102 protein-coding genes and 1 tRNA gene (1 of these 103 cut by a window edge) are annotated in these 115,343 nt (G+C 54.9%); 70 read left to right on the forward strand and 33 right to left on the reverse strand.

The annotated features are described in order from the left end of the window. Positions 1-471: 471 nt before the first annotated feature. Together KO486_RS14055 and KO486_RS14060 are read right to left on the reverse strand one after the other, a co-directional pair. Positions 472-1,101: a response regulator transcription factor gene (locus KO486_RS14055; protein WP_216037908.1), complete on the reverse strand. Its 630-nt coding sequence runs from the start codon at positions 1,099-1,101 to the stop codon at positions 472-474. Next, positions 1,101-3,074, reverse strand: a complete 1,974-nt coding sequence (locus tag KO486_RS14060) for a sensor histidine kinase (protein WP_216037909.1) — start codon at positions 3,072-3,074, stop codon at positions 1,101-1,103. The genes KO486_RS14055 and KO486_RS14060 overlap by 1 nt, the downstream gene beginning before the upstream one ends. A gap of 209 nt (positions 3,075-3,283) precedes the next feature. Between KO486_RS14060 and KO486_RS14065 the strand changes: the two genes are divergently transcribed. After that, positions 3,284-7,399, forward strand: coding sequence for a DUF4214 domain-containing protein (locus KO486_RS14065; protein WP_216037910.1), 4,116 nt, complete (start codon positions 3,284-3,286; stop codon positions 7,397-7,399). Positions 7,400-8,855: 1,456 nt separating this feature from the next. Then, entirely contained in the window at positions 8,856-10,421 is a 1,566-nt protein-coding gene (locus tag KO486_RS14070) for a tyrosine-type recombinase/integrase (RefSeq protein WP_216037911.1), read from the forward strand. A gap of 51 nt (positions 10,422-10,472) precedes the next feature. On the opposite strand, the gene KO486_RS14075 is transcribed toward KO486_RS14070, so the two are convergent. Next, on the reverse strand, positions 10,473-10,889 hold the full coding sequence (locus tag KO486_RS14075; protein WP_216037912.1) for a helix-turn-helix domain-containing protein: 417 nt from the start codon (positions 10,887-10,889) through the stop codon (positions 10,473-10,475). Between the two features lie 72 nt (positions 10,890-10,961). Between KO486_RS14075 and KO486_RS14080 the strand changes: the two genes are divergently transcribed. The 3 genes from KO486_RS14080 to KO486_RS14090 are packed head-to-tail and all read left to right on the forward strand — an operon-like array spanning position 10,962 to position 12,915. After that, the gene (locus tag KO486_RS14080) at positions 10,962-11,732 is read left to right on the forward strand and encodes a transglutaminase family protein (protein WP_216037913.1); all 771 of its coding nucleotides are present in this window, start codon (positions 10,962-10,964) and stop codon (positions 11,730-11,732) included. Next, the gene (locus KO486_RS14085) at positions 11,732-12,367 is read left to right on the forward strand and encodes a cation transporter (protein ID WP_216037914.1); all 636 of its coding nucleotides are present in this window, start codon (positions 11,732-11,734) and stop codon (positions 12,365-12,367) included. Before KO486_RS14080 ends, KO486_RS14085 begins: the two co-directional genes overlap by 1 nt. Next, positions 12,364-12,915 carry a PEMT/PEM2 methyltransferase family protein gene (locus KO486_RS14090; RefSeq protein ID WP_216037915.1) on the forward strand — a complete coding sequence of 184 codons (552 nt, stop codon included), beginning with the start codon at positions 12,364-12,366 and terminating at the stop codon, positions 12,913-12,915. The genes KO486_RS14085 and KO486_RS14090 overlap by 4 nt, the downstream gene beginning before the upstream one ends. 68 nt (positions 12,916-12,983) lie before the next feature. On the opposite strand, the gene cueR is transcribed toward KO486_RS14090, so the two are convergent. Next, positions 12,984-13,367: a Cu(I)-responsive transcriptional regulator gene (gene cueR, locus KO486_RS14095; RefSeq protein ID WP_216037916.1), complete on the reverse strand. Its 384-nt coding sequence runs from the start codon at positions 13,365-13,367 to the stop codon at positions 12,984-12,986. Positions 13,368-13,475: 108 nt separating this feature from the next. Here cueR and KO486_RS14100 point away from each other — a divergent pair, with 108 nt between their 5' ends. The 6 genes from KO486_RS14100 to KO486_RS14125 all read left to right on the forward strand — a co-directional run bounded on the left by KO486_RS14100 (position 13,476) and on the right by KO486_RS14125 (position 17,679). Further along, positions 13,476-14,225 (forward strand): glutaredoxin, encoded by a 750-nt coding sequence (locus KO486_RS14100; RefSeq protein ID WP_216037917.1) that lies wholly within the window; start codon positions 13,476-13,478, stop codon positions 14,223-14,225. A gap of 73 nt (positions 14,226-14,298) precedes the next feature. After that, positions 14,299-14,733 (forward strand): cytochrome c, encoded by a 435-nt coding sequence (locus KO486_RS14105; RefSeq protein WP_216037918.1) that lies wholly within the window; start codon positions 14,299-14,301, stop codon positions 14,731-14,733. A gap of 27 nt (positions 14,734-14,760) precedes the next feature. Next, on the forward strand, positions 14,761-15,102 hold the full coding sequence (locus tag KO486_RS14110) for a copper resistance CopC family protein (RefSeq protein WP_216037919.1): 342 nt from the start codon (positions 14,761-14,763) through the stop codon (positions 15,100-15,102). Next, positions 15,102-15,950 (forward strand): CopD family protein, encoded by an 849-nt coding sequence (locus KO486_RS14115; protein WP_216037920.1) that lies wholly within the window; start codon positions 15,102-15,104, stop codon positions 15,948-15,950. Before KO486_RS14110 ends, KO486_RS14115 begins: the two co-directional genes overlap by 1 nt. An 8-nt stretch (positions 15,951-15,958) precedes the next feature. Further along, positions 15,959-17,257, forward strand: coding sequence for a multicopper oxidase family protein (locus KO486_RS14120; protein ID WP_216037921.1), 1,299 nt, complete (start codon positions 15,959-15,961; stop codon positions 17,255-17,257). Further along, positions 17,254-17,679: a cytochrome c gene (locus KO486_RS14125; RefSeq protein ID WP_216037922.1), complete on the forward strand. Its 426-nt coding sequence runs from the start codon at positions 17,254-17,256 to the stop codon at positions 17,677-17,679. The genes KO486_RS14120 and KO486_RS14125 overlap by 4 nt, the downstream gene beginning before the upstream one ends. Before the next feature lie 30 nt (positions 17,680-17,709). Here the strand turns inward: KO486_RS14125 and KO486_RS14130 are convergent, their stop codons facing one another. Continuing rightward, on the reverse strand, positions 17,710-18,324 hold the full coding sequence (locus tag KO486_RS14130; RefSeq protein WP_216037923.1) for a Crp/Fnr family transcriptional regulator: 615 nt from the start codon (positions 18,322-18,324) through the stop codon (positions 17,710-17,712). Positions 18,325-18,340: 16 nt separating this feature from the next. Between KO486_RS14130 and KO486_RS14135 the strand changes: the two genes are divergently transcribed. The 3 genes from KO486_RS14135 (at position 18,341) to KO486_RS14145 (ending at position 21,935) form a co-directional block, all read left to right on the forward strand. Continuing rightward, complete coding sequence (locus KO486_RS14135) at positions 18,341-18,862, forward strand: hypothetical protein (protein WP_216037924.1); 522 nt, start codon at positions 18,341-18,343, stop codon at positions 18,860-18,862. A gap of 162 nt (positions 18,863-19,024) precedes the next feature. Next, positions 19,025-19,585, forward strand: coding sequence for a recombinase family protein (locus KO486_RS14140; protein ID WP_216037925.1), 561 nt, complete (start codon positions 19,025-19,027; stop codon positions 19,583-19,585). 178 nt (positions 19,586-19,763) lie between these two features. After that, entirely contained in the window at positions 19,764-21,935 is a 2,172-nt protein-coding gene (locus KO486_RS14145; protein ID WP_216037926.1) for an AAA family ATPase, read from the forward strand. 97 nt (positions 21,936-22,032) lie between these two features. Here the strand turns inward: KO486_RS14145 and KO486_RS14150 are convergent, their stop codons facing one another. From KO486_RS14150 to KO486_RS14165, 4 genes are all read right to left on the reverse strand, one after another. Further along, the gene (locus KO486_RS14150) at positions 22,033-23,412 is read right to left on the reverse strand and encodes a hypothetical protein (RefSeq protein WP_216037927.1); all 1,380 of its coding nucleotides are present in this window, start codon (positions 23,410-23,412) and stop codon (positions 22,033-22,035) included. A 505-nt stretch (positions 23,413-23,917) separates the two neighbouring features. Further along, positions 23,918-24,295 carry a hypothetical protein gene (locus KO486_RS14155; RefSeq protein ID WP_216037928.1) on the reverse strand — a complete coding sequence of 126 codons (378 nt, stop codon included), beginning with the start codon at positions 24,293-24,295 and terminating at the stop codon, positions 23,918-23,920. 41 nt (positions 24,296-24,336) lie between these two features. Then, complete coding sequence (locus tag KO486_RS14160) at positions 24,337-24,678, reverse strand: hypothetical protein (protein WP_216037929.1); 342 nt, start codon at positions 24,676-24,678, stop codon at positions 24,337-24,339. Positions 24,679-24,787: 109 nt separating this feature from the next. Then, entirely contained in the window at positions 24,788-25,057 is a 270-nt protein-coding gene (locus KO486_RS14165; protein ID WP_216037930.1) for a hypothetical protein, read from the reverse strand. A gap of 176 nt (positions 25,058-25,233) precedes the next feature. Here KO486_RS14165 and KO486_RS14170 point away from each other — a divergent pair, with 176 nt between their 5' ends. After that, a complete protein-coding gene (locus tag KO486_RS14170) occupies positions 25,234-25,653 on the forward strand; it encodes a helix-turn-helix transcriptional regulator (RefSeq protein WP_216037931.1) in 420 nt (139 codons plus the stop codon). Between the two features lie 185 nt (positions 25,654-25,838). On the opposite strand, the gene KO486_RS14175 is transcribed toward KO486_RS14170, so the two are convergent. Then, positions 25,839-27,317 (reverse strand): NAD-dependent succinate-semialdehyde dehydrogenase, encoded by a 1,479-nt coding sequence (locus KO486_RS14175; protein ID WP_216037932.1) that lies wholly within the window; start codon positions 27,315-27,317, stop codon positions 25,839-25,841. A 67-nt stretch (positions 27,318-27,384) separates the two neighbouring features. Here KO486_RS14175 and KO486_RS14180 point away from each other — a divergent pair, with 67 nt between their 5' ends. Next, positions 27,385-28,176: an alpha/beta hydrolase gene (locus KO486_RS14180; protein WP_216037933.1), complete on the forward strand. Its 792-nt coding sequence runs from the start codon at positions 27,385-27,387 to the stop codon at positions 28,174-28,176. A gap of 13 nt (positions 28,177-28,189) precedes the next feature. On the opposite strand, the gene KO486_RS14185 is transcribed toward KO486_RS14180, so the two are convergent. The 3 genes from KO486_RS14185 to KO486_RS14195 are packed head-to-tail and all read right to left on the reverse strand — an operon-like array spanning position 28,190 to position 30,458. Next, complete coding sequence (locus KO486_RS14185) at positions 28,190-28,669, reverse strand: DUF2269 domain-containing protein (RefSeq protein WP_216037934.1); 480 nt, start codon at positions 28,667-28,669, stop codon at positions 28,190-28,192. Next, entirely contained in the window at positions 28,666-29,988 is a 1,323-nt protein-coding gene (locus KO486_RS14190; protein WP_216037935.1) for an SDR family oxidoreductase, read from the reverse strand. Before KO486_RS14190 ends, KO486_RS14185 begins: the two co-directional genes overlap by 4 nt. Next, the gene (locus tag KO486_RS14195; protein WP_216037936.1) at positions 29,985-30,458 is read right to left on the reverse strand and encodes a hypothetical protein; all 474 of its coding nucleotides are present in this window, start codon (positions 30,456-30,458) and stop codon (positions 29,985-29,987) included. The genes KO486_RS14190 and KO486_RS14195 overlap by 4 nt, the downstream gene beginning before the upstream one ends. 217 nt (positions 30,459-30,675) lie before the next feature. On the opposite strand from KO486_RS14195, the gene KO486_RS14200 reads away from it, so the two are divergent. Beyond that, positions 30,676-31,512, forward strand: a complete 837-nt coding sequence (locus KO486_RS14200) for a L,D-transpeptidase (RefSeq protein ID WP_216037937.1) — start codon at positions 30,676-30,678, stop codon at positions 31,510-31,512. Here the strand turns inward: KO486_RS14200 and KO486_RS14205 are convergent. Beyond that, a complete protein-coding gene (locus KO486_RS14205) occupies positions 31,509-32,054 on the reverse strand; it encodes a hypothetical protein (RefSeq protein WP_216037938.1) in 546 nt (181 codons plus the stop codon). The genes KO486_RS14200 and KO486_RS14205 overlap by 4 nt on opposite strands. 153 nt (positions 32,055-32,207) lie before the next feature. Here KO486_RS14205 and KO486_RS14210 point away from each other — a divergent pair, with 153 nt between their 5' ends. The 9 genes from KO486_RS14210 to KO486_RS14245 all read left to right on the forward strand — a co-directional run bounded on the left by KO486_RS14210 (position 32,208) and on the right by KO486_RS14245 (position 39,715). Next, positions 32,208-33,284, forward strand: coding sequence for a hypothetical protein (locus KO486_RS14210; protein ID WP_216037939.1), 1,077 nt, complete (start codon positions 32,208-32,210; stop codon positions 33,282-33,284). A gap of 25 nt (positions 33,285-33,309) precedes the next feature. Further along, positions 33,310-33,609 carry a hypothetical protein gene (locus tag KO486_RS14215; RefSeq protein ID WP_216037940.1) on the forward strand — a complete coding sequence of 100 codons (300 nt, stop codon included), beginning with the start codon at positions 33,310-33,312 and terminating at the stop codon, positions 33,607-33,609. Continuing rightward, positions 33,606-34,724, forward strand: a complete 1,119-nt coding sequence (locus KO486_RS14220) for a hypothetical protein (protein WP_216037941.1) — start codon at positions 33,606-33,608, stop codon at positions 34,722-34,724. Before KO486_RS14215 ends, KO486_RS14220 begins: the two co-directional genes overlap by 4 nt. A 42-nt stretch (positions 34,725-34,766) precedes the next feature. Next, positions 34,767-36,701, forward strand: a complete 1,935-nt coding sequence (locus tag KO486_RS14225) for an ATP-binding protein (RefSeq protein ID WP_216037942.1) — start codon at positions 34,767-34,769, stop codon at positions 36,699-36,701. Between the two features lie 215 nt (positions 36,702-36,916). Further along, positions 36,917-37,048 carry a hypothetical protein gene (locus KO486_RS16550; protein ID WP_289847972.1) on the forward strand — a complete coding sequence of 44 codons (132 nt, stop codon included), beginning with the start codon at positions 36,917-36,919 and terminating at the stop codon, positions 37,046-37,048. Beyond that, positions 37,045-37,389: a hypothetical protein gene (locus KO486_RS14230; RefSeq protein ID WP_216037943.1), complete on the forward strand. Its 345-nt coding sequence runs from the start codon at positions 37,045-37,047 to the stop codon at positions 37,387-37,389. Before KO486_RS16550 ends, KO486_RS14230 begins: the two co-directional genes overlap by 4 nt. A 1-nt stretch (position 37,390) precedes the next feature. After that, positions 37,391-38,740, forward strand: a complete 1,350-nt coding sequence (locus KO486_RS14235; protein ID WP_216037944.1) for a DUF6638 family protein — start codon at positions 37,391-37,393, stop codon at positions 38,738-38,740. A 1-nt stretch (position 38,741) separates the two neighbouring features. Beyond that, a complete protein-coding gene (locus tag KO486_RS14240) occupies positions 38,742-39,011 on the forward strand; it encodes a hypothetical protein (RefSeq protein WP_216037945.1) in 270 nt (89 codons plus the stop codon). A gap of 11 nt (positions 39,012-39,022) precedes the next feature. After that, positions 39,023-39,715, forward strand: coding sequence for a DUF1523 family protein (locus KO486_RS14245; protein ID WP_216037946.1), 693 nt, complete (start codon positions 39,023-39,025; stop codon positions 39,713-39,715). A 94-nt stretch (positions 39,716-39,809) separates the two neighbouring features. Here the strand turns inward: KO486_RS14245 and KO486_RS14250 are convergent, their stop codons facing one another. The 4 genes from KO486_RS14250 to KO486_RS14265 all read right to left on the reverse strand — a co-directional run bounded on the left by KO486_RS14250 (position 39,810) and on the right by KO486_RS14265 (position 44,429). Then, positions 39,810-40,049, reverse strand: coding sequence for a hypothetical protein (locus tag KO486_RS14250; protein ID WP_216037947.1), 240 nt, complete (start codon positions 40,047-40,049; stop codon positions 39,810-39,812). A gap of 19 nt (positions 40,050-40,068) precedes the next feature. Then, positions 40,069-42,387 carry an aldehyde dehydrogenase family protein gene (locus KO486_RS14255; RefSeq protein WP_216037948.1) on the reverse strand — a complete coding sequence of 773 codons (2,319 nt, stop codon included), beginning with the start codon at positions 42,385-42,387 and terminating at the stop codon, positions 40,069-40,071. 5 nt (positions 42,388-42,392) lie between these two features. Next, a complete protein-coding gene (gene deoC, locus KO486_RS14260; RefSeq protein ID WP_216037949.1) occupies positions 42,393-43,379 on the reverse strand; it encodes a deoxyribose-phosphate aldolase in 987 nt (328 codons plus the stop codon). Between the two features lie 81 nt (positions 43,380-43,460). Beyond that, positions 43,461-44,429 carry a helix-turn-helix transcriptional regulator gene (locus KO486_RS14265; protein WP_354667499.1) on the reverse strand — a complete coding sequence of 323 codons (969 nt, stop codon included), beginning with the start codon at positions 44,427-44,429 and terminating at the stop codon, positions 43,461-43,463. Here KO486_RS14265 and rpe point away from each other — a divergent pair. The 4 genes from rpe to KO486_RS14280 all read left to right on the forward strand — a co-directional run bounded on the left by rpe (position 44,410) and on the right by KO486_RS14280 (position 46,930). Further along, a complete protein-coding gene (rpe, locus tag KO486_RS14270) occupies positions 44,410-45,099 on the forward strand; it encodes a ribulose-phosphate 3-epimerase (RefSeq protein ID WP_216037950.1) in 690 nt (229 codons plus the stop codon). The two genes, KO486_RS14265 and rpe, sit on opposite strands and share 20 nt — an antisense overlap. Before the next feature lie 87 nt (positions 45,100-45,186). Then, complete coding sequence (locus KO486_RS16555; RefSeq protein WP_289847973.1) at positions 45,187-45,315, forward strand: hypothetical protein; 129 nt, start codon at positions 45,187-45,189, stop codon at positions 45,313-45,315. Then, positions 45,312-46,004 carry a response regulator transcription factor gene (locus tag KO486_RS14275; RefSeq protein ID WP_216037951.1) on the forward strand — a complete coding sequence of 231 codons (693 nt, stop codon included), beginning with the start codon at positions 45,312-45,314 and terminating at the stop codon, positions 46,002-46,004. The genes KO486_RS16555 and KO486_RS14275 overlap by 4 nt, the downstream gene beginning before the upstream one ends. Then, positions 46,004-46,930, forward strand: a complete 927-nt coding sequence (locus KO486_RS14280) for a HAMP domain-containing sensor histidine kinase (RefSeq protein ID WP_216038360.1) — start codon at positions 46,004-46,006, stop codon at positions 46,928-46,930. Before KO486_RS14275 ends, KO486_RS14280 begins: the two co-directional genes overlap by 1 nt. Here the strand turns inward: KO486_RS14280 and KO486_RS14285 are convergent. Together KO486_RS14285 and KO486_RS14290 are read right to left on the reverse strand one after the other, a co-directional pair. After that, positions 46,927-47,850, reverse strand: coding sequence for an NAD(P)-dependent oxidoreductase (locus tag KO486_RS14285; protein WP_216037952.1), 924 nt, complete (start codon positions 47,848-47,850; stop codon positions 46,927-46,929). The two genes, KO486_RS14280 and KO486_RS14285, sit on opposite strands and share 4 nt — an antisense overlap. A gap of 62 nt (positions 47,851-47,912) precedes the next feature. Further along, positions 47,913-49,433 (reverse strand): trimethylamine methyltransferase family protein, encoded by a 1,521-nt coding sequence (locus KO486_RS14290; RefSeq protein WP_216037953.1) that lies wholly within the window; start codon positions 49,431-49,433, stop codon positions 47,913-47,915. On the opposite strand from KO486_RS14290, the gene KO486_RS14295 reads away from it, so the two are divergent. The 11 genes from KO486_RS14295 to ugpC all read left to right on the forward strand — a co-directional run bounded on the left by KO486_RS14295 (position 49,432) and on the right by ugpC (position 62,882). After that, positions 49,432-50,463 carry a LysR family transcriptional regulator gene (locus KO486_RS14295; RefSeq protein WP_216037954.1) on the forward strand — a complete coding sequence of 344 codons (1,032 nt, stop codon included), beginning with the start codon at positions 49,432-49,434 and terminating at the stop codon, positions 50,461-50,463. The genes KO486_RS14290 and KO486_RS14295 overlap by 2 nt on opposite strands. Before the next feature lie 90 nt (positions 50,464-50,553). Then, the gene (locus KO486_RS14300) at positions 50,554-52,989 is read left to right on the forward strand and encodes an FAD-dependent oxidoreductase (protein ID WP_216037955.1); all 2,436 of its coding nucleotides are present in this window, start codon (positions 50,554-50,556) and stop codon (positions 52,987-52,989) included. Positions 52,990-53,023: 34 nt separating this feature from the next. Then, entirely contained in the window at positions 53,024-54,211 is a 1,188-nt protein-coding gene (gene kynU / locus KO486_RS14305; protein WP_216037956.1) for a kynureninase, read from the forward strand. 32 nt (positions 54,212-54,243) lie between these two features. Continuing rightward, positions 54,244-55,167 carry an acetylxylan esterase gene (locus KO486_RS14310; protein WP_216037957.1) on the forward strand — a complete coding sequence of 308 codons (924 nt, stop codon included), beginning with the start codon at positions 54,244-54,246 and terminating at the stop codon, positions 55,165-55,167. Between the two features lie 104 nt (positions 55,168-55,271). Continuing rightward, positions 55,272-56,321, forward strand: a complete 1,050-nt coding sequence (locus KO486_RS14315) for a Gfo/Idh/MocA family oxidoreductase (protein WP_216037958.1) — start codon at positions 55,272-55,274, stop codon at positions 56,319-56,321. Then, positions 56,318-57,331: a Gfo/Idh/MocA family oxidoreductase gene (locus KO486_RS14320; RefSeq protein ID WP_303435323.1), complete on the forward strand. Its 1,014-nt coding sequence runs from the start codon at positions 56,318-56,320 to the stop codon at positions 57,329-57,331. The genes KO486_RS14315 and KO486_RS14320 overlap by 4 nt, the downstream gene beginning before the upstream one ends. Further along, complete coding sequence (locus tag KO486_RS14325; protein WP_216037959.1) at positions 57,328-58,386, forward strand: Gfo/Idh/MocA family oxidoreductase; 1,059 nt, start codon at positions 57,328-57,330, stop codon at positions 58,384-58,386. Before KO486_RS14320 ends, KO486_RS14325 begins: the two co-directional genes overlap by 4 nt. Positions 58,387-58,435: 49 nt before the next feature. Continuing rightward, complete coding sequence (locus KO486_RS14330; RefSeq protein WP_216037960.1) at positions 58,436-59,698, forward strand: ABC transporter substrate-binding protein; 1,263 nt, start codon at positions 58,436-58,438, stop codon at positions 59,696-59,698. 60 nt (positions 59,699-59,758) lie between these two features. Continuing rightward, on the forward strand, positions 59,759-60,727 hold the full coding sequence (locus tag KO486_RS14335; protein ID WP_216037961.1) for a sugar ABC transporter permease: 969 nt from the start codon (positions 59,759-59,761) through the stop codon (positions 60,725-60,727). Next, entirely contained in the window at positions 60,720-61,772 is a 1,053-nt protein-coding gene (locus KO486_RS14340) for a carbohydrate ABC transporter permease (protein ID WP_216037962.1), read from the forward strand. The genes KO486_RS14335 and KO486_RS14340 overlap by 8 nt, the downstream gene beginning before the upstream one ends. Positions 61,773-61,802: 30 nt before the next feature. Beyond that, positions 61,803-62,882, forward strand: a complete 1,080-nt coding sequence (gene ugpC / locus KO486_RS14345) for a sn-glycerol-3-phosphate ABC transporter ATP-binding protein UgpC (RefSeq protein ID WP_216037963.1) — start codon at positions 61,803-61,805, stop codon at positions 62,880-62,882. A 25-nt stretch (positions 62,883-62,907) separates the two neighbouring features. Here ugpC and KO486_RS14350 read toward each other — a convergent pair whose 3' ends face one another. The 3 genes from KO486_RS14350 to KO486_RS14360 form a co-directional block, all read right to left on the reverse strand. Beyond that, complete coding sequence (locus KO486_RS14350) at positions 62,908-63,666, reverse strand: peptidase (protein WP_216037964.1); 759 nt, start codon at positions 63,664-63,666, stop codon at positions 62,908-62,910. An 88-nt stretch (positions 63,667-63,754) separates the two neighbouring features. Continuing rightward, a complete protein-coding gene (locus KO486_RS14355; protein WP_216037965.1) occupies positions 63,755-64,735 on the reverse strand; it encodes an alpha-E domain-containing protein in 981 nt (326 codons plus the stop codon). Beyond that, on the reverse strand, positions 64,735-66,159 hold the full coding sequence (locus KO486_RS14360) for a circularly permuted type 2 ATP-grasp protein (RefSeq protein WP_216037966.1): 1,425 nt from the start codon (positions 66,157-66,159) through the stop codon (positions 64,735-64,737). Before KO486_RS14360 ends, KO486_RS14355 begins: the two co-directional genes overlap by 1 nt. 136 nt (positions 66,160-66,295) lie before the next feature. On the opposite strand from KO486_RS14360, the gene KO486_RS14365 reads away from it, so the two are divergent. From KO486_RS14365 to KO486_RS14390, 6 genes are all read left to right on the forward strand, one after another. Next, positions 66,296-69,757: a transglutaminase family protein gene (locus tag KO486_RS14365; protein WP_216037967.1), complete on the forward strand. Its 3,462-nt coding sequence runs from the start codon at positions 66,296-66,298 to the stop codon at positions 69,755-69,757. A 179-nt stretch (positions 69,758-69,936) separates the two neighbouring features. Further along, a complete protein-coding gene (locus KO486_RS14370; protein WP_216037968.1) occupies positions 69,937-71,157 on the forward strand; it encodes an HlyD family efflux transporter periplasmic adaptor subunit in 1,221 nt (406 codons plus the stop codon). After that, positions 71,154-72,329: an FtsX-like permease family protein gene (locus tag KO486_RS14375; RefSeq protein ID WP_216037969.1), complete on the forward strand. Its 1,176-nt coding sequence runs from the start codon at positions 71,154-71,156 to the stop codon at positions 72,327-72,329. The genes KO486_RS14370 and KO486_RS14375 overlap by 4 nt, the downstream gene beginning before the upstream one ends. After that, entirely contained in the window at positions 72,329-73,018 is a 690-nt protein-coding gene (locus tag KO486_RS14380) for an ATP-binding cassette domain-containing protein (protein WP_216037970.1), read from the forward strand. The genes KO486_RS14375 and KO486_RS14380 overlap by 1 nt, the downstream gene beginning before the upstream one ends. 205 nt (positions 73,019-73,223) lie before the next feature. Beyond that, positions 73,224-75,467, forward strand: coding sequence for an OmpA family protein (locus KO486_RS14385; RefSeq protein WP_216037971.1), 2,244 nt, complete (start codon positions 73,224-73,226; stop codon positions 75,465-75,467). A gap of 1 nt (position 75,468) precedes the next feature. Beyond that, positions 75,469-76,074: a hypothetical protein gene (locus KO486_RS14390; RefSeq protein WP_216037972.1), complete on the forward strand. Its 606-nt coding sequence runs from the start codon at positions 75,469-75,471 to the stop codon at positions 76,072-76,074. Positions 76,075-76,258: 184 nt separating this feature from the next. Here KO486_RS14390 and KO486_RS14395 read toward each other — a convergent pair whose 3' ends face one another. Then, positions 76,259-77,683: an XRE family transcriptional regulator gene (locus tag KO486_RS14395; protein WP_216037973.1), complete on the reverse strand. Its 1,425-nt coding sequence runs from the start codon at positions 77,681-77,683 to the stop codon at positions 76,259-76,261. Between the two features lie 266 nt (positions 77,684-77,949). Here KO486_RS14395 and KO486_RS14400 point away from each other — a divergent pair, with 266 nt between their 5' ends. The 13 genes from KO486_RS14400 (at position 77,950) to KO486_RS14460 (ending at position 94,377) form a co-directional block, all read left to right on the forward strand. After that, the gene (locus KO486_RS14400) at positions 77,950-79,872 is read left to right on the forward strand and encodes a propionyl-CoA synthetase (RefSeq protein WP_216037974.1); all 1,923 of its coding nucleotides are present in this window, start codon (positions 77,950-77,952) and stop codon (positions 79,870-79,872) included. A gap of 1 nt (position 79,873) precedes the next feature. Then, entirely contained in the window at positions 79,874-81,058 is a 1,185-nt protein-coding gene (locus KO486_RS14405) for an acetyl-CoA C-acyltransferase family protein (protein WP_216037975.1), read from the forward strand. Between the two features lie 178 nt (positions 81,059-81,236). After that, on the forward strand, positions 81,237-81,959 hold the full coding sequence (gene phbB / locus KO486_RS14410) for an acetoacetyl-CoA reductase (RefSeq protein ID WP_216037976.1): 723 nt from the start codon (positions 81,237-81,239) through the stop codon (positions 81,957-81,959). Positions 81,960-82,053: 94 nt separating this feature from the next. Continuing rightward, on the forward strand, positions 82,054-82,491 hold the full coding sequence (locus tag KO486_RS14415; RefSeq protein ID WP_216037977.1) for a hypothetical protein: 438 nt from the start codon (positions 82,054-82,056) through the stop codon (positions 82,489-82,491). Positions 82,492-82,551: 60 nt separating this feature from the next. Next, entirely contained in the window at positions 82,552-84,327 is a 1,776-nt protein-coding gene (phaC, locus tag KO486_RS14420) for a class I poly(R)-hydroxyalkanoic acid synthase (RefSeq protein WP_216037978.1), read from the forward strand. A 24-nt stretch (positions 84,328-84,351) separates the two neighbouring features. After that, entirely contained in the window at positions 84,352-86,313 is a 1,962-nt protein-coding gene (gene acs / locus KO486_RS14425; protein WP_216037979.1) for an acetate--CoA ligase, read from the forward strand. Between the two features lie 3 nt (positions 86,314-86,316). After that, positions 86,317-87,057 carry an adenylate kinase gene (locus KO486_RS14430; protein WP_216037980.1) on the forward strand — a complete coding sequence of 247 codons (741 nt, stop codon included), beginning with the start codon at positions 86,317-86,319 and terminating at the stop codon, positions 87,055-87,057. Then, the gene (locus tag KO486_RS14435; protein ID WP_216037981.1) at positions 87,054-87,311 is read left to right on the forward strand and encodes a DUF4212 domain-containing protein; all 258 of its coding nucleotides are present in this window, start codon (positions 87,054-87,056) and stop codon (positions 87,309-87,311) included. Before KO486_RS14430 ends, KO486_RS14435 begins: the two co-directional genes overlap by 4 nt. 5 nt (positions 87,312-87,316) lie before the next feature. Then, complete coding sequence (locus KO486_RS14440; RefSeq protein ID WP_216037982.1) at positions 87,317-89,116, forward strand: sodium:solute symporter family protein; 1,800 nt, start codon at positions 87,317-87,319, stop codon at positions 89,114-89,116. Positions 89,117-89,227: 111 nt separating this feature from the next. After that, a complete protein-coding gene (locus KO486_RS14445) occupies positions 89,228-90,994 on the forward strand; it encodes a DUF294 nucleotidyltransferase-like domain-containing protein (RefSeq protein ID WP_252734875.1) in 1,767 nt (588 codons plus the stop codon). A gap of 18 nt (positions 90,995-91,012) precedes the next feature. Next, a complete protein-coding gene (locus KO486_RS14450) occupies positions 91,013-91,534 on the forward strand; it encodes a hypothetical protein (protein ID WP_216037984.1) in 522 nt (173 codons plus the stop codon). A 1-nt stretch (position 91,535) separates the two neighbouring features. Beyond that, entirely contained in the window at positions 91,536-92,927 is a 1,392-nt protein-coding gene (locus tag KO486_RS14455; protein ID WP_216037985.1) for a 3'-5' exonuclease, read from the forward strand. A gap of 511 nt (positions 92,928-93,438) precedes the next feature. After that, positions 93,439-94,377 carry a hypothetical protein gene (locus tag KO486_RS14460; RefSeq protein WP_216037986.1) on the forward strand — a complete coding sequence of 313 codons (939 nt, stop codon included), beginning with the start codon at positions 93,439-93,441 and terminating at the stop codon, positions 94,375-94,377. Between the two features lie 149 nt (positions 94,378-94,526). Here the strand turns inward: KO486_RS14460 and KO486_RS14465 are convergent, their stop codons facing one another. After that, the gene (locus tag KO486_RS14465; protein WP_216037987.1) at positions 94,527-95,891 is read right to left on the reverse strand and encodes an aminotransferase; all 1,365 of its coding nucleotides are present in this window, start codon (positions 95,889-95,891) and stop codon (positions 94,527-94,529) included. Positions 95,892-95,999: 108 nt separating this feature from the next. Between KO486_RS14465 and KO486_RS14470 the strand changes: the two genes are divergently transcribed. The 5 genes from KO486_RS14470 to KO486_RS14490 are packed head-to-tail and all read left to right on the forward strand — an operon-like array spanning position 96,000 to position 100,491. Further along, on the forward strand, positions 96,000-96,668 hold the full coding sequence (locus KO486_RS14470) for a TetR/AcrR family transcriptional regulator (RefSeq protein ID WP_216037988.1): 669 nt from the start codon (positions 96,000-96,002) through the stop codon (positions 96,666-96,668). After that, positions 96,665-97,546: an ABC transporter permease gene (locus KO486_RS14475; RefSeq protein WP_216037989.1), complete on the forward strand. Its 882-nt coding sequence runs from the start codon at positions 96,665-96,667 to the stop codon at positions 97,544-97,546. The genes KO486_RS14470 and KO486_RS14475 overlap by 4 nt, the downstream gene beginning before the upstream one ends. Further along, complete coding sequence (locus tag KO486_RS14480; protein WP_216037990.1) at positions 97,543-98,349, forward strand: ABC transporter permease; 807 nt, start codon at positions 97,543-97,545, stop codon at positions 98,347-98,349. The genes KO486_RS14475 and KO486_RS14480 overlap by 4 nt, the downstream gene beginning before the upstream one ends. A 4-nt stretch (positions 98,350-98,353) precedes the next feature. Beyond that, positions 98,354-99,433, forward strand: a complete 1,080-nt coding sequence (locus KO486_RS14485; RefSeq protein ID WP_216037991.1) for an ABC transporter ATP-binding protein — start codon at positions 98,354-98,356, stop codon at positions 99,431-99,433. A gap of 20 nt (positions 99,434-99,453) precedes the next feature. Continuing rightward, complete coding sequence (locus KO486_RS14490; protein WP_216037992.1) at positions 99,454-100,491, forward strand: extracellular solute-binding protein; 1,038 nt, start codon at positions 99,454-99,456, stop codon at positions 100,489-100,491. A gap of 371 nt (positions 100,492-100,862) precedes the next feature. Here the strand turns inward: KO486_RS14490 and KO486_RS14495 are convergent, their stop codons facing one another. Further along, the gene (locus KO486_RS14495) at positions 100,863-101,429 is read right to left on the reverse strand and encodes a cyclic nucleotide-binding domain-containing protein (RefSeq protein WP_252734800.1); all 567 of its coding nucleotides are present in this window, start codon (positions 101,427-101,429) and stop codon (positions 100,863-100,865) included. Between the two features lie 341 nt (positions 101,430-101,770). Here KO486_RS14495 and KO486_RS14500 point away from each other — a divergent pair, with 341 nt between their 5' ends. The 3 genes from KO486_RS14500 to KO486_RS14510 all read left to right on the forward strand — a co-directional run bounded on the left by KO486_RS14500 (position 101,771) and on the right by KO486_RS14510 (position 106,835). Then, positions 101,771-102,577, forward strand: a complete 807-nt coding sequence (locus KO486_RS14500; protein ID WP_216037994.1) for a FecR domain-containing protein — start codon at positions 101,771-101,773, stop codon at positions 102,575-102,577. Positions 102,578-102,628: 51 nt separating this feature from the next. Then, positions 102,629-104,767, forward strand: coding sequence for an adenylate/guanylate cyclase domain-containing protein (locus KO486_RS14505; RefSeq protein WP_216037995.1), 2,139 nt, complete (start codon positions 102,629-102,631; stop codon positions 104,765-104,767). A 187-nt stretch (positions 104,768-104,954) separates the two neighbouring features. Further along, positions 104,955-106,835, forward strand: a complete 1,881-nt coding sequence (locus tag KO486_RS14510; RefSeq protein ID WP_216037996.1) for a patatin-like phospholipase family protein — start codon at positions 104,955-104,957, stop codon at positions 106,833-106,835. Between the two features lie 441 nt (positions 106,836-107,276). Here KO486_RS14510 and KO486_RS14515 read toward each other — a convergent pair. From KO486_RS14515 to KO486_RS14535, 5 genes are all read right to left on the reverse strand, one after another. Then, positions 107,277-107,351, reverse strand: a tRNA-Gln gene (locus KO486_RS14515). Positions 107,352-107,413: 62 nt separating this feature from the next. Beyond that, positions 107,414-108,667 (reverse strand): mechanosensitive ion channel family protein, encoded by a 1,254-nt coding sequence (locus KO486_RS14520; protein ID WP_252734808.1) that lies wholly within the window; start codon positions 108,665-108,667, stop codon positions 107,414-107,416. A gap of 132 nt (positions 108,668-108,799) precedes the next feature. Next, complete coding sequence (kdsA, locus tag KO486_RS14525) at positions 108,800-109,633, reverse strand: 3-deoxy-8-phosphooctulonate synthase (RefSeq protein WP_216037998.1); 834 nt, start codon at positions 109,631-109,633, stop codon at positions 108,800-108,802. Then, the gene (locus KO486_RS14530) at positions 109,633-111,315 is read right to left on the reverse strand and encodes a capsule biosynthesis protein (RefSeq protein WP_216037999.1); all 1,683 of its coding nucleotides are present in this window, start codon (positions 111,313-111,315) and stop codon (positions 109,633-109,635) included. Before KO486_RS14530 ends, kdsA begins: the two co-directional genes overlap by 1 nt. Continuing rightward, positions 111,257-111,952, reverse strand: a complete 696-nt coding sequence (locus tag KO486_RS14535; RefSeq protein ID WP_216038000.1) for an ATP-binding cassette domain-containing protein — start codon at positions 111,950-111,952, stop codon at positions 111,257-111,259. Before KO486_RS14535 ends, KO486_RS14530 begins: the two co-directional genes overlap by 59 nt. 199 nt (positions 111,953-112,151) lie before the next feature. Here KO486_RS14535 and KO486_RS14540 point away from each other — a divergent pair, with 199 nt between their 5' ends. Continuing rightward, complete coding sequence (locus tag KO486_RS14540; RefSeq protein ID WP_216038001.1) at positions 112,152-112,736, forward strand: uracil-DNA glycosylase family protein; 585 nt, start codon at positions 112,152-112,154, stop codon at positions 112,734-112,736. Further along, positions 112,729-113,535 carry an SseB family protein gene (locus KO486_RS14545; protein WP_216038002.1) on the forward strand — a complete coding sequence of 269 codons (807 nt, stop codon included), beginning with the start codon at positions 112,729-112,731 and terminating at the stop codon, positions 113,533-113,535. Before KO486_RS14540 ends, KO486_RS14545 begins: the two co-directional genes overlap by 8 nt. Here KO486_RS14545 and KO486_RS14550 read toward each other — a convergent pair whose 3' ends face one another. Beyond that, the gene (locus KO486_RS14550) at positions 113,536-114,462 is read right to left on the reverse strand and encodes a glyoxylate/hydroxypyruvate reductase A (protein ID WP_216038003.1); all 927 of its coding nucleotides are present in this window, start codon (positions 114,460-114,462) and stop codon (positions 113,536-113,538) included. Further along, positions 114,459-115,343, reverse strand: the 3' portion of a protein-coding gene (gene rodA, locus KO486_RS14555) for a rod shape-determining protein RodA (RefSeq protein WP_216038004.1). It continues 255 nt past the right edge of the window; 885 of the gene's 1,140 nt are visible here — the last part of the coding sequence; its start codon lies beyond the right edge, outside the window; the stop codon is at positions 114,459-114,461. The genes KO486_RS14550 and rodA overlap by 4 nt, the downstream gene beginning before the upstream one ends.

Raw genomic sequence — 115,343 nt, forward strand, 5'->3', positions numbered from 1 at the left:
TTCGCGCCTCCCCGTTTCTGTCTAACTTTAGCCTAGGTGCATTCGCTGTTCGACAAAATACAAGCTTTTATGGCGCCGCGAAAACTTTCGCCGCGCGTGCAAAATTAAGCCGTTTGCGAACTGGTAGTGTGCGGGACTCTCCATGCATTGGCGCTTTCAGAACCAATGACTGCTATGCTGTTTGTTTCCGAGAGGCGCATATGAAAGTAGCACAATAAACGACGGTTCTGTTTGGACATAAATGCCTTTTATCTCTATCGAAGGTCAATTCCCAAAACCAGACGCTGAGCATCGACGTCGCGCATATAAGCGTAAGCAAAAAATCGAACACTCATGTCCTCCACAATCCGGCCATTTGCTGCACTTGTCAGATTGCTGTGCCCAACGATAACTAAGATTCTATCGCTCAACAAAGTTTGTGGTGAAATTCAAAACTTTCACCCGAACGGCGTGAAACAGCCAGTTCTTCATCTAAGTTTCGAGACTTGCATCGAGCAATCCTTCCCTGAGGGCGTATGCAATAAGTTCGGCTGTGGAATGCACCTGAATTTTTCGCATAAGATTGGTTCGGTGGTTATCGATTGTTTTGGTACTAAGGCCAAGGCGTTCGGCGATGTCTCGGTTGTTGAATCCGCGAGAGACCAGGCTTAGAATCTGAAGTTCGCGGGCCGTTAGGGCGCTTGTGTTGTGTGCGGCATCAAGCATCTCGGACACGCCGGGGCCCATAATTCGATCGCCTCCAACGATCTTGGGAATGGCATCAGAGAAAGCACTCAAATCACCACGTTTGAGAAAAATTGCGTCCGCGCCTGATTGTGCGAGATTGCTGATAAGGCTCACCGATGTGAGACCCGAAAACACGATGATTTTGGTATCGGGTGACCATCTCCGAACTTCACTAAAAACCTCGATCCCACGAGAGTATGGCATTGCCAAATCCAAAGTCAGCACCTGTGGTTGATGGCTGCGCACCATCGCGATGGCTTCTAATCCGTCGCAAGCTTGCGCCACCACATCAAGGTCACACGACATCAGAATTTGTTGGATTCCATTGCGGATAAGCGTGTGATCGTCGGCGATGACGGCAGTTGGTTTCACCATCAGACAGCTTCACTTGCGATTGTGTTGGTTGTGTTTCGAACACAAACGCGGGCGATTGTCCCACAACCGAGGCGTGATGAAATGTCAAAATTGAATCCGTTTTCGCGCGCCAGATTCGAAATTATTGAAAGGCCCAGCCCGTGACCACGCGAAGACGTTCCTTTTTCGTCACGTTGCAAAAGACGCTTCAATTCCACTTCAGACATCCCTTGTCCGTCATCATGCACTTCAAAACGCAAGCCATCTACACGCCGCCTGCAACCAATGACAACACGGGATGGGTTCCCGTGTTGCAGTGCGTTTGACACCAGGTTTCCAAGGACCCGCATCAGCGACAGTGGGTCGGCAACAATATGCGATGCGCAATCAGAAACAGTAAGCGAAATGCCTTTCCCTTTGGCTTCGGGTGAGAACATTACTTCAATGTTTTTCAAAATGATATTTGCACTGAACCGTTCGCGCGCATTCAGCGAAGGGGGGTCAGCGTTGCCTGTTCCCAGTGGAACGAAGTTACTCTCAAGACCTGCGCGCACGATTTCCTCTAGATATTGCAGGCTACCTGCAACGTGGTCGTGCGCGTCTGGGTCCCCTGACAGTGCCATCTGCAATGACGCTAAGGGTTGCTGGATATCATGGGCAGTGTCGGCAAGCGCTTGTTGGCTGCGCATCGCAGCATCCGCCGATCGTTGTCGGTCCACTTCTGCTCGGCGTAGGGCTTCGGACAAGTTCAGGCGTTCTTCGGACATACGAAGTTGTGCGCCAAGGGCTGTGTCACGTTCGCGCCGCGTTGCACGCACGCGTTGGGCAATCGCGGCAGAAAAAGCCAGCCCTTCGAGGAGGAAACCTACTCGGATCGCAAAACCTGCGACTTCTTGTTCAAACAGTCCTTCTGTCAGATAGCCCAACACACCAAAAGATATGGCGGCCGCCAGAGCGCCAAAGCCTAAGACCAAAAATATGGCACCTGATTGACCTCGCCGGACCGAAGCGATTGCCAAAACGACTTGCATCGTTGTCGAACCTATAGCGACAGCGAAGAAGATAAGCTTGAACCAAATAGTGCTCAATAAAAATGGCGTAAGCGCTGCCAAAAAGGCCATCATCGCGATCAGTACATATGCAGTGACGTGTAACCGAGGGTGATGCACCGCAGCCTTGGTGAACATATCAACGAAAAATGTGCCAAGCGCGATAGACAGGCTCGCAATAATGGGCAGTGCAAATTGGTTGATACCCGGCGCATTGGGCCAAATATATTGGAATGTGTAGCTTTCAAGGTGAACCAAAAGGGCGGCACTGGCGACAACGTAGGTGCCGTACACCAGTGCAGACCGACCCTGGAGTCCATAAAGATATATCGTACTGATCAGGCCCATCCCAAGCACAAGTGCTGTGAGCGCGACAATTTGAATTGTCTCTGTTTGGCTGCGCTGGAAGAAATGCGCTGGTGTTTCGGCGACAAACGGCATCTCGGTCGCTTGACCAGAGGTATAGTTGATCATCAATGTGGTCGTCTGAAGTGGTTCCAGTATTATCTCTGACACCAGATGACGGTGCGCAATTGGTCGAGCCGAAAACGGGTCTTGGTTTGTCAGAGTCAGCAGATCGCGTGTATCGGTATCGTCGATGCGGGTTACGCGCAGCTGGTCTGCCATGGGGATGTCGTGTGTTACCCACCAAGTTCCAACTTCCGCAGATGTATTTTGCATTTCGACACGCACCCAATAGCGCGCAGACCCAAACCCGAAGTCGACTAACCCGCCCAAAACTGGATCAAATTGGACGTCGTCCCTACCGGCCAGAATTTCTTGCAGCGTAAGCGTCCGACTGTCGTCAGAGAAGGCGCAGGCGAATTGCCCCAGATCGATGTGAAAATCAACTGCATTTGAAAGAGGGGCAACGCGACACCCTTGTGCCGGTTGGGCGGCAACGGGTGGTGCAAGAAGCGTAACACACAGGAAAACCCAGCTCACAAGTGACCTGAACCAGCGCAGATGTAATCCGTTACAATTGTTCAAAGCAAAGCTCACTTCCCTAACGTCAAGTTAGACGCAAGCTGGCCCGTACTCCAAACCTTTTCGCCGTTAGCGCAGCATATGAGGTGTTTCCCTCATATCCCGCACTGCAACGCGCCCCTAATGTTAACCTAACGTAAGGATTCGGATTTTGGGGAGAACTGACGATGGGCACGGCACGTTACTTTAACAACTACACCGTTGCTGATGGCTATAGTAACGGCGACAAAACCATCCCAGAGGGTGTCTCGACGATCTCGTTCAATCCCTCGGGTGATACAAACGGAGCGACCGTCGAAGAGGTTCGCTACAGGTTTTTCGTTGATCATAACGGGGGACAAAGTTTCGATCAGGGTGACATCGACATTTGGATCGTGTCACCAGAAGGCGACACCAATCTGATCTATCGGAATTTTGATGGCTATGGCAAAGACACAGATGACGGCAACGATAGCGACAGTTCAAATGATAATGACATTTCATTCTGGGGCACTGATTCAAAATCAACGACGCCATTTGATTTTGATGGTCAGACAGCGAATGGCACTTGGAGGCTGAAGTTCGACAATGATGTCGGCCATTCTTTGGACATATCCTATCTTGAGGTCTGGGTTGATTACAAAACTGCCGCCGATCTGAAGGTGTCTGACATCAAACTGCTGGGTGTCGGCGGCAATGAGGTCGGTGTGCCGATGATCATTCAGGCCAAGATCGAAAACATCGGGGAAACGACGTATCGCAACACGGTCAAACTAGAATACCTTGTGAACGGTGTCGTCATTGGAACCAGTTCCATTTTACCCGGCATCGGTATTCCGGGGGGCTGGACGAACTACGAAACCGAAGCCTATACATTTTCCGATTTTGGCGAAAATGACGTCGAAGTTCGTATCACCAATGTCAGCGACTCCAATTCATCCAACAATTCCCGCACCGAGACATTTGATTTCCCGACCCCCGATATGGTCGTGTCCGATGTGCGCGTTGTCGGTGATTGGCAAGCCGGTGAAACCATTGAAATCGGTGCGTTTATTGAAAACATCGGCAACGAAGCATGGAACGTTGCGAACGGGTTCAGCTATGTGGAATTCCGCGTTGATGGCGAAGTCATCGAAACCACCACAATGCTATTCGGCCTGACGCCACTGTTTGGGGATTGGGAAAAGGTCGACTACACATTGACGTCCGATGGTCCCGTCACGATCAGCGCATTTGTCTATGGCGCTGATCCCGAACTCAACCAAGCAAACAATGCTTGGGAAGAAGAATTCGGCCATGACCACGACACAGGTCCCCAAAAGACCCTTGGTAATTCGGCATTCGATGTCACGATCGCATCCTTCATGGTGCACACCGTTTACGGCGTCGACGCGATCCCAGAAGAGTGGCGCGGTGATGATGATAATGGCCTCGAAGACGACTACGCTGGATATTTAGCAGACAACGGTTGGACGGTTCTGACGGATGATGATCTGGGTCAGGATTTTCGCACAAATATCGGCAAAGGGTACTTTGAGGGCGGTGGCCTGTTCATGGGTGATGCAACTGATCTAAACGTATTCACCAGCTTTGCGTCACAGGGGCTTCTTGCGATTGGGGAAACGCCGGATGGTGAAAAAACCCTATCCCTGACATTTCGCGGAACCGACCCCGATGATGCGCTGGATGCGACCCTTGGGCAGGCCTACACCGGCAACGGAATCTACCACTATTACGAAGCCATGCGTCCGCTGATTGATGCCGCAATCGCCTATGCCAACAATTCCAGCAACGGGATCGAGAAGATGATCGTGTCTGGTCACAGCCTTGGCGGCGCGACGGCTGATCTATTTGCTTTGGTTGATGCACACCGCTTGGAAGAAGATGTCGATCTGACCGTGGTCGCGATTGCCTCTGCGGGATTGTCAGCCGAAGCGTTGACAGACACCTATTCGCAAAACGGCATGGCAGGTCAGTTTGATGAACGTTTGGTCAACATTGATGGCAACGGCGATGTGACGTTCAACGCGCCCAGCTATTACATCGGGCTGTCATTCAGCAATGACACGGTTACCTTTGATCGCGAAAATCCGCTTATTACCCCATACACGCCGAATATTACGCTGTATGGAAACGAAAATTTTGACGACGGGTTGACGTCAATCGATCTGGTGAACGTCGCCGCCGATGATCCTGACGGGTCAGAATTGACTAACCTTTTGCGCGGATTTGGCGCAGAACATGATCACGGATTGTACTGGGGCATTTTGGGCCAAATGGGACAAGATGCACTGGCGACCCACTACGACGGGCACGCTGTTATTGTTGGTGAAACAGACTACGACGACGTTACCACCCTTTCGGGCGCAGCACTCGGTGTGTTCGACAAATTCGCCGCTGAAAAGTCGAGCGGCTATGAGGATGACGCGGGCAGCACCAAATTGGACGGCAGTTCAAACAGCGATTACATCCTGGGCCTAAGTGGTAATGATCACTTAATCGGTAACGGCGGCGACGATTTGCTGTCGGGGGGGCAAGGCGACGACACGCTTTATGGCGGCTCTGGACAGGACACGCTGCACGCTGGTGACGGACAAGATAAGATTTACGGTGGCAGCGGGACAGATACACTGTTGTTGGAGTATGCCGACACGGCTGATTTCGACGTCGCACGCGGCACGGTTGGGCTGACTGTTCAGCATGGGGGTGACACCGACTTCATCTCCGATACTGTTGAATTCATCAAATTTAACAATGGTGTCATCAAAACCTACGACGAATTTGCGAATTATGACCCGATTTATGGACCGACAGGTGATGTCACGATTGTTGGGGCATCTATCGAAGGCGCGCTTTTGACCGCGGTGTCGACGATTTCTGATCTGGATGGTGTTGGCCCGCTTGATTTTGAATGGTTCGCAGATGATGTCAAAATTTCATCTGCAACCGGCGCCACGTACCACGTAACCGGGGCCGACATCGGCACCCAGATCGTTGCAATCGCATCTTATGTCGATGGGACCGGCACTACCGAAAGTGTCGCATCAAGTGCGACAGGCGAGATCGTAGCCGCCACATTTGACAGCGGCACATCGGGCACGGACATCTTTGTCGGAACCGACGCGAATGACCGCTATGACGGGCTGGCGGGCGTGGACATAATTAACGGTGGCGGCGGCGCAGACACCTTGCGCGGTGGCGACAACGCCGATTTCATCTTTGCCGATGGTTTCCAGTTGGGCTACGCGCTGAATCAAGCAAATCAGGTGTTCCGCCTGTATAAGACAACCTTTGACCGTACCCCCGACGATACAGGGCACAAAAGCTGGGCGTCAAAACTATTCACCGAAGCGTCAACCCTGGCGGACGTTCGCGACGGATTTGTCGGGTCACAAGAGTTCCGCAATACCTATGACAGCCTGGACGATGAGGCATTCGTAAAGCAGATGTATATCAACGTTCTGGACCGCGATTTCGACAACGGAGACGTCACCCAAGCCGAAGTGGACAATTGGGCCAACCGGATCACCGACGATTTCACACGCGCTGACGTGGTGAACGGTTTCTCGCAAAGCCAACAGTTGATCAACAATACACAACAGGCCGCCAATAAACTGGCCGTTGAAGGTGATCCCGCGTCGTGGTCCGATGATGTTTACCGTATTTATCAGGCCACGTTGGATCGTGATCCAGATGCGACAGGATTTGCGAACTGGTCGGAACGTCTGGCCGATGGCAGTGCCCTAACGGACGTCATCGAAGGTTTCACCAACTCGCAAGAATTCGCCAACACTTACGGTGCCCTGAATGACCCAGAGGATTTCGTAAAGTTGCTGTATAGCAACGTGCTAGGTCGTGAATTCGATCTTGGAGAAGTGACACAAAGCGAGGTCGACGGCTGGACATCGAAACTGAACGATGCGTTTTCGCGGGCCAATATCGTGCAAGGTTTCTCGCAAAGCCAAGAATTCAAGAACAATACTGCGGATGACGTAAAAGCCTGGATTCGAACCAGTGGGGTAGATGATCAAGTTGATGGGGGCGCAGGAACAAATGTACTGGCTGGTGGATCATTAGCGGATCATTTTGTATTTAATCAGGCGGATGGTGCCACGAACAAGGTGGTCGATTTGGAGGCGTGGGATTATTTGTCTTTTGACGGCTTTGGCTACAGCAGCGCGGCTGACGCTCGGGGGCACATGGTCCAATCGGCCGGCAGCGTTGTATTTGCTGATCAAGGCACAGAAGTCACGTTTGAACGGTTCATGCTCTCTAGCGTAACGGACGATATGATCTTGGTTTAGTGACGCCGTCCAAATGGGTGCATGCCAGGTCGCGTTTGTCTTTGTGGCGGGAATTGACTGCTCTATCCGAAGTAATTCTTATCATAAGAAAACATACTTCAGTGTTCGGCAATACAGGGGCGTATTTTTGTCGAACCCAGCGTTATGCTAGATCGTTGAGTTTGAGCTACATGGTCGGAAAGCGGCCTTTCGAACGTCGCGCAGCATCGGTTGTTTTGGGCTCGAAGCTGCCGTTCTCCGCATTGTAGCAAGTCCAGCTTCACCGAGCCATTAAACCGTCACTCACGGCCCTTAGCTGACCTTCGCGCTTGGTTTAAAAGCCGCGGTGGGGCATCTCGAAAGCTGCCATTCGCCATTTTTGCAGCAATCTAGCAGCCCAGAGGTCTGCTATGCGGGGCAAAGAAGACATTGTTTCAGTGAATTTCAAAGTCCGCTATGGCAGGGATTTCATAAAACGGTGGCTTCTGCGAAAAGTGGAGCAATGCTGAAAAGGTCCACTCTGACCTTAGCTCGCTCACTTTGAGTAGGTTTGAGTACAAAATTAGCGCACCGTGACACCGTTATCATTTCGAAAACTTGAAAGCCCATCTGCGGACACTGTCGAGACAATAATACCTGTCCCATAAGCCGTAAGTCCTGCAACACTGAAAGTATCAGGAACTACGCTAGCAACGTCTACATCGTAAACAGCCCCGCTCGGGGCGTTACAATTCACCGGGGAGTTAGAAAATTGAGCCTGATATTCAATCTTTCCGGGCATGGCAGAGGTCTGAAGTGTTCCGTTAGGCGTTTCTACCGAGCATACTGTTCCCTGAGGGAAATCTTGAAAAAGAACGCTGATTTTGGACGCGTTTGAGAGCCCAACCGCTGAGGTGGTGGGCGCGCTAGGTCCCATACATGCTGTGAGGGCTCCAATTGCTAACAATCCAAAAAAAACTCTGTCCATATTATCGCTCCAGCTTCCCAAAAATAGCGCTGCATTAGCGCAGGTATACTTCATCAAAGGCTATGATCTTCCTAAATTCTTTAAATATTGAGGTTTCTAAATTGTCAAATAGCGCCCGCTGGCGGGCCTATTTGCAGGAATTGTTTGGTGCGCTTTTCGTCGACGGTTTTTATGATTAAAATCTCCGGTCAGACATCAGGCAATTGTTGAGTGCTTGTGGCATGGGGCCTGATTGCGGTCTTTAGCTGTATCGCAGAAATTTGGTAATGTGGGCTCAGAGCAGACTTTCGCCGCGCGTTCTAAATCGCGCGGCGATGCTGATCATACAACGGTGCAGATGTATTTCATATTTTTGGATGACGTTCGAAACGGAGGGTGGCGAAATCGAAATATCGTTAACTTACTGATAGTTAATGTATAATTTTCGTTCAGCATGGCGTCTCTCCACTTTGAAGACTCTTGTTTTGTCCCAATAGTGAGGGTAAATTGTCCCAATAAGGGGTCTGATCTATGTCGCAGTTTACGCCACGAAGCGGCAAAGCCAACTACATAAAGCCGCGTGGTAAGCACTTTTATTACCGTCGAAGCATACCGAAAGAATTTCGTCCGTTCCTCGACGACAAAACGGAATGGAACATCAAGTTGGAAGGTGCTACTGATGCTGCCCGTCGGGCTGAAGCAGGTGCTTTGGCGCATAAGCACAATCGAATGATGCTCGGTAGTTTCGAAGACGCCGCGATTGTGCAGCACAGCCAAGTCGATGACACACTCAGCATGAAGCTGGACTTCAGCCCCGAAAACCTTCCGATCAATTCGCGGCGAATCCCGCCATTCGAGTTCTATCGAGATGGTAAATTGGTGAAAACTTACAAGGTCGCAGGAAGTAATGACCCAGAGTTTCTGAAGCAGGCGGAAGCCGATGGATACCTTGTCATGACGGGCAGCGAGTGGATGCAGCAAGCGAAGTTCATGAAGCTAAGACGGTTGGCGAACAATGCTGACGGTGCCGATGAAAAGGAACTTGCAAAGCTCCGAATTGGGCAAGCACGGCGGAGACTCGACAAATTCGCAACTCCCAATGGTGAAACCCTCCGCACCATTCTTCCCAAGATGCATGAAGAGAACAAGCCACGTCAACCAACCATCGATGGCCACTATCGGGCTATCGAAGAGTTCATCGCGTTGCATGGCGATCTGCCCTTAGTGAGCATCACCAAGCAGCATTTATCAGACTATGTGGCACATCTTGGCAGAGTTAGGATCAAGGATCAGCCGTTGGCACCGTCGACCGTGAGGCAACGGCTCGACAGGTTGAGCGCGATTTTGGAGTTCGCAACAATTGCGGAAGCGGTTCCACACAACGTTGGCAAGACGGTCAAAGCCCCAAGGGATACGCGCTCCCAAGGTGATCAGGTTTACAAGCCATTTACGAAACCTGAGGTGCGTAAGTTGATCGATGTGGCGACGGATGTCTGGACCCGCCGACGTTACCAAACGCATCGGACCCAGATGTCTCGCAAGACAGATTTGATCACTGCATTGCATATGCTGGTGTGGACAGGGGCGCGACCAGAAGAGATATGCCAGCTTCGATTAGATGATGTCGATCTGGACCGTATGGGGATTATGGTCACCAATGAGACTGATGACCTTGAGGCACCTGATCGTAAACTCAAGAACGAAGAGTCTGTACGTGGTGTTCCGATCCATCGGCTGCTGCTTCCAAGGTTGTCCGATCACATCGATCATGTGCGTCAGGTCAGCAATTCAGGTCTGTTGTTCCCATCGTTTGAACCGATGACGGATAAGGGGAGGTATGCCACGCCAATTGGGGCTGACTGGAGTGAGCATCTGCGAGAACACATAACGTCAGATCGACAGAAGGTTTTGTATAGCCTGCGTCATAGCTGGGCAGGTGAGTCCATGAATGTTGGTATGTCCGAAACAATGCGTAACGCCATCATGGGACATAAGTCCGACTCAAAGTCGTCTTCGGCCAAGCGGTATCGTTTTCACTTTGAAGACTTGGAGAACCAGTTGGAATGGGTCAACAAGATGGACTGTGTTGGTGGATAGTTTCGATCATTTCCAGCATACTTACGTCGTAATTTCGTCCCACGAAGCGCATCAATGTTCACCACGACAGTGTTGATGGTCGGCCAATGATGCCAGAACATAACATTCATCTGAATTTCCCTCCCCATCACATCCGTCGGCGATGCGAACCAGTTCGGTTTCCAGTGCCTTGAGCCTTAGCAGTTTCTCACGCACATCGGTCAGTTGATGCTGGGCGATCTGTGTGGCCTCTTGGCAGGAGCGGTCAGGATGCTGCTGAAGGTCGATCAACGCAGTGATCGCTTCGATGGAGAATCCAAGGTCACGGGCATGTCTGATGAAGCCCAGCCGTTCCAGACCGTCTGTGTCATATCGTCGTTGATTGCCTTCAGTGCGCCCTGCGGACACCAGCAATCCAACCTGCTCATAGTATCGAATGGTCGGAACTTTCACACCTGTTTGCTTTGACAACTGCCCAATAGAAAACATGCAACTTACCTCTTGAAGCTCTAGTGACTAGAGGTTGTAGATAGGGTGGGACACAAAGAAAAGGTGATTCGTATGTCCTCTGATCCAATGACCCAAGAGACCCCGCTGCTCGACTATTCTTCAGGTCCAATCCAGTCACTCATTGCGGATCGTAGATGGCCAACATTGGAACCCACTGAACGTGCAGCAGCCGCCTATGAGTTTGTCAGGAATGAAATCGCTTTTGGTTATAACAGTGAAGATACGCTGACAGCATCCGAGGTGCTGCGGGATGGCCATGGTCAGTGCAATACGAAGACCACGCTTCTGATGGCATTGCTGCGGGCAATGGATTTGCCGTGCCGCTTCCATGGCTTCACGATCCACAAGTCCCTGCAACGTGGTATCGTTCCCGAAATCGTCTACCCCCTCGCACCTACCAACATCCTGCACTCATGGGTGGAAGTTTCACTAGACGGGAGATGGATCACCCTTGAGGGTTTCATCCTTGATGATGCCGTGCTGACTGCCCTGCAAACAGCTTTCCCCGATCAGGATAGCATCTGTGCCTACGGTGCTGGCACGGACAACCTCCAAGCACCTGATATCGGATGGTCTGGACAAGACACATACATCCAGAGAACGGGTATCAACTTTGACTTTGGCACATTCGCATCACCAGACGCCTTTTATGCGAAACATCGCCAACTGCGTGGGATCAAGGGGCTGCTCTATCGTTTCGTGATCCGCCACTGGATGAACGCACGTGTGGTACGTCTGCGTCGTGGCGTTGTGCCGACCATCCCTAACGGTCCTGCAACTGCATTGCCCCCTCAACAGCCTAATGCGAAGGAGGCTGTGTGATGTCGGGTTGCTGTGGACACGAAGCCAAGTTCGAAGGTGTATCTGCTGACTACAAACGCCGCTTGTGGATCGTCATCGCCCTGAACGCCACGATGTTTGTGGTAGAGATGTCGGCGGGCCACTATGCCAAATCTCAGGCCCTTCAGGCCGATGCGTTGGATTTCCTAGGCGATGCCCTGACCTACGGTATCTCTTTGGCAGTCATTGGTGCGTCAATTCAGGTGCGCACGAATGCTGCATTGGCAAAGGGAGTGAGCCTCCTCTTGATGGGACTCTGGGTCTTTGGCTCGACCCTTTACCGCGTATTCTACGTTGGAGTGCCTGAAGCGGGCATCATGGGCGTTGTTGGTGTTATGGCACTGGCCACAAACCTAGCCAGTGTTTTCTTACTTGTTCGATACAAGGACGGGGATGCCAACGTCAGATCGGTGTGGCTGTGTTCGCGCAACGACGCCATCGGCAATGTAGCAGTCGTCTTGGCCGCCTTCGGAGTCTGGGGGACAGCGACAGGTTGGCCAGACCTGATCGTTGCGGGGATCATGGCGACATTGTTCTTGTCGTCGGCATTCCATATCGTGCGACAGGCGTTGCAGGAACGACGAGACGCTATGCAGCACATTCACGGGGCAACATGATGGTGGTTCTGCTTACATCCATAGGGATCGTTATTGCGTTCGGGACCTTGACTGCGATTGTCTGGTCCATCGTTTATCCCGAACGCCGACTGTGGCCTCCAAAAAAATATACAACGCTGACACCGATCTTGGTTTGGGTGCCAACGTTCACCCTGTTTGGCACCATGTTTTTTGTTGGTGTCATGGAGTGGGGTTCTTGGACCATTCCCGCTGCTATCAGATACGGCTTGGGAGGGACGTTGATCGTCCTTGGCAATTTGGGTGTATGGTCGGAAGTGCTGAAGTTTGGCGTTGATCAAACTGGCGGTGCGCCTGGCAGCCTGAGAACGTCGGGTCTGTATCGGTATTCTCGTAACCCACAATATGTATCCGATATCATGATCGTTGTGGGATGGGTCATGATGTCGGCATCGCCCTCGGTATCCGTAATCGGATTGGCGTCAGTTTTGGTCCTGATCGTAGCCCCATTTGCAGAAGAGCCTTGGTTAAGACGGACCTACGGTGAGCAATATGCCGATTACGCTGCTAAGGTCAGGAGGTTCCTATGACGTGCAAAGGGACTAGTTGACCATTGTACGCTCAGCCAAGACCTTGAGGTTTTGGCTGAGATCAACGGTTAACCAAGATAATCGATTATCGGGCAGTCGGGCATGTGGTCGCCACGGCATGATGTCACCAGATGCGCCAACTCATCATGCAGGGACTGAAGCTCCCGCTGCTTCTCTTCGATCTCTTCCAACCGCATAGATGCGATCCGTTTCACTTCCGAACTGGAGCGGTCTTGATCTTGATAGAGGTTAAGCAGTTCGCGGCACCCTTCGATACTGAACCCGAACGCCCGTGATCGTCGAACGAACACCAGCTTGCGAACAGCCACATCGTCATAGGTGCGGTACCCCGCTTCTGATCGCGACGGTGCTTCGACCAAACCGATATCGGCGTAATAGCGCACAGTTTTGACGGGGAGACCCGCAGCCTTTGATGCAGCAGAGATATTCATAAAACTCACCCTTGACCTTCTAGTTACTGGAGAGATTAAGTTGGTGACGAATGAGTTTCAAGGGTGCCATTTTTGATGGATGCCTGCACCTGCATAAGGATTTGATACATGCCCAAGGATACCGCCGCCAAAACTGCCACCCTCTATCGGATGGTGATGACCGATCACATGTGTCCATACGGGTTGAAATCGAAAGACCTATTAGAACGTCAGGGCTTTCAAGTGGATGATCGCCACCTCACTAGCCGTGGCGAGGTTGATGCGTTCAAAGCTGAGCATGATGTGAAGACGACGCCACAGACGTTCATTGGTGAAGAACGCATCGGTGGTTTCGATGACCTGAGCGCACATCTAGGAAAAGCCACCAAGTCCAAGGATGCCACGACATATAAGCCTGTCATCGCATTGTTCGCGGTCGCTTTGTTGATGGCCATAGCTGTGACTTGGTTGGCGTTAGGTACCGCATTCACGGGACGGACAGTTGAATGGTTCATCTCGATTTCCATGGTGCTGTTGGGTCTGCAAAAACTGCAAGACGTAGAACGGTTCGCCACGATGTTCCTGAACTACGACCTGCTGGCCCAACGGTGGGTTCGCTACGGATATGTCTATCCGTTCGTTGAGACTGGGGCAGGTCTGCTTATGATGGCGGGTGTTCTAACATGGTTGTCTGCACCAGCAGCGTTTTTTGTCGCCAGCATCGGCGCGATCAGTGTGTTCAAGGCGGTCTACATCGACAAACGCGAACTCAAATGTGCCTGCGTCGGCGGTGACAGCAAGGTTCCATTGGGATTCGTGTCACTGACAGAGAACCTAATGATGGTCGGTATGGCGATCTGGATGCTCTCGAAGCTGTGATAACAAATCGTTTGACCCTCCACCAACAGGAAGCCTTAGCAACACTCAAAAGACCAAAGGGGCGGAGCCTACAATGAGATCAATAATCGCAGTTGCAGCCTTACTAGTTGCAGGTGGCGTGGGCTACGCGCTTTGGCCGAACGCATCGCAAACACCACAATCGGACCCCGTATCCAGTTTGGAAGGCGGTGCTTTAGCTGATGTGCGGGTGCCTGAAACGCTGTCACACAACGCCCAGATCGGGCAGCTTGGATATGAGGCCAAGTGTGCTGCTTGCCACGGTGCGAATGCAGCGGGTCAAGATGGCGTGGCACCGCCATTGGTCCACATCATTTATGAACCCAGCCACCATGGCGATGAAGCGTTCCAAAGGGCCGCTGAGTTGGGCGTTCGTGGGCATCACTGGCCGTTTGGGGACATGCCCCCCGTAGAAGGTGTCACACGGGCAGACGTTACGATGATCATCGCTTACATTCGCGAATTACAACGTGCCAACGGGATCAACTGACCCGCAACAACAGTACTGGAAACAACAATGAAGACTTTTCTACTCGCAGGCATGATCGGAATTTGGGCAACAGGTGCGATGGCACACTCGCCCCTCGATGCGACTACACCTGCCAATGAGGCCACTATTACGGAGATGCCGACTGAAGTCTTGATGGACTTCAAAGGTGACATCCGTCTAACGCGGGTCGCGATCACTCATGCTGACACACACAGCATGGACATGGACCTTGGGGATCAAACGGCGTTCACGCAGGAGTTTGCGTTGCCGATGCACGACATGGGTGCGGGTGTGTACGTCGTTGAATGGCGCGGACTAGGCTCTGATGGTCACGCGCTGAACGGCACCTTCAGTTTCACTGTTGAATAATGCCTGATGCGTTCGGGCTTGCGGCCATCATCACAAAGTTTGCGCTCTATCTTGGTGTGATGGCTGCGGCTGGCACGGTCATCGCCACGTTGATGTTTCGGCTGGATCGCACTCGTGGTTTGGCCGTGGCATTCGCCGTTTTGGGGTTGATGGCAACGATCCTCGCCTTTTCACTGCGCGGTGCCAATCTGACGGGCGATGTCAGCGGCATGACCGATCCTGAGATGCTTGGCCTGCTTTGGACCACACCTGTAGGTACTGCTTTGCTGTTACGTTTGGTGGGTCTTGGTTTGTTAATCGCTGGTCTGTTCATAGGCCGCGTTGGAATTTGGGTCTCGGTGTTAGGTGGGATCATTGCGATTTGGTCCTTTGATCACGTCGGACATGTCTCTGGCCGTGACACAACACTGCTCGACATCGCATTGACGTTGCATCTGCTGGCTGTTGCCCTCTGGATCGGGGTCCTCACGCCGTTGAAACGACTGGCATCATCTTCAGCCACCTATGCGTCGGCTGCGGATGTTGGGCATCGGTTTGGCGTTGTCGCCATGGTTACCGTTCCTGCGTTGATTATCGCGGGTGGCTACATGGGCTACAAGTTGGTCGGGTCACTCGAAGCGCTTGTAGGAACTGGCTACGGGCAGGCATTGATTATCAAGGTGATGTTGGTCGGGCTGCTTCTTGGGCTGGCCGCTGCCAACAAGCTTCGATTCATCCCTGCGCTTCGCTCAGGTGATCCAGCAGCGGCAAACCATCTTTCCAAATCCATATCAGTCGAATGGCTGGTCATCCTTGCAGTACTGGGAACGACAGCTGTTTTAACAACAAACCTGACTTTGCCAACATGAGGCACCACATGAACAGACGACACTTCTTGGCTACTGTCTCAGCCACTACGATTTTGCCGATGCCCACATTCGCAGCCGAAGATGCGTTGCGGTTGAAGGCCGAAACGGTGATGCAGCAAATCCTCCCGTTGGGAGATGGTGCAACATCCATGTTGGGCTTCAACGGGTCGATGCCAGGGCCAGAACTGCGTGTGCGGCGCGGTGAGCGGGTGAACATCGAGGTCGAAAACGGTCTTGATGAAGGTACGGCGGTGCATTGGCACGGCATCAGGTTGGAAAACCAGATGGATGGGGTGCCGATGTTGACGCAAGAGTTGATCGAGCCTTCCGACACCAAAACCTACAGCTTTATCCCGCCAGACGAAGGCACCTATTGGTATCATTCGCATTACATTTCTCATGAACAGGTCGCTCGTGGCATGATGGGTCCGTTGATTGTTGAGGATGAAACGCCCCCAGATGTTGATCACGACATCACCGTGTTGATGGCGGATTGGCAGATGCAGGAAGATGGCAGCCTGTCCGATGAGTTTACCGACATGCACAGTGTCGCCCATGGCGGTTACATGGGGAATTTCGCCCGTGCCTTCCTGTCCCAAGATCAGGTGAAGACTGGGGATCGGGTTAGGTTTCGACTGATAAACGCCGCAACCAACCGTATCTTCCCCGTAGCGGTAAGCGGCGTCGCTGGGTCAGTCGTTGCCTTGGATGGCATGGCATTACCTGTGCCTCGCCAGATGGCAGACCTTGTGCTGGCCCCAGCACAACGTGCTGATCTTATCGTGGATATCACTGGCCCAGTCGGGTTCGACATGGTCACCCGTGACGGTTCATATCGTTTGGCAGACCTTGAGGTGATTGGAACCAACACGGATAGACAAGCTGGTCCGATAATGGCGTTGTCACCGCCCAATTTGCCAACGCCTGCTGAACCAACACAGCATCTGACCCTGACGATGATGGGCGGTGCAATGGGTGGACGACACGACGGTGACAATATCTGGGCCTTCAACAACGTCTCGGACCTACAAGGCGATCCATTCGGATCATTCCAAAATGGCGAAACTGTGCGGATCACATTCGCAAATGACACATCGTTCCCGCACGGCATCCACCTGCACGGCCACCACTTCTATGAAGTTGAACAGAACGGGGTCTTGGGCGATCTGCGTGATACAACGCTGGTGAACGCAGGCGAAAGCCGCGATGTCATCTGTGTATTCGACAACCCTGGTCGCTGGCTGCTGCACTGCCACATGCTAAGCCATGCTGTCGGTGGGATGCGCACATGGATGAACGTGGCATGAAGTGGCTTATCTTAGTCCTGCTGTCATTTGCCTCCACAGCCGCTGCTGATCACAACTGGGACCACCGCGACATCGTTACGGGTCAAAGTCTGTATTCAGGCAACTGCGCATCATGCCACGGGGCAAACCTTGAGGGGCAACCGAACTGGCAATCCTCTGACGCCGATGGTGTGCTTCCAGCACCGCCACATGACGGGACAGGTCACACGTGGCATCACGATGATGAACTGCTGTTTGAGTATACCAAGCTAGGTGGCCAGGCCGCGTTGGAGGTGCGTGGTGTGACAGGGTTCAACAGCGGAATGCCCGCCTTTAACGAAATACTCACCGATGATGAGATATGGGATATCCTTGCCTACATCAGGTCAACTTGGTCTGAACGGGAACGCGATGTCCAGGCCAGCAGGAATCCACCGCACTAGTGGCACACGCTCTTCCAGAGCATGTGGATGCTATGACAGTACATATTTACCACGATCAACGCGGACCATAAGCCCTTCATCACACAGCCCCCGCAGTGCGCGATAACAGGCTTCATGGGTTAGGTTGATGCGGGTCGCCAACTCGATCACCGTTGTATCGAAGTAACCTGCTTGAACCGCCGCCAATATGCGTTCCTTGGCTGATGGAATTGCCAACAACTCGATATGTGCGCGGTACTGTTGGACTTGAACAGCAAGCAACTTTGTGAAGCCTTCAGAGAACGCAGGATTGGAGTGCATCGTTGCAACGACATTGGCCTTTGCGATTTTTGTGACGCTTCCAGCTTCGGTGCATACCGCATCGCAATGGTAGGTCGCTGAGAAGACTGATGCCTCCGCGAAAAACCCGCCCGACATCGCCCTGTGCAGGGTCAAGGTATCGCCCCCCAGTCCAGTTCGTTGCAATGTCACGCATCCAGATACAACACGGTAAAGCCCCGATGTTGTCTGGCTCTGGCGAAACAGCACGTCCCCCTTCTGCATGTCAATTGTGCGACAAGCAGTAGCGGATAGATGGGAAAACGGATCAGGAAGCATATGATCCAAATCATAAGTGATCAGAGTGAATTTTGGTAGGGTGATCAAGAAAAAGGAGTGTTCAATGAAACTAGGTCTTTTATCAGCAGCGATGATGTTTGTCGCATCCAATGCCATGGCACAACATGCGCATACGTCGGGGTCACCAAGTGAAACGGGTCAGTCACAGTTCGCAGCGATTGCTGAGATCGTTACACTGCTGCGTGACGATCCCGAAACGAACTGGGCGCAGGTCGATATCAAAGCACTTCGTGATCACCTCGTGGATATGGACAACGTGACAACTAAGGCGTCGATTGAGCGGGCGGTGAACGGACTGAGCGTGTCTTTCTTGATCACAGGTGATGATGATGTCGCAGCATCCATCAGGCGTATGGTGCTGGCACACAGCCCAATGTTGCAGGGATCATCTGACTGGACCGTCACCGCTGGAGAAATAGATAATGGCGCATCAATGCTGGTTCAGGTCGGGTCAGATGAAGATTTGAACCAAGTGCTGGGACTGGGATTCTTTGGGCTGATGACAATTGGTGCGCATCACCAACAGCACCACCTCATGATCGCAATGGGGCGGTCGCCGCACTAACCGCTTCGTTTCTCACAAACGGTCGTTTCTGAGTTCTCGTTTGCTTCGATTCGCGCACCACTCCTGGCCCATATAACACTGACTTGGACTCTTTCATTTACCCCTATCGAAAGCTGCACCCCATCCCGTTATGATGCCGATGAGTTTCGAGAGGGAGGATCGATGAACGTAGGCTACGCACGGATCAGCACAGACACCCAGACGCATGACGCCCAGATCGTGGCGTTGAAGGCAGCGGGATGTGAGAAGGTTTTCATGGAGACCGCTTCAGGGGCAAAGAAGGATAGACCAGTGCTGGCAGAAGCATTGGCATATTTACGCCAGAACTCAAACGACAAGCTCGTGGTCTACAAGCTCGACCGTGTTGCCCGCAGCCTTCCCCATCTCATCGAGATCATGGAGCGGCTGAACGCCGATGGTATCGAGTTCCAAAGTTTGACCGAAGCCATCGATACGAAGACTCCAGGTGGGCGGCTACTTTTCCACGTCATGGGGGCGATATCAGCCTTTGAGAGAGACCTAGTGATCGAGAGAACCCAAGCTGGACTGAAGGCAGCAAAGGCTAAAGGACGAATCGGTGGGCGTCCAAGACGTATGACTGAGGACAAGATCACCGCCGTGCGTGAGTTGCTGGCCTCTGGGACGCCTGTGAAGGACGCAGCGGCTGCGGTGGGGGTATCAGTGCCAACACTGTATCGATGGCTTCCTGGGGCATCTCGTTAGGGAAAGCTAAGACCATTTGATGCAGATCATGCTGATCGGAAATCGCACCAAGTCAAAGTTCAAAACCTCCTACTGAGTTTCAAAGTTAGATGATAGGTATGATGCAATGACAGCATGAACACTGTGAGGGCCACAATGTGCAACCAGATGCTGCGCAATGATGAAGGGTGGGATAACGATGACAACAAGATACCAACTAAAAATGCAGCACTGTTATGGTATTCCCGCACTGGAGCATGAGTTCACATTCGAGAACAACAACATGCCAGTGGCAATTTATGCTCCAAATGGGTTGATGAAAACGTCTTTGGCGCGTTCTTTCAAGGACTTCACCAAGGGTCAAACTCCTAGCGATCTGGTCTATCCCGAACGTGAGTCATCGTTTCATGTATTGGATGAGAACGGAGAAGCAGTGCAAAATGACGCTATCTTCGTGGTTGACTCAATCAATGAAAAATACTCGTCGGCGAAGATGTCAACGCTTCTAGCCAGTGAAGAACTTAAAGCTGAATATGATGAGGTGTTTAACTCGGTCGGGCTGAAGCGCGAAGCTCTTCTCAAAGTGCTGAAGAAGAAAGCAGGGATGACCAAGGGCATCGAAGAGGCTTTCTGTTCGGCTGTTGGGTTACCGCAGAATGAGTTCTTAACCGCCCTAGGCACGGTTGAACGTGAGGTGAAGAAAGACGCTTATGCGCAATACTCGGATGTTACCTATAAAGTGCTGTTCGATCCGAAAGTCGTAGAACTCTTGGATGACGATGAGATTCAAAAGCTTATCTCGCAATACTCAGAGGTATATGACCAACTCCTCGAAGAATCGCAGTTCTTCAAGCGTGGTGTATTTAATCATACCAATGCTGGGTTGGTTGCGAAGAACCTGAAGGACAATGGCTGGTTCAGAGGGGGTCATACTGTAAGCCTAAAGACTGGTGATGGTGTCATCGAGATTTCTAACGAAGCAGAGTTGGGGGCGCAGATCGAGGACGAGAAGCAACGCATCTTGACGGATCAAACGCTGGGCGAAATGTTCGCTAAGGTTGATGGGAAGCTAAGCACAAAACCGCTTCAGTTGTTCAGGGAACACCTGCTTGAACATCCATATCTTGTTCCTGAACTACACGACATCAACGCACTGAAACGCCGTGTATGGATCGGATACTTGACGACAATGAAATCTGAGTTCGTCGCTTTGCTGGATGAATATGATGCAAGTGTGGAGAAGCTGAAAGGCATCGTTGTTAAGGCCGAGGCAGAACTAACCCATTGGGAAAAGGTCATCGCCAAATTCAATAAGAGGTTCACGGTCCCGTTCAAGGTTGGCGTTAAGAACAAGGCCGATGCGGTCTTAGGAATCGAAGGGCCACAAATCGAGTTCATTTTTAAGGATGCGGATGGTAACGCCGATAGGCGGATGGCACCTGACAAACTTTCACAGGTTTTGAGCAATGGTGAACGCCGAGCTTTGTATATCTTGAACATCATATTTGAAGTTGAAGCGTTGACGAACGCCCAGCATGAAACGCTTCTTGTGGTCGATGACATCGCAGATTCGTTCGACTACAAGAACAAGTATGCCATTATCGAATATCTAAGAGATATCAGCCGTGTTGATTACTTCCACCTCATGGTGCTGACACACAACTTCGATTTTTACAGAACCGTTAAGGGGCGACTGAATGTCCACAATCCGAATAAACTGATCGCTGGTCGTTTCGAAAATGAGATACGTTTTCAAGGTGACTCAATGGGCGATAATCCTATTGGAGCGTGGACTGGTGCGTTGGATGACCCGAAGTGCATGGTCGGATGCATCCCATTCGTGAGGAATCTTGCTGAATACAGTGGCGATGATGCGACCTTCCTCAGTCTTACGAACCTGCTTCATGTAAAGGCCGCATCCGATGCGGTCACTTTTGATGATCTCCAAGCTATTTTCCAAGGGACACTTTCCGCAAGCATGACCAACGGTTGCTATAGCGGAGAGGAATCAGTGTTGGCGACGGTTGCTGCTATGTGTGAGGAAATCATTGCTGCACCATTGGATGAAGTCGAACTGTTGGACAAGGTGATCCTTTCCATGGGCATTCGCCTTGCCACCGAACGTTTTATTATCGGTAAGCTTGCCGACCCCAACTTCGTCGATGGGATAACAAAGCATCAAACAAGCAAGCTGATCAAGCGGTACAATCGTGAGAATGAAGATGAAGTCGCGATGGCATTATTCGAGCAGGTCTTACTCATGACACCAGAGAATATTCACATGAACTCATTTATGTTCGAACCGATTTTGGATATGGCACCTCTCCACCTGCATGACCTCTATCGTGATGTCATAGCCCTGAATGATTGACTTGATAGTAAGTGTGCGAAGCGAAGCAGCGGCGAAGTATATGTATAGACATCAGTCGAACCTGAGAAACCAGATGCAATCCCCAATGAAACATGATCTACGACTTCACCGTCCATCGATCAAAGTCATGGTAATGGGTATCAGGATTGATCCCAGAACAGTCAGTCATCGATTCCCACTCAGCATCATATCTCAGGGGTCGTGAACGCAGGTCTCGTGTGCGGCCCTTCAGATGTGGCATTATCTCAAATGGGGGAAGCAGGCCGTGATCTCGATGAAGTTCATACTTGTGCTCACCATCCTGCATCCCATCATCACCACGTTGATCCTGATCTGCTGCGATGTCGGCATCCGTCATTCGGATATAGTTCATCTCTGATTCAGAATACCACTTCTGTGCGTGGGAACTCTCAACAGAAAAATACATCAGCTTAGGTCCCACACGATCCACGAACTTGGCCCATTGGACGATGGCTGCATCCAAGTCGATGACAGACTGATCAAGGTAGGTGTTCATGTTGGCCCCATAGAACGCTGCGGACATACGCCGCATGAGTTCGTCAGCCTTGTCCCGTTCGCCTCCTTTGGTCTTTCGTGAGGGTGGTCTAAACAAAGCCTTCGGCACCTTGTTCATGTAGGAAAAGAGTTTGGATAATTGGTCGAGAAGTTTCTTGTTGCGCATCACCTGGTTGAACTGAACGCGGTGCCAATGTTTGTCAGATGACGGGTAGGTTTGACGAAGCCAATCTTCTAGCACCTTCCTATGTGGAACGCGGGTGAAGAAATGTCCTGTGAGCGTCCATCCACCTGCATCAGTCGCAGCAACACCAAGCTGCCTTAACAGGCTGATCGACTTGGGTTCGTTGGTCAGGTCCTCAAAAGTCTTCAGGTCGAACTCCAGGGTGCCTGTCATCATCACTCCGTGACGTTTACGCCCCATGTGCGCCACAGCAGCTTGCATCCCCTTGTGTGCCGCTATCATAGCGTCTTCAAGCTGGTCGAGGTTTTCTGCAAAGTCGAACACAATGGTGACCAGATACAATTGCTCGGTGACCCTTGGGAAAGCATATCGACTTTGTGACGCGAACAGTTGTCGGGTCTCATGCTCATGACGCCATATCGGGCAAAGCGGGAAGTCCTTCTTCCTCATTGTCGGCTTGTCCCACATTGTATCGAGGATACGCTGGCAGTCGGGATCATCTGGGTATTTCTTTAGGGCCGTGATGACCTTTCGTGTAGCGTCGAGTTCGGTCTCAAGGTTGATCCGTTCCAGAATTTGTCCGTATTCAGTTTTCGGATGGAAGGCAGCTTTGAACTCGTCACTGAACGTGTCGTCAGTTCCCAGTTTCTTTTGGATGCGGCTAAGCTGCTGGGCATTGATGCGTTTGTTGGCAATGGCACGACCCTGCGGTGAGAATGCCATTTTGCCATCACTTCGGATTGTGTTGGTGTCTGTATCATAGCGTTTTTTGTTCATGCCCGCATTCCAACTGATGTGTCGGCGTAATATGCGATGTCGTTCATCAACCGTGCTACACCTGTTCAACCTATATAGGGTCGATATGCTTTGGGGTGGAACACTTGTTGGTTTCCCGTTTCTCAATCGTTTAACATCGCATTCCCATAAATACGGGTGGAGGTATCATTATGAACGATAGAAAAAACACCTTGGCAGTTCGGTCAGTCTCAGGCTTCACCTGTGAGCGATTGGATCAACTCAGATCGTATACGCGACTTACATGTGGCAGCCTCATCGACGATGCAGTCGATGCGTTGTGGCGGGAATATGTGGCCGAGGGGCATGACCTACCGTGACAGTGATCGATGTGTCTCCAGGACTTGAAACGCCACGATTCTCACGTAACTTGATTTCAAAGGACGGGGCTAGTCACCCCGTCTGAGGCTCTGACTCCCTCGCCTACACGCAGTTGGACACCTGCTGGGTTCCGTGTGCCCTATGATGGTCAGGTCGAGTCAGAGCCTCACATACCGCCGTTGATCGGAATCTCACAACCAACAGCAGGTGCCAAACGGTCAATGATCTTGAGCATATCGGGGTTCCTGGTCCTCGGATCATCGACGCCATAGTCGTTGTAGACTTGTTGAATAGCCTGCTTGTGCAGCTTCACAGCCAGCAACAGCCGTGCAGTAAACCCCGTCGGCCAATCGACCGCATCAAACAATTCCACCAGCGCTGGCTCTAACAGGCGATTGTATCGGGCTTCTTCCATCAGCTTCACCTTTCGTCGGTATACGGTTGCCACGTCCATCAGGCGGCTACCAAGTTGACGCCTGATGGAGTTCTTGTGGCAAAGACGGGTGAACAACCCTGCTTTGTCCTCACCCGATACCAGCACCATACGGCGATTTGTCAGGGCGACATCCGACCAAGCAATCGCAATTACTCGATACTGTAAGTGGTTGGGGTTCCGTTCGATCCAACGATCACCAACTGATCTCCTGCGAGTGCAGCATCCTGACAAACCTCTGCCCCTGCGAACCGAGCGGGCTGTGTGAGAGTGCGGCACCACTTGCCGTTGCCGATGCGCCACGTGCCAGAAAGGGTGTCTCCACTGGCTAGGGTGCCGACCAGGGCACCGTTCGCACCCGCAGTGAGCCGTGTGTCACCCGAAACGAGTGTGCGTCCTGAGACTGCCTGTTCGATGGGGTCTGGTGTGGTGGTGGTCTCTGAACAGGCCGATACTGCGATCAAGGCGGAGAGTGTGAGGATGGTTGATTTCATGTGGTGTCCTTCAAGGTTGGTTTCAAAATGATCGACCTGCAGATGCTGATCAGCGGTTGTGATTCTTGTGGGTGTTGATGAGGTGGTATTCAGGGCGTCATCGCACCCTTCACCAGCGACACGTCGTCGATTGGAGTTCGTGGGACCCTTGGATACGATACTTGACGAAGCGGGTTGCTGTGTTGTCACCGTAGGTCTGGTAAACTTCGACCTCGACGACATCGGAGAGGTAGACATCGTGGCCCCGTGCAATCCCGTATCGTTGGCTTTGCTCGGCCAGACAGTCTCGGACGTTTTGACGCTCCACACCTTCAGCGATCCAGAAACCGATCCCGACGATGGCGGCACCAACGACTGCAAGTTTTATCAGACCGCTCATATTGCTTATCGCCTCCTTGTGTGACGGATTACCCAAACACCCACCACCTTGTGGCTATTTTCGAATCATATACGCCACATTATGACGGTAATCTGGTCAACACGCCATTCCGCGTGGCTCTACATGGGGAGGAAAGTCAGCGACTATGACGAACAAACAACAGCAGGTAGTCGGCCATGACCCGCAAAGTGCCAAACAACATCGCAAAACTCCGCAAAGACCTCGACTGGTCACAAGACACATTGGCGGGACGGGTGAACATGTCAGTCACGCAGCTATCGCGGCTGGAGCGCGGTGTGTCATCCCTGACGCAAAACAGGATTACCGCCTTTTCACAGGTCTTCGAGGTAGAACCCTACGAACTTTTCCGCGACGCCATGTCGAAGGAGAAGATTGAATTGAACCTGATGCGTGACGTGATCGTACAGCTTGAGGAGATGCTGTTGCGATTAGATATGTCTTTAACCCCGCAACAACGAGGGGACCTGGTGATCGAGTTGTATCGGTTAGAAACGGGTGGTCTGGATGAAGCCGACCTCAGTGAACATGTTGTGAACCTCAAGAGATTCGAAGGCATGGTGAAGGCACTTACGTAAGCCCCTTCACGATTTCCCTGCTGGTCGAATCTTAGCGTAGTTCGAAGAACGGACACACTAAAGACCTGCCTCAAAACATTTCGCTTTCGGACTTCATTGAGTGCAAAGATGTCCCAATAGTGGGACTATATTGTCCCAATAAGTGCTTCCAGAAAATCCTAAAAGTCCTTATTTATATGGGCAAACTACACTGACATGCAGATGTATTTCATTTCCAAGTAATCCTCGATCCCGTGGTGGCTGCCTTCACGGCCCAAGCCGGATTGTTTGACCCCGCCAAAGGGCGCGACTTCGGTTGAGATGATGCCTGTGTTTACGCCCACGATGCCGTATTCCAGTGCTTCGGCCACTTTGGTGACGCGGGATAGGTCTTTGGCGTAGAAATAGGATGCGAGGCCGAAGATCGTGTCGTTGGCCAACTCAATAACATCGTCTTCGTCTTCAAACTTGAACAGCGGCGCGAAGGGGCCGAAGGTTTCGTCCGTACTCACCAGCATGTCTTTGGTCGCGCCTGTCACGACGGTCGGTTCAAAGAACAGCGGACCGAGGTTGGAGGCATTGCCGCCTGTCAGAACGTCGCCGCCTTTGGACAGCGCATCAGCAAGGTGTTCGCGCACTTTTTCCACGGCGGCAGGTGCGATCAGCGGGCCGAGGGTTGTGCCGTCCGTCAGGCCATCCCCGATTTTCAGCGCTTCGACTGCGGTTTTTAGTTTCTGGGCAAATTCATCGTAGACGCCCGCTTGCACGTAGATGCGGTTGGCGCAGACGCATGTCTGGCCGTTGTTGCGGAATTTGCAGGCGATGGCGCCGATCACGGCTTCGTCCAGATCAGCGTCGTCAAAGACGATGAAGGGCGCGTTTCCGCCCAGTTCCATGGAACATTTCATCACTTGGTCTGCCGCTTGTTTCAGCAGGATGCGCCCCACGGCGGTTGACCCTGTGAAGGTTAACTTACGCACGATGGGGTTTTCGCAGAATTCTTTACCGGTGCCGGACGCATCCGTGGATGTCAGCACAGAGAATAGGCCATCGGGGATGCCTGCCTCTTGCGCGAGTTTACCCATGGCGAGGGCCGACAGCGGTGTCAGTTCGGACGGGCGAACCACAAAGCCACAGCCCGCCGCCAAGGCGGGGGCGACTTTGCGCGCGATCATCGCGTTGGGGAAGTTCCACGGTGTGATGCCTGCTGCGACGCCGATGGGTTGTTTGATCACTGTGATGCGTGCGTTCGGCATGTGGCTAGGGATGGTTTCGCCATATACGCGCTTTGCTTCTTCGGCGAACCATTCCACGAAGGACGCGCCATAGGCGACTTCGCCGCGCGCTTCGGCCAGTGGTTTGCCTTGTTCAGCGGTCATGATGATGGCGAGGTCTTCTTGATTTTCCATCAACAAGTCGAACCATTTGCGCAGCACGTTTGCGCGGTCTTTTCCGGTACGTGCGGCCCAAACGTGGCGGGCGGTGTCGGCGGCATCAATTGCGTCCGCGATTTCTGCGCGGCTTAGGTCGGCGACCTTTGCGATTACGTCGCCACGGGCCGGGTTGGTCACATCGAAGGTTTTGCCGGATTTGGCTTGCACCCATTTGCCTGCGACGAAGGCGTCGGTGCAGACAAGGTCAGGGCGGGACAGCATGGACTTTAGGTCTGTTGTGGAATCAAGCATTGTGGTCTCCGATATGACTTTGGGAAATACCTACGCGGCTTCGCGGGATGATCCAAGAGGAGCCGTTATGACGAACCGAGATGCAGCTGATCAAGCCTATGCGAATTCCGCCTATATTCCAGATGGTGAGAGCTATTATGAACGTTGGGACGCGGCAGCCGAGGCATTTCGCGCCGCTCATGCGGATAAGGAGCTGGGCGTGGCTTACGGAGAGGGTGGGGGTCAGACCTATGACATGTTCCACCCTGCGCAGGCCTCCCGTGGGACCGTAATTTTCCTGCATGGAGGGTATTGGATGGCGGGGTCGCCTCGGATGTTTTCCCATTTGGCAGCTGGCGCCGTGGCGGCGGGATATGCCTGCGCGATGCCTGCCTACACCTTGGCCCCACAAGCGCGGCTTGCGCAAATGGCTGACGAGGTCGAGGCGGCAATCGCGGAGATCGCAAAACGCACGGACGGGCCGCTTTATCTGGTGGGACATTCTGCGGGCGGGCAGTTGGTGGCGCGGATGGGCTGCGCGGATAAGAAGGCCCCGTGGTCGACGCGGGTTCAGCGGGTCATGGCGATTTCGCTACTGAGCGACCTCGAACCGCTGCGCGAAACGACGATGAATGACACGCTTGGGATTGATGAGGGTGAGGCTTTGGACGAAAGCCCGATTCGGCACCGCCCCCAGAACATACCAATGACAGCTTGGGTCGGTGGCAATGAGCGCCCCGCCTTTTTGGATCAAGCGATGGGGCTGGCGGACGCGTGGGATTGTGATCTGACCATTGAGGCAGGCAAACACCATTTCGACGTGATTGAAGGGTTAGAAAACCCTATCAGCCCGATGATGCGGGCCCTGTTTCGGGCGTGAGGTTAAGCCACGTTCAGAACGATATTACGGGCCTGACGATCATCAGCCAAAGCAATGCAACGATTGCGATGAAGGCGGGAAAACCGCAGGCGAACCAAATGCGATAAAGCCGCATGTAGCGTGGCGAAAGGGGTGTGCCCGCTTGCGCTGATGCGCGTGCCTCATCGCGCATCTTTGCTTGGATCCACACAACGGGGAGCCAAAACAGTCCGATAAATATATAAAGCCCGAGGGAGACCGCAAGCCAGCCTTCCAATAGCGGCCAGCCTAGGTCGAACGCCAGAATGACGCCCGTGATGGGCTGCGCGAGTGCCGCCGTGGCGGTGAACAGCATGTCTGCGATGACAACAATCGCGGCGGTGTGGGCAATGATGGCAGGGTCTTTGGTGCGATGGGCCATAAGCATAAAGAACGCGATACCAGCACCCGTTCCGATCAGCACGCAGGCGCCAAGAACGTGCAGCAGGCGGATGACGTCAATCCATTCGATCATCGTGTTTCCAGCGCTATGCGAGCAACCAAAGCCAAAGCGATGCTTGGCAAAACTTTGATCATGGGGCCAAGCGGATCAAGCCACAGGTGCGGCACGAAAAGCGTTGAGGCCGCCAAATAGAACAGGCTGACCGCGATTGCGGCCCAGCACGCCATTTTCGCCGAGGGGCGATATAAGAACGCGGCGGCGATTGCGATGTCGACGACACCCCAGAACAGAACGCTGCTGATGGCCAAGGCGCGGGGCCATCCAACGTCCGTTAGAACACGGGCTGCGTCTTGAACTTTGATGAAACCAATGACGCCAGACAGGAACCAGAACACCACGAGTGTTGCGAGGAGTATTGGGGTCAGCAATGCCATGCGCGCAAACAACCTATCTTCTGCTCGGGCAGGCATGCCGGCAAAGGTTTGCGTTAGTGATTTAACAGGCGGCGCGCCGAATTGCGAAAGGTCTGACGGGGTTCCCGTCACCCCATCCTCGAGCACTTTGACCGCAGTGGTTCTGAGCGGGGAACGCCACATTAGTCGGCCCAATCCATCCGCGATTTTCGATGTCGCCCGCATTAACGGGTTTGGCATTGTGATTTCATGTTTTGCAGGGGCAAATCCCAACCAATGGCGGGTGGTGGTCACAACGTCGCGCAACGAATGCGTTTCGTCTTCAACCAGGTCCCCAACAAAGCCGTTGGGAATTTTGCCTGCAAATGCGGCGCTTACGGTGGCGGCAACATCATCTAGCGCGACGGTTTGAATTTTGGCGTCTGGCGTCGCGATGGGTTGGATCAGGGGGATTGCGGCCAACATGCGCAACATTGTCGTGCCGCCGTAGCTGTGCCGTGCCAAGACAAGGCCGGGGCGGAAAATGTGATGTTTGACGCCGGTGCTTTGAATGGCGGCGTCGCCGCGTGCCTTTGACGCCAGAAAAGGCGTTGATGCATCCACATCAGCACCCGCCGCTGAAATCTGCACAAGGTGCACGTCGGCTGACGTGCAGCCCTGCGCTAGGGCTGACACGGCGAGATGTTGAAGCGTCTCAAGGTCGTCTTCCGGCCCATCCTGAAGCGCGCCTGAACAGTTTACCACCGCATCGATCCCGTCCAAAAAGGGCTGCCATGCGTCTGCGTCGGTCAAGGATCGAAGATCAGAAATGCGCCAGTCGATATCTGGAAGGACACGTTTCCCCGTGGCGGTATCGCGCCCTAACCCGATGATCGTGTGGCCGTCTTGGAGCAAGCGCTGGGCCACCCCGCATCCGATGAGGCCATATGCTCCGATGATCAGGACGGTCAATTTTGGCGGGGTGATTGATGTGCTCATGTGACGTCAAATGCGCCCGCATATCGTAGTTTTGGTGTGTCATTCAGGGTGTAGGGCAGGCCGCAAAACGCTGCTTCGGATAGCAGAATGACCGTGTTGTTTGATCCGATTTGCTGAAACAGCCCGTCGGGATGCAGCGTTATCATCGGGACTGCAGCACCGATGCGAGGGCCGCCGAAAACAATCTCAACCTCGGAGGTGTCGATCGTCGCGTCCGGCAGGTCCCGTGTGAGGGGTTCGGGTTCGTTGCGGCTAGGGGCATCGATGCAATAGCGCGTTGCATCAAGTTCGGACTCAAACGTGCCGTGGAACACGTGAACGCGGTTGCTGTGCGCGCGATTGGGGTGCTGTGTCTGGTTCATCGCCCGCGTGTCACGATGCGGGTTGCCGATCACTGTATGGGGAATGATTTTCCGCCAAGGGATCAGGCTGGCGATGGGCGCGAAGACTATTCCAAACAAACCCTTCATCAGATTGCCTGCGACTGGGCGTGTTTTGCTTCGTTCGGGGCCATTGCGGATGTCCTTCTTTGCGTAAGTAGAACCAGTATCCTGCCGGGGTTGTGTGATTGCAAGCGATGCGAATGCACGCCAAAGCGCGGAAACTTTTTGAGTTTTATAATTTGGGGTGGTTTTGCTGTGCTTTGCAGGGGTAGTGTTTGGAAAACACAATCACTCGAGGGCAAAAATGCAGTTTTCCACAGTTCGTACCGTCCGTTTTGCCCTGTTGGGATTGGCCATAGGGATTGTTTCAGCCTGTTCCAATAAAGTCGAGCTGATCGGGGGAATTCCAGCCGACCAGATCGTTGAAGGATACGGGTTCCTTGAGGACAATGGATATAATCTGCCACCGATCCCAGCTGAGTACTTGAGCGAATTGAACCGCCGTACTGTTGTTGATTACAACGGACCGGATGCTGCGGGCACAATTGTTGTCGATCCTCATGCGAAGCTTTTGTATTTTGTCGGTGATGACGGCACGGCGCGGCGTTATCCTATTGCTGTCGGGCGCCAGGGCATGAGCATGAGCCGCCCTTCGACTGTGCAATTGAAACGCGAATGGCCCGGTTGGACGCCAACGCAAAACATGTTGCGCACCCAGCCCGAAGTTTACGGTCCCTTCGCGCGCGGCGTTGAGGGTGGTCTGGCAAGCCCGTTGGGCGCGCGGGCGCTGTATCTGTTTCAGAACGGGCGCGACACGCATTTCCGTATTCACGGCACGAATGATTTGCCGTCTATCGGAAACTCGGGGTCTGCCGGATGTATCCGCATGTTCAACCACGACATCATTGATCTGTTTGACGATGTACCGAACGGCACTCGGGTTGTGGTGCGGACCTATGCTGCCTCCGTTGAGCTGGAAGGCGAGGCGGTTGCCAATCGCGGTGTGATCCTTGAGCCGAACATCGTTGACCCGGATTTGATTTATGGCACGGGTGAAGATGATGCGGTTGAGTTGGATGAGATCGCAGAAGACGCCCCCGATTCCGATCCCTTAAGCAGCGCTACGATTTCTGGCGGCTAATAAGTAATTGTGAACTTCATTGCGCCGTTTACCAGTAGGTGGGCAGCGTAAACGGACCAGAAGCTGAGACAAAACAGCCCAAAACGCATCCAGAGTCGGTGATAAGTGTGGCGGACGATCATCGCGGATAGCGGGTAGAGAGCCAAAGTGGCACCCAGCATAACGCCAACACCGAATAGCGAGTCTAGGTTGCCTTGGCCAACGACCATGAAAGCCAGTGCGCCCAGGATCCAAGGAACCCCCGAAAAAACGACGACTGGCGTGACGGTCATCAAGCCGAATGCTCCCAAGATCCGCCCACGGGTCGGGCGAAAGGTCTCTTTGAGTTGGCCTTTGGTTTGGCGGATCAGCCACCACAGCATCGCCAGTCCATACCCCAAGACCAGCGAACAAGGGATAGCAACAAAGATCGGTAATGCTTTGCCGCTGGTTGCGTAATCCAAAAGCGCTGGGCGCCGCCCTAAATGGTAAAACACAAAGATCAGCGCACCTAGACAAAGAGCGAGGAAACGAGGTGGAGCATATGATTGAACATTGTTCATACTTTATGTATAGCGGTAGGTGATGAAAATAGCAAAGGTCTGGAAAACCCGACCCGACGTCGCAAAAAACGACGATAATTCACTACTCGCGCCATGAAAATGTCGTTAACAATACCTACATAACACCCAACGAATTCTTACAGTGAGGACCATATGGCCGATTTTGACGCGCAAATCCGTAAATCCCAATCCGAGGTTGCCGAAGCGCAATCCAAGATTTCAGAGCTAACGAGCCGGATTGAAACCGCACGTCAGAAGATGGCCGAGGGGACGGATATCGCTGTCGACATCGAGAATGCCTCGCTTGAGGACGTGCATGCCCACACCGAATTGATGAACGCGAACATCGCGGAACTGATCATGGGTCTGGACGATGTGACTGCCGGTTTCCAACAGGACTTCGACGAAATGCGCAACAAGACCGGCTGGGAAAGCTTTGTCGGGTTCTTTAGCGGTGCGAAGTCGGATTCCATGCGCGAAGAACGGATGCGGTCTGCGTCAGTTGATGACAAGCTGCAGGACCTGATTTCGAAGTCCGACGTGATCACCAAGCTGCTCGAAAACCAGTTGCTGATCCTTGAAGACCAGAAAACCAAAGTTGAAAGCAATCTTGGCGGCACGTTGGAAGAACGCGAAGCCGTTGTTGGTGAACTTGAAGCGGTCCGCGCTGAAATCCTCGCGTCTGATCCAAAGATCATCGCGCTGGAAAACAAGATCGCCGTTGAACAAGATGCCGCTGCACGCACCAAGCTGGAAACAGAATTGGCTGCTCTGAACACCGCCTATAACGAGGCCGTACAGCAAGAGCAGGTGAAGCTTGCGAAGTCGCAAACGCTGGAACGCTACATCGAAAAGGGCAAGACCTGGATCGATTCATTGCAGAACCAAGCGGCGACGCAGATGGTGCTGATCAACAAGCTGCAAACAGACACCAAACAGCGTGTTGTTCTGTATGATGCGCTGACGAAGTCCCTCAAGACCGCGCAGCAACAAGACGTCGCCCACCGCATCAACGAGATCGGCGTGAAGACAGACCAAGAAGCGCAGACAGCCATGGCCGCAATCGGTTCCGCCACCAACGCCCGCATGGCCGAGATGATGGAAGCCCATGAGGATCACATGGTGTTCGCCCGTGAAGTGTTGGAGCAGAAGGCCAAAGCGGACGATCGTTTCATGCGCCGTTTTGCGAAGATCGTCGAGAAGCACGACAGCAACCAGTATGGGGCTTGAGCGGATACTCTTGAAACCAACCTATATGACATTAAAAACACGCAACCTTTTGGCGTCATTTGGGTTGGTCTTTTTTGTTCTTGTATCAATACTAGTGCCTGAACTGAAATCAATCACGGCCCATTTATTTGCCGTTCTTCTATTATCTATTTTAGTGTTGCTAGGCTTTGTTTCACCCTTGTTGCGCTTCCTATGTATCATAAGCGCGCGTTTGGAGGGCAAAGCTACGCCCAGCTTCAAATTTCCACACGAAGGGAGTGCTCGCTGGAAGGCAGTAACAATGTGGCTGGTCGGTGTAGATCGTAATGGGAAAATCTTACCGTGACTGATACCGCTTACGACCATTTCCAGCTTGAAGACACCCGCGTCACGCGGCGCTACTTTGGCAAGTTTGAGAAAATCATCGGCCATTTAGGCCGTGTTGCGGCGACACTTGAGGCGGAGCGGCGGTTGTCCAAGCGCGACGTTGAAGTGATGACGCGCTATATTGTGGCGCTGAATTACACGTTCAAAGCGCTGGCGCATAAGTACCATTTCAGCGGGCGCTTTGCCCATGCGGGCAAGCTGACGTTTGATCGCGTGGACTCTGGGTTCCCTGTTTATTCCGAACTGCTGACCATGGCCAATGATGCGGCCCAAGCGAGTAAACATCTGGCGGGCATGCGATCCGTTGAGGCATTGAAGCAGGATATGGTCCGCGTGATCCTGTCCGAACAAGCGATCCCGACCAAACTGCAATATGCGCTGTCCCAGCGGCTCTATTACGAAGAACTGGCCAAGGGCGATCTGTTCTGGGCGCGCAATGATCCAACGGCGATCTGGCTGGGCAACCAGCAAAAGATGCGTCGCGATTTTATGATCCATTGGGCGGTCTATGACAGCGTCAACAACCTGCCGACGATCTACATGATGGAGCTTGAGGATTCAGGCCGTGTTGGCCTGCCAAAGGATGATCGCCGTTGGCCCGAAGTGCAGGCCCATTTGATGGCGCAGTCCTTGGGTGGGTTGAAATTGCTCACCATCGCCAAAGGGTTTGATGAGGATTTCGATGACCTGCACCCCAAACGTTTGCGCCGTTTCCACGTCGGGCCGATGTATTCCAATGCGTTTACCCGTCAGGCAGGGCCACTGCGCGAAGTGTTGGAACTAGCGCGATCCCCCGTAGGGGAAGACTGGGCGCTGGTCTGGACGGAAGAAGAGCTGGTATCCGAGGAAACACGCCGCGAGAAATCCGGTTGGTTTGGCACGGTGGAACGCGAAACATTTGCGCTGGACCCCTTTGCGGGACACGGCGCGGAAACCGGCGCTACCAAGGTCGAACGCAGCATCATCCTGCCCGAACGCCCCTATCAGGCACTAGAAGAACGCCGCCCTGCGGGGTTCAACGATGTTCGCAAGTTCGTGGTGTCGCCCAAGGGGCGGGTTCTGAGTTATAAATAGATTTAATTTGAGTATTTTTGATAAAATGGAACGAGGGTCGTAATGAGCCAGACAAGTGACACAATGGAGCTGCGCGAAGAGGACATTCGCAAGCATTACGACGCGGCCACAGCCATGGTGCAGGGGTTTGATCACACACCGCGCATTGCGGAAACCAAAGAGGCTGCTCCGATCGAGAAATCCAGCGGCATTGGCACGCGGCGACGGTTTCGCACGACGACGCCGGGTTTGGTGACCCGCAGCACGGCCCGCACCGAGGGTGTGCAACTGTCGGAACGGATTGAAAGCGCGGATGACGGGGACGGTTTGACGTCGCCCACACAGGCCAGTGTGTTGCACGGGCTGCGCCGCTCGCTGGCGATTGCCTTGGCGGTGGGGGAACAGTTTGGCGAACGCACAGGTCTGGCGGATCTCAAACGCGCCAATCTGGAAGGATCTTTGCCAGCGGGTAAAAAGACCGAATTCAGCGAACTTCTGACGGCTGAGGCACTGGCGGTTTCATATGTTTTCGCCAATTCCACGTCGTTTCTGCTGTCGTCCCATGCGGGCGAAGAAAGCGTCGAAGTTGGCGAGGTCGAAGAGGTTCTAACGGACAACGCGACACTGGCGCTGCACGGTGCTTTGTGGGAGCTGGATCAGGACATCGGGTTGTTTGCGGGCGAAGAAGGGCGGCTTGTTCCGACGGTCCTCGCCTATGCAGAACAACTGATGGCCAAGATCGCGGCTCGGGCTAGCACGGCTGGCCGTTTGGCAAGCTTTGTTGACGCAAGCTGGAAAGTCGAAGCCGATGATCTGACCATCCGTGGCTTTAGCCCTGCACGTGCGGCCAAAGGGTCGACGCTCACGATGTCGTTCAAAAAACCCAATGAGGTCGTCGGCAACCATATCGCCAAATATCAGGCGATGAAGCTGGCCAAGATGGTCATGGCCTATGATTTCGAACGCAAGTTGAACCCGTTTGCCGAACTCGGTGGGTTTATCTTCACGTTCATGGGGGACGGCGCACCGGGCACGGGTAAAACGACCCTGATCCAGATGATGGCGGGGTTGATTTCGGAGTACTGCAAGGTTGCCGACTATCCGTTCCGTTATCAGAACCTGAGCACCGACAACATCGACAGCTATCAGGGTAAATCGGGCCAGAACGCTAAGGCGTTTATCAACAACGTGATTGATCCCAATGTCATCGGCTTTGGCACGATTGACGATATTGATCAGTTGGCGGGGAAACGCGGGGATCGTCAGTCCTCGGCGGGTCAGTTGGAAATTACCGCCGTGCTGATGGAAAGCTTTGCAGGTGCCAATACGGTTGTGCGCGGCAACTGCACCTTTGGGATGTTTTCGAACTACCCCGAAAACGTCGATGATGCGCTACGCCAACGGGCAGGGGCGCGGTTCTTGGTGGATGGTCCGCAGACGCGGGATGACTACGTCGATATCCTGTATCTGTTGATGGGAAAGAACCACGATATCCCAGTCGGCGATCATGAGGTGTTCAGCGCTCAAGAGATTAAAAAAGCCGTCGCGGCATCGTTCGAAGGACACTCCAAACCCCATGAACCCGGTTTGCTAAACGTGTTTGATCGGGTGTCTTCTGAAATTGGCGAATTGGATACGATTAACAAACTCGGGACGTACCTTAAGGGTATTCAAGAGGCGGATAACCGTTTCACGGGCCGTGCGATTAAGAACATCACGGACGCCGTTAAGGTGCGCGCGATGGACTTTGAATTGCCGGATGAATGGATGGAAAACCCAGAACTGTTCTTGGCCAAGGATTACGACGCCAAGCTGGCGATGATCAACGACATGCGCCAACCGATCACCGTTGAAATGGTGATACAGGAAATCAACCGCTACGCCGATTCAGAGTTCCGCTATGCTGATAAATCCGACGAGGTCGCGATTGATAACATGGTGCGCGATTTCGAGCGTTCCGAGGAAGCCAAGCGGCGGTATCTGGAGAGTAAATCTTGATCGCAGTGACGATCATATGCTCTTTCTTTTTGCCGGCTTTGATTTGCTGGGGAACTGGCTATGTGTATGGCTGGAAAACTGATTGGCCCAGACTTCTGCCGAGCGTTTTCGAGACACTGGATATATTCTCGCTCGCCTTTGTGCTTTGTGTGGTTTTTTCATTGTTCGCCGCATCGGGGATCGCATGGGCTTCAGCAATAGACACCAACGTAGCGATGATCCGACACACGATCTTTTTCGTTCATGACAACGGGTTGCAGATCGCGGCGGCTTTGGGGGCCGGAATTGTCGTATGTGGGTTAGGGCGCACGCGCGGTATGGCGCGCCGCGCGCAGGCTGTCCAATGAGTGACGCCTTTTCATCAGGTTTGCTGTTGCCCGCGATCTGCTTGGCCGCTTTGGGCTGGACAGTGCCGCGGTTGCTGGCGTTGTGGTGGCCCGAAGGGGTGAAGTGGCTGATGGGGTTGGCGCTGGTGTCCACGCTGGTGATGGCGCTTTGCGGTGCTGCGTTTTTTGTGGTGATCTATGCGGCGCAGGGCGTCAGCATGGCTGATCTATGGGCGACGGGCGGGTTGTCCGTCACGATCCACTTTGTGAAACTGAGTTTGATTTCCGCATTACTGTGGGGACCGTTGATGGTCTTGTCATTGGCAGGTGTGCCGAAGAACTGGGTTAAGGAAGTTTGGTGAAATGAAACGTCTCATCTCTCGCGGTCTTATGTTCGGGAATCTGATCCCCGTGGTCAGCCCTATCCTGGTGGAGCGGTACAATCGTGCGCTCAAACGTCTGACCGGAAAGCAAACCGAACTCACGGATTTTCATATCGATATTTCGGGGTATTCCCCCGAGATCGGCGATGAATTTGGCGATGATTTGTACCTGAACCATCACGGGGTGAACCGTCAGTTTATTTTACTGACGACGGACCAGAAGACGGCGCCGCTGTTGAATGCGAAGTTTTCCACTTCACGCGGGATTTTGCGCCAGTTCATCGAGGCCAACGAGGCGCAGTTGTTTGCCTTGACCGCACGGGACGCTGTTGCAGGGGAGTTGGTGAATTCGGTCTTTGCGCTGGATACCCCTGCGCGGTTGTTTGACATTGGCCATGTAGAGATCGAGGCGGATACGACGGATGGGGCGGTGGCTTCGGCCCAGAAGCTCGGCGGGATGATTGACCGCTTTATGGGTGAGGAAGATGCGTGGTGCGATGATGTGCTGATCGGCGAAATGATCGGCCTCGCCAAGGACACGGGCGACATCACACGCAACCCGCTGACGCTCAAGACGATGACGTTTGATCAGGACAATTTCTGGACCGCTCATTTGGGCGGGTTCTATTTGTTTCGCGATGTGGAAGAGCCTGCGGCGATTACCATGGGCGACAAAGAGAGCTTGGGTAAATTACCGATTGAACATCTGTTGCAACGAAACGAACGCTCGGCAATAGCGCAGTTTCTGAAGGTGAATGATCTGGCCGAACCGATCATCGAGGCGCGCGGCATCGATAGTGCTGCGATCCTACGTCAAAAGATGGACTTTATTGTTGCCGATGTTGCGGCGGGTCTTGGCGAAGATCTGAGCCGCGCAACACGCCGCGATCTGCGACGGTTGGGGCGGCAGTATCATGACAAGCTGCCTGCCGCATGGCGCGGGCTGGCGGACCTTGTGCGCTGGGCAGAAGATGGCGGGCCGTGGCCCAAGATCGACAGCGAACACCCCGCCTATTTCTACACGCTGCGCGCTAAAGACCATAAAGACGCGGATTTGGTGAACATGTTGTTGGCCGAACTGACCGAGATGGATGTGCGCCAACTGTTCATCTGCCACAAAGAAGCATTCTACCGCGCCTATATGGGCTGGCCGGACGAAAAGAAGGCTTATGTGGCGGAATTCCTTTCAAACGAGTATCAGGTGGATAAAGCGGGCACACGTGATGCCCTGTTCGGCCATGAGGCGGCGATGGAAGAAGCACCAGCCGCCCCAAAACGGCAAACCACAATTGATCGGGTCGGGCCTTGGGGCGCGGTTAAGAGGAGATGACATGCAATTTGTAAGATTGGTCGTATTCGGGTTCTTGCTGCTTGGCGTGATCTATTTCGGAATTTCGCTTTACTCGCGCTCAATTCGCAAAGAAAAGCTGGAGGAAGAGTGGGACAAAAACCTGCCTGAAGATGCAACCGCTGAGACACGCGATGCCTTTATTGCAAAGGGCATGGCGAAATATGAAAGCGGGCTGCGCAAAAAGCTGATCCTGCTGGTCTTTGTAATTCCGCCGCTTATCGTCGGCACCATTATTTACTTCATCAACTGAGGGCTGTTTTCATGCGCAATATCAGACGTTTCCTTCGTATCGCCCTGTTCCTGATTGTCGGGTTGTGGTTGCATTATGTGATGCCGCAGCAGGATATCGTTCGGGTCGTCAAAACCGAAGATTTCAGAGTGGATTTTTCTGTTTGGAACCGAATGTTTTATGCACAAGCGGACTCGGGCACTGTTGAATTGCCGACACGGCAGGTTCGCATCATCAATACGGTCCGAAAGCGGACTTTCTTTTTTGGCTTGATCCGTGGCGACGACCAAACAATGAACTATCGTAACGAAGATACGGGGTGGATTTATCCACCGTATTTCAAGTTCGACAGCTCTAATCTGGACACGGAAGCGCAGGATTTGGTTTCGACGGCGCAAGAGCCGGAATGGGCGATCATTACGCACTACGGGTGGCGCATTAAGCTGATTTCGGTCTTTCCCAACGCGGTGTCGATCCGACCAATCGTGGTGCCCGAAGGGCAATCGCCAGAAGACTATCGGCCGTTTCCTTGGGTGAATTTGATTATTTTTGCCGCCATGATTATCGGTTTTTTGTTTGTGCGGGCCGCTTGGAGGCAGTTTCGGGAGCGCACGGTTGATCCATTGGCCGACAAGGTTGGGGATCAGTATGACCATGTGAGTGCCGATTTGTCCGACCGAAAGGGCCGCATTTCCCGTTGGCTTGGAACGTGGCGCAAGAAGTAACGATCTTACGATCGGGTCCTGCGGACGGCGGGGGCGCCCCTTTCGGGGCGCTTTTCGTTTCCAGTGCAGGTGCAGGGTCGACGTGCGCTGAATGTCAGCTGCTGTGCATCCGGATCAACGCCCAGAGTTGGTAAAGAGTTATCACCGCCCCGAGCACGGCAAGACTGCCCCATGACAGGCCCGATTGTTGCAGCATGACAGTGCCACTGACAGGGTCAAAACAACGGCCCAACTCGTTAAAACAGTCCCGCCATTTAAAGTAGCGATCATAATAGGCGAAGCTGCACAGGCCCGTTGCGCAAAGCGATAAGGTGAAGAGGGCGAGCCTTTTCATAGCATCTCTGTTGCTCGCTTCACTCGCCGTAGGGAATCCAGATCGTTTTGATCTCGGTGGATTGCGCGCGCCAAGTGGAACTTGGCCAGCTGCGTGCAGTTCCGTTGTTAACCCATGTGCGTTTGAGGTTTTGGGCTGACTTTGCCTCGATGATTTCAGACGTGTCAGAGGTCGAGAAGGACCAAACCGCGTCGATGTTGGCATGTGCTGCCATGTGCGGCGCCAATTCCGAATGATCCCCGGTCAGGATGTTGACGACACCTGCAGGCACGTCAGAGGTATCCAGAACCTGATAGAAATCCGTGGCCGCAAGCGGGAACGCTTGTGATGCGACAGCCGTGATGCGGTTGCCCATGGCGAGTGCGGGTGCCAGTGGTTCGATCAGCCCCATGAGGGGGCGGGTGTCGTCTGTAAGAACAGCGATGTTGCCGACGGGTTCGTTCATCGCCAATGCGACGCCACGGATGGGCACGCCCTTTGCAGCGCCATCATGTTTGTCGGCCCAAGCGGCCCACGTGAATAGGTGATCAATCGCGTCAGAGACTTCTTTTGCGCCGATTTTGGTTCCGGTGAGATGGTTGATCCGGTCGGCAAATTCATCCGCACGGGCGGAGAGGTTTTCACCGATGTAATACAGGATTTGTGCCCGCAAGTGACCGGTGGTTTTTGACCAGCCCTTTGCGGCGGCCATGGCCTCAACAGCGTTGCGCAGGTCTTTGCGGTTGGCGATGCTGGCGTGACCCAGAAGCTTGCCAGACTTGTTGAAGACAGGTTGCGAATAGCCACCATCAGGGCGGGCTTGTTTGCCACCAACATATAGTTTGGCCGTGCGATCCAGCGGGTCGGCGGGAGTGCCGTCATCCGATGTGAACGCAACGGGCGCTTTAACGTCAGAGGATTTTCCGCGTGGTTTGGTGTAACCGAGCAGGCCTTCCCAACCGCCTTCGCGACCGAAACCGCTTTCGCGTACACCGCCAAAGCCAGCAGCGGCATCCATTAGGTTGGTGGCGTTGACCCAGACGATGCCTGACACCAGTTTGGGTGCGATGTCCAAGGCGAGGTTCACGTTTTCCGTCCAGACAGACGCGGCGAGCCCGTAGCGCGTGTTGTTGGCAATTTCTACGGCTTCCGCAGGGGTGCGGAAGGTGCAGGCGACCAGCACTGGGCCGAAGATTTCTTCCTGCATCAGCGTGTCAGCTGGCGCGAGGCCCGTGATCAGGGTTGGCGGGTAAAAGCAGCCGTCGGGTGCGGCGCATTGGTGCATTTCGCCAGACGTGTTTGCATCGACCATGGCTTTGATCTGGTCGAGCTGCACGATGTCGGCGATGGCGCCCATGTCGATGCATTTATCCAGACCGTCACCGATGCGCAGGCCATCCATACGGGCGCGCAGTTTGGTGTAAAAACGATCCGCGATGCCTTCTTGTACCAAAAGGCGAGAGCCCGCGCAGCAGACTTGGCCTTGGTTGAACCAGATCGCATCCACGAGGCCTTCGACCGCTGAATCAATATCGGCGTCATCAAAGACTATGTAGGGGGATTTGCCGCCCAGTTCCAAAGACAGGGCTTTGCCTGATCCGGCGGTTTGTTCGCGGATGATACGGCCCACGGCGGTGGAGCCTGTGAACGCGATTTTGTCGACATCGGACGCGACCAAAGCAGCGCCTGTGTCGCCGTCACCCGTGACGATATTGATCACACCGGGGGGCACGCCAGCCGCCGTGCAGATTTCGCAGAACACCATGGCGGACAGCGATGTGTATTCGGCTGGTTTGAGGACAACCGTGTTGCCCATCGCAAGGGCAGGCGCGATTTTCCAAGCGAGCATCAACAGCGGAAAATTCCACGGGATGATCTGGCCGCAAACACCAAGTGGTTCGGCGTTGGGCATTTCTTCGTCCATCAGTTGGGCGAAGCCCGCGTGGTGATAGAAGTGGCGGATCGCCAGTGGCACATCGATGTCTCGGCTTTCGCGGATCGGTTTGCCGTTGTCCAGCGTTTCCATCACGGCCAGCAACCGCGCGTTCTTCTGCATCAGACGAGCGATGGCGTAGAGGACTTTGGCCCGTGTCTTGCCGTCTTTGGCCCATTTGGGTTGCGCTTTGCGCGCGGCTGCGACGGCTGATGCGACCTCGTCGGCGGTGCCATTGGTGACACCCGCAAGGCGTTCGCCTGTCGCTGGGTTGGTGGACGCGAAGTCATCACGCAAAGGGCCCCATTGCCCGTTGATAAAGTGACCCGCGATGCCACCACGATCTGCCAGCCAAGCCAGTGCTTCGGAGGCGTCTTCGGGGGCAGGGCCGTAGTCCATGGATTCAAAAATGTCTTTGACGGTCATTGTTCTTATCCAATCGCGTGACGCCAACCGGCGGAATAGCCGCCTGTGACGTGGTGTTCGAGTTGCCGTTCGATGTCGCCTAAAAGCGAGGATGCGCCAAAGCGGAAGAGGTCCGGTTGCAGCCAGCGGTCGCCGAGTTCGTCTTTGATCAACGCCAGATAGACCAGCGCATCTTTGGCTTTGCTGATCCCGCCTGCCGGTTTGTAGCCGACGCGCAGACCTGTACGGTCGTAGTAATCGCGGATCGCGCGGATCATCGTCAGGGTCACGGGCAGGGTTGCATTGACGCTTTCTTTGCCTGTGCTGGTTTTGATGAAATCGGCTCCGGCCATCATGCACACCACTGAGGCGCGCGCGACGTTGCGCAAGCTGCCCAGTTCGCCCGTGGCGAGGATGGCTTTGACGTGGGCATTGCCACAGGCGGCGCGCATTTCAGCCATTTCATCATAAAGCGCCTGCCAGTTGCCTTGCAGGACATGGCGGCGGGTAATGACGATGTCGATTTCTTCTGCTCCGGCTTTCACGCTTTCGCCGATTTCGGCAATGCGCAGCGGGAAGGGCGAGAGGCCCGCAGGGAAACCAGTTGATACGGCTGCAACGGGAATGCCTGAACCGCGCAAGGCGTCCACGGCCGTTTCGACCATATCGTGGTAAACGCAAATGGCGCCTGTTGTCAGGCCTTCCATGCCCAATGTTGTTAGCAGCTCGGGGCGTACGGGCTGGCGGGCCTTGGCGCACAGTCGGCGCACGCGGCCTTCGGTGTCATCGCCCGCGAGTGTGGTCAGATCGATCAGGCTGATGGCCTTACACAGCCATGCAGCTTGGTAGTCCTTCTTGACTGAGCGACGCCCAGGAAGGGTCGCGGCGCGACGTTCAATCGCGGAGGTATTCGCCTGAACGGCCTTCACCCATGAGATATCCAGCGGAATCCCGTCGTTGCGGGGTTCCTGAACTTGCGGAAGGTGGGTGGTTGTTTTGTCTGAGGTCAGCATCGTGCGCACCGTGTTGTGAGTGCGGAGAGTGTCATGCAGCCCAAATGAAGGCAAGCGGCGACGCGACGTTGCTTTTATGCCTTAGGGGCGCGGCTGGATCAGCTCGCGTTGGCGGGTGCGACGATAGCGTTGCGGGGTTTCATTGTGGGTTGCCAAAAAGAGTTTGTGAAAATGCGACAGGTTCGGAAGCCCGCAGTCGGTTGCGATTTCGGCCAGACTGTCGGACGTTCCTGTCAGTTGCCGTGCTGCGTGATCCATCCGAATGCCGTTGATGTAGTCGATGGGCGTCTGTCCCATGAAGCGGCGCATGGTGCGCGACACATGCGGATGCGCGCGGCCAGTTGTTGCGACGAAACCTGCGGCCCCTTCGCGAAACACGGCTGGGGCATATGCTGCGGCGCAGGCGGTCAGCAGCCAAGCGGGCGCGTCGGGGGCGATGCCTTCTGGTGCGCGATCTAATCCCACGAGCAGGGGTAATAGGAACGCTTCGAGGTAGAGTTTGCGGCGCGGCGCGCGTTCTAGCTGGAGGGCGTCATGGTTCAACGCTGCCAATTGGCGCATATCGCGATGAGAAAGGACGGGTTCGGTTCCGCCGCCCCAGAAACCAACACCAGAAAGGTCTTCGTGGCGATTTCCTAGGGCGTTGATTATCCCTGGGCGAATAGCAAGTGAGACAACGATCGGCGCTTCGCCGCGCCCCTGAATGCCGTGGGGCTGATCTGGCGCAATGAAAACCAAGTCTCCCTCTTTGAGGTCCTTCTTGCCCTGACCCGAATGCAAACGCACAGTGCCATTCTGAACCCAAAGAAGTTCATGAAAGTCTTGTGTGTGCAGGTTGGAGGGGCGTTTTGTGTCGAGCTCTGAACGGCTCAGCACAAAGGCGTCGTCGGGGGCGAATGTATCGCTGGCGGATATGGTGATTTGGTCCATGGCGTCAAAATAGCATATTGAGCGCCAGCGTCTATGTGGCAACTTGGCAAGCGGCGTAGCACAGGCTAGGACGGGGCAAATCGCATCAGGAGTCTGCCCCATGTCCTTTGACCGTTCCATCAAGATCGCCCCGTCCATTTTGTCCGCTGATTTCGCCAACCTTGGCGCTGAAATTCAAGCGGTCGAAGCGCAAGGCGCGGATTGGATTCACGTTGATCCCATGGACGGCCATTTCGTGCCGAACCTGACAATCGGGCCAAATGTCGTCGCCGCGATCCGCCCGCATGTGAAAACGTTCATGGATGTGCATTTGATGATTTCCCCAGCCGACCCCTACATCGGGGCCTTTGCAAAAGCGGGCAGCGATATGATTACGGTTCACGCCGAAGCAGGGCCGCATTTGCACCGCTCTTTGCAGTCTGTTCGCGCTGAAGGCGCGATGGCAGGTGTAGCGTTGAACATGACGACGCCGCTGTCTCACGTTGAAGATATTCTTGATGATATCGACATGATCTTGGTGATGACGATCAATCCGGGGTTTGGTGGCCAAAAATTCACCCATGCGATGGTCGATAAGGTTGCGCGATGCCGTGCGATGATTGGTGATCGTCCGATCCACATCCAAGTGGATGGCGGAATTGACCCGACAACCGCGCCATTGGTTGCCAAGGCTGGTGCGGATGCATTGGTGGCAGGGTCTGCCGTGTTCCGTGGCGGGTCGGTTGAGAAGCCCGAAGTTTATGGTGCCAACATCAAAGCTATCCGCGACGCTGCAAACGCCGCACTTTAGGTCTGCACAAAACCTGCACAAACCGGCGAACCTGTCTGCACAAACCTTTCGCATAAGGGGTAAAACCCGAATGCGAAGGACCTAGCAATGACAACGTTGACCAAGGCAGTGCCCTCTAAATTGCAGCTGGACGGATGGTGGTTGGACCACGACACGCGGCCATTTCCCAAACAGGCCGTTGCCGCTAAGCTGCCCCCCAAAGGGGCGCGCATATGAGTGGCACGGTACTGATTGTTGATGATGATGCGGACATCCGTGATGTTGTGCGCATTGCGCTCAGCCAAGCTGGGTTTCAAACACAAGAAGCGGGCGACGGGCGGGCTGCCTTGGCGGCCATTGCGGCGGTAAAGCCGGACTTGGTGGTGCTGGATATTGGCCTGCCTGAAATGGACGGGCTTGAGGTGTGCCGCACCGTTCGCGTGACGTCAGATGTGCCGATTCTGTTTTTGACGGCGCAGGGTGATGAAATTGACCGTATCGTGGGGCTCGAGATGGGGGCAGATGATTACCTGTCCAAGCCGTTTTCCCCTCGTGAATTGGTCGCACGGGTCAAGGCGATCTTGCGCCGTGGTGGAACCGTGGTCGAGGATCAACCGTTGCGCCACGGGATCATCGAGGTCGATCCAAACCGCCATTTGACACGCGTGCGCGGCGAGGCTGTCGCATTGACCGCGCGGGAGATGGATTTGCTTGTGAAACTAATCGCGCGGCCAGATCAAGTGTTTGCGCGGCCCGCCTTGGTGGATGCGATTTACGGCACTAATGTTCATGTAAGTGACCGTACAATGGACAGTCATCTGCGCAATCTTCGGGCAAAACTGAGTGCTGCGGGGTGCGCGGATGCCGTCGAGACCATGCATGGCATCGGTATTCGCATGGGGCCATGTAAGGGCGCGGCCCCGTGATGCGGATCAGACGCAAATGGCGGCCTCCGTTATGGATGGTCGTCGGGATTACGTTGGCCGTCGTTCTGTGTTTGCCGATCATCGGTATTTTCTTCGTCCGTTATATGTGGCCCGTCCTTGGGTATCGTGAGGCCGTTTACGTGGCCGGTATTGGCGTTCTGGCCGCGACGTTTGTTGTGGGCTGGGGGTTGTGGCGCATTCTGTTGCGGCCCGTTCAGGCGATGCGCACCCGTGTGACGGCTTTGCGGGCAAGTGATGACGCTGCGCTGGGGCCACTTGATCACTATGGCACTGCCGACATGCAGGCGCTGGGGCAGTCATTTCTGGATATGGGGCGTGCTTTGCGCAGCCGCGAAACGGTGTTGCGCAGTTACGCCGACCACGTGACCCATGAGCTTAAGTCACCGCTGACAGTGGTGCGCGGTGCGGCAGAGCTTTTGGCGATGCCGGATTTGCCCGATGCCGAGCGCGCGCGATTGCTGGGTAGGATCGAAGCCTCGGCCGATCGGATGACCGCTTTGTTGGATGCGCAAAGATCCCTTGCACAGGCGCAGGAACCGGCTGCACGCGGCGCGGTACTTTTATCGGACGTCGCGAACGGCATTGAGGTTTTGGAGGATGGTAAGGTGCCGTTAAGCAAAGACGCATTGCAATTGGTGCTGGACCATCTGGTTGGCAACGCAAAGGCGCATGGGGCCACTAAGATTACAGCCTCTTTTGATGGGAATCTGACGGTTCAGGACAATGGTTCTGGCGTGTCGCTCGGGAACCAAGATCGCATATTCGAGCCGTTTTTTACCACACGGCGGGAAACTGGCGGTACTGGGATGGGGCTTTCGATTGTGCGCCGCATCCTTGAGGCGCATGAGGCCGAAATCACCCTGGCGCCAAGCGATCAGGGTGCGCGGTTTGTCATAACCTTTTAGGGGTTCATGCCTTTTTTCGTTAGGAATGACGGAAGTTTTTTGCCGTTTGTGGGGGCTGCTTCTGGTGCTGGTGCGGGGGCGTCGGTTGCCATCGCCTTGATACCTGCCACACCGCTTTCGCCCAAAGGCACGGTCGCAAAAGGGCCACCAATCAGCAATTGTGCGGGGTCTTTCGGGTCAACATCAACCCCAGCGGCCAGCAGGCTGTCGGCCCAGTTTTCGGCGTTATCCTTGGGATGGTAGCCCAAGTAGGTCGATTTGGAATTGTTCACCGGTGCGCGGTCATTGTTGGAAATACCGTATACAACTGTGAACCCAGTGGCTTGCGTGGTGATCGAACGTTCGACCAAATGGCGCAGGTCATCAAATGAAAGCCATGTGCGCAGCGCCCGCGCGTTTTGCGGGACCTTGGTGCAAGAGAAAATGCGCAGGTGAACGGATTCCATGCCGCGTTTTGCCCAATAAAGCTTGCCGAGGTCTTCGGTAAAACATTTCGCCAACCCATAAAACGTATCGGGTGCGTGATCTGCGTCCACGTCGATCCCGGCGGAGTTTTCGAGCATGCCAACCGCGTGGACAGAGGACGCATAGATCACGCGGCGCACGCCGTGTCGGTGACCTGCTTCCCAGACGTTATAAGACGACAGGTAGTTCGGCCCGAGGAGTTCTTCAAAGGGGCGTTCATCGGGGATGGACGCAAAGTGCACGGCGATATCTGCGCCTTCCATCAGAGGCAGAACCTCATCGAACTTGGAGCAATCAGCCTGCACGAAGGTTTCGTTCTCAAGCAAACCAGCAGGGGCGTCCGCGATGTCCACCGAAAGCAGTTCATCCGCGAGAGACGCCAATGTGCTACGCAGTTCCATGCCGAGCGTGCCGCAGGCGCCGGTAAGGACAATTTTCTTGAGAAGTTTTGCCATATCAGCGCCTTTCATGTTGCGCTTCTACGGTCTGCCGTTGGCGGCATAACGTCAAGGGGTGGTTATCCTAGAATGTTGAAGGCCGCGCGGATTTCCGCGTCTTGTTCAGGGGTTAAGTAGGCGGGGTTATGCTTGGTCAGGATTTGGGCGGTCCGCAGTTTGGCGCGGTCCCATGCCGTTTGTGCACCATCGTCCGCCCATGTCTTGGGTTGTTCGCGATCCGCCAGTTTCGGGTAGTGATAGTCCCGTTCCATCGCGCGGTAAGTGTGGTCTGCACCAAGGAAGTGGCCATCCCCAAGAATAGCCGCGCAAATCGCGTCATAGCCGAGGTTGTCTTCGCTCACTTCGACGCCGCGCAGGGTGCGATAGGTCATGGCGTGCATTTCATCATCCAGCACGAAACCCTCAAAGGACGCGCCTAGCAAGGACGCCGTCATGCCGGAGCTTTCGTAGATCAGGTTGCCGCCCGCGAGGGCCGCGGCAAGCGATGTCATACCCTTTTCGACGCCGTATTGTGCGTCGATTGCTTTGGCATCGGTCATAGACGCTGCGACCCCCGAAGGAAGGCCAAGCCAATTGGACATTTGGGCCGACGCTGCGTTGAGCAATGTGGTTTCGCCGCTGCCACCCGCGAAGGCCCCGCTGCGCAGGTCAATGACAAGTGGCCAGTTGGAAAAGACCATTGGGAAACCAGGGGAGATGACATTGACCATCACAAGGCTGGCGAGGGTTTCTGCCAGCGACATTGCTAGAAAACCCGCCATCGTGGCAGGGGCGGTTGCGCCGGCTTGGGCGGCGGTGATGCACGACATCGGGATGTTGTGTTCGATGCATTTGTAGACGACATCGACTGCATCTTCGCCAAAACGCATAGGGCTGATGACGGGGCTGATGTGGATTTTGACAAAGGGGCGTTTGGAAAATTCGCCTTCCCCACCTGCTGCAATGTCGAAAAGGTGCACAATCGGGTCAACGTGGTCTGCAATGGTGAATGCCGTGGCGACTGGTTTGGTGGTCCCGCGCATGAGGGCGTAGGCGGTGTTTACATCGAGGTCGAACATGTCCGGCACGTCCGTCGCGATGCAGCAGCGGGTGAACCACGCCACGTTATCAAGCGCGTCTTGCAGGCGGGTGAAGTCGTGTAAGTCTTGCAAGGTTGAGGGGCGGTACAGCCCCGTGTCGCGATCCAGCGTGTTGACGGCTGCGCCGCCGGTGCCAAAGAACACCTTATCGCCGCCGACCTCGATCGTGCGGTTCGGGTCGCGCCCGTGCAGTGGGAAGGTTTTCGCGGCTTTGTCGATTATGTCTTCGACCAATGCGCGGGGCAGGCCGATGCGCCCCTCGCCGAGGTCGGTGCAGCCTGCTTGCGTAAGATCATCCCACAAGCGTTTGGGCACTTCGCCCATGCCAAGGTCCGACAACAGCCGGAGGGCCGTATCATAGATCGCTGTGCAATCTTGTTCGCTGAGCGGGCGATATTGCCCGCCGATTTGTCCCGGGGCCGCCGGATTGACGGCAACGGGGATGGCGCGTTTAGCGTGGCGGGCGGCGCGGCCACCTGATCTGGTTGGGCGTTTTGTCATGTGTGGACCGTCACGTTTCAACCGCTCTGGTGCAAGCGCCATGGACAAGCTGAGGCAAAACCGAAAAGATGATTTGGTTATGGACAATCAAGAACCCCCTTTCACGTTTCGCGCCGCTCAGGTGTTTGTTGCTGCTGTTGAGGCGGGATCCGTCACGCGGGCCGCGCATCGGTTGGGGATTAGCCCGTCCACGGTGTCCCAACAGTTGGCGAGCCTTGAGGCGGCGCTGGGCGCACGTCTTTTGGAACGCACGGCGCGACAGTTCCGGCTGACCAAATCGGGTGAGTTGTTCTTGGATCCTGCACGCCAGTTGCTGGACGACGTGACAGCAGCAAAAGCGCGGCTGGTCATGGAGGACCAAAGCCCCCCAATGGCGATCCGCATTGCGTCGCTCGAAGAATTGGATGCCACAGTAATGGCACCGTGGATGCTAAAGCTGAGAGAGCGGTTTCCAAATATCACGTTCACGCTGAGTGGCGGGGCGAGCCATGAAAACCACGAAGCGCTAAGCACGCGGTCGGTGGATTTGATGTTGGCGGTTGATACAGTCGGGAAGGTCGACTGGATCGACCAGTTTCCGATTTTGCGGGACCCGTTTATTCTGGTCACAGCGCCAAATGTCGCGGCCGATGAGATCGCGTCGCGCCCGTTTGTACGCTACGCGAGCGATTTGCAGATCGGGCGTCAGATCGAGGCACAGTTGCGCCGCAGTGGGGTGGTGCCCGCACGCGGGTTCGAGTTTTCGACCAATCAGGCGTTGTTTGCGATGACGGCTGAGTTGGGCGGCTGGGCGATTACGACGGCGCTGGCCTATTTTGGCACGCCGCTGGCTGGCGATTTGGTAACGGCGCACGCGCTTCCTGTGCCGTCATTTTCGCGGCGCTTGGCGTTGCAGGCGCGCAGTGGTGCTTTGGGCGACCTGCCTGCGCGGATGGCGGAAGATATCCGATCCAGCCTGCAAGACAGGATTGTAGACGGCGCGGCATCGCGACTGCCTTTTCTGCGTGACGGATTTCAGATGCTTCGGTAAATCCGAATCAATGATTTACGATAAAATAAATGGATTGATCGAAACCTGTGTTTCTGGTCCCATCGCTCAGTCAGATAGGAGACTCACCCCATGAAAACCACGACCAGAGCTGTTGTAATCGGTGGCGGCATTGCAGGCTGTTCCACGTTGTACCACCTGACCCAAGAGGGTTGGACGGATGTTGTTTTGGTGGAGCGCGATGAGCTGACGTCGGGCACGACGTGGCACTCGGCCGCGCAGGTGACGAACTTTGGTGGCAACCAGACGATGGTGGGTCTGAAGACGCATTCGATCAACCTGTATAAAGAACTGCGCGATGACGCGGATTATCCTGTCCAGTATAACCACGGCGATGGCGGTATTCGCCTTGCCAACACCGAAGAACAGATGGACGGCTATCGCCACTTTGCGTCTATGGCGCGTGGCATGGGTGTGGATTTCGAAGTCCTAGATGCAGAAGAATGCGCGCGCCGTCACCCGTTGATTTCCACGGACAACCTGTTGGGTGGCCTTTGGGACCCAAGCGATGGCGACATCGACCCTGCGTCTTTGTGTCAGGCGTTGGCGCGTCGCGCCCGTAAGGCAGGCGCAGAAGTGTATCGTCAGACCAACGTCACTGGCCTGACACAACACAAAGACGACACATGGACGGTGCACACCAACAAAGGCGACATAGACTGTGAAGTCGTGATTAACGCCTGCGGCTACCGTGTAAACGAAGTCGGCGAGATGATGGGCGTACATCACCCTGTTGCGTCGATGGAGCACCAGTATTTTGTGACGGATGAAATTCCCGGGATCGTTGAGGCGGGTCACCGGATGCCGCTGCTGCGCTGCCCGATTTCCGACTACTATTGCCGTCAGGAAAAGAACGGCCTTTTGCTCGGGTTTTATGAGCAGGATTGTAAGACGTGGGGCATGGATGGCATTTCGCCTGACTTCTCCAATGATCTTTGCCCCGATGATCTGGACCGCGTGACCGACGTTCTTGAGGGCGCGTTCGAGCGGATGCCAGCGCTGATGGAAGTGGGCATCAAGAACATCGTCAACGGTCCGATTACCTACACGATTGATGGCGCGCCGCTGGTTGGCCCGATCCCGAACAAACGCAATGCGTTCTGTATCATCGGGTTGCGGGCTGGTCTGGGCGAGGGCGGTGGCCACGGCTGGATGCTGGCGCAGCAGATCGTTCATGGCGAGGCCTGCTATGACACATGGTGCATCGATCCGCGTCGTTTCACGGGGCATTGCAATGTGGAACTGACCGCGCTGAAATCCATTGAGGATTACCAAAACGAATTCCGCTTCCACTTCCCCAACGAGCACCGCCCTGCGGGACGTGATGCCAAAACAACGCCGATCACGCCTGTGCTTGAGGCTGAAGGCGCCGAGTTTACCATTGTGAATGGTTGGGAACGCGTCGAGTTCATGAAGCCGACTCCTGATTTCCACGTGACCCACACGTTCAAGTTCGACGAGAGCTTTGATGTGGTGGGCGAAGAAGTTGCCGCCGTGCAAACGTCGGTTGGCATCTGTGAGGTCAACGGGTTCAACCGCTTTGAAATCACCGGCGAAGATCGTCACAAGTTCATCGACCGCATTTTCTGTGGCAACATCACCAAGAAAGACGGACGCGTTGGTCTTGGTTACATGTTGAACGACCATGGCATGGTCAAAGGCGAGGCGACGATTGCGAACTTGCCAGCGACGGATCGCGGCCCTCAGCGGGCTTGGTTCGGGTCTGCGGCGGCGGCTGAATTCCACGATATGGATTGGCTGCAAATGCACATGTCTGATGATGAGGACGTGCAGATCAAGTCGCTGACCAATGATCAGACAATCTTGGTTATCGCAGGGCCCAAGGCCCGTGATGTGCTGTCAGCTGTGTCGCGTTTGGATTGGTCCAAGGCGGCGTTCCCATGGCTTAGCGCACGTGAATGTTTCATCGGTTATGCGCCTGCGACGGTGCTGGGTGTGAGCTTCTCTGGTGAGTTGGCCTATGAAATCCACATTCCAAACGCGCATCTCTACAACGCCTATAAAACCCTGCGCAAAGCGGGTGAGGCGTTTGGCATGAAGATGTTCGGCGCAAAGGCGGTAGATTCCATGCGGATGGAAAAAGGGTTCTTGCACTGGAAGGCCGACATTCTGACGGAATTCGACCCGTTTGAGACGGGGCTGGATCGCTTCATCAAGATGGATAAGGGCGATTTCGTCGGCAAAGCCGCGTTGGAAAAGCGCGTGGCCGAAGGCAAGCGGTTCGAGTTCGTGACGATGGAATTGGACACCAAAGAAGCCGCGGCCCATGGCGGATCGTCCGTGATGGTTGGCGACGCGGTTGTCGGCACGGTTACGTCGGGTGATTGGGGTTACCGGACGGGCAAAAACCTAGCTTATGCTTTCGTGAAGCCTGAACATTCCGCAGAGGGCACCACGTTTGAGGTGGATGTTCTGGGCAAACGCGTGCCAGCCACAATTATACCAATGGGTCCATACAATCCGGACTACTCGCTGATGCGAAGTTAAGTTAGCGTGGGGCAAACCGACTAAGGATTGCCCCATGACACTGCCCCGCAAAGACCTGTTTCATCTGCCCGAGGGCATGATCTACCTCGATGGTAACTCATTAGGACCATTGCCGAAATCGGTGGATGGCGCGTTGAGTACCATGGTTACGGACCAGTGGGGGCAGCACCTTATCAAAGGCTGGAATGTTGACGACTGGATGGGCCAACCCATGCGGGTGGGCAATCTGGTCGGCAGGCTTATCGGCGCGCCTGAGGGTAGCGTCACGATGGGCGATACCCTGTCGGTCAAGGTTTATCAGGCGCTTTCGGCGGCGGTGCAGATGCGACCTGACCGTAAGGTGATCCTGTCTGATCGCGGCAACTTTCCGTCCGATTTGTACATGGCACAGGGATTAATTGCGCAGCTTGGGCAGGGGCATGAACTGCGCATCGTTGCGCCCGAAGAGGTAACGGATGCCATCACCGATGAGGTCGCGGCAGTGATGATCACCCATGTGGATTATCGCACGGGCCGGATGCATGACATGGACGCGATCACGGCCAAGGCGCAGGCTGCGGGTGCTGTGATGATCTGGGATTTGGCACACTCAGCGGGGGCCGTTCCTGTCGATTTGGCCGCTAGCGGCTGCGAGTTTGCCGTCGGCTGCACGTATAAATACCTCAACGGTGGTCCGGGTGCGCCAGCGTTTATTTATGTCCATCCTGATGCGATTGGTGACATTCAGCCCGCGTTGTCTGGCTGGCTTGGCCATGATGCGCCATTTGCGTTTGATTTGGACTATCGCCCCGCCATGGGGATCGAGAGGATGCGGGTCGGCACGCCGCCTGTCTTGCAACTTACCGCGCTTGAGGCCGCGATGGCGGCTTGGGACGGTGTTGATGTGGCTGACCTTCGTGCGGCGTCGATCAGGCTGACGGACCTGTTTATCGAGTTGGTTGAGGCGCGTTGCCCAGAGCTGACATTGCATTCGCCCCGTGATGGCACCCAGCGGGGCAGCCAAGTGTCGTTTGAACACGAGAATGGATACCCCGTTATGCAGGCGTTGATTGCGCGAGATGTCATAGGTGATTTCCGTGCGCCAAACCTGATCCGGTTCGGGTTCACGCCGCTTTATATCGACGAAACCGATGTGCGCGGGGCGGTCGATATTTTGGCTGATGTGTTGGACAATCGGCATTGGGATGACCCTGTTTATCATGCCAAAGGCCGCGTGACCTGACGCCCAAATTGGACCAGAGATGGCGGACCCAGATGAATTGGCAGGATGATCAAAAAGGTTTGCGAGACAGGCTCTTTCAGCTCCTTGGAGTGGACGCGGGGGGCGCGTCCTTTGCTGGCGTGCAAAGCCGTGGGGTGCAGGATTGCCATGGGTGGTGTCTTGAAGACCTTCTGTTCCAAGGCGCAAACGGGGAAGACATCCCCGCTTTTTTTCTGCGCCCGCCGAGGGGGCATGCAAAGGTACCCGCGCTGATCTACGCGCATGCCCATGGAAACAATTACGCGGTTGGGCGGGATGAACTTATCGCTGGCCGCCCAGCGCTTCAGGGACCCTATGCTGCCGATTTGGTCGCGCGTGGGGTCGCTGTGCTTTGCATTGAAATGCCGTGTTTTGGTGCACGCCAACAGCCGAACGAAAGTTCACGGTCCAAAGCGTTGGCGTGGCATGGCAAAACGCTGTTCGGGCAGATGTTGGACGAACAACGGGCAGGTATCGAATTCCTGTCCCAACATTCGGCGGTGGATGCGGATAGAATCGGAACCTTGGGGTTTTCCATGGGCAGCACGCTGGCGTGGTGGTTGGCGGCGCTTGATCCGCGCATCCGTGCGACATCGGCGCTGTGTTCGTTTGCCGATCTTGAGACTTTGGTTGGAACGGGCGCGCATGATGGTCACGGTCCTTACATGACCGTTCCGGGCTTGCTGCCTGTAGCGCGCAGTGGTCAGATTGCGGGCCTTGCGGCGCCTCGGGCTTTGCATATTGGGGGCGGGCTTTTGGATTGGTCAACGCCTGCGGTTGCCTTTGAAATAGGCCGTTCGGACCTTGAGGCTGGCTATGCTGCCGCAGGGGCGCAGGAGAAGTTATCGTTTTTTGTCGACCCTCAGTCTGGTCATGTGGAGACACCAGAAATGCGGGCTGCGGCCCTGGATTTTTTGCGGCGCGAGCTGTTGGATTGATCAGCCTGAAGGCGGCTAAACCCATGCTCTGAAAAAATATCGATATTTGTTTGATAGGGCGCAGCAGGTGTGCCAACTTGCCGCAGCAGGGAGGAGATCTGCGAATGAGTGACTCGAAAAAAGTCAGCGCCGCGATCATTGGCGCGGGGATGGTTGCGCGGACCCATGTTGCGGCAATCGCAGCGGGGGATTGCGTGCGGCTGGCGTCGATTTGTTCGCGCAGTGGTGAGCGCGCAACGGCGCTGGCCGTCGAAGCGTCTGATCTGACAGGGGCATCTGTGGATGCCACCAGAGATCTGTCCGCTATCGCTGCGGATGCTTCCGTAGATTTCGCAATCATTCTTACGCCGCCCAATGCGCGGGCTGACATCATTCGCCCCTTAGCGCAGGCGGGCAAACATATCCTGCTAGAAAAACCGATGGGGCGAACGTCGGATGAGGCCCGCGAAGTCGTGCAGATTTGCCAAGATGCGGGCGTGACGCTGGGCGTGGTGTTCCAGCACCGGATGCGTGCTGCGTCTATTGCAGCGGCTGAGATCATCGGCTCTGGTGATTTGGGCGCGCTTGGCGTGGTCGAGATTTCGGTGCCGTGGTGGCGCGATCAGGGATATTACGATGAACCCGGTCGTGGAACGCTTGCGCGGGACGGGGGCGGGGTTCTGATCAGTCAGGCGATCCACACGATTGATCTTGCATTGTCACTGGCGGGGCCGGTGAATTCGGTGCGGGCCATGGCAGCTACGACGCGGTTCCATGACATGGAATCTGAGGATTTCGTATCGGCTGGTTTTGAATTTGAAAATGGTGCTGTCGGGTCCATGGTGGCCAGCACGGCCAGTTTCCCCGGTGGCGCAGAGAGCATTACGATGCATTTCGATAAAGCGAGCCTGCATCTTGCCTCGGGGCAGTTGCACATAAACTGGCGTGATGGACGATCAGAAGTCCAAGGGGAGGCGGGCGGCACAGGCGGCGGCGCGGACCCGATGGCGTTCACCCATGAATGGCACCAAGGCATCATCGAAGATTTTGCTGAAGCGATCACGCAAGGCCGCGATCCTGTGGTGACGGGAAAGGCGGCGCTTGCCGCGCACGATTTGATTGATGCAACTATGCGATCCGCCCGAAGTGGCCAGATCGAGGAGATTTCCAAGTGAGCACCCCTTTGCGTTTTGCCGCCATCGGCATCGACCATCGTCATGTCTACGGGATGGCCGCCAACCTGATTGATGCAGGTGCGGAATTTGTGGGCTGGGCGACCGAAGGCCACCCCAACACCGAAGACGGGTTTGTTGCGCGGTTCCCTGACGTGCCACGCGCTGAGAACGGTGAGGCGTTGCTTGCTGATCCGTCGATTGATTTCATCGTCTTGTCAGGCATTCCACGGGATCGCGCCGCGTGGGCCGTTCGCGCCATGGAAGCTGGCAAAGACGTGCTAAGCGATAAGCCCGGCTGCACCACCTTTGAACAACTCGCCGCGTTGCAGGCCGCGGTAGAGGTCACGGGCCGCATTTGGTCCATCGACTTTTCCGAACGCTTTGAGGTGCCTGCCGTGACGCGGGCCGCTGAACTGGTGGCCGAAGGCGCGATTGGCCGTGTGATCCAGACCATCGGCATTGGCCCGCATCGGCTTAATAAGCCTACTCGCCCCGATTGGTTCTTTGAACGTGACGCCTACGGCGGCATTTTGACGGATATTGCCAGCCACCAGATTGATCAGTTCCTGTTCTTTACGGGATCGGATGATGCAGAGATCACGACGGCCTGTGTCGCCAATTATGCCAACCCCGATGACGCGGGTTTGCAGGATTTCGGTGAAATAGGTCTGCGCAGTGCCAATGGCCACGGCTACATCCGTGTGGACTGGTACACGCCCGACGCCTTGCCGACATGGGGGGATGGTCGTCTGACGATCCTTGGCACGGAAGGATATATCGAGCTTCGTAAATACGTCGACGTTGGCCGCGAAGGCACGGACCATGTGATTGTCGTAAATGGCACGCGCTGTGAAACGATAGACGCATCCGATGCGGGCCTGCCGTTCTTTGCGACCTTGATCGACGATTTCCGCACGCGGGGCCAAAAGGCAATGACGCAGGCGCATGTGTTTAAGGTCTGCGAATTGACCCTACGGGCGCAAGCCATTGCCGAAGGCAAAGCTGTATGATCCGCGTCGCGATCATTGGGGCGGGCATTGGGGCCGAACATCTGGAGGGTTACCGTGCCCTGCCGGACCGGTTCGAAGTGGTGACCCTTTGTGATCTTGATACGGACCGTGCGACTGTTGCGCTGGACGGGGATACGTCCATTGAGGTGAGTGCGGATCTTGATGCGGTGATGGCGGATAAGCGGGTTGATTTGATCGACGTGTGCCTGCCGCCGCACCTGCATTTTCCGGTGTCGATGCGGGCGCTGGAGGCGGGTAAACACGTGATCTGCGAAAAGCCGATTGTGCGTTCTTTGCACGAGGCCGACCAACTGGAAGCCGCGGCAAAGGCGCAGGGCCGTCACGTGTTTCCCGTTTTCCAATACCGGTACGGCAAAGCCATGGATCAACTGATGGCGCTGCGCAAAGCAGGGCTTGCGGGTAAGCCATATGTTGCCAGTGTCGAAACCCACTGGAACCGCAACGCTGAATACTATTCAATCCCGTGGCGCGGCACATGGGCGGGTGAATCCGGTGGGTCCTTGTTGGGCCATGCCATTCACGCCCATGACCTGATTTGCCACGTAATGGGCCCAGTGGCGGACGTATTTGCCTTTGCCGATACCCGCGTGAACGACATCGAAACCGAAGACTGTGCATCTTTGTCGTTTCGTTTGGACAACGGGGCTTTGGCCACGTCGTCCGTTACGTTGGGGGCAGGGAATGACACAACGCGGCTGCGGTTCTGTTTTGATGGGCTGACCGCTGAAAGCGGGACGGCCCCTTACGCACCTGCGCAAGACGTGTGGACATTCACCGCGCGTGCGCCTGTCACACAAGACCAGATCGACGATGTCCTGGCGGGCGTGGCTGTTGATGGGTTGGCCGGTTTCGCCGGTTACCTTGAGGCAACAGCAAATATGCTGGACTCTGGAGGTGACGATGGAGTTACCTTGGCAGATGGTCGCCGTTCGATTGAACTTGTGACGGCAATTTATACTTCGGCGCGAAATAGGGAGATGATTTCGTTACCGCTTAAACCGGACTCGGAGTTTTATACGGGGTGGATGCCTTAGCCATTCCAATATTTTCTAATCATTAAGGTAACTTGGAGGAGACCAAACAATGAAAAAGACACACCTGCTCACCACAGCGCTTGCTGCGGGTCTTGGTGTTGCTGCTGGCGCGGCAATGTCCCAAGAAATTCGGTTCATGTGCTATTCCGATGGCAATGAATGCGAAGTTTACGACGACCTGCTGACACGATTTGAAGCCGAGAACGATGGCGTTGATGTGATCGTCGATGTGGTTCCATATCAGGCTATTCTCGAAAACCTGCCAGTGCAGCTTGCGGCGGGCACGGGGCCTGACCTTGCTAAAGTAACTGACCTTGGCGGTTTGAACGAGTTTTACCTGGACCTCACACCATACGTAGACACGGGCTACTGGGATGCGTCCTTTGGTGAGACTTTGAACTGGTATCGCAATGGCGACCGTCAGGGTTATTACGGCATGCATTCCCAGCTGACGATCACAGGTCCGTTCGTGAACGCGACACTGTTCGAACAGGCTGGCGTAGACATGCCGGGTGCTGGTGCATCTTGGGATGACTGGGCCACTGCAACACGCGCAGTGACCGAAGCCACAGACGCTGATTTCCCAATGGCGATGGACCGTTCTGGTCACCGCGTTGCTGGTCCGGCTGTTTCCTATGGCGCAAAGTACTTTGACGCAGACGGTAATGGGTCCTTTGAAGGCTTTGACGCCTTTGCAGAAGCCTTCGTAGGCTGGAACGAAGACGGCACAATGGCGCGCGACGTTTGGGCAAGCCAAGGTGGGTCCACGTACGCGGATGCCGCACAAGAATTCATCAACGGTGAAGTGGTCTTCTACTACTCCGGTTCCTGGCAGGTTGGCCGTATGGACGAACAAGTCGGTGATTTCTTTGACTGGCAGGTTGTTGGGTCCCCTTGTGGTCCAGCTGGTGCATGTTCCGGCATGCCGGGCGGTGCTGGTGTTGTCGGCTTTGAGCAGACAGAGCACCCAGAAGTTGTTGCTGCGATCATCGATTTCCTTGCTCAGGAAGAGAACTACGCTGAAGCTGCTGCACGCACAAAGAACCTGCCTGCGCACCTTGGCGTTGCCTCTGCTGGCGTTGAATTCCAAGATGCAAGCCCAGCTGCACAAGCCGCGTTGAACGGTTTTGCAGGCGCTTTGCCAGACGTATCCCCAATCGCATTCGCGTATCAGGGCTATTCCGGCAACCGTGCAATGTTTGGCATCACAGTTGAACGTCTGAGCCAAGCGATTGTTGGTGAGTTGTCCGTTGGAGACGCGATGATGCGCGCTGCCTCAGACCTCGAAGCAGCAATGGCAGAAGCCAACTAATCAAACCACGGCCCGCGGCGTCTTATGCGCCGCGGGTATTCTTTTTGGGGGGGCGGCGTCATGTTGAAAATCCTGACACCAATGATGCGGATTATCGAAGTTCCGATGCTTGCGTTGCAGCGCAAGATTGGGATCAACCGGCTGGCGTGGGCTTTCCTTCTGCCGAACCTCGTTCTTTTTGGGCTGTTCGCCTTTTTGCCCGTTATTCTAAACGTGTTTTACGCCATGACAGGCGGAGACAATGTTTTGCTGGCGGATCGTCCCGATGTCGGGATGCGCAACTTTGCGCAGTTACTAGATTGTTCCAACCATTTTGACCCTAACAGTTGCCGCGAAGATAAATTCTGGCGCGCCGTTTGGAACACGATCTGGTTTGTTGTTTTACAGGTCGGGTTTATGGTGGGCTTTGCCTTGCTGACTGCTTTGATCTTGAACCGCGACATCCGCGCGCGCGGGTTTTTCCGCTCGGTGTTTTTCTTTCCTGTTTTGTTGTCCCCTGTCGTTGTTGCGCTGGTCTGGAAATGGATTTTGCAGCGCGAGGGCGTGTTGAACGCCTTTCTTGATTGGACAGGTGCGGGCGGCATCAACTGGCTGGTCGATGCGCAGTGGGCGTTCGGGTGGTCTGTGTTTATTTCCGTTTGGGCGCATATGGGGTTTTATACGTTGATCCTATTGGCTGGCCTGCAGGCGATCCCGCGTGATGTCTATGACGCCGCTTTGATGGATCGCGCCTCGGCGTGGCGCACGTTCCGGCGGATTACGTTGCCTCTGTTGTCCCCAACGATGCTGGTCGTGCTGATCCTTGCATTGATCAAAGGCGTGCAAACCTTTGATGAAATCTACGCCTTTACGGGCGGTGGGCCGGGTACGGCGACGACGTTTATCATTCAATATATCTACGAACGCGGCTTTGCGGGTGCACCGCGTCTGTTCGGGCTTGCGGCGGCGGCATCGTTGTTGGTGGCTGGTGTGCTGGTCGTCCTGACGCTCGTGCAATTGCGGATCAGCAAGGAGAACGCCGATGGCTAAAGTTCTATCATTCCTGACCGCGACGCGGGGCAAGGGCCGCCTGCATTGGACCGATTGGGTGTCCTACGGGTATTTGATTTTCGGCGTCTTCTTGATGTTCGGCCCCGTTGTCTGGTTGCTGTTGTCCAGCTTCAAGACGCCCAACGAATTGGATCGGTTCCCGCCACGTTTCTTGCCCTATGCACAAGAAACGCTTGTGGTTGACGGTTATGACGAACCGCTTTTGGCGTTTGTTGTCACCGAGGGCGAACTGGAAGGGCAAACCGTAGGGCAGACCCGCCGTGCGGCTGGCCGCTCAGAGGTCGTTTCACCGTCCAACCCGACGGAACGGGTGCGTCTGACGACGGATCAGCTCGAACCCATCGAAGGCATCGCCTTTGCCACGGAGAACTACACCCAACTGTTTGAACGGTTCAATTTCCTCAAATTCTTCTGGAACTCGACCTTCATCACGGTGACCGCAACGGTTTTGATGCTTCTGTTCAATTCAATGGCCGCCTTTGCACTGTCAAAATACGAATTCCGTGGGCGGACGACCGTGCTGCTTTTGGTGATCGGAACCTTGATGATCCCGCAGACGGTTGTGCTTGTGCCGCTGTTCCTGATCGTCACGGAACTGGGGATGTTCAACTCGCTATGGGGTGTCATCATTCCGGGGGCAGCAACGCCAACGGGCGTGTTCTTATTGCGGCAATATATGATCACAATCCCTGACGAGATTTTGGACGCCGCCCGCATGGACAAAGCGAGCGAGTGGAAGATTTTCTGGCGGATCATTTTGCCACTGTCCGCGCCCGCGATTGCGGTTCTTGCGATCCTTGCGATCATGTGGCGTTGGAACGATTTCCTGTGGCCACTCATCGTGCTGACACGGACCGAGAATTTCACCCTGCAATTGGCGCTGAACTCGTTCCAAGGTGAGCTGCAAACCGACTGGCCAAGCCTGCTGGCGATGACAGTTTTGACGCTGCTGCCCATCGCGGCTGTCTTCATGTTCTTACAAAAATATATCGCGACCGGCATTGCCTCTACGGGTGGCAAGTAATGGTGCGTACAATACCAAAGGAGGTCCGGCATGGCGCGGATTGAGCTTAGAAACGTCCAGAAATCTTATGGGGCTGCCGAGGTCATCAAGGGCATTGATCTGGATATCCAGCACGGTGATTTCTGTGTTTTCGTCGGCCCATCCGGCTGCGGGAAATCCACACTGTTGCGGATGATTTCGGGCCTTGAGCCGATTTCGGGTGGTGACATCGTGATCGGCGAAGAGGTCGTGAATGACATTCCCGCCGCTGATCGTGGGCTGGCGATGGTGTTCCAATCCTACGCGCTTTACCCGCATATGACCGTGCGCCAAAACCTGTCGTTCGGGTTGGAAAATCTGAACACAGCGCGTGCGGAAATCGACAGTAAGGTCGGTGAAGTGGCGAAGATGTTGCAGATCGAACAATTGCTGGATCGTCGCCCCAAGGATCTGTCCGGCGGGCAACGCCAACGCGTGGCTATTGGTCGTGCGGTCGTGCGCGAACCACGGGTGTTCTTGTTTGATGAACCACTTTCCAACCTAGATGCGGAACTGCGCGTGGATATGCGCGGGGAGATTACACAGCTCCACCGTCGCCTGCAGAACACCATGATCTATGTGACCCACGATCAGGTCGAAGCGATGACAATGGCCGATAAGATTGCCGTGCTGCGGCTTGGAGAGTTGGAACAGTTTGGGCGTCCGCTTGATTTGTATAACCGCCCCAAGAACATCTTTGTGGCGGGTTTTATTGGCAGCCCGAAAATGAACTTCCTGAAGGGGGTCGTGTCTGCGGATGACGTGAATGTGGTCGATCTGGAAACAGGAGATGCGCTGCGGCTTCCTGAAGGTCGGTTCACTCAGACCGTTGGACAAGAGGTGTCTGTTGGCGTGCGTCCGAACCATCTTTCGATGGTGGCGGATGGGCCGATCAAAGTCACAGTCAAAAGCGTCGAGCAACTGGGCGGTGAGGCCTACGTTTACGCCGCGCTGAGCAACGATCAGTCCTTTACGCTGCACATGGCGGGCCAGATCGGTGCACAGATCGGTGAGACCCTGACGCTATCGGCTGACGGGGACCATATGCACCTGTTTGACACCGCGAGCGGTGACTCACTTCGGGCTGACTAGGCCGCCGGGGCGACAGGCTTTGAGGTTAAGGCATTGTGCCTTGATCCGCTTGCGAGAACGAGAGCTGCGCCATCTCAAGGAAGGCGTTGCGCAATGAGTTCGACCACGCGTCTGACAAGGCCAGATAGCTTGGGTCGTGATCATCGATCCGGCGCGTTTGCGAGAAACGCAACTCGTCTCGTGCAATCACGGACAGATCAAGCGGCATTCCGACCGACAAGTTTGAACGCAGTGTTGAATCCATCGACAGCAAAGCCGCCGTCACGCAGACGTCGACGGGCGTGTCGACTGTAATCACGCGATCCAGGATCGGCTTGCCATACTTGTGTTCGCCAATCTGGAAATAGGGCGTGTCTTCACCGGCTTCGATGAAGTTGCCTGCAGAATAGACGTGGAACAGACGCATTTCGCCGCCAGCGCGCTGCCCGCCAACGATGATGGATGAGAGCGTGCTTTCGCCGGTTTGGGCGACGTGTCGCCCATAACGGTTCTGGATGACACGCATCGCATCGCCAACGATCTCGGCGATGCGGAACATGGTGTCTGCATTGAGCAGCGTATCGATACCTTCTTGCGGCTTGTCGATGTTCTCCTGAAGCAAGCTGATGACGGCCTGCGTGACCGCCAAGTTGCCAGCGGTCATCATTGTGATGACACGGTCACCGGGGACTTCCCACGTAAACATCTTCTTATATTTCGAGATGTTATCGACCCCTGCATTGGTGCGGGTGTCGGACAGGAATACCATTCCGGCATTCGTTTTCAAGGCAACGCAATAAGTCATCAGGTTAGGAGGATCCCCGTTAGTGCCAGCCGGGATTCGGCCAACGTTCGATGTGCTTCTATCACCGCATTTCTACAGTTCCGAGCGGCTATTGCACAGTTTCCTTAACGGAGGGTGAGATATCGACGCCAAACCCGAAAGCGACTGACGTTGCTTGGGCCCGTAAGTTGGTCGCGGCTATGAAATCCGTCAGCCAATCATGCAGGCCGCGTTCAAAAATCGCATCAATGTGAGTGTTGCGCAGGGCTGTTTCGGCTGTGCGTGCGTCGCTGGCGAGCTTTTGTTGCACAGGAAGGCCAGACGCGAGCTTATCCGACAAAGCCGCAATCTCGGACATTGCTGTCAAAAGGGATCGCGGGCTTTTTTCGTTCAAAACGAGCAGGTCAACGACGCCTTGGGGATCAACAACCCGACTGTATAAGTGGCGAAAGGCGACTGCTGAGTTGGCGGCCCGCAAGATTTGCACCCACTGGAGATAGTCGATTCCGCCGCCCACATCCGTCGCTTCCGGCAAGAGAACGTGGTATTTTACGTCTAGAAGGCGTGCTGTGGCATCGGCGCGTTCAAACCATTTGCCAAGTTCAATGAAGCGAGAGCCATCATCGCGCAGCATCGTGTTATCAACTTTACCAAGCGCGAGCCCGCCTTGGTTTCGGACCCAATCCAAGAAATCCGAAAGGTTCTCGCGGTCCTTCTCTACTCTCAGATGTTCGTGGAGTTGCAAGCGCGTGTCATTGATGGCTTCCCAGACTTCAGCCGTGATCGCATTTCGAACGGCTTTTGCGTTCATGCGCGCCGCTTCGATACAGGACGTGATGGACGATGGATTGGAAATATCACGGATGAGGTGGTCCGAGACGCTGGCGACATCGGCATCTTCCAGCGGGCTTGGATAAGTGCCCGTCGCGCCTGACGCGACAACGATCGAACTCCATTCGTTGTAATCTTGCGTCGGGTCCTTTGGCAGGCTTTCAAGGCGCTGACCGGCATCAAGAAGACGCGCGACGTTTTCCATGCGTTCAATGTAGCGGCCCATCCAGAACAGGCCCTCTGCTGTGCGGCTCAACATTAGACAGCCTCCGCGTTCAGGACCCAAGTGTCTTTGACACCCCCGCCTTGGCTTGAGTTCACAACCAAAGACCCTTCGCGAAGGGCGACACGGCTAAGTCCACTTGGGACCATGCGGGTCGTCGCACCAGAAACCACGAAGGGGCGCAGGTCGACATGGCGTGGAATAAGTCCGTCTTCGGCGAGGACAGGCGCAGACGAGAGCGACAACGTCGGTTGCGCGATGTAATTATTGGGGTTGGCTTTCACTTTGACTGCGAACTCCTTGATCTCGTCCTTCGTTGAGGTTGGACCGATAAGCATCCCGTAACCGCCAGACCCCTGAACCTCCTTCACAACCAAGTCGGACAAGTTATGTAGCACATAGGCCAGATCATCGGCTTGGTCGCAGCGGTAGGTTTCTACATTGGGGATGATGGGCTCTTCGCCTAGATAGAACCGGATCATGTCGGGCACGTAGGTGTAGACGGCCTTGTCATCGACGACCCCCGTGCCGGGCATATTGATGACAGTGACATTGCCGGCTTTCATCGCGTCCATAAGACCGGCGACACCGATCATGCTGTCCTTCTGGAACACCGCCGGGTCAAGGAATGCGTCGTCGATCCGGCGGTAAATGACGTGAAGCTGTTCGAACCCACGGGTCGTACGCATGTAGACCTTCTGATTTTCGACAACGATATCGGGGCCTTCGACCAGTTCGATCCCCATCATATCCGCGAGGAATGAATGTTCGAAATATGCTGAATTGAACTGCCCCGGTGTGAGGATCGCCATGGTCGGCTTGCCGTTGCAGTTGGGTGGCGCGACCGCTTGCATCGCTTCGGCAAGGAAATCTGTGTAGCCGTCAACTGGGCGAATGCGGCCATCGCGAAAGAGTTCGGGGAACATTCGAGACATGACTTCTCGGTTCTGCAGAACATAGGAGACGCCCGAGGGGGTTCGGCAGTTGTCTTCAAGAACAAAGAATTCGTCAGGGCCTGTTCGAACAAGGTCAACGCCAATGATATGCGCCCAGACGTCCAGTGGCGGGCGGTAGCCATTCATCAATTCAAGGTAAGCGGGGTTCTTGGTGATCATGGCCTCGGGAACAATGTCTGCTTTGACGATCTCGCGGGCGCCGTATGCATCGGCAATAAAGGCGTTCAGGGCTTTGGCGCGCTGGATCGAACCGCTTTCGATCTTTTGCCATTCGGTGGCATTGAAGATGCGCGGGATCATGTCGAACGGGATTAGCCTGTCAGGGTCGCCACCTTCGCCGTAGACCGCAAATGTAATGCCAATCCGGCGAAACAGGGCTTCGGCCTCAGCGCGGCGCGATTGTAATGCGTCTATTCCGTTTCGTTCTATCCAATCGACAACAACTTGATATTCAGGACGGAGCTTTGCCCCATTTTTCATCTCATTGAAGAAGTCGCCGTTCATTGTCGCCCCTTTAATCACATTAGGGTTGACCGTAACGGGTTCGGCCCGTCACACAAGGAGGGACCTTAAAATAGGATTAATTGAAGTCCGCAATCCTTGGAGTTTTTCAAGTTTTGCCAAAATAAAAGGCAACTGAGTGTCCATAAGCGTAGCGCTAAGCCATCGAACAACATATGAATATGACCGCCCCGTAAACTTGGCGCCCCATGTGGTGCGGCTACGACCGGCGCCACACAGTCGGACACCGATCAAAAGTTACAGCCTTCGAATTGAACCCGAAGACCACTTTATTAATTGGCAGCAAGACGCCTACGCAAACTGGAGTGCGCGACTGGTATTTAATAAACCGACGCAAAAGTTTTCGGTCACTGTCGATCTTGTTGCGGATATGGTTGCGATCAACCCGTTTGATTTCTTTATTGAGGAATCCTGTGAACAAGTTCCGTTTGCCTATACCAATGAACAGCTCAAAGACCTCAGGCCCTACCTGAGAAAAGTTGGGCGTGGGGATACGTTCAGGAGTTTCGTCGAGGAAGCCCCGGCCCAGTCTGGCACGACAAACGACTGGCTTGTCGCGGTGAACAGCTTTTTGGCCAACCGCATTGATTACACCATCCGCATGGAACCCGGCGTGCAACGGCCGTCGGTAACGATCCGCAAGGCGCTTGGGTCGTGTCGCGACAGTGCATGGTTAATGGTCGCACTGCTGCGCGAGCTAGGTTACGCGGCGCGGTTCGTATCGGGCTACCTCATTCAATTGACGGCAGATCAGAAACCGATCGAGGGCCCCGCTGGCCCTGAGGATGATTTTACAGATCTTCATGCGTGGTGCGAAATATACCTGCCCGGTGCGGGCTGGATCGGAATGGACCCAACGTCTGGATTGTTTGCGGGTGAGGGGCATATTCCACTTGCCGCCACGCCCGAGCCGACCTCGGCGGCTGCGATCACGGGTGCACATGAGTTTGCCGAAGTCTCGTTCAGTTTTGATATGTCCGTAAAGCGGATTGATGAGCCGCCGCGCGTGACGCGACCACTTAGTCCTGAACAATGGGCCGAGATTGACCGCGCGGGACAGGCGATTGACCAGAAGCTAGAAGCGCAAGATATGCGGCTGACGATGGGGGGCGAGCCGACGTTCGTTTCCGCCATCGACCGTGATGGCGAAGAATGGTTCACTGCCGCTGTTGGTCCAACCAAACGAACCTATGCGGACAGTCTTGTGCGTCGTCTGCGCGAACGGTTTGCGCCTCATGGGGTACTGCATCACGGCCAAGGCAAGTGGTACCCTGGTGAACCGCTGCCTCGTTGGGCTTATTCGTTGATTTGGCGCGGTGATGGGTTGCCTCTTTGGTCTAACGCCGACCTTTTGGCGAAAGAGAACACAGGCAGCGCAACTTATGAAACCGCCGAAGAGTTTTCGGAAAAGCTGTTGGAAGCCCTCGATCTGGGGGATGAGGCCGTAGCGCATCCTCTTTATGAAGACCCGCTGCATTTCATGGGCAAAGAAGCGATGTTGCCCGACAACGTGTCCGTCAAAGACAGCCAGTTGGAAGACCCGCAAGAGCGCGCGCGCATGGTGCGTATGCTTAACAACGGCCTTTCTAATCCGGTCAGCTATGTCATCCCGATCCAGTTGGCTCAAGCTAAGGCGAGTTCCCGTAGACGGTTCCGTTGGACGTCAGATGTTTGGGGAACGCGTCGCGATAAGCTGTTCTTGATGCCCGGTGACAGCCCTGCGGGCTATCGTTTGCCTCTGAACTCGCTCGATAAATCCGAAGAATTTAAACAGTATTTCCGAGATACCATGTTGCGGCGCAAACGTGCTCTGCCAGCGCGACGTGCGGTGCGTCGCAATGATGAACCCGAAAACGGTGCGGATGAAAACCAAGTCCTAGACACCCCCGTCTTTGGAACCGGCTACGGTCAGCCGACGGCGGCAAATCCTACGCGTCAGGTGCGCCAACAACGCGGTAACGCGGCCCCTGGACCTGCACAGGATTATGATGAAGACGTCTGGCTGCGCGACGTCGAAAGCTCGGATGATTGGCTCATGGGAGAGCATAGTTTCTGGGTCGAGGGCATGCCCGTACGCACAGCGCTGGCTGTTGAACCACGCGACGGTATTTTGCATGTCTTCATGCCGCCAACAGGGTCGTCGGATGAATATCTCGATCTTGTCGAAGCCGTAGAAGAGACTGCAGCGTCGATGGACCTGCCTGTACGTATTGAGGGCTACGAGCCGCCGAACGATGGCAATATCAATATCATTCGTGTGACCCCTGATCCGGGTGTCATCGAAGTGAACATCCACCCCGCAAAAAGCTGGCAGTCGTTGAAGGAAATCAACGAAGCCCTCTATGAGGAAGCGCGCCAATGTGGGCTGGATAGTTTCACGTTCATGGTGGATGGGCGGCTTACGGGGTCGGGCGGCGGTAACCATATCGTTGTTGGTGGTGCGACACCTGCAGACAGCCCGTTCTTGCGGCGGCCTGATCTTATTGGATCGCTGATCCGGTACTGGCAGCGCCATCCGTCCCTGTCTTACCTGTTTTCGGGCACCTTCATCGGCCCGACCAGCCAAGCCCCGCGTTTCGACGAAGGTTTGCCTGACAAGGTTTATGAGATGGAAATCGCGCTGAATGAACTGACGCGCATTCAAGAGAGCGGCCAATCCTTTCCTTGGCTGTCGGATCGCATTTTGCGACATTTGTTGACGGATCTGACAGGAAATACCCATCGCGCAGAAATCTGTATCGACAAGATGTATTCACCAGACAGCCCGACGGGGCGTCTTGGCCTTGTGGAGTTCCGTGGCTTCGAAATGCCGCCGCATTGGCAGATGAGCATGGCGCAGTCGCTCGTGATGCGCGGGTTGCTCGCGTGGTTCTGGGATACGCCGTATGAAGAACCGCTGGAACATTGGGGCCAGACGCTGCACGATAAATTCCTGCTGCCGCACCACTGCCGCGCCGATTTCAATTCGGTGCTGGACGACCTGAGCAGCGCCCATGGATTTGCATTCAGACCAGACTGGTATGACGCGCAATATGAAATGCGGTTCGGCGAAGTCGGGCACACCCATGTCGAGGGGCTGAAGCTGACGCTGCGCAACGGCATCGAACCTTGGTTGGTCCTTGGCGAGGAAGCCACAGGCGGGGGCACGTCACGCTATGTGGACAGCTCCCTTGAACGCGTGGAGCTGAAGATCGAAGGCGATCTTGGCGAGCGATTTGTCATCACCTGCAACCAAGTTGAGGTCCCGCTCGAGAAAGTTGGCCCTGACACATATGTGGCTGGCATCCGGTTCCGCAGTTGGCAGCCTTGGTCGTCGCTTCATCCGACAATTCCCGCACATGCGCCGCTTGTTTTCGACGTTTATGACCGCATTTCAGGGCGCTCTGTCGGTGGACTAAAGTATCTGGTGGCCCATGAAGGTGGTCGCGCCCATGAGACGCGCCCTGTAAACGAGCTGGAGGCCGAAGGTCGCAGACGTGTGCGGTTCCAAGAGGGGCAGCATACGCCGTTCCGGTTTGATCCGATCAAACCACGGGCCAACGCGTGGAACTCTGCGACGCTAGATATGCGGTTCATCTAGAACCTAGCCCTTCGTTCGCGCTTGTGGGTGAGATTGGGGCAGCCAAAGGGCTGTTCCAAATAGCTTGCTCTCTTTCTGCAGTTGGGTTTGATCCAAGACAATATGAGACGGTCGAAAACCATGTTAGACGGCAGACTGTAGGTTTCAAAGACTGCGAGAAAAGGGTTCGGTACCAAACTATGTCGAAGGATCAAGACACCCCCGCCGACCTTCCTTTGGAAGACACCGGATTGACTAAGGCAGAACCGGCAAACGCCCCCAGAGCGGCGGGCCGGTCGCGGTTGCTGTTCATTCCGCTTCTTTTGGGCACCCTGTTCACGGGGGCTGTTATCGGTATGTATTTTCAACCACCGGGCCTGCGGGCGTTTTTCAATACGACAGGCCTAGAACCAGGCGCAGGGACGGATACGCCTATCGCAGTCGCTATTCAGCAGGTTGTTGATCAAGAACAGATTGCTGTCATCAGCGAGGGCGATGTCGTTGCCTTGGGCCGTATCATCCCGCGGGGCGATGTTATCAGTGTTGCGACGCCCTCGGGTGGGGCGGACGCGCGTATTGCGCAATTGCAGGTCGCTGTTGGTGATGACGTCGAAGCTGGCGATATCCTTGCGGTGCTGGATAATTTGACCCAACTGGAAAGCGCTGTTGCCTCAGCGCAAGCCGAAGTGCGCGTGCGAGAGGCGAGTCTGGCCCAGACCCGCGCATCCAATACAGCAAGTCAGGCAGAGGCGCAGGCCTCGCTTGAACGCGCAGAGGCGGCGGCAACGGTGGCGCAGTCAGAGTTGGATCGCGTCACGACCCTATTTGAACGCGGTGTCATCACCCGCGCAGATTTTGATCAGACGGTTGCCACGGCCACTCAAGCCGCGGGAGACGTTGAGCGCACCAAAGCGACGTTGTCACGCTATGAGACGGGTTCGGAAGCCGTGCAGGCTGACATTGCCGTCGCCGAAGCCAACCTTGACGCGGCGCGGGCCACCCTTGTCGCGTCCCAGACCGACTTGGACAGCGCCTATGTGCGCGCACCCGAGCGTGGTCGGATTCTTGATGTCAACGTGCGGGCAGGGGAGCGCCCTGGAACGGAGGGGATTATCGACCTTGGCGACACCTCGCAAATGACGGTCGAGGCAGAAGTTTATCAAACTATGATTGGCCGCGTCACAATCGGCGACCCTGCCATAATTAGCGCAGATGCTTTGGCGCAAGACCTGACGGGGTCTGTCTCGGCCATCGGCCTTGAGATCGGGCGGCAGTCGATCACCTCGGATGATCCGGCGGCCAATACGGACGCGCGTGTAGTCTCTGTGATCATTACCCTTGATGCCGAGTCCTCGCCGATCGCGGCACCGTTTACCAACCTCGAAGCGATTGTCCGGATTGATGCCGGCCGCACACCTTGAGCCGCCTTCTGACCCTCTTGTTTGGCCGCTTGCCTATTGGCTGGCTGCAATTGACCCACAGCCGTGGTCGGTTTTTTGCGGCCGTGGCAGGCGTGGCTTTTGCGAACCTGCTGGTGTTTATGCAGCTTGGGATCATGGGGGCGTTGAACGGTTCGACGGTGGCGCCCTATGCGATGCTCAACGCAGACATAATCTTGTCGTCCGAAGACGGAAATACGCTGACGGATGATGGGCACATTGCCCGTGCCCGCATGTATCAAGCACTTGGCGTTGCGGGGGTTATCGACGCCACGCCGTTGTTTGTTGGCAACCTGCCTTTTACGCTTGAGGACGGATCAGCGGTGTCGCTGCTCAGTTTTGGTGTGGATGTGACAAAGCCCCAATTCAGCACCCCTGCCATTGCCCCGAAATTGGGTCAATTGACCCTTGAGAGCACCGCTTTGCTGGACGAAGGCACTCGTGGCATGCCTGCTGAGGTCATCGACGACCTTATGGACGGGGTTCGGTTTGAATTTGAAACGGGCGGCAACACCCTTACGGCGATTGGCACTATGGAAGTCGGTGGCGGGTTCTTGGCGGATGGCATGATGATCATGTCCGATCAGACATTTTTACGGGTGTTTCCGAGCAGAACCAGCGGTGCGCCAAATCATATCTTGGTCCGGACAGCTGATGGTGTTGCCGTTGAGACAGTGGTTGCCCGCCTGAAGGACGCCCTTCCAAGCGGCAACTTGCGCATTCAAAGTATGGAGGCGTCCGCCGCCAACGATCTGGCTTATATGGCGACGGAACGTCCGACAGGTATCATCTTTGGGTTTGGCGTTTTTATGGGCATCCTTGTGGGGTTGGTCATTGTCTATCAGGTGCTTTCTACAGACGTTGCCGACCACCTGCGCGAGTATGCGACGTTTAAGGCGATGGGATATGGCCAGCCGTTCTTTCTGGGCATTGTCTTTGAGGAAGCCATTGTTCTTGCCGTGTTCGGTTTCATACCCGGCTTCTTTGTTTCAATGGGGCTTTATGCGGGGCTTGTGTCGGTCACTGGCTTGCCTGTCGAAATGGACGCCAGCCGTGCGATCCTTGTATTTTTGGGCACCCTTGCGGCGTGTAGCCTGTCCGGTGCGATAGCCACGCGGCGGCTTGCCAATGCTGATCCGGCGGAGTTGTTCTGATGAGCGATGCCCCCATCACAACCCGCAACCTTGACCACTTCTTCGGCACGGGCGACGCGCGAAAACAGGCGATCTTTGATATCAATCTGGACATCGCACGAGGCAGCCTAACGATCCTTATGGGGCCTTCGGGATCTGGGAAAACAACACTCCTGACGTTGATTGGCTGCTTGCGTGATGTGAAAGACGGGCAAGTGCGGGTCCTCGGTCATGAGCTGAACGGGGCAAGCGAGGCGGTGCTTGTCGGGTTGCGCCGCCGCCTTGGGTTTATCTTTCAGGCCCACAATCTGCACGAAAGCCTAACGGCCACGCAAAACGTGACGATGGGGCTTCAGGTGCATGGGCGTGGCGATGCTGTGAAGCAACGCAAGGCTGCGCATCACGTCCTTGATTTACTCGGCCTTGCGGATCGGCGCGACTATTTGCCTGGCAATCTGTCTGGCGGTCAAAAGCAACGGGTCGCGGTGGCGCGTGCGCTGGTGTCCAATCCAGAGATAATACTGGCAGATGAACCGACAGCTGCCTTGGACAAGGAATCCGGACACACGGTCGTCCAAATGCTAAAATCCCTTGGCAAGGCGCGTGGCATCACCACAGTTATGGTCACTCATGACCCACGTATCCTTGAGATGGCTGACCGGATTATCACTCTCGAAGATGGGCGGATCATTTCCGACGAACTGAAATAGCATTCCTGTCGAGTTCGAGGACGTGCGCTGGGTAAGGCACGTCGCTGTTACTTGGTGCTAAATTCTTCGGCGAAATCATGTGAACAGTGCAATTACTGGGTGGCTCATTCGTCAGGAACGACGAAGGCTGTGTAAAACTCCCCCTGTACCTTTAGGTGTAGTTGTCTAAACCAATGGTGAGATTTTTGAGAAAGAGGAGCTCTCGGTGCGAAAATTGTTAGGTGGGGCTGTCATTGTTGCTGGCGTTGTGGGGACCGGATGGTACGGATCCGCAAACAATGCCAAGACGATGCAGGGCGAAATCACAGACGCCGCGGCAGGTGCTGCGCAGGGGACGATCCATCCGATCGAAACCCAAGTGTCTGGTCGCGATATTATGGTTTCCGGGATCGCGAACAGCGATGCGGAACGTGAAGAAATTCTTGCAAGCATGAATGAGTTGGATGGGCGCCGCGTTGTTCGCGATGATTTGCGCGTCTTAGAGACAGCTAGCCCATTTTTGTTCAATGCAGCCAAAGACGCCGATGGGACAACCCATTCGGGCATGACCCCAACCGAGGCCGATCGCGCTATATTTGCGGAACGTATTGGTGCGGATGCTGACACGCTCGATCTTATGGCAGGTGCGCCTGTTGGTGATTGGACTGGCGTTGTTGATCAAGGGCTGAACAGCCTTGATGCGTTGCAGGGCGGTACATTGACCGTGTCTGACAATGTCATCACCGTGACTGGCGATGCTTTGACACCTGAGAATGACATGGCTGCGCGATCTGCCTTGGCTGATCTGCCCGACGGGTTTGAAGCGAATTTCGATATCAATGTACTTGATGACGGAACACCACTTCGCCTGACTTTGGATCTTGGCGAAGATGGTTCTGTTTCTTCGACAGGCAAGATCCCGTCCACACTTGAGGTTGCTGATCTTTCTGCATCCTTGGGGTCAGATGTCGGTGACGGCATTGCGCAAAGCGCACTGGCACCTGCTTTGGCGGATTGGGCTGAGGCATCTAAAACGGGCGCAGCCGCTCTTGGCGAGCTGGAATCCGGTCAGATGCAAATGATAGAAGACACACTGGCTATCACAGGTGTTGCGACGCCGGATGGTAAAGCTGCAGCCGAAGCGATGCTTGCGGCTATGCCGGAAGGTTTCACAGCGACCAGTGACATCGCTCTTTATGACGATGGTGAGCCGTTCACTCTGGAAATGACAAGTGACGACGCTGGAATGACAGCGCGTGGCAAGTTCCCGGCAGACCTTGCTGCTTCTGATATTATTGGTGATGTGCCTGCTGGCGATATTCGCAACGCCTTCATTGGTGACGACACTGGTTTTGCAAACGTCGCTGCATCTGGTGTTGAAGCATTGGGCCTTCTGGAAGAAGGCACGTTGAGCATCGTAGGAACTGACGTTTCGTTGAAGGGCGTCGCACGAACGCCAACAGAGGCAGACGCGGCCACCGCACTGTTTGGAGATCTTCCAGACGGCTACACGAAAGCCTTTGATATCACGTCAATCGACGATGGCACGCCGCCGAACTTTAATGTTGTTTACATGGCTGCCGAAGGTGCGACCGTCTCTGGCAAACTTCCTGCAGACACGGAGATTGCTGACCTAACAGCGGCTCTTGATGTTGACGCGGTTTCAGGCGACGCCGTGCAAGGCTTAGTCGGTGAAGGCGCACAAGCGACCGAAAGGCTCGCTGCGGTGTCAAACTGGCTACCTGAACTGGAAACGCTGACATTCAACAGCAACGATGCAGCGATCTCCGTAGATGCGGTTGCCTCCCCTGGTGTTGACGTGGACCTGATCCAAGCGGGTCTCGCCGAAGCTGCGGGTTCTGACGCCGCTGTGACGGTTTCCGCGGCGACTGACCTCCCTGACGATGGGACGACGCGGACGAACCAAGCGACTGGACGCGTTGAGACGCTGACAAACGGCTTCTGGCTACCGGTCTTTGACTTTGTGTCAGATGCCGATAGCTGCAACGCGCAATCCGCTGACGCCCTGCAAGCCAATCGTATCAACTTCGTTACGGGCTCTGCCCAGCTGGACGCCCAATCCGTACGGGCCATCAACTCGGTTGCGTCCATTGTGCGCAAATGCCTGTCTGACACGGATTTGAACGTCGAAATCGGCGGACATACTGACAGTCAGGGCGGCGAAGACTTGAACCTTCAGTTGTCGCAAGAACGCGCCAATTCTGTTCGGACGGCTTTGATCGCACGTGGTGCGGCGGACGCTGAAATCGTCGCATTGGGTTACGGTGAAGCCGAGCCAATTGCAGACAATGAAACGGCCGAAGGTCGCGCTGAAAATCGAAGAACGACAATTCGCTGGTTTACACCAGTGGTCGAGGAAATCGAAGAACCAGCGACGGAAACACCACAAGATGACGGCGCAACTGACGATGCCGCTAATACAGACACCAATACGGAAGTAGGAGAATAAGATGTTTCGTGAATGGGGATTTCTACTAACAGAGATTTGGGTCCTTCTTGCTATTGCAGCATTGCTAGGCCTTTTGGCAGGATGGATCATTTGGGGCCGTCGGTCTGAAGTGAACATCGACACCGGCGAAGCCGACAAAATGCGTGCTGATCTTGACGCATGCCGTGCCAAGCACGCTGAGAAAGATGCGCAGATCGGTGATCTTAATGCACGTCTGGCAGCGGTTCCTGCGCCTGTGGCTGCAGTAGCGCCAGTTGCGGCGGCAGCACCAGAAGGACAAGACTTCGACGGCGACGGCGTGATTGAAGGCAAAGACGAGGGCGTGAAGCCAACGACATTGTCTGAACCTCGTGCTGGTGGCGCTGATGATCTTAAGAAGATCAAAGGCGTTGGGCCAAAGATGGAGAAACTTTGTAACTCGCTTGGTTTCTGGCACTTCGATCAAGTTGCCAGCTGGACTGAGGCCGAAGTGGCATGGGTCGATGCAAACCTTGAAGGGTTCAGTGGCCGCGTGAGCCGGGACAATTGGGTCGAACAGGCGGCATTGCTTGCTGCTGGTGGCGAGACTGAGTTTTCCAAGAAGGTCGACAAGGGTAACGTTTACTAATCGAATGCCAAACGGCCCAAGATATCTAGAAACAGCCCCGCAAATTGCGGGGCTGTTTTCGGTTTATCTATGACCAAGTCACCAAGGTTCAGATCCTCGACCAGCTTCACTACCCCCTAAGAGAGCCATTGAAGCCAGAACGCCGGGGCTGGTATTTCAGCGCCCCAACACTCAATCACAGCAATTACCCGATCTTGAAGGGAACGCTGCCACGTGTGCTGTGGTCAATCGTGATTTCTTTTCCGATTGGCGGCACGGACCTGTGAAAGCAATTCGTGCGCTCGCAAATCCGGCAGCTTGCACCGATGGGATCGAAGTTCTTCTCGTTTTCGATGTCCAGATCATCCGCGTAGACGACGTGCCCCGCATGTTTGATCTCACAGCCCAGCCCGATCACGTATTTGCGCACGGGAGATTTGAAGCCGGCGACACGTTTGGTTTGATCAAATGCAAGGGACAGGTATTTCACCCCGTCCGGCGTTATGGCGAGTTGGCGCAATATCTCACCGGGAGACTGGAAGGCGTGGTGGACGTTCCACAGCGGACAGCTTCCGCCGAAACGCGTGAACTGGAGTGATGTGGCGCTATGGCGCTTTGTGATGTTGCCCGCCTGATCTATCCGAAGGAAGTAGAACGGTATGCCCCTGTTTCCGCCCCGTTGCAGGGTGCTCAGTCTGTGGCAGACCTGCTCGGTGCTGGCATCAAACTGGAATGCAAGCTTTTCGAGGTCATGACGGTGTTCTTTCGCGGCGCTGGCGAACTCCGCATAGGGGAGAACCACTGCACCTGCGAAGTAATTGGCGAAGGTCATGCGGCAGACTTCGCGAGCGGCTTCTGTATGGAATTCCGCGCCGTCTAGCAGGGTCTCGACAAGTTTTCCCTGCTCCAAAAGGCCCACTTGATACGCGAGCTGAAACAGATTGGTGGCCTTCGAGGATGCCGCATTAAGAAAGAGCGTTTTGGTTGCGGTTTCAAAGGATCGGATGGTGCCCGAACTTGGCTTGTCTTTTCGCAGGACCACATGCACGCCATGCGTCTGGCTAAGGTAGTCGACCAGGTCAGCCTGCCGGTCCGCTCCGCTGCGGTCAACCGACAGTGAAAACGCTTCAGCGGCGCGGTCCAGCTGGTCGATATAGTTGTCGTTGTAGTGAAAATGGTCGCGCACTTCTTCGAAGGGCAGGGGTGTCAGGGACGCTTCGCTTTCCTTGAGCGCGCTGTCGACTTTGCCCAGTTGTTCCCGCGATTTTTGGAACATCCCATAGAGATCCAAGAATGCTTTTGTCACGTTAGGGGCGTTTGTTGCGGCGACTTTAATTTCCTGCGTCAGCACTTCGTTGTCGGCAAAAATCGGGTCCGTCAAAATTTCTTGCAGGTCCACAGACACCTTGCCCGCCCCGTCAAGGGCAAGTTCTGTGAGGTCAAAATCGAAAGCGTCAACCAATGACAGAATGACAGACCCAGACAGAGCGCGTTGGTTGTTTTCTATTTGATTTAAGTAGCTTGTGGATATTGCAATCTGCTGCGCGAATACGGCCTGCGTCAGGTTTAGGCTCTGCCTCAGGAGGCGGATGCGTGCTCCGGCAAAGATCTTTCGTGAGCTATTGGTCATTTTTACTTTTTCGCACTTTGCATTTACATCTGTGTAATTATTTGCATGTTAACACGTTCAGCCCTTTGGGAAACAGCTATTTGCAGTAGTTGCCTTACCTAACGGAACGACGATTCTAAAAAGCGTGCGGACCGGGAGGGGGACAACGTTATTTTTTGTTTTGTGCTTTCTCGGACTGCGACAGACCCGCGACTGGAGATCGCTCAGGTTTGTTGTTTTGCAACGCTTCGGATGTTTTGTCGTTCTCAATCTGGGAGCGCGAACTAATGGCTGGATACACAGACGTATATGCGAACTGGCAGGCTGACCCGTCAGGTTTCTGGGCGGACGCCGCCACGGGAATCGACTGGATCAAATCACCCGAGATCGTGCTGGACGAGGCCAATCCTCCCCTGACGACCTGGTTTCCTGATGCCCTTTGCAACACCTGCTACAATGCTGTGGACAGGCATGTTGAGGCGGGGCGCGGTGCGCAAGCGGCGATCATCCATGACAGCCCCGTCACGAACAGCACGACCACGATCACCTATGACACGTTACTGGACAGGGTCTCGCGGGTTGCCGGTGTTCTTGCCTCTCATGGTGTTACTAAGGGGGATCGCGTTGTCATCTACATGCCTATGATCCCCGAAGCGTTAATTGCGATGCTCGCATGTGCACGGATTGGTGCGGTCCATTCCGTTGTCTTTGGCGGTTTCGCGGCTCATGAGCTCGCTGTTCGGATTGATGACGCAAAGCCAAAGGCGATTTTGGCCGCGTCCTGTGGGATCGAAGGGCATCGGGTCGTCGCATATAAACCTCTTCTCGATAGCGCGATTGCTCGGGCCACACACAAACCAGATTTTACCATGGTGATGCAGCGGCCGCAGGCCGAGGCGGACATGACTGATGGCTATGACTTTGACTGGGCACACGAAGAAGCGCAGGCGGATCCTGTTGGTTGCACCCCCGTTGGTGGCGCTGATCCGCTATATATTCTTTACACGTCTGGAACGACGGGCCAGCCCAAAGGCGTTGTCCGTCACAACGGCGGCCATATGGTTGCGCTGAACTGGACGATGAAAAACATCTACAACGTTGCGGCAGGCGATGTGTTTTGGGCGGCGTCTGATGTCGGTTGGGTCGTGGGCCACAGCTATATCTGTTACGGCCCGCTGTTGGCAGGATGCACAACAGTTGTTTTCGAAGGTAAGCCGATCGGCAACCCCGATGCGGGCACGTTCTGGCGGGTGATCCAAGATCATAACGTCAAAGTTCTGTTCACCGCGCCGACTGCGCTGCGGGCCATCAAACGCGAAGACCCTGACGCACAACACGTCCCCAAACATGATCTGTGTGGTTTGCAATCCCTGTTCCTTGCGGGTGAACGGGCGGACCCTGACACGATCAAATGGGCGCAAAAGCATCTGCAGATACCAGTGATCGACCACTGGTGGCAGACGGAAACTGGCTGGGCTATTGCGGCCAACCCCCTTGGGATCGAAGAACTTCCCGTCAAACTCGGCTCACCTGCGCTTCCGATGCCCGGTTACGAAATCGACATCCTCGACGAAGGTGGCAATCCAGTTGCCGCTGGCGAGTTGGGGGCAATCGCTATCAAACTGCCCCTGCCACCCGGAGCATTGCCGACCCTGTGGAATGCCGAGGAACGCTTTAAGTCTGCGTATCTCCAGACGTTCCCTGGCTACTACGAGACCGGTGACGCGGGCATCAAGGACGAGGACGGGTATCTTTATATCATGGCGCGCACCGATGACGTGATCAACGTCGCTGGCCATCGCTTGTCCACTGGAGCCATGGAAGAAGTCTTGTCCAACCACCCCGACGTCGCCGAATGTGCAGTCATCGGGATCGGTGATGCGTTGAAAGGTCAGCAGCCCCTTGGGCTTGTGTGTCTCAACAATGGAATTGACCGCTCCGAAGAAGAAATCGCCAAGGAATGTGTCGGTCTTATTCGCAGCGAGATTGGCCCCGTTGCGGCGTTTAAGCGCTGCATCGTGATTGATGCATTGCCAAAAACACGATCAGGTAAAGTCCTGCGCGGCACTATGGTTGCCATCGCGGACAGCAAGCCTTGGAACCTTCCTGCAACAATTGATGACCCCGCTACGCTGGACGCCATTGCCGCACGAATTGCGGGCATCGGCGAAACCTTGTCCGAAAACCCTGACCTTCAAATGGAAGCATAACATGGTAAATGACGTCGTAATTCTTGATGGTGTTCGCACCGCAATTGGCACATTTGGCGGGTCTCTCGCTGGAACTGCGCCATCCGCCCTTGCCACTGCTGTCGCCAAAGAGGCGATTTCACGCAGCGAAGTTGACCCCGCCCAAATCCAGCACTCCGTCTTCGGGCATGTGATCAACACGGAACCTCGCGATATGTATATCGGCCGCGCCGCGGCTGTTGATGCGGGCGTATCAGAAGATGCACCCGGTTTGACCGTTAACCGGCTGTGTGGGTCCGGCGCACAGGCGATTATTTCCGCCGCGCAGCACATCATGCTGGGTGACGTGGATTATGCTTTGGCCGGTGGCGCCGAAAGCATGTCGCGTTCACCACATTCGTCACAAAGCATTCGCTGGGGTCAAAAGATGGGCGACATGTCCATGACCGACATGATGATCGGCGCGCTTAGTGATCCATTCGGTGTCGGCCATATGGGTGTCACAGCGGAAAACGTCGCTGATGAGCACGGCATCACACGCGCCGATCAAGACGGGTTCGCAGTTGAAAGCCAACGCCGCGCACTGGCCGCGATTGAGGCTGGGCATTTCAAAAGTCAGATCCTGCCGATTGACGTAAAAGTGCGCCGTGACATGGTCGCGTTCGACACAGATGAACACCCCAAGGCAGGCACGACGCTGGAATCTCTTGGTAAGCTGCGCCCAGCATTTCGCAAAGACGGGTCCGTCACTGCGGGCAATGCATCCGGTCTGAACGATGGCGCCGCGGCGATGGTGCTGGCTTCGGCCGAGGCTGCTGAAAAGGCCGGGCTGAAGCCACGTGCGCGCATTCTCGGATATGGCCACGCCGGCGTTCGCCACGAAGTCATGGGCATCGGCCCTGTGCCAGCGGTCACGCAGTTGTTGACCAAAATCGGCATGACGGCTGATCAGTTCGATGTGATCGAGAGCAACGAAGCCTTTGCTGCGCAAGCCTGCGCTGTGAATGCCGGACTTGGGTTTGACGTTGCGAAAGTGAACCCAAATGGCGGCGCGATTGCACTCGGTCACCCGATTGGTGCGACCGGCGCGATTATTACAATCAAGGCCTTGCACGAGTTGGAGCGGATTGGTGGGCGCTACGGCTTGATCACCATGTGTATCGGTGGCGGGCAGGGGATCGCCTTGGCCATCGAAAACTTGAGATGAGTTTCCTGACCTGGCCTCCCTTTTCCCTGAGGGGGTGTCAGGACCTTATCGCCGTCTGGTGCCCCATGGATCGGACGTAACAGACGGCGGTTTTTTTATTTTGGGCCGATTGATCGGTCTTACAGTGGGCGGCCCTGAACCAGTTGCCCGGAACACGACACTAAATTTGGAGAGACCTATGACACGAACAGCACTCGTAACAGGCGGATCACGCGGCATTGGCGCTGCTATCTCAAAGAAGCTTCAGGACGACGGTTTCAAGGTCGCTGTGACCTACGCGGGCAACGATGAAGCTGCCGCCGCATTTAGTCGCGAAACTGGCATCGAAGCCTACAAATGGAATGTCGCGGACTACGACGAAAGCGCGGCAGGCATTGCTCAGGTCGAAGCGGACATCGGCCCTATTGATGTTGTTGTTGCAAATGCAGGCATCACGCGGGATGCACCGTTCCACAAAATGACACCCGAACAGTGGCACCAAGTCATCGACACAAACCTCACGGGTGTTTTCAACACCGTGCATCCGGTTTGGCCCGGTATGCGGGAGCGCAAGTTCGGCCGCGTCATCGTCATCAGCTCTGTGAATGGTCAAAAAGGCCAGTTCGCGCAGGTCAACTATGCAGCCACGAAGGCTGGCGATCTAGGGATCGTTAAATCATTGGCGCAAGAAGGCGCGCGGGCAGGGATCACGACGAACGCGGTCTGCCCCGGTTATATCGCGACGGAAATGGTCATGGCTGTGCCTGAAAAAGTACGCGAGTCCATTATTTCACAAATCCCTGCAGGCCGTCTGGGTGAACCAGAAGAGATTGCACGTTGCGTGGCGTTTCTGGCCTCCGACGATGCGCAGTTCATCAATGGCTCAACCATTTCCGCCAATGGCGCGCAATTCTTTGCATAGGACTGCGCGACCAGCTGTCTAAGTGGGCACCAAACGCAAAACGCGGGTGCCTCAAACCTAAAAAATGAATGAATAGAATATCAGGAGATCGACCATGGCTAAGAAAGAAACAACAAACCCGTTTCAGGATTTCATGCAGATGTTTGACCCCGCGAATATGGGTAAGGCCTTTGATCCCGCAGATTTCATGAAGAAAATCAGCACGAGCCCCACGAGTTTGGACCCGCAGGACATTATCGAAAAATCCAAAGCCCAATTCGATGCAATGGCGAAGGCAAACGAAGCAGCGGCCCAGTCTTATCGCGATCTGATGGCGAAGCAGATGAAGGTCTTTCAAGACCTGACGTCTGAAGCCGCAGAGCAGGCAAAAGGTGGCCCCCCTCAGGATGTATCGGCGGCCTATCAACAGGCGGTGAACCGTGCTCTTGAAATTATGACAGAGCTGTCTGACAGCGCGAGAGAAGCCAATAAGCAAGCCTACGATGCCATCAAGGGCCATGTCGACGAGGCTATGAAAGACCTTAAGTCGTAACGTCTCGGCGCGTGACCGCATTGGCCAATATTGGTCGGAAAGCCTGTAGGAAATCGAGACATGAATGACGAGATGAACTCTGCCCAGACGACGGACATTGCCGAACAGACCGAGCGTCTAGCACGGCTGACCAATCGCGCCATGTTGGCGACCGCCCAAATGCAAGGCCATGTCGCGAAGCAAGCGTCGGGGGCCGAGTATTCATTGATGGATTCAGAGACCCTCGCCAAGGCGTATGGCTCTTTCTGGACCGACATAATGACGGACCCTGCCAAGCTAATGGATATCCAACAAACCGTCGGCACGGAAATGATGGCGGCGTGGCAGTCGATGTTTGGTCAAACGTCGGATGCACGGGTAAAGGACAAACGGTTCAAAGACCAAAGCTGGTCGGATGATCCTATCGCGCGCAGTTATCGCGATGTCTTTTTGGCGTTTGATCGCGCCACCAACTCGTTACTGGATCGTTTGCCGGATGGATCCAAGGCCCATATGCGCGTCAGCTTTTACACGCGCCAGATGGTCAGTGCCTTGTCGCCCAGCAATTTTCTGATGACGAACCCCGCCGCGCGCAAAGAGCTCATGGACACTCAGGGCGAAAGCCTGCTTGCGGGTCTTGAAAACCTGCTGACCGATCTTGAACGCGGTGATGGGCGCCTCGACATTGCCACCAATGACGACACTGCATTTGAGGTCGGCGTGGACTTGGCGACCACCAAGGGTGAGGTCATTTTTCAGAACGATCTGATGCAACTGATCCAGTACTACCCGACCACAAAGCAGCAGCACGCGACGCCGATCCTGTTCGTGCCATCTTGGATCAACAAGTTCTACATCCTTGATATGAAACCGGAAAACAGCTTGATCCGGTTCGCGCTTGATCAAGGTCATTCGGTCTTCGTGATTTCATGGGTCAACCCGACCCGTGATCACGCAGAAAAGGACTTCGCAGATTACATGACGGAGGGTCCGCTGGCCGCGCTTGATGTTATCCGTGACGTAACAGGTGAAGAAAAGGCCAACATTCTCGGGTTTTGTATCGGTGGTATCTTGGTGACGGCGATGCTCGGTTATCTTCAGGGCATTGGCGATGATCGGATTGCGTCTGCCACCACATTGGCCACCATGGTTGATTTTGAAAACGTCGGTGAAATCGGCGTGTTCGTTGACAACGACCGATTGGACAGCATGCGCCATCACACAGCCGAAAAGGGCTATCTCGACGCGCATCACCTACAAGATATGTTTTCGATGTTGCGCGAAAAGGATCTGATCTGGTCGTTCGTGGAGGCGAATTACCTGCGTGGGCAAAAACCGCGCGCATTTGATCTGTTGTCGTGGAATTCTGATTCCACGCGTTTACCCGCAGCGATGCTGCTTTGGTATCTTGAGAAGGTCTATCTTGAGAACGGGTTGCGCAAACCCAATGCGCTTGAGCTGAAGGGTGTCAAAATTGACATCACCAAGATCAAGACGCCCTGTTTTGTTCTGGCGACGCAGCTTGATCACATAGCGCCATGGCAGTCGGTATACCCAGCAACAGATTTTCTGGGCGGGGAAGTCGAGTTTGTCCTAGGCGGGTCCGGCCACATTGCCGGTGTGATCAACCCGCCTGCCGAGCGCGCAAAATATGGCTACCTCACGAGCGCCAGCTATCCCGCATCCCCCGATGATTTCGAAGCCCAAGCCGAGAAGCATGAGGGCTCTTGGTGGCCCCATTGGGCTGCATGGCTGGATGCCCGTGATAGCAAAATGGTTCCAGCCCGAACGCCCGCAAAAAAGGGGAAGAACAAGGCCATCGAGGCCGCCCCCGGTTCCTACGTCAAAGCCGATTAAACTATCTCTTGGAGGAGAAAACCGATGACAGAAGATGTGAAATCAAAGACATATGCGCCCAGCGCCGACATGGTCGCAAACGCCCACATCAATGAGGCGAAATACGACGAGATGTATGCTGCGTCTATCGCGGACCCAGACGCGTTCTGGGGTGAGCACGGCAAGCGGATCGACTGGATCAAGCCCTACACAAACGTCAAAAACGTCGACTTCACCTTGGGCAACGTCAACATCAATTGGTACGCTGATGCGACGCTGAACGTCTCTGCCAACTGTATCGACCGTCACCTTGCCAAACGCGGGGATCAAACGGCGATCATTTTTGAACCCGACGATCCCGAAGAGGACGCCCAGCACATCACCTATACTGCCCTGCACGACGCAGTTAGCCGGATGGCGAATGTGCTTAAGGATCAGGGCGTCACCAAGGGTGACCGCGTTGTGATCTACCTGCCAATGATCCCTGAGGCCGCCTATGCGATGTTGGCCTGTGCGCGGATCGGCGCGATCCACTCCATCGTTTTCGCAGGCTTCTCGCCAGACGCATTGGCCGCGCGGGTTAATGGGTCAGACGCCAAGGTCATCATCACAGCCGACTACGCCCCACGCGGCGGGCGTAAAACACCTCTGAAATCCAACGCCGACGAGGCGCTGTTGCACTGCAAAGACACGGTCAAATGTCTGGTTGTGAAACGCACAGGTGGCCAGACCACTTGGGTTGACGGGCGCGATCTGGACTACAATGCCTTGTCGGCTGCTGCTTCTTCCGATTGCCCCCCAGTTGAGGTCAACGCAGAAGACCCGCTGTTCATTCTCTATACGTCAGGGTCAACCGGTCAGCCTAAAGGCGTCGTTCACTCTTCGGGTGGTTATCTGGTTTATGCCGCGATGACGCAGGAGCTCGTGTTCGATTACCATGAAGGTGACGTTTACTGGTGTACGGCGGATGTCGGCTGGGTCACTGGCCACAGCTATATCGTCTATGGTCCTCTGGCCAATGGCGCGACGACACTGATGTTTGAAGGCGTGCCAACGTACCCTGATGCCAGCCGTTTCTGGCAGGTCTGCGAAAAGCACAAGGTCGCGCAATTCTACACCGCACCGACTGCCATTCGTGCGTTGATGGCCAAAGGGCCGGAATTCGTCGAAGGCTGTGACCTCAGCAGCCTTAAGGTGCTAGGCACGGTGGGCGAGCCAATCAATCCAGAAGCATGGAACTGGTACAACGATGTCGTTGGCAAAGGGAAACTGCCCATCGTCGACACATGGTGGCAGACCGAAACAGGCGGCCACCTGCTGACACCTCTGCCTGGTGCCCATGCGCTGAAACCTGGTTCTGCGATGAAGCCGTTCTTTGGTGTCGAGCCGGTGGTGCTAGAACCAACATCTGGCGAAGAAATCCACGACACGGCCTGCGAAGGAGTGTTGTGTCTCAAGGGCAGCTGGCCCGGTCAGATGCGCACCGTTTGGGGTGATCATGATCGGTTCGAAAAGACCTATTTCTCGGACTACAAGGGTTACTACTTCACCGGAGACGGCTGTCGCCGTGATGAAGATGGCGATTATTGGATCACGGGGCGCGTCGATGACGTGATCAACGTGTCCGGTCACCGGATGGGCACCGCCGAAGTCGAAAGCGCACTGGTTGCACACCGCAAAGTCGCCGAAGCTGCCGTCGTTGGCTACCCACACAACATCAAGGGCCAAGGCATCTATTGCTACGTCACGTTGATGAACGACGAAGAACCCAGTGAAGAGTTGCGCAAAGAGTTGCGCACATGGGTACGGACCGAAATCGGCCCCATCGCGGCACCGGACTTGATCCAGTGGGCACCGGGCCTTCCAAAAACACGGTCTGGTAAAATTATGCGCCGCATCTTGCGTAAGATTGCAGAGAACGACTTTGGCGCGCTGGGCGATACGTCAACACTCGCCGATCCATCCGTGGTCGACGACCTCATCGAAAACAGAATGAACAAGGAGTAAGGCATGCGTGATTACAGTAACGTACCCGTCTTTATTTTGCTTGGTCCCCCAGGGGCGGGCAAAGGGACACAAGCAAAGGTTCTTGAAGACCAGTTCGGTCTGATCCAGCTGTCCACAGGGGATTTGTTGCGCCAAGCCGTTGCGGCGGGCACCCCTGCAGGCAATGCAGCGAAATCCGTTATGGAAGCTGGCGGTTTGGTAAGTGACGAGATCGTCATCAACATCCTGCGTGACCGTCTTGCCGATCCTGATTGTGCGGCGGGCGTGATCCTTGACGGGTTCCCGCGTACGATTCCGCAGGCCGAAGCCCTGTCAGACCTTTTGACGTCCTATGGCACGCAAGTGCACGCCGCGATCAGTCTTGAGGTCGAGGACGATGCAATGGTTGAACGGATTTCCGGCCGTCATACCTGCGACGGTTGTGGCGAAGGCTACCACGAGACGTTCAAGCGTCCGGCTGTAGAAGGCATTTGCGATAAGTGTGGCAGCACGAAATTCCGCCGTCGCGCAGATGATAATGCGGACACAGTGCGCCGACGTCTTGTCGCCTATCACGACGAAACCGCACCGCTGATCTCATTTTATAAGAAGACGGGTGCGTTGCAGGCATTGGATGCAATGGGCGACATCGGTTCTATTACAAATGAATTGCGGCAAATCGTACGCCCCATCACGATTAATGTGCGCGGCGTCCAAGTCTCGGATAAGATAACAAAGACTACTCAAATGGAGGAAACACAATGAGTGAACAACCGGACCCAAAGGCATATTGGGCAGCCAATATGCGTGTCATTAAGATAAGCTTAGTCATTTGGGCTATCGTCCCATTCGGCTTCGGAATTCTGCTTCGACCAATGCTTTCCGGCATTCAGATCGGCGGAACGGACCTTGGTTTCTGGGTGGCCCAGCAGGGCTCCATCCTCGTATTTCTCGCGATCATCTTTTTCTACGCATGGCGTATGAACAAGCTGGACCGTGAACACGGCGTAGAGGAATAATCAGCATGGAACAGTTTACCATTAACCTGCTGTTTGTTGGCGCATCTTTCGCGCTCTACATCGGCATCGCGATCTGGGCCCGTGCGGGTTCCACATCTGAGTTTTACGCCGCGGGTCGCGGTGTTCACCCTGTAACCAACGGTATGGCGACGGCTGCTGACTGGATGTCTGCTGCGTCGTTTATCTCGATGGCGGGTCTGATTGCCTTCACCGGATACGACAACTCGTCCTTCCTGATGGGCTGGACTGGCGGCTATGTTCTGCTGGCTCTGCTTTTGGCACCGTATTTGCGCAAGTTCGGTAAATACACTGTGTCCGAGTTCATCGGTGACCGTTTCTATTCACCAACGGCGCGTCTGGTTGCTGTGATCTGTCTGATCATTGCGTCTACAACATACGTGATCGGTCAGATGACAGGTGTTGGCGTTGCGTTCGGGCGCTTCCTTGAGATTTCCAACACGGCTGGTCTTTTGATCGGTGCATGTGTGGTTTTCGCATACGCGGTTTTCGGTGGCATGAAAGGTGTGACGTACACGCAGGTTGCGCAATACGTTGTTCTGATCCTCGCCTACACGATCCCTGCTGTGTTCATCTCTTTGCAGCTGACAGGTAACCCAATTCCGGGTCTTGGTCTGTTTAGTGAAACAGCCAACGCGGGCGGCGAAGGCAGCGTTTACTTGCTGCAAAAGCTTGACCAAGTCGTGACCGATTTGGGCTTTGCCAGCTACACAGAAGCTCACAAAGACAACCTGAACATGGTTTTGTTCACGCTGTCCTTGATGATTGGTACAGCTGGTCTGCCTCACGTCATCATGCGCTTCTTCACGGTTCCAAAAGTGTCTGACGCTCGTTGGTCCGCTGGTTGGGCGCTTGTCTTTATCGCTCTGCTTTACCTCACAGCTCCGGCTGTTGGTGCGATGGCGCGTTTGAACATCACCAACCTGATGTGGCCTGATGGCACAAATGGCGAAGCGGTATCTGTTCAGATGATCGAAGAAGATGCGGCCTATGACTGGATGGAAACATGGCAGAAAACCGGTCTTCTCGATTGGGAAGACAAGAACGGTGACGGTCGCATTCAGTACTACAACGATCAGTCTGATGCGATGGCAGAGCGTGCCGCGGCAAACGGTTGGGAAGGCAATGAGCTGACCAACTTCAACCGTGACATCCTCGTGCTTGCTAACCCTGAAATCGCAAGCTTGCCAAGCTGGGTCATCGGCCTTGTTGCGGCAGGTGGTCTTGCGGCTGCGTTGTCCACTGCGGCTGGTTTGTTGTTGGCGATCTCAAGTGCGGTGTCCCACGACTTGCTGAAGGGTCAACTGACTCCGAACATGTCAGAGAAGAACGAGCTGTTGTCGGCACGTATCGCAATGGCGATTGCCATTGTGGTTGCGACGATCCTTGGTTTGAACCCTCCGGGCTTTGCGGCGCAAACTGTGGCCTTGGCCTTTGGTCTTGCTGCGGCGTCTATCTTCCCGGCATTGATGATGGGTATCTTCTCCAAGCGGGTTAACAACGTTGGCGCAGTTGCGGGCATGTTGTCCGGTCTGACGTTCACGCTGGTTTACATCTTCCTGCACAAGGGTTGGTTGTTCATTGCTGGAACAAACTCGTTCCCTGATACGGTTGACGGATCCCTCTTTGGTATCCAGTCCACTGCGATCGGTGCGGTTGGTGCTGCGATCAACTTTGCGGTTGCTTACGCTGTGTCCATGTCCACCAAAGACACACCGCAAGAGATCAAAGACTTGGTCGAAAGCGTGCGTGTACCTGCTGGTGCCGGCGAAGCCGTAGACCACTAAAACGAACGGTTCTGGCGCAGTCCTTGCGCCAGAACCACCTCTTACCGAAGGGCCGCCATTGTGACGATTGATCAACCATCCATCTTGTCCCATCTGCATCCCTATGACGTGCTGTCAGACGACACGCGCACCGAAATTCTAGAGCAAAGCGAATGGATTGACGTTGGCAAAGGCCAACAGGTCTACAGCTACGGCGACCGCCTTAAAGGTCTCTTTGTCATCGAGAGCGGACAGATCTCTGTCACCGATGAAAACGGCGTTGCTTTGTCTTTGCTCACCCGCGAAAACTCCTTTGGCGAACGCGGCTTGCTACGCGACGGATTGGCCGTCACGACAGCCACCGCCCAAGAAGACTGCCGCCTGCTTCGTATTCCCGCCACGATGTTTCATGATCTCTTGTCGAAACACGAGGCCTTTCAGCGGTTCTTTGACCGCCGCCGCCCGACCACTGCAGCGCGCTCCAGCGATCTGACAAGCGTGCGCGTTGAGGCCCTGATGGCTTCCGCACCGGCAGCCTGCGCGCCTGATACGACCCTTAAGGCGGCAGGGCGTATTATGCGCGACAAACATATTTCTTGCCTGTGCGTTGTGGCCGAAGACCGTCTTGTCGGCATCATAACCCTGCGCGATATCGTCAACAAAGCTGTTGCCGAGGACCTGCCCAAAGACGCCCCCGTCAGCACCATCATGACCGAAAACCCGCGCGTTCTTTCGCCTGATGCCATCGGATCGGACGTGCTGCACATGATGATGGAATACCGGTTGGGTCATCTCCCTGTCGTCGCTGCGGGTCGCCTTGTTGGTATCGTGACGCAGACTGATCTGACACGCTTTCAGGCCTCCCATGCCGCCAGTTTTGTGGCCCAAGCCGCGCAAGCTGTGTCTCAGAAGGATTTGGCCCAAATCACCGCCGGCATTCCTGATCTTCTTGTCCAACTTGTTGCTGCTGGAAACCGGCACGATACGGTCACGCGAATGATCACGGATATTGCCGACGTGGTCACCCGCCGCCTGTTGCGCATGGCCGAGGAAAAGTTCGGTCCGGCCCCCGCGCGCTACCTTTGGTTGGCCTGCGGATCACAAGGCCGACAAGAACAAACCGGCGTGTCCGATCAGGATAATTGCTTGATCATCGAGGACGGGGTCAGCGAAACAGACATTCAATATTTCCAGAAGTTCGCGCAGTTCGTCAGCGACGGCTTGGACGCCTGTGGCTACATATATTGCCCTGGCGACATGATGGCGACGAACCCGCGCTGGCTGCAACCTTTGGCCGTCTGGAAAGAGTATTTTACAAGCTGGATCGCAACGCCCGACAAAGAGGCCCAGCTTCTGGCGTCGGTGATGTTTGATCTGCGCCCCATTGGCGGGGACGAAACTTTGTTTGAGGATCTGCACCGCCAAACGCTGGAAATGGCGGCGGCCAATTCGATCTTCACGGCGCATATGGCCACGAACGCCTTGACCCAAGCCACGCCACTTGGCCTGTTGCGCGGCATTACAACGATCCGCGCAGGCGAGCACCGCAATACGATCGATACCAAGTTGAACGGCGTGGTCCCGGTGGTCGATCTGGGTCGGATGTATGCGCTTCAGGGGCAGTTATCGGCGTTGAATACCCGCGCCCGCCTAGAGGCTGCCTTGGCTGCTGGCATGATCAGCAAAAGCGGCGGCAGCGATCTTCTTGATGCCTATGATTTTGTCGCGCAAACACGGCTGGAACATCAGGCCAAGCTGATCAAGCAAGGCAAAGCGCCGGACAACTTCCTGGCCCCCGCGACCCTTTCAGGATTTGAAAGGAGCCACCTGCGCGACGCCTTTGTCGTAATCAAAACAATGCAGTCCGCCCTGATGCAGGGGCGCGGCAACCTCGCCTAGACGAAGAAGGAACGATCCATGTTTTTCGAACTCATTGGGACCATCGTGGCAGGTGTCGCCGCCGCGCTTTTGGTCTGGGCTATAAACCGCTCTCTCAAAGGGCGGTTGCCGTCTTGGTTGGTTCCTGTGGCTGCGGGCGCGGCGATGTTGACCGCAACAATCTCAAGTGAATACAGCTGGTTTTCCCGCGCACAGTCGCACATGCCAGAGGGGTTCGTTGTGGCCGAAACCGTGGAAGAAACTCAGTTTTACCGCCCGTGGACATACGCCAAACCTTTTGTAAGCCGCTTTATTGCAGTCGATCAGGCCACAGCGCGCACCAACCCGTCTTATCCGGATCAAAGGATCGTTGATCTGGTGATCTATGGCCGCTGGGCACGTACGGCGAAAATTCCGGCCTTGTTTGATTGCGCCGAAAATGCCCGTGCCGATTTGGTAGATGGCGTCGAATTCGGAACCGACGGTGAGGTAATGAACGCCGAATGGCACACTATGGATGCAGATGCGCCGCTGCTGCGGGCAGCCTGCACGGATATCTGATATGAAACATCTGAGCCTACGCACCCGAATTTTGTTGTTCTTCTGCCTGCTGGCGATTGGCGGCGTGGCTATAATCCTGTCCGCTTTGTGGATCGGGTATCGACAGCTTGCCAACCCCGAAGCCATGTCCGCATTCATCACAGCCGGCTTGATATCCGGTTTCGGGATAACAGGGCTCGTGGCGCTGATTTGGTTGTTGTTTGACGACAACGTCAGCAAACCGATTGAGGCCATCGCCGCCAGCTTGCGGGTCCGTGCCCACGTTGATGTCAACACGCCGCTAGACGTGACGACGGCCAAGTATCTCGGGGATCTGGCACCCGCCGCATCGGCCATGGGCTCGGTCCTTGAAAACATAAAGCGCTCGCAAGCGGAAATGGCGGAGAAAGAGCTCGCGGAGGTGAGGGCACAGCGTGACCGGCTGGTGGAAATCTTGTCCGACGTTCCCATCGCTACATTCCTGGCGACGGGCAATCATCAGATTATCCTTTATGATGGGCAGGCCGCGTCTGTGATGGAACAGGTTGGCGCCGCGCGTTTGAAGACATCGTTGTTCGACTATTTTGAGGAGGCCGAGATTCTCACCGCCTTGTCTCAATTGCACGACACAGGCATTGATCGCATGCAAATCACCACAGTGTCGCGAAACGATACTGTCTATTCCGGTCACATCAGAACCTTTGGGCCCAAAGCGGGCTATACCTTGATGCTTGAACCGCTAGAGCCAACGGCGGCGCGCCCGTTGACGTATGATTTCGATCTGCTGAACGCGGCGCCGTCTGATAGCCTCTCTAACACTCAGCTCCGTGACTTGGTCTATGTCGTGTTCGATAGCGAAACTACGGGGCTGGATCCCGTGACGGATGAAGTTGTCCAATTGGGTGCGGTTCGGGTCGTGAACGGAAAAGTCGTTGCGGGCGAGGCCTTTGAAACTTTGGTCAATCCGGGAATACCGATCCCGAAACGATCTACGGACGTGCATGGCGTTAGCAACGCAATGATTGCTGATGCCCCCCCGTTTGATGAGGTCTGCGTCAAGTTTCACGGGTTTGCCACTGGGGCGGTTTTTGTCGCGCACAACGCTGCATTTGATATGGCGTTTTTGCACAAGCAATCGCCGAAGATAGATCGCGTTTTTGACCAACCTGTCCTCGACACGGTCCTTATGTCAGCAGCGGTATTTGGTGGTTCTGCTGTTCATACACTAGATGCACTGTGCGACCGGCTCGGGATCGTCATTCCTCAAGAGCTTCGCCACACAGCCATGGGAGACGCCGTCGCAACGGCGGATGCTCTTGTGGCCATGATCGTGATCCTAGAAGCGCGCGGCATTCAAACTTTTGGCGCGCTCGAAAAAGAGATGATCAAGCATCGTAGAATTCTCAAAACCTGAACGGGCATAGTGTCATCCATCGACCTGTCCCTGTTCTTTGCGACACGAACTGCTTGCCGGCACTCTGGTTGATGTCGATAATGGCCGGGTTTCGGAGGTCATTCTATCAACGCCCTGATAGCGGGCATGCGTTATGATGCCAAAAATAGAAAATCGACGCTCGGTCCTGCCAGTTTCAACGCCTCGGACCAAAGCAGCAACGCTTCGGCTTTCGAGTCGAAGGCCGATCATCGGAACAACCAGAGACCAGCTCTCCAGGCAAGTCGGACGGTTAGCACGATGCCGGTCTTTCGCTTTCTGGATTAAGCCATAAGCGAGGACGGATATTACGAACATGAGAAAACTGCTTTCTCATTCTCATGTTAGATAGGTGGATCACTGCAGTATTTTACGGGGGTTGCGCATTGCATGAACGTCAGCTTTGCGGAGCAACCCGCTGTTTCTCGAGCAAGTATGCATGCTATAGCTTGCCGACGAACAACAAATCTCAATTGTTGTAGAAAGGCGCATTTTGACCAAGTATCCGTTTGATCTTGAGGCGCTGTCAGATGCCGCTCAAGCCCTACTGGCGGCGAATTGCTTCAAACATAGTTATGAGTTAGCCAATCAGCTACGCGATGACGTGAAGGCTGGGCCGAACCCGAATAGCCTCACTGCGCTGGCTTGGGTGCTCACCGAAATCGTAGAGAGTGGTGTGTATGTGGATGACCTTTGGAACGATATCCAAGAAGCTCGTGACGCACTCGCCGCCGCCTTAGGCCTTGACCCAGAACTGATGCGGTATGACCCTTTTGTTGAGCAACAAGAGCGGACAGGCATTGTTTGTGATCGCGTCTTAAAATTCGAACAAGTGGAGCAGGCAAGGCTATCAAAGGCCAAAGACAAGAACGGCAGCGGCCTCACGGCACAACAGGCGGCAGACATTGCCTATGAATCGAAAGATCCCGAGGAAATAGCTCACTATTTTTTGCTTGCAGCAGAAATGATTGAAGCAACGGACCCCGGCAAAGCCACCTGGTATCTGAACAGCAGGACCAGCGCGCTCTTGGACTTATGTAGATGGGATGAAGCCGAGCCGCAGCTTCGTCGAATGACACAAGGCAATGCATCTGTCGATTTTTGGGTCGAACAGGGTTTCGTCGGACTACTTAGAATTGCGGCTGCCAAATCGGATGCTGGTGACTTTAAGAAAATCTGGAGCCAAGCTCGCTCTGCCAGTTCAGCCATTCCGGGAACAACTCCTTATTACTACAAAGTTCTTGGCTTCGGTGTTGAGCAGGATTTCTTTGATTTCGTTGGTCTGGCATTCAAAAAGCTCACCGAGAACAAAGCATACAAGAAGTCGAATGAAGATCAGGCACTTCTTGAGCTTGCGTCCGATTACATTGGGCAAAAGTCGCTTCAAACGCCCTGGGGTAAACTCCGTTCGCTATTTCGATTTGATGTTTAAGTCGATGCCCTTTGCATCGGCAAGACACCGGTAGCGTTTGGAGATAGCATGCGTAATTGGGCTGACACAGCACTTTGGCTTGCAATCAAAAGGCTTTGACGTCGTTTGTATTCAAGCACGACAGGTTAGCGCCGCGTTGAGCCATCTTGTTACTCTGCTGCGGCGGCTTTCGTAATTCCCGCACGCAGGATCGAAACCATGTCATCGATTTGAGGTTTCGTTATCGTGAGCGGCGGTGACATGACGCAGGAATTGTAGATTGGGCGCACGAGCAATCCAAGCTCTTGACATGCTTCGTCCACCTTCGTCGCAAAGGCGCAGTCGCGGTCTTCATCGGGGTTATCCGCGTCAAGCTCGCACTCGACACCCGCCATAAGACCAATCACACGCACGTCGGTTACAACGTGTAGATCGCTTAGGGAGTTCATGGCCTTGGCGAAATACGGCGCAATGTCGCGTACATGTTCGAGTAATTTGTCGTTCTCAAAGATGTCGAGGTTGGCCATCGCGCAGGCAGCCGACGCGGGGTGGCCGGAATAGGTGAAGCCGGACGTGAACGCGCGATATTCATTGGTGGATGCATTGATCTCGTTCATCAACCGGTCTGAAATAAGCAGCGCACCCATCGGCAAGTATCCCGATGTCAGGCCCTTGGCCGTCGTGATCATGTCGGGCTCGACATCAAACACGTCCTTGGATGCAAAGTGGTACCCCAACCGCCCGAAGGATGTGACAACCTCATCCGCGATGAACAGAATGTCGTACTTCTTACAGATCTCGTGGCAGCGCTTGAAATACCCCTCTGGCGGAACAATCACACCACCCGAACCCATGACCGGTTCTGCAATAAAGGCACCGATCTTGTCCGCGCCGACCTCAAGAATTTTGGCTTCCAGTTCTGCGATCAACATATCGCCGAAGTCTTCAACGGACATTCCCTTTGGGCGGTCCTTGGGTTTGGGGCTGGAGATGAAGTTGGCTAGACCCTGCGCCATATCCATATGGGCTTTTTCGCTTTTCTTGCCCGATACACTGCTGCTTAGGTAAGTGCTGCCATGATAGCCATTCACACGCGAAATGATCTGCTTCTTCTCGGGGCGACCGAGGCAGTTGTTGTAGAAAAAGACAAAGCGCAGCGCTGAATCAACAGCCGTAGACCCGCCCGTAGTAAAGAAGACATTGTTCAAATCACCGGGCGCAATGCTGGCCAAACGTTCGGCCAGTTTCGTTGTGATGGGCGCGGACATCGTCCAAGGCGAAAAGTAGGACAGCTCTTCCATCTGTTTCACAACAGCGTCGATGATTTCGTGGCGACCGTGGCCGACGTTGACGCACCACATACCACCTGGGCCATCGATCAGGTCATTGCCTTCGGTGTCCTTGACATAAATTCCTGAGCTATCCTCAAGAACGGTCGCTTCATCCTGTCCAAGTACGGTGACATCCTGCCAAGGACGCACGATATGGCTGTCTTCGCGGCGGACGTCGGTTTGGCGGTTTGATGTATCTGTCATGCTGTGTCCTTTGGAGAAGTGCCCGCTGTCGCGACGCATTGTTGCACCCGTTTTATGCAGTGTTGCTATTTTTGTAGTCAGTTATAATTTTATATTCAACTACAATATTTGTTGATTTCTGCCGAGAACCGCGCTTACATGATGGCCATGGGGTTACGTGAACAACAGAAACTTGAACGAGAGCAGCACATCCTTGACGCTGCAGCCGAGCTATTCGGGCGTGACGGGTTTGACGCTGTGAAGGCTGAACATATCGCGGAACTGGCAAAGGTCTCGGTCGGCACGCTCTATAACTACTTTCCGGGAAAGAACGAGATATTGATGACCCTGATCGCTATAGAAAATGAGCGACTTGAGGATATGGGGCAGGCATTCGTGCCGGACTTTGATGCCCCTGCGGCGGACATCTTTAGCGCCTTCCTGCTTCAATACTTCGCAGTGGAAACGATGCTTCTGAACAAGGAACTTTGGCGTAAAGGATTTGCGATCTCATTTGCGGACGTAACATCAAAGGAAGCACGTCGCCTGCGTCGATCTGACCGTGTGCTGAGTGATCATGTCGTTGCCTTGGCTGAGGACCTGCAATCACGCGGCCTGTTGCGCGGCGATCTTGATAGCACAGTTTTTGGCAGCACCCTTTTTAACAACGCGAACATGATGTTTTTCGATTTCACTCGTTCGGAAAACCGAACCTATCAGGATGTAACGGAAGGAATTGAAGCGATGACGCGTGCCCTTGTTACAATTGCATTGCCTACAGAGCAGGCGATCAAATGATGAAACGCTTGCAGCTGGATTCCGATGCGCGGCGCGGGTTGTCGCAGATTAGCCTCCCGTTTGCGTTCTCGGTCCTGTTGTTGGCCGCACCACTGACCATATTACTCGCGATGAGCTTCTGGACGCAGGACTTCCTGACGCTGGATCGCACGTTCACGCTCGCCAATTTTAAGGAAGCGTGGACCAGCCCAGTCTATCGGACTTTGATGCTGCGTTCGCTTAAGATCTCGATCATCGTCACTGTGCTAACAGTCGGGCTTGCGTATCCGGCGGCCTATTACATGTCGTTTGTGGCCCCCAACAATCGCAAGGCGCTGCTGGTGTTTTTGATCACCATTCCGTTTTGGACGTCCTACTTGATGCGGATTTTTCTGTGGAAGGTGATCCTTGGATTCAACGGGGTGGTCAATGGATCGCTCATGGGGTTGGGGATCATTGACGCGCCACTAGATTGGATCAGTTACAATCAGTTTGCCGTTGTTCTTACGCTTAGCCACGCATGGCTGCCGTTTGCGGTATTGCCGATCTTTGTGGTGATGGAAAAGGTGAACCGGTCCTATCTCGAGGCCGCTCAAGATCTTGGTGACACACCGTTTCAGCGGTTTTTGCGGATCACGCTTCCGTTGTCCATGCCAGGCGTTGTGGCGGCCACGCTCATTGTTTTCATCCCGACGATTGGTGATTACGTGACGCCCAGACTGGTCGGTGGACCAGACGGGTTGATGATCGCTAACATGATCGAAATTCAGTTTAAGAATGCCAATAATGCCCCATTGGGCGCAGCACTTGCGTTATCGGCGCTGGTCTTGGTGAGCAGCGTTGCCGGTATTTTTGTTTGGCTCAATCGTCGCTATCTGAAAGCGGAGGGCGCAGCATGAGCAAGCGCATTCTCACAATGTTCATGATCATCTTTGTGATCTTTCTGTATGCCCCGACTCTCCTTTTGCCGATCTTTGCGTTCAATGACAGCAGCATCATCGCGTTCCCGTTGTCTGGGTTTACGTTTGACTGGTTCAAATCGTTGGGCGCTGCGGATGAATTGCGCAAAGCTGCCGGAACCAGCCTGATCATCGCGACGTCCAGTTCCATCATCGCTACGATGCTCGCCTTGTTGGCGACATCTGCGACGGTTAGATACAAGTTCCCCGGCAAAGGGGCGATGATAGGCACGATCATGCTGCCAATGTTCTTGCCCGAAATCATCATCGGGGTGTCCCTTTTGACGGTCGTTCTTTTGGCGGGGCTTAAACTGTCGATTTACACAATCATCATGGGGCACGTCCTGATCTGCACGCCATTTTGCATCGCCATATTGCGCTCGTCGTTCCAACAGCTTGATCCCAGTTTGGAAGAAGCTTCGCTTGATCTTGGTGAATCCCGCGCGACGACGTTTCGCAGGGTGACGTTACCGTTGATCATGCCCAGCGTGATCTCCAGCCTTCTCATTGGTTTCACCATTTCGCTGGATGAATTTGTTATCGCCTTTTTCCTCTCGGGAACCGAACCCACGCTGCCCGTCTACATATGGTCGCAGCTTCGTTTCCCACAGCGAATCCCAAGTGTCATGGCCCTCGGCACACTGCTGCTGATCCTGTCGGTCGTCCTTCTGACACTTTCCGAACTCCTAAGACGGCGCAGTGCGCGTCGGCTTGGCCAAACATCGACAAGCGGGGCTCTGTAGGGCGATGATCAAACTTTCCAAAATTGAAAAATACTACGGCACGTACCACGCGTTGCGTGACGTGAATTGCCACATCAAAGAAGGTGAGTTCTTTTCGCTTCTGGGGCCATCAGGCAGCGGTAAGACGACGCTGTTGCGCACCATTGCGGGGTTTGAGGGTATCGATTCCGGCACAGTCATGATTGGCGGACAGTCAATGGACGGGGTGCCACCCAACATGCGGCCCACGAACATGGTGTTTCAAAGCTACGCAATTTTTCCGCATATGAGTGTCGCGCAAAACGTGGCTTACGGACTTCGCTCCCAGCGTTTGGACAACGCCAAAACGGCGGAGATGGTTGCGGAGTCGTTGGCGAAGGTGGGCCTGGCGGGCTACGGAGACCGCGCCGCCCATGCGCTGTCGGGCGGACAACGTCAGCGGGTTGCTTTGGCGCGCGCGTTGATCCTCAAGCCGAAGGTCTTGCTGTTGGACGAACCGCTTTCCGCGCTCGACCGTCAACTCCGCGAAGAAATGCAATCCGAGCTTCGCCGTTTGCAACGCAGCCTTGGGATCACCTTCGTTTTGGTGACCCACGACCAAGAAGAAGCGTTGACGATGTCGGATCGCGTCGCCGTTATGTTCGAGGGCCAGATCGCACAACTGGACACGCCGCAAGCGCTTTACAAACATCCCGCATCCAAACGAGTGGCCGAATTTTTCGGGGCGATGAACGTTCTCAAGGCTGAAATCATCGAGGTGGACGGTGACACCGCGACGACGCGGATTGAAGGGCTGGGCGTCGCTGAGCTGGCAATTCCAACTGGCGCTAGCGCCGAGAGCTCCTTTTGCGCCGGCGTGCGCCCTGAATCGATGACGATATTGGACGACGGTGAACAGGCTTACGCCAAAGAGACGTCAGCCACCGTCGCCGAAGTCGAGTACCGTGGCGAGATGACCTATTACGACGTTAAATTTGAAGGCTCTGACACACCGGTCGTCGTGTCCATGCGAAACACCAGCAACCGCGAACTGAGAAAAGTCGGGCAACAAGTCCGCATCGGCTGGGAGAGCGCTTCGGCGGTTCTCCTGCTGGATCAAAACTAAACCAACACTGGAGATTAAGAATGCTAAGAACTTTGAAACACACGACGACGGCAATCGCTATCGCTGCCATGCCAACCCTCGCTGCAGCGCAGGAACTGATTGTTCTAGATTGGTCCGGCTACGAAGACCCCGGCTTTATCGGTGCCTACATCGAACAGCACGGCGGGACACCGAACTATTCATTCTTCGGTGAAGAAGAAGAAGCGTTCCAGAAATTGCGCGCAGGCTTTGAAGTCGACGTGGCACACCCGTGTTCGCAGTCCGTGTCAAAATGGCAGCTGGCCGGTTTGATCGAACCGCTCGATACGTCGCGCATTACACGCTGGGATGACGTGAACGAGGTCAAGGAATCCTTCGCGATCGACGGCGAATACTACATGTTGCCGACCGACTGGGGCACGACGTCCCTTGCTTACCGCACTGATCTGGTCGATGCGTCCAAGATGGACAGCTTGCAAGTGTTCTTGGACCCTGAATTCGCAGGCCGTATTGCGTTGCCCAACAACGTCGATGACATCTATGCACTGGCGTTCTTGGCCACAGGCGTCTCCGACTGGACCGAAGCGACACAGGAGCAATTCGAAGCCGCCTCCGCGTGGCTGCGTCAAGCGCACCCGAATGTCGTGACATACTGGGCGGACGGCGCAGAGCTCGCGCAGTTGATGACCACAGGCGAGGCGTCAGTGGCTTGGGCGTGGAACGAGACACCCACGACGCTGATCGGCGAGGGCGTCCCTGTCGCAATCAATCGCGAGGCCACCGAGGGATCATCGTCATGGTTCTGTGGCTATGTGAACGTCGTGGACGGCCCGAACTCCGAAGATCTGATGTATGACTTCCTGAACGCATGGATGGAGCCTGAATCCGCCGAATACATCGTGAACGAATGGGGCTATGGCCACGGCAACCAAACAGCCGTTGCGGCCTTGGGTGCTGAAACGCTGGATGGCGTCGGCCTCGGACCTGTTTCCGCGCCAGTATTGGCGCAGGCTCCGCTGGACAATCAGATGCGTGAGCAAATGATCGTCGAATTCGAAAACATCAAAGCCGGTTTCTAAAAGAAGCCCAACTCGATCAGGGGCTGTGCCTAAGGCGTAGCCCCTGATTTGAACGCAAACCGTGCGACCAGTAGCGGGCTTTGGCATCCCAAATTGTTACTGACCCCATCGACGTCTCTAAGCTGCCGTTTGTATGAGGCAACATATTCGGTCAGACGAATAAGCTTGGGCGTGCGCGGATCCGATCTCAGAGAGAAGGCAGCCCCGGTTCTTTCATTCCTGATCCTGGTAGTCAGCATGTGTTGAAAATGCAGCTGTGCGCATGGCGCAGAAGCTATGTTCGGTCCCTAAGCGGAAATTGACGCGTCAATTGCACTTGCAACGACCTGTCTTCTCTACCTCGGACCAATCAGGGCAGTAAGTAAGCCGCCTTAGTTTTGCACGGTATTTTTTGTCAGTGATGGGCGGCTCACGGCCAGCTTTACCGCAATGTCTCGATTGAACAAAGCCACCAAGGCATTTGAAATGGCGGGTGATCGCTTGGTTTGCTTTGCCAAAATAGACCTGTCCCAACGAATGTATTCTATTCCCTTTGGAGCAATAACATCGGCGCTTGCAGGACCGTCAATCAAGTAGGAAATCTCGCCGACAAAGTGCCCGGGGCCAATCAGGGCGTTCGCGCCATCTTTCAATAGAATCATATTTCCTGACGCTACGAGAAAAAGGCTATCCAGATGCGTTCCTGCTTTAGATATCTGCGTATCTTCGCCCGCTGTAATCCAATCAGCGGTTTTGATAAGTTTGCGGAACTGTCCGGGATAGAGGGTTGGAAATGAACGATAAAGTTCAACCATTTTTGGCGACATGCCCAAAGTTGTTCTTTCAAGCAAGATCACACCAATCATCCAAATATTTGCGAAACCAATTATGGCGCTCGCCCAAATGGCGTCCCAAAGCGGTGTGTCCGAAATGAAGTAATAATAGAGGATGTAAAACATGCTTCCGGTAAGGATCAGGCTTCTTAAAAGGAGCTCTCGGCGGGTCAAGAGCCCTAGAACGTAGCACAGTAATGCCAGCTGGACGAAGATGCCTGCGGAAAAGAGGTTAGTTAAGTCCATTGGTGTTAGGCCTTGCCCAAGTGTTCATTCGATCGAACAAAGACATAAATGTGCGCATGAGGCTACGACTTTCTACATTACACACGCATTGGGTGTGCTTGGCCGCCTTAAAGCTGGTATGGATTCCAACCATTTGCGGGATGTTGGCGAATTTGCTAGTCTTTGATTATCGCCCCGAACAATTATTTGGGGGCATTTGATATTTTTAAGGATGGTGAGACATGGAATATTTTTCCAAATTACAGCGCGGTTGCGTCATGGCCGCAGGGCTTTTTTTCTTTGCAACAGCGCAATTAGCGCAGGCCGATCCAATCGCGACGGTTTTGGCAATCGACGGGGTGGCGCAGGGACCGCAAGGTGCGATTGAAGTTGGCGACCGTCTTGATGATGGTTTGGTCATCCAAACCAATGGCAATACGAAAATGGAATTGCGGTTCGACGATGGGACTTTGATGGCTGTTGGGCCGAATTCCGAACTGGAAATTTCAACGATCCTAATGAGCTCAAGCGGTCAGGCGAACCGCTTTGCCATCAATGCTGCGACGGGTAGCTTTCGGTTCCTGTCCGGTGACAGCAACCGCGATGCCTATGAAATCACGACGCCCGCAAGCACGATCGGGATCAGGGGGACCGAGTTCGATATTTTTGTCGCCGGCGACATCACGGCTGTCCTGCTTTATATGGGCGCGCTTGAACTCTGTTTGACCAGTAGCGATCAGTGTTGGGAGTTTCGAGGCAGTTGTTATCTGGCCGAAGCGGATTCAGGCCGCGACCGCGTACGTGGTTTACGCCGGGCAGAAGCCCTCGGGTACTTGAGCAATTTCATTTATTCACAATCGCAGTTTCGTCTAACAGAGGCGCTGCAGGTCAATATCAACGCCTGCAACAAGTACCTGTCAGACGACGATGGCCAACCTGCCGATGAAGTCGATGAAGTCGAAGAAGAGGTTGAAGAAGAGGTTGAAGAAGAAGAGGAATTCGAGGAGCAGGAGGAATTCGAGGAGTTCGAGGAGCTAGATGCAATCTAGGAGTTCGAGAAGCTTGAATAATATCATCGCGTCCGCCATTTACCTCGCCGGATGAAGTGGTCCCTCGTTCTTGTCGGCACTTTCCTAATCCTGCTGTTCAGCGGCGTTAGGTTAGCTGATCCCGATCCACTTAAAGCGATCAGGTTCAGCTATTTCGACACACTGCAACAAACCCACCCGCGCCAATGGCAAGACCTGCCGGTGCGGGTTGTGGATTTGGATGAGGCATCGCTGGCCCAATATGGGCAATGGCCGTGGCCGCGCTCAACACTCGCGCAACTGACCAACCAACTTCATGGGTACGGCGCCACTGTCGTTGCGTTCGATGTGCTGTTTGCCGAAGCGGACCGATACTCCCCCAACAGATTGCTCGAGGTTCCGGGCCTGAGTGATCTTGTGGCCTTACCACAAGACGCCGAGGTACTTGCCGCTTTGGACAACGACACTCTTTTCGCACAAGCACTGGCGCAAATGCCGACGGTTCTTGGTCTTGCGGCCGGTGAAGTGTCCGGCGGCGAGGGTGCGATTTTTGACAAAGCGGGTTTTGTCAGCATAGGGAATGCACCCCTCGCCAGTGCCACAAGCATTCGCCAAACGACACCTATTGTCGCGTCTCTGGCTCACGCTGCGAGCGGCATTGGGAACATCAATCTGAGCCCCCTTGATGCGTCCTCTACGGCGCGACGTGTGCCCTTGGTCTGGCAGAGCGCGGACGGGCCTGTGCCAACGCTGTCGCTCGAAGCGCTCCGTCTTGCGTTGGGTGAGACAACCTACATTGCGCGAGGGATCGCGGATGTCGACGGTGCCATGCAAAGCCTGCAACTCGGCGGCTACATTATCCCCACGACTAGCAGCGGTGAATTTTGGGTGCATTTTAGGCGTGATGATCCTCGCCTTTATGTATCCGCAGCAGATGTCCTTTCTTCGGGCTTTGAGCCTGCTATCGCCGCTCAACTTCAGGGTAACCTTGTGCTGATTGGCACATCCGCCGCGGGTTTGCAGGATATTCGCACGACCGCACTGGGTGAGCGTGTCCCCGGTGTCAGCGTGCACGCCCAGATCCTCGAACAGATCCTGACAGAGCGTTATTTGAACCGATCAGACATAACAGCAGCGTTGGAAATACTGGCCTACATTGTCTTCGGTGTATCGCTTGTGGTTGTTATGTCATTTTTCGGCCCGCTTGCAGCGGTTGCAACTGTAAGTGTTGGTGCGGCAACGATCCTCGCAACCAGCCATGCCTATTTCGCAAGTCAGGGCCATTTGGTTGATGCTTCTTTCCCGCTTTTGGCCGGGATTTTGACATATGGCATCCTGACGGCCTACCAGTTCTTTGTGGCCGATCAGGAAAAGCGCAAGCTGCGACATTCCTTTTCGCAGTACCTGTCGCCGACCGTTTTGGCCCAAGTCGAACGTCGCGGTTACAAAGAAGAACTTGGCGGAGAAATGCGCCCTGTTACCATCATGTTTTCCGACATCCGCAATTTCACTGAACTTGGTGAACAGCTGACCCCGCCCGAGCTTGTGTCCCTGCTCAACGAGCTCTTCACCACTTTGACAGAGCAGATTTTGAACAATGACGGAACAATCGACAAATACATTGGCGACAATGTCATGGCGTTCTGGAATGCGCCGCTGACCATTGAGAGGCACGCGTTGGCTGCGGCACGCGCCGCATTGGATATGCGACAAGCGCTCAAGGAATTCTCTGCGGATCGTGAAGATCTAGGCAAAACCATTGAATTGGCGACCGGCCTCGCGATGGGCGACGTTCTGGTCGGCAACATCGGGTCAAAACAACGGTTCAATTATTCGGTTATCGGCGACACCGTAAATGTTGCGGCCCGCACGGAAGCTGCATGTCGGCCGATCGGCTTTGATATCGTCGCAACTGCCGCTGTTCGCGACGTCGCAGGCGATCTTGCATGGATCGATGCGGGTTCCTTGGAGATTAAAGGAAAGTCCGCACCTGTGCCGTTCTACATTCTCGTCGGGGACGAACGCACAGCAGTATCGCAAGAATTTGCGCAGCTGAGCTTGACCCACGAAACGCTTATCCGTTCGATAAAAACAGGAGAAGACCTAGAGAGCCCGTTGGCCGAATGTCGAAAACGCGCTGAACGTGTTGATCCCAGATTGTTAGAATTTTACGATAAAATGCCCAAACGATGGGGTGACTACGGTGGATGAGCTGCGTCTGGAACACCCAAACTGTTACCGATTGAGCAACATCAATGGCGCGCCACGTTCTTCATGGGAGGCAATACTTTCATGCCGTTGCTCTTACCCTGCTGAGTTTCCATCGACCAATCCAAGCTAACCCGTGTTGAATTCAAGACCTATTTCTGGTGGCCTACCTAAACGAGTACGAAAGACAATGACGATGAATGCCTCTAATAACGACGAACAACTGCGCAGCTTTCTTCGCACTATCCCCGTATTTCAAGACCTCAGCGTCCAAGCGCTAGATGCAGCAGTCAAGCATTGCAGCCGTAAATCTGTTCAGCGAGGCGAATACTTGATTAAGAAGACCGACACCTCGGACACGATGTATTTCGTGCTGCATGGGCGGTTTTCTATCATTACGAACCAAGGCGTGATTGCACAGGTGTCGGCGGGCGAGCCCATAGGCGAGCTGTCGTTTTTGGCTGGTGGCGGACGTTCCGCAGATGTTCAAGCTGCGCGCAATAGCGACGTACTTGCGTTAAGCCGCAGCGCCTACGACGCTCTGTCGATCGAGCACCCGGAAATTCCAAATGTCCTGCTCAAGTCGATTTCGAAACGCTTGGCAATTGCCACACAATCGAGCGGCGAACTTAGGCCGCAGGCCGGGCAGATAAACGCCATTGTGCCAGCAACGGGGCAGGTTTTGCCCGAGGCGTTGCTACAAGGAGTAAAGAACGCTTTTGATCCATTCCCCGGTTGGTCAGTCTTGACCGCCGCCGACGTGCCACAGGCGGAACTGGACAAAGCCGGGTCGCTTGGATCGTGGCTCCAAAACCGAACTATGGCCGGAGAGAGATTGGTTTTGTTGTGCGCGGATGCAATCCGCGATGCAAACTGGCACCAAATGATTACCCAGCATTGTGATGTTGTGGTTTTGGCTGGCGAAATGTTTGATGGTCCTGGCGAAAATGCAGTGCCAGACGAGACAGAACGCGACGTGCTTGCCGCTACATTGGCAACCAATGCCCATTTCCTGTGCTATCGTGAAAATCGGTCCACCAAAATCGAACACACAAACCGCTGGCTTGCTGATCGCCCTGTCGGGCTCATTCATCAAGTGGGTCTTGATTGCCCTGCTGATTTTGACCGCATCGTGCGTTTTTTGCGTGGGGTTGCGTCTGGCCTTGTGCTGAGCGGTGGCGGCGCGTTTGGGACGGCCCACCTCGGTGCGATTAAGGCGCTCCAAGAACGCGGGATTACGTTTGATATGTATGGCGGCACCAGCAGCGGCGCGGCTGTAGCGGCGGTGCTCGCGATGGGAATGGAGCCGTCAGACGCAATTGATATTTGTCAGGATATTTTCGTGACAAAAAAGGTGATGAGCAAGTTCACATTTCCGGTTTACAGCATGATTAATCATAGCGATCTGGATACCCAATTGCGTGTGCATTATGGCGCATACCAGATTGAGGATATGCCGTTGAACTTCTTCGCGGTCGCCACAAGCCTGACCTTCAATGATATAAAGCTTATGCGCAGCGGACCACTTTGGAAGGCTGTACGTGCATCGACGTCGTTGCCGGGGCTGCTTCCGCCAATGGTGTTGCCCGACGGCGAAGTGTTGGTCGATGGTGGCTTGCTCGACAATGTCCCTGTGTCGGTGATGCACAAATCAAAAAGCGGCGCCAACATTGTGTTTAATTTTAGCGTTGGAAAAGATTGGCGATCGAACGCCGCCTACAACAAATTGCCTGGCCGATTGGGCGCTTTGGCTATTTTGTTGCGCCTGAAAAAACCAATGTATCCGCGTTTTCCAACGATCTTTTCAATCCTGTCCCGGACGATGGTGGTCGGCGCGCGGAAGCTGATGCAGCAAACAAATCTAAAAGGAGACATTCTGATAGAGTTGCAGCCTATCAAGGGGATGGGGTTTTTGGATTGGCGCAAGGCCCGCCTGCAATTTGATGCGGCTTATGTTGAGATGATTGACGTGCTGGACAATCTGGACATTAAAACAGCGGCTACAAACGATGCCGAGCGGACGCACTATCTTGCAAAATTGGCTCAGCATTTTTCTACGCCGCCGAGTTAGGAGTTTTGAATTAGGTTTGGCAGGATGGAACTAGATCTTTAGTCGTATTCAAATCTGCCGACGTTGAAGTTGTCTTTGACCGAGCCGATCTGAGTGAGCTTGGTGGCGGGGTCTTGCTGGCTTGAGATGCACACAGATAGCATACTGCGGTCCTCTTTTAGCTTCGAAAGGGGCTATTCAGAATAGACGTCTTAAGACGCGAGTGGTTCGTATTTTTCGACTGTCCGATTTGGCTCCCTGTCCGCAAACCTTCGTAACCTGAAAGCAGCCCTTGGTGCAGTCGCATCCAATTCGTGGCCTGTCCCGCAAAACAGTCCCTAAGCCTATCGCTTCCCTCCTAGTACCTATTTTGTTCGACTGCTCTGCCGACTGGGGCACTTTTAGGGGCATTCTGGCGTCCTTTACGGACCGCTATCGTCGCTCTCATCTGTAAGGAAAGGCTGGCTGGGGTGGTAGGATTCGAACCTACGGTGCACGCTACCAAAAAGCGTTGCCTTACCACTTGGCTACACCCCATCAGCGAGGTGCGTGATACGCAAATCCTGACAGGGGATCAACCCTGAAAAGAGGCTATTTTGTTATTCCTTCGCGGCGTCGTCTCGAAGGAGGTCTTCGCCTTCTCCGATCTCGCGTTCGGCGTCGATCATCCGGTCTAGTGCCCCTTCCGCGTCGGCGGCGACAACAGCGACTTCGGCGCTGTCTTTAGGGGGCTCTGGCGCGTCTTGCTCGGTGGATGAAGTCGCCGCGTTATCCATTTGGATCGTGTAGGTGGTGTTGGGCAATGTGATGTCGGCAGCCTCAAAGGCCCGTTTTACAAGGCGAAGTGCCTCACCACGGGCGAGCGCAAGGGATGTTTCTGATTGATCGATCCAGCCGACCACAACGATTTCAATGCCTGCGTCGGTGATATCGCCGAGCCATGCATTCGCGGCAGGTTCAGCGAGGACAAACGGCAGATCCTGCGTCGTCTCAAGCGCCATTTCACGCGCTGCGCCGAGGTCCGTGGCGCTGTCCACGCCAACGGTGAACATAAAGCGGCGTTCCCTATTCTGGCTAAAATTAATGATACGAGATTTGAACACTGTCGCATTGGGGATTCGGATGTGATTGCCATCAAAGCTCAGAAGGATCGTGGCGCGGCTGGTCAGACGGATGACTTTGCCTTGGTCTCCGTTGATTTCGACGACATCGTTCGGGCGGAAGGGTTGGCGGATCGACAACATGACGGAGGCAATGAAGTTTTCGACCGTGTCACGGACCGCAAAACCAATGGCCAAACCGATCAGACCGGCTGCGCCGAGGATCGTAGAGAGAAGCGCCGTTGCATTCATGATGTCGAGCGCAATGACAATGCCCCCAATGATGAAGGCGATGCGAATGATTGTGCGGAACAGATCGGCGATAAAGGCGTTCGGTGCCAGGCGATCCCATGGCTGTTTCAAACGAGCAACGGCCGACCCTATCCACATGATGATCAAGAAGACGGCCAAAGCGATCAGGGCCAAGGGAAGCTGGATCATCAGCTGTTCCATGCGGCCCATAAAGCGTTCGATTGCGGGATCAAGACGGCGACGGATGTCGGTCGTTTCAGTCGCTTCGTTCTTGATGGCAACGACGCCTTCTACACGGGTCACTAGGGCATCAAGGTCTTGCGCTTCCATGAGGGAATTGGTTGTGCCGCGCAGGGTGACAACGCCGTCAGAGACGATGACAGTGATGTCCTCATAATTTCCGAGCTCGCCCAAAATTTCACGAATGCGCACTGCAATGTCTGCATCAAGCTGGCCGGTTTGATCCGTGGTGATAGTGCCTGTTGGTTCTTCTTGTGCCATGCTGGGCAAGGCGGGAAGAAGACATAGCAATAAAGCGAGGGTGCGCAAAAAGGTCATAATTGATCGCCGTTTGAAATGAGTTGGGGCGATCTTATGCAGATTAAATGTGACTGACCAGTGGGGCAGGTAGCGTTAGAGGCGGATTGGGTCGGCTTTGGCGACAGCATCTAGCGCCATCAACGTTTTCAGCGTTGCGTCCATGTCCGACAGCACGATCATATTTGGGCCGTCAGACGGGGCGGTGTCCGGATCTTCGTGGGTTTCGAGGAAGACTGCGCCGATCCCTTGTGCCACAGCAGCGCGGGCCAAGACGGGCGCGAATTCACGCTGACCGCCAGACGATCCACCCAGTCCACCGGGTTGAGCAACGGCGTGGGTTGCATCCATGATGACGGGGTAACCTGTCTTCATCATTTCGGGGAGGGAGCGCATATCGGCCACCAGCGCGTTATACCCAAAGGACACCCCGCGTTCTGTGAGCATGATACGTTTGTTACCAGTGCTTTCGACTTTGGCGACAACGTTTGCCATGTCCCAAGGGGCCAAAAACTGGCCTTTCTTGATGTTCACGGCCGCGCCGGATTCACCGGCTGCAAGCAGCAGGTCTGTTTGACGACACAGGAACGCAGGAATTTGGATCACATCGCAGACTTCGGCGACTGGCGCACATTGTTCGGGCGTGTGGATGTCGGTCAGGACAGGGCAACCGAATTCGGCTTTGATTGCGGCGTGAATAGCCAGTCCTTCATCCATACCAAGCCCACGTTTGCCCGAAAGCGACGTGCGGTTGGCTTTGTCATAGCTGCCCTTGAACACAAATTGCGCACCATAGGCATCGCAGACGCGGGCCATTTCCGTGGCGATCATCCGGGCATGATCCAAGGATTCCAGCTGACAAGGGCCTGCGATAACCGTCAAAGGGCGGTCGTTAGAGGCCGTGACAGACCCGATTTTAACGTCATGCATTAGGAGCTTACCTGTTCGCGAAGGATGGATGCTGTGAGCGAGATCATCAGGTAGATGCCTGAAAAGATCAGGAAGGCCAACAACGTGTTCTCGAATGATTTGGGGTAGGTCGCTTCGTCTGGTGCGATAGGCGCAACAGAGATCGACATGTAGCGCACTTGGCGGTTTGCTTCGATGCGGGCGGTATCAAGTGAGGCAAGCGAGGATTGAACCTTTTGCACCGCGATGAGGTAGTTTTCCTCAGCTTGGCGCAGCAAAGCGTTGTTGGACACGATTGAGCCACCGTCACCGCTGGACAATTGGCCACGCAGCAAATCGATTTGCCCTTCGAGCAAAGAAATTTGTGTTTCCACAGCGTTGACCTGCGCCTCGTTGGGGCGGCGGTTGTTGAGAAGGCTTGCGAGGTTGAGACGTTCTTGGTCGAGCTCAATCTGCAAGGTCGTAATACGTTGCTGCAAGGCTGCTGTTGCACCTGTGGCATCGGGCTGCTGGATGCGTTCCTGAACCTCGACCAGTGCGGCGAGCGCTGATTGGCGGTCAATCTCCGCACGCGCGGCTTCGGCTTGTGCGCCTTCCATCTGGTCAGAGCGCACGCGTTGCGTCAACTGATCGACCTGTTCTTCAGCGTAACCGATCAGGGCTTCGGAGAATTCCTGACTTTTGTCAGGGGAGGCGGCGATGACTTCCATCTTAAGGATGCCTTCGGTGGGATCATACCCAACTTGTACGTGATCTTGGAACACTCCGTAGGCGCTTTCGCGAGACGCATCTTCGTCTAGGCGCTGGATTGCGTCGATGTCGGGATTTGAGAAATGCTCGATGAAGCCATGATCGTCGTCGAGGCGGATGAACGCCTCACGAGACGTGATGTAGGACTGAACCGTCGTGCTATCGGTTTGTGTCGCAAGGCCGGTGCCCTGAAACAGACCGCCCAGACCAGATGCACCAGAACTTTCGGCTTGTTGGATTACAAATTCGGACTTTGTGCCGTACATCGGCGTTGCCATAACAAAGAAATACCAGCCCGCCGCGATCGTCGGCAGGATCACAAACATCCCCAGACGCCCCATAAGCGACGCAAGGTTCCGGCGGCGGCGTTTGGCGATGTCGCGTTGAATGCGGCGGATTTCTCCGGCGCGGCGCTCCGCTGGATTGTCACCGGGTCCGACCTGTGTGGACGGTAGATTTTTCTGGCGTTGGATGGTTTGCGGAAGCTGAACCTTTGCCTGATCAGCGGGCACTTTGGCGGTTGCAGCTTGCATTTGGCCGGCTGCTGCTTGGGTTTGCGCATCGTTTGGGGTGACTAGTTCGAGGACATTTGCGCGTTGGAATGGATCGATCCCTTGCTGTCGCAATTGACGAACCGCGTCGAAGTCAGACGTTACCGCAAGTCCGTTCTTTTGCGCCACGCGCCGCGCCATGCGCAACTGGCGCCCTGTCAGGCCTTCTTGGCGGATCGCGTCGATGTCGGTCTCTGATGCCACAGATTGCGCAGTATCTACAGTCCCGGTCATAGCGGACGAGTCTGGCATGGCTTGAGCCGCACCTTGAGAATAGGCCTGCCCGTGAGGAGAGCTCGGGGCGGCCTGCTGAGGCGGTGGGTCCGACGTCGCTGCGGCCGCACTAGCCGTGCTGGAATTGCGTCGTATCCGGAATTTCTGTGCCTTGGGTTTCGTAGTCATAGAGCTGTTTCGCTTCTTCCAAGGTGTCAAACATAACCAGTTGACCATCCACAAGGACGGCTGCTGATCGGGCGAATTTTTCGAGTGTCGCAGGTTGGTGAGACACAATGACAACCGTCGTGGTCGCCAAACGTTCCTTGAGAACTTCCCCAGCTTTGCGGTTGAATTCCGCGTCCGTGGTTTGGGGCATGCCCTCGTCGATAAGGTAGATGTCAAAGTCCAAAGACAACATCAACGCAAAAGTAAAGCGCGCTTTCATGCCTTGAGAATAGGTCCCAACAGGCATGTCGAAATATTCTTCGATGCCAGCCATCCAGCGGCAGAATGCTTCGACGTAATCGGGATCAAGCCCGTACAGGCGGGCAATGTAGCGGCTGTTTTCGCGGGCGCTATGACGGTTCACGACACCGCCCATGAAGCCCAGCGGGAATGAGATGCGACTTGTGCGAATGATTTCGCCTTCGTCGGGTTTTTCGAGGCCCGCCATCATATTGATGATGGTCGTCTTACCCGTGCCGTTTGGCGCAAGAATGCCAAGAGAATTGCCAAGTTCCACGCGAAAAGACGCGCGATCAAGGATCACCTTGCGCTGCTTTCCTGTCCAAAAGGACTTGCTGACGTTTACGAACTCTAACATTTTGTGCCTTGGACACCTTTTTTGCTCTGCCTTAGGTGACAGATTTTACTGCTATTGTCCCCAATAAGTGAACAATCTGGCTATATTATGTCGGGTGCGACGTGAATTTTTCAATGGATTACACCAGAAGGTGACGGGTTAGGCGGTGATTTGTTCATGGTCCCCTAGTGTTTAGCGGTTTTTGACCTAGATTTGGCGTATGGGACTTAGGGATGACATCAGGGCGTGCCGCATATGCGAGCGGCGATTTGCGGCAACACAGACGCAACATCAACCGCGTCCCGTGGCGTGGTTTTCCGCAAGCGCGCGGATATTGATCGCGGGCCAAGCACCGGGAATGAAGGTCTATAATAGCGGTAAGCCGTTCACCGATCCATCGGGTGATCGTTTGCGGGACTGGTTGGGGCTGGATGACGCTGCGTTTTATGACCTGACCCGCATCGCTATTGTTCCGATGGCGTTCTGTTTTCCAGGGTATGACGCCAATGGATCGGATTTGCCGCCGCCAAAGATATGCGGGGAGACGTGGCATGATCGTGTGATGGAGAGTTTGCCTGACGTTCGGTTAAGCGTCTTGGTCGGGGCTGCGGCGCATCGCTATCATTTGGGACTAAAGACAAGTGTTACGGATACTGTGAAGGCTTGGCGCGATCATTCGCCCGACACCTTTGCCTTGCCACATCCGTCTTGGCGCAATACCGCATGGTTGAAGAAAAACGCGTGGTTTGGGGAAGAGGTTTTGCCCGCCCTACGCACCCGCGTAAAAGAGGTTTTGAATGACTAACGAGACAGAGATCGACGTGACTGACATTGATCAAGCACATGCTGCGATGACGGCAAATGAAGAAGACGACATCGCGCGGTTGCGGTTTTATGAACGCCTGTCAGAGACAGAGTTGTTCATGCTGCTAGAGGATGAGGCCGAGGGCGATCAGGTGACGCCCGCCTTGTTTGAGGTTGAGGACCAATCGTTCGTTCTGATTTTTGATCGCGAAGCCCGCATGTCAGAGTTTTACGGCAAAGACATCGCGCCTTACGCGGCCTTGTCGGGGCGCGGTATGGCGCAGATGTTGCAGGGCCAACGCATTGGCATGGCGTTGAATATGGGCGTTGCTCCGTCAGCGATGCTGATCCCAGCAGAGGCCGTGGATTGGTTGGCGCAAACCTTGGGCAGCGATGCCGAAGAGGTTGAAGGGCAAATCACAGAACTAACAGCGCCTAAAGGTCTACCAGAGACTTTGCTTGAAGCGTTGGACCGGAAATTGGCCACAGCCGCAGGGCTGGCGGTCGAAGCATATCTTTGTGGCGTTACCTATGATGGCGGCGGGCGCGGGCATATGTTGGCATTTGTCGGGACGGTCGAAGGTGCTGAGGCCGCGTTGACGGCTGCGGTGAACGAAGCGCTGGTGTTTTCAGGGATTGATGCAGGTATGTTGGATGTCGCGCACCTTGAAGGTGGCGATCCGGTGTCCGAACGTGTTGCAAAGGTCGGGTTGCGGTTTGATTTGCCGACGCCTCAGATGCCAAGCCAACCGGGGGCGAACCCTGGCATGGACCCAAGCAAGCCGCCTAAGTTGAACTAGTCAATAGCCGCGGCTGCGATCAACGAGGTGCAAAAACGCCTTTCCGTCCTCGCCGCGGCGCATGTTTTCGGCGATGCAATTGGCCGCCGTCTTCGGGCGGGTTGTGGATGCAATATGGGGCGTGACTGTGACAAGCGGATGTGCCCAGAACACGTGATTTTCCGGCAGGGGTTCAGTGCGGAAAACGTCCAATGTGGCGTGGGCGATGTTTGCCCCAAGTGCCGCAATCAAGGCGTCATCATCAATCAGAGGCCCTCGGCCCGGATTGATAATAAAGGCCCCCTTCGCCAGCAGGGCGAGCGTTTCAGCGTTGATAATGTTCGTTGTCGCGTCGGTGAGCGGCAGCAACAGGATCAAGATTTCGGCGTCGGTAAGCGCACGGTGAAGGCCGTCGTCGCCAGAATGGCAGGTGACGCCGTCGACTGCTTTCTGAGACCGGCTCCAGCCTGAAACAGGAAAACCCAAGTCACGCAGCGCTTTGGCACAGGCCACGCCCAATTCACCAAGGCCAAGGATCGTCACAGGGCGATCAGAGGCCAAGGGGGGATAGTCGGTACGCCAGATGCCGTCTTGTCCGTTGATATGCTGATCAATTCCCATGTGGTGGCGCATGGTGTGGGCAACAACCCATTCGACCATACCGTCTGTCAGGCCTTTATCGACCATCCTCGCCAGCGGTTGGGTCAATGTTGGGTTGGGCGCGATGTCTTCGACGCCGGCCCAAAGGTTTAACACGGCTTTGCAGCGGGTAAACGGTGCGAAGTCTTGAACAGGGCCATTGGGGGCGGCGATGATGTAATCAACTGTTTCGGGCGGATGATCGCGTGAGAGATCCACATTAAGGCCGAGTTTTTCGAACGCCGGTGGCAAAGCCTCAGAGTAGTCAGGCCAAGCGGCATCGCTTGCGGAGAAGAGCGCGTTGATCATCGTGGTTTATGCACGTGCGCGGATTGCACGAGGCCAAAGGCCACCATCAACACCAACATCGCCGAGCCGCCATAGCTGACGAGTGGCAGGGGCACACCCACAACAGGCGCCAGCCCCATGACCATCGCCATGTTGACGGCGAAGAACAGAAAGAAGGTGACGGCGACGCCCATGGTGACCAAAGAAGCAAAGCGATCCTTGTTGGTGACCGCAGATTGCACGCAGAAGATGATGATCAAGGTATAGAGGATCAACAGGCCGAACGCCCCGACAAAGCCGAATTCTTCAGCTAACGTAGTGAAGATAAAGTCGGTGTGCTTTTCGGGAAGAAAATTCAGGCGGCTTTGGGTGCCTTGCATAAACCCTCGCCCCGTCCAGCCGCCCGAACCAAGCGCGATCTTTGCTTGAGTAATGTGGTAGCCCGCGCCCAAGGGGTCTTGGGTTGGGTCCAAAAACGTATCGATGCGTCGGTACTGGTAGTCCTTCAACACCTGCCAACCGGTTCCCCGTGATTGGAAAACAGCAACGACCAAGCCAAACATCCCAGCGATCACTGTGGCAAAATACGCCCAATGCACACCTGCAAGGAACATGATTGCACCGCCGCCCGCGACCATTAGCATCGTGGTGCCAAGGTCTGGTTGGCTCAACACGAGGTAGGCAGGGGCGGCGATGAATAACAACGGAACAATGATCCAGACGGGTTTGCTCACCTTGTTCAGGGGCAGCCAGTCATAGTAGGCGGCCAGCAACATAATCAGCGTGATTTTCATCATTTCCGAAGGCTGGAAATCCATGAACTTAAGATCAAGCCATCGCTGGGAGCCGTTGCGTTCGACCCCGATGAAATCAACCAAAACGAGCAAGATCAGTGCGACGGT

It is taken from the genome of Octadecabacter sp. B2R22, from assembly GCF_018861045.1.
Lineage (GTDB): Bacteria > Pseudomonadota > Alphaproteobacteria > Rhodobacterales > Rhodobacteraceae > Octadecabacter.

What these genes read in the sequence shown, in the direction of transcription:
- KO486_RS14430 (WP_216037980.1), top strand. Translation starts at nt 86,317, where the DNA reads ATGCGTGATTACAGTAACGTACCCGTCTTTATTTTGCTTGGTCCCCCA.
- KO486_RS14165 (WP_216037930.1), bottom strand. Translation starts at nt 25,057, where the DNA reads ATGAGCGGTCTGATAAAACTTGCAGTCGTTGGTGCCGCCATCGTCGGG.
- KO486_RS14230 (WP_216037943.1), top strand. Translation starts at nt 37,045, where the DNA reads ATGAGTGACGCCTTTTCATCAGGTTTGCTGTTGCCCGCGATCTGCTTG.
- KO486_RS14290 (WP_216037953.1), bottom strand. Translation starts at nt 49,433, where the DNA reads ATGACAAAACGCCCAACCAGATCAGGTGGCCGCGCCGCCCGCCACGCT.
- KO486_RS14330 (WP_216037960.1), top strand. Translation starts at nt 58,436, where the DNA reads ATGAAAAAGACACACCTGCTCACCACAGCGCTTGCTGCGGGTCTTGGT.
- KO486_RS14500 (WP_216037994.1), top strand. Translation starts at nt 101,771, where the DNA reads ATGGAATATTTTTCCAAATTACAGCGCGGTTGCGTCATGGCCGCAGGG.
- KO486_RS14480 (WP_216037990.1), top strand. Translation starts at nt 97,543, where the DNA reads ATGAGCAAGCGCATTCTCACAATGTTCATGATCATCTTTGTGATCTTT.
- KO486_RS14150 (WP_216037927.1), bottom strand. Translation starts at nt 23,412, where the DNA reads ATGAACAAAAAACGCTATGATACAGACACCAACACAATCCGAAGTGAT.
- KO486_RS14390 (WP_216037972.1), top strand. Translation starts at nt 75,469, where the DNA reads ATGTTTCGTGAATGGGGATTTCTACTAACAGAGATTTGGGTCCTTCTT.
- KO486_RS14205 (WP_216037938.1), bottom strand. Translation starts at nt 32,054, where the DNA reads ATGAACAATGTTCAATCATATGCTCCACCTCGTTTCCTCGCTCTTTGT.
- KO486_RS14055 (WP_216037908.1), bottom strand. Translation starts at nt 1,101, where the DNA reads ATGGTGAAACCAACTGCCGTCATCGCCGACGATCACACGCTTATCCGC.
- KO486_RS14160 (WP_216037929.1), bottom strand. Translation starts at nt 24,678, where the DNA reads ATGAAATCAACCATCCTCACACTCTCCGCCTTGATCGCAGTATCGGCC.
- KO486_RS14505 (WP_216037995.1), top strand. Translation starts at nt 102,629, where the DNA reads ATGAAGTGGTCCCTCGTTCTTGTCGGCACTTTCCTAATCCTGCTGTTC.
- KO486_RS14490 (WP_216037992.1), top strand. Translation starts at nt 99,454, where the DNA reads ATGCTAAGAACTTTGAAACACACGACGACGGCAATCGCTATCGCTGCC.
- KO486_RS14520 (WP_252734808.1), bottom strand. Translation starts at nt 108,667, where the DNA reads ATGGCACAAGAAGAACCAACAGGCACTATCACCACGGATCAAACCGGC.
- KO486_RS14075 (WP_216037912.1), bottom strand. Translation starts at nt 10,889, where the DNA reads ATGTTTTCTATTGGGCAGTTGTCAAAGCAAACAGGTGTGAAAGTTCCG.
- KO486_RS14380 (WP_216037970.1), top strand. Translation starts at nt 72,329, where the DNA reads ATGAGCGATGCCCCCATCACAACCCGCAACCTTGACCACTTCTTCGGC.
- KO486_RS14110 (WP_216037919.1), top strand. Translation starts at nt 14,761, where the DNA reads ATGAAGACTTTTCTACTCGCAGGCATGATCGGAATTTGGGCAACAGGT.
- KO486_RS14185 (WP_216037934.1), bottom strand. Translation starts at nt 28,669, where the DNA reads ATGATCGAATGGATTGACGTCATCCGCCTGCTGCACGTTCTTGGCGCC.
- KO486_RS14360 (WP_216037966.1), bottom strand. Translation starts at nt 66,159, where the DNA reads ATGAACGGCGACTTCTTCAATGAGATGAAAAATGGGGCAAAGCTCCGT.
- KO486_RS14550 (WP_216038003.1), bottom strand. Translation starts at nt 114,462, where the DNA reads ATGATCAACGCGCTCTTCTCCGCAAGCGATGCCGCTTGGCCTGACTAC.
- KO486_RS14280 (WP_216038360.1), top strand. Translation starts at nt 46,004, where the DNA reads ATGCGGATCAGACGCAAATGGCGGCCTCCGTTATGGATGGTCGTCGGG.
- KO486_RS14285 (WP_216037952.1), bottom strand. Translation starts at nt 47,850, where the DNA reads ATGGCAAAACTTCTCAAGAAAATTGTCCTTACCGGCGCCTGCGGCACG.
- KO486_RS14435 (WP_216037981.1), top strand. Translation starts at nt 87,054, where the DNA reads ATGAGTGAACAACCGGACCCAAAGGCATATTGGGCAGCCAATATGCGT.
- KO486_RS14475 (WP_216037989.1), top strand. Translation starts at nt 96,665, where the DNA reads ATGATGAAACGCTTGCAGCTGGATTCCGATGCGCGGCGCGGGTTGTCG.
- KO486_RS14180 (WP_216037933.1), top strand. Translation starts at nt 27,385, where the DNA reads ATGACGAACCGAGATGCAGCTGATCAAGCCTATGCGAATTCCGCCTAT.
- KO486_RS14200 (WP_216037937.1), top strand. Translation starts at nt 30,676, where the DNA reads ATGCAGTTTTCCACAGTTCGTACCGTCCGTTTTGCCCTGTTGGGATTG.
- KO486_RS14175 (WP_216037932.1), bottom strand. Translation starts at nt 27,317, where the DNA reads ATGCTTGATTCCACAACAGACCTAAAGTCCATGCTGTCCCGCCCTGAC.
- KO486_RS14455 (WP_216037985.1), top strand. Translation starts at nt 91,536, where the DNA reads ATGAAACATCTGAGCCTACGCACCCGAATTTTGTTGTTCTTCTGCCTG.
- KO486_RS14100 (WP_216037917.1), top strand. Translation starts at nt 13,476, where the DNA reads ATGCCCAAGGATACCGCCGCCAAAACTGCCACCCTCTATCGGATGGTG.
- KO486_RS14080 (WP_216037913.1), top strand. Translation starts at nt 10,962, where the DNA reads ATGTCCTCTGATCCAATGACCCAAGAGACCCCGCTGCTCGACTATTCT.
- phbB (WP_216037976.1), top strand. Translation starts at nt 81,237, where the DNA reads ATGACACGAACAGCACTCGTAACAGGCGGATCACGCGGCATTGGCGCT.
- KO486_RS14265 (WP_354667499.1), bottom strand. Translation starts at nt 44,429, where the DNA reads ATGGAACGGTCAAAGGACATGGGGCAGACTCCTGATGCGATTTGCCCC.
- KO486_RS14400 (WP_216037974.1), top strand. Translation starts at nt 77,950, where the DNA reads ATGGCTGGATACACAGACGTATATGCGAACTGGCAGGCTGACCCGTCA.
- KO486_RS14225 (WP_216037942.1), top strand. Translation starts at nt 34,767, where the DNA reads ATGAGCCAGACAAGTGACACAATGGAGCTGCGCGAAGAGGACATTCGC.
- KO486_RS14275 (WP_216037951.1), top strand. Translation starts at nt 45,312, where the DNA reads ATGAGTGGCACGGTACTGATTGTTGATGATGATGCGGACATCCGTGAT.
- KO486_RS14335 (WP_216037961.1), top strand. Translation starts at nt 59,759, where the DNA reads ATGTTGAAAATCCTGACACCAATGATGCGGATTATCGAAGTTCCGATG.
- KO486_RS14355 (WP_216037965.1), bottom strand. Translation starts at nt 64,735, where the DNA reads ATGTTGAGCCGCACAGCAGAGGGCCTGTTCTGGATGGGCCGCTACATT.
- KO486_RS14370 (WP_216037968.1), top strand. Translation starts at nt 69,937, where the DNA reads ATGTCGAAGGATCAAGACACCCCCGCCGACCTTCCTTTGGAAGACACC.
- KO486_RS14350 (WP_216037964.1), bottom strand. Translation starts at nt 63,666, where the DNA reads ATGACTTATTGCGTTGCCTTGAAAACGAATGCCGGAATGGTATTCCTG.
- KO486_RS14140 (WP_216037925.1), top strand. Translation starts at nt 19,025, where the DNA reads ATGAACGTAGGCTACGCACGGATCAGCACAGACACCCAGACGCATGAC.
- KO486_RS14250 (WP_216037947.1), bottom strand. Translation starts at nt 40,049, where the DNA reads ATGAAAAGGCTCGCCCTCTTCACCTTATCGCTTTGCGCAACGGGCCTG.
- KO486_RS14405 (WP_216037975.1), top strand. Translation starts at nt 79,874, where the DNA reads ATGGTAAATGACGTCGTAATTCTTGATGGTGTTCGCACCGCAATTGGC.
- KO486_RS14495 (WP_252734800.1), bottom strand. Translation starts at nt 101,429, where the DNA reads ATGTTTTACATCCTCTATTATTACTTCATTTCGGACACACCGCTTTGG.
- KO486_RS14125 (WP_216037922.1), top strand. Translation starts at nt 17,254, where the DNA reads ATGAAGTGGCTTATCTTAGTCCTGCTGTCATTTGCCTCCACAGCCGCT.
- KO486_RS14065 (WP_216037910.1), top strand. Translation starts at nt 3,284, where the DNA reads ATGGGCACGGCACGTTACTTTAACAACTACACCGTTGCTGATGGCTAT.
- KO486_RS14170 (WP_216037931.1), top strand. Translation starts at nt 25,234, where the DNA reads ATGACCCGCAAAGTGCCAAACAACATCGCAAAACTCCGCAAAGACCTC.
- KO486_RS14085 (WP_216037914.1), top strand. Translation starts at nt 11,732, where the DNA reads ATGTCGGGTTGCTGTGGACACGAAGCCAAGTTCGAAGGTGTATCTGCT.
- KO486_RS14535 (WP_216038000.1), bottom strand. Translation starts at nt 111,952, where the DNA reads ATGTTAGAGTTCGTAAACGTCAGCAAGTCCTTTTGGACAGGAAAGCAG.
- KO486_RS14215 (WP_216037940.1), top strand. Translation starts at nt 33,310, where the DNA reads ATGACATTAAAAACACGCAACCTTTTGGCGTCATTTGGGTTGGTCTTT.
- deoC (WP_216037949.1), bottom strand. Translation starts at nt 43,379, where the DNA reads ATGCTGACCTCAGACAAAACAACCACCCACCTTCCGCAAGTTCAGGAA.
- KO486_RS14190 (WP_216037935.1), bottom strand. Translation starts at nt 29,988, where the DNA reads ATGAGCACATCAATCACCCCGCCAAAATTGACCGTCCTGATCATCGGA.
- KO486_RS14530 (WP_216037999.1), bottom strand. Translation starts at nt 111,315, where the DNA reads ATGACTACGAAACCCAAGGCACAGAAATTCCGGATACGACGCAATTCC.
- KO486_RS14300 (WP_216037955.1), top strand. Translation starts at nt 50,554, where the DNA reads ATGAAAACCACGACCAGAGCTGTTGTAATCGGTGGCGGCATTGCAGGC.
- phaC (WP_216037978.1), top strand. Translation starts at nt 82,552, where the DNA reads ATGAATGACGAGATGAACTCTGCCCAGACGACGGACATTGCCGAACAG.
- KO486_RS14450 (WP_216037984.1), top strand. Translation starts at nt 91,013, where the DNA reads ATGTTTTTCGAACTCATTGGGACCATCGTGGCAGGTGTCGCCGCCGCG.
- rpe (WP_216037950.1), top strand. Translation starts at nt 44,410, where the DNA reads ATGTCCTTTGACCGTTCCATCAAGATCGCCCCGTCCATTTTGTCCGCT.
- KO486_RS14210 (WP_216037939.1), top strand. Translation starts at nt 32,208, where the DNA reads ATGGCCGATTTTGACGCGCAAATCCGTAAATCCCAATCCGAGGTTGCC.
- KO486_RS14340 (WP_216037962.1), top strand. Translation starts at nt 60,720, where the DNA reads ATGGCTAAAGTTCTATCATTCCTGACCGCGACGCGGGGCAAGGGCCGC.
- KO486_RS14510 (WP_216037996.1), top strand. Translation starts at nt 104,955, where the DNA reads ATGACGATGAATGCCTCTAATAACGACGAACAACTGCGCAGCTTTCTT.
- KO486_RS14440 (WP_216037982.1), top strand. Translation starts at nt 87,317, where the DNA reads ATGGAACAGTTTACCATTAACCTGCTGTTTGTTGGCGCATCTTTCGCG.
- KO486_RS14070 (WP_216037911.1), top strand. Translation starts at nt 8,856, where the DNA reads ATGTCGCAGTTTACGCCACGAAGCGGCAAAGCCAACTACATAAAGCCG.
- KO486_RS14545 (WP_216038002.1), top strand. Translation starts at nt 112,729, where the DNA reads ATGACTAACGAGACAGAGATCGACGTGACTGACATTGATCAAGCACAT.
- KO486_RS14245 (WP_216037946.1), top strand. Translation starts at nt 39,023, where the DNA reads ATGCGCAATATCAGACGTTTCCTTCGTATCGCCCTGTTCCTGATTGTC.
- KO486_RS14465 (WP_216037987.1), bottom strand. Translation starts at nt 95,891, where the DNA reads ATGACAGATACATCAAACCGCCAAACCGACGTCCGCCGCGAAGACAGC.
- KO486_RS16550 (WP_289847972.1), top strand. Translation starts at nt 36,917, where the DNA reads ATGATCCGACACACGATCTTTTTCGTTCATGACAACGGGTTGCAGATC.
- kynU (WP_216037956.1), top strand. Translation starts at nt 53,024, where the DNA reads ATGACACTGCCCCGCAAAGACCTGTTTCATCTGCCCGAGGGCATGATC.
- KO486_RS14090 (WP_216037915.1), top strand. Translation starts at nt 12,364, where the DNA reads ATGATGGTGGTTCTGCTTACATCCATAGGGATCGTTATTGCGTTCGGG.
- KO486_RS14295 (WP_216037954.1), top strand. Translation starts at nt 49,432, where the DNA reads ATGTGTGGACCGTCACGTTTCAACCGCTCTGGTGCAAGCGCCATGGAC.
- KO486_RS14135 (WP_216037924.1), top strand. Translation starts at nt 18,341, where the DNA reads ATGAAACTAGGTCTTTTATCAGCAGCGATGATGTTTGTCGCATCCAAT.
- KO486_RS16555 (WP_289847973.1), top strand. Translation starts at nt 45,187, where the DNA reads ATGACAACGTTGACCAAGGCAGTGCCCTCTAAATTGCAGCTGGACGGA.
- KO486_RS14105 (WP_216037918.1), top strand. Translation starts at nt 14,299, where the DNA reads ATGAGATCAATAATCGCAGTTGCAGCCTTACTAGTTGCAGGTGGCGTG.
- KO486_RS14120 (WP_216037921.1), top strand. Translation starts at nt 15,959, where the DNA reads ATGAACAGACGACACTTCTTGGCTACTGTCTCAGCCACTACGATTTTG.
- KO486_RS14240 (WP_216037945.1), top strand. Translation starts at nt 38,742, where the DNA reads ATGCAATTTGTAAGATTGGTCGTATTCGGGTTCTTGCTGCTTGGCGTG.
- KO486_RS14155 (WP_216037928.1), bottom strand. Translation starts at nt 24,295, where the DNA reads ATGGTGCTGGTATCGGGTGAGGACAAAGCAGGGTTGTTCACCCGTCTT.
- ugpC (WP_216037963.1), top strand. Translation starts at nt 61,803, where the DNA reads ATGGCGCGGATTGAGCTTAGAAACGTCCAGAAATCTTATGGGGCTGCC.
- KO486_RS14255 (WP_216037948.1), bottom strand. Translation starts at nt 42,387, where the DNA reads ATGACCGTCAAAGACATTTTTGAATCCATGGACTACGGCCCTGCCCCC.
- KO486_RS14235 (WP_216037944.1), top strand. Translation starts at nt 37,391, where the DNA reads ATGAAACGTCTCATCTCTCGCGGTCTTATGTTCGGGAATCTGATCCCC.
- KO486_RS14145 (WP_216037926.1), top strand. Translation starts at nt 19,764, where the DNA reads ATGACAACAAGATACCAACTAAAAATGCAGCACTGTTATGGTATTCCC.
- cueR (WP_216037916.1), bottom strand. Translation starts at nt 13,367, where the DNA reads ATGAATATCTCTGCTGCATCAAAGGCTGCGGGTCTCCCCGTCAAAACT.
- KO486_RS14485 (WP_216037991.1), top strand. Translation starts at nt 98,354, where the DNA reads ATGATCAAACTTTCCAAAATTGAAAAATACTACGGCACGTACCACGCG.
- KO486_RS14415 (WP_216037977.1), top strand. Translation starts at nt 82,054, where the DNA reads ATGGCTAAGAAAGAAACAACAAACCCGTTTCAGGATTTCATGCAGATG.
- KO486_RS14310 (WP_216037957.1), top strand. Translation starts at nt 54,244, where the DNA reads ATGAATTGGCAGGATGATCAAAAAGGTTTGCGAGACAGGCTCTTTCAG.
- acs (WP_216037979.1), top strand. Translation starts at nt 84,352, where the DNA reads ATGACAGAAGATGTGAAATCAAAGACATATGCGCCCAGCGCCGACATG.
- KO486_RS14115 (WP_216037920.1), top strand. Translation starts at nt 15,102, where the DNA reads ATGCCTGATGCGTTCGGGCTTGCGGCCATCATCACAAAGTTTGCGCTC.
- KO486_RS14395 (WP_216037973.1), bottom strand. Translation starts at nt 77,683, where the DNA reads ATGACCAATAGCTCACGAAAGATCTTTGCCGGAGCACGCATCCGCCTC.
- KO486_RS14325 (WP_216037959.1), top strand. Translation starts at nt 57,328, where the DNA reads ATGATCCGCGTCGCGATCATTGGGGCGGGCATTGGGGCCGAACATCTG.
- KO486_RS14540 (WP_216038001.1), top strand. Translation starts at nt 112,152, where the DNA reads ATGGGACTTAGGGATGACATCAGGGCGTGCCGCATATGCGAGCGGCGA.
- KO486_RS14195 (WP_216037936.1), bottom strand. Translation starts at nt 30,458, where the DNA reads ATGAAGGGTTTGTTTGGAATAGTCTTCGCGCCCATCGCCAGCCTGATC.
- KO486_RS14315 (WP_216037958.1), top strand. Translation starts at nt 55,272, where the DNA reads ATGAGTGACTCGAAAAAAGTCAGCGCCGCGATCATTGGCGCGGGGATG.
- kdsA (WP_216037998.1), bottom strand. Translation starts at nt 109,633, where the DNA reads ATGCATGACGTTAAAATCGGGTCTGTCACGGCCTCTAACGACCGCCCT.